The sequence below is a fragment of the Virgibacillus sp. CM-4 genome (genome assembly GCF_000445495.1).
Classification (GTDB): Bacteria; Bacillota; Bacilli; order Bacillales; family Amphibacillaceae; genus Virgibacillus; species Virgibacillus salexigens.
In genome coordinates, this window is the sequence record NZ_AUQA01000006.1 from 807,167 (window position 1) to 922,509 (window position 115,343).

126 protein-coding genes, 1 riboswitch and 1 other annotated feature (1 of these 128 cut by a window edge) are annotated in these 115,343 nt (G+C 36.1%); of the genes, 39 read left to right on the forward strand and 87 right to left on the reverse strand.

The window, feature by feature from the left end:
• Positions 1-205: 205 nt before the first annotated feature.
• From M948_RS37380 to M948_RS37520, 29 genes are all read right to left on the reverse strand, one after another.
• Positions 206-991, reverse strand: a complete 786-nt coding sequence (locus M948_RS37380; protein WP_031335602.1) for a DUF817 domain-containing protein — start codon at positions 989-991, stop codon at positions 206-208.
• Between the two features lie 19 nt (positions 992-1,010).
• Positions 1,011-1,232, reverse strand: coding sequence for a helix-turn-helix domain-containing protein (locus M948_RS37385; RefSeq protein ID WP_021291653.1), 222 nt, complete (start codon positions 1,230-1,232; stop codon positions 1,011-1,013).
• Positions 1,233-1,242: 10 nt separating this feature from the next.
• A complete protein-coding gene (locus M948_RS37390; protein WP_021291654.1) occupies positions 1,243-1,722 on the reverse strand; it encodes a DUF2975 domain-containing protein in 480 nt (159 codons plus the stop codon).
• Between the two features lie 264 nt (positions 1,723-1,986).
• Positions 1,987-4,743 (reverse strand): isoleucine--tRNA ligase, encoded by a 2,757-nt coding sequence (ileS, locus tag M948_RS37395; RefSeq protein WP_021291655.1) that lies wholly within the window; start codon positions 4,741-4,743, stop codon positions 1,987-1,989.
• Between the two features lie 46 nt (positions 4,744-4,789).
• Positions 4,790-5,006 (reverse strand) — a binding site (T-box leader).
• Between the two features lie 66 nt (positions 5,007-5,072).
• Entirely contained in the window at positions 5,073-5,576 is a 504-nt protein-coding gene (locus tag M948_RS37400) for a DivIVA domain-containing protein (RefSeq protein WP_021291656.1), read from the reverse strand.
• A 90-nt stretch (positions 5,577-5,666) separates the two neighbouring features.
• Positions 5,667-6,443 (reverse strand): YlmH family RNA-binding protein, encoded by a 777-nt coding sequence (locus M948_RS37405; protein ID WP_021291657.1) that lies wholly within the window; start codon positions 6,441-6,443, stop codon positions 5,667-5,669.
• 12 nt (positions 6,444-6,455) lie between these two features.
• Positions 6,456-6,722, reverse strand: coding sequence for a YggT family protein (locus M948_RS37410; protein ID WP_021291658.1), 267 nt, complete (start codon positions 6,720-6,722; stop codon positions 6,456-6,458).
• 6 nt (positions 6,723-6,728) lie between these two features.
• Positions 6,729-7,163, reverse strand: coding sequence for a cell division protein SepF (locus tag M948_RS37415; protein WP_021291659.1), 435 nt, complete (start codon positions 7,161-7,163; stop codon positions 6,729-6,731).
• Positions 7,164-7,173: 10 nt separating this feature from the next.
• Positions 7,174-7,842 (reverse strand): YggS family pyridoxal phosphate-dependent enzyme, encoded by a 669-nt coding sequence (locus tag M948_RS37420; RefSeq protein ID WP_021291660.1) that lies wholly within the window; start codon positions 7,840-7,842, stop codon positions 7,174-7,176.
• Between the two features lie 27 nt (positions 7,843-7,869).
• Complete coding sequence (gene pgeF, locus M948_RS37425; RefSeq protein ID WP_021291661.1) at positions 7,870-8,679, reverse strand: peptidoglycan editing factor PgeF; 810 nt, start codon at positions 8,677-8,679, stop codon at positions 7,870-7,872.
• A gap of 56 nt (positions 8,680-8,735) precedes the next feature.
• Positions 8,736-9,014, reverse strand: a complete 279-nt coding sequence (locus M948_RS37430) for a YlmC/YmxH family sporulation protein (RefSeq protein WP_021291662.1) — start codon at positions 9,012-9,014, stop codon at positions 8,736-8,738.
• Positions 9,015-9,135: 121 nt separating this feature from the next.
• A complete protein-coding gene (gene sigG, locus M948_RS37435; protein ID WP_021291663.1) occupies positions 9,136-9,921 on the reverse strand; it encodes an RNA polymerase sporulation sigma factor SigG in 786 nt (261 codons plus the stop codon).
• A gap of 124 nt (positions 9,922-10,045) precedes the next feature.
• Positions 10,046-10,765, reverse strand: coding sequence for an RNA polymerase sporulation sigma factor SigE (gene sigE / locus M948_RS37440; protein ID WP_021291664.1), 720 nt, complete (start codon positions 10,763-10,765; stop codon positions 10,046-10,048).
• Positions 10,766-10,778: 13 nt separating this feature from the next.
• A complete protein-coding gene (gene spoIIGA, locus M948_RS37445; protein ID WP_021291665.1) occupies positions 10,779-11,699 on the reverse strand; it encodes a sigma-E processing peptidase SpoIIGA in 921 nt (306 codons plus the stop codon).
• 660 nt (positions 11,700-12,359) lie between these two features.
• Positions 12,360-13,526 carry a cell division protein FtsZ gene (ftsZ, locus tag M948_RS37450; protein WP_021291666.1) on the reverse strand — a complete coding sequence of 389 codons (1,167 nt, stop codon included), beginning with the start codon at positions 13,524-13,526 and terminating at the stop codon, positions 12,360-12,362.
• Positions 13,527-13,631: 105 nt separating this feature from the next.
• A complete protein-coding gene (ftsA, locus tag M948_RS37455; RefSeq protein ID WP_021291667.1) occupies positions 13,632-14,918 on the reverse strand; it encodes a cell division protein FtsA in 1,287 nt (428 codons plus the stop codon).
• Between the two features lie 295 nt (positions 14,919-15,213).
• Positions 15,214-16,023, reverse strand: coding sequence for a cell division protein FtsQ/DivIB (locus tag M948_RS37460; RefSeq protein ID WP_021291668.1), 810 nt, complete (start codon positions 16,021-16,023; stop codon positions 15,214-15,216).
• Between the two features lie 186 nt (positions 16,024-16,209).
• The gene (gene spoVE / locus M948_RS37465) at positions 16,210-17,328 is read right to left on the reverse strand and encodes a stage V sporulation protein E (RefSeq protein WP_021291669.1); all 1,119 of its coding nucleotides are present in this window, start codon (positions 17,326-17,328) and stop codon (positions 16,210-16,212) included.
• A gap of 80 nt (positions 17,329-17,408) precedes the next feature.
• Complete coding sequence (gene murD / locus M948_RS37470; RefSeq protein ID WP_021291670.1) at positions 17,409-18,758, reverse strand: UDP-N-acetylmuramoyl-L-alanine--D-glutamate ligase; 1,350 nt, start codon at positions 18,756-18,758, stop codon at positions 17,409-17,411.
• Entirely contained in the window at positions 18,755-19,741 is a 987-nt protein-coding gene (mraY, locus tag M948_RS37475) for a phospho-N-acetylmuramoyl-pentapeptide-transferase (RefSeq protein ID WP_021291671.1), read from the reverse strand. Before mraY ends, murD begins: the two co-directional genes overlap by 4 nt.
• A 30-nt stretch (positions 19,742-19,771) precedes the next feature.
• Positions 19,772-21,133: a UDP-N-acetylmuramoyl-tripeptide--D-alanyl-D-alanine ligase gene (murF, locus tag M948_RS37480; protein WP_021291672.1), complete on the reverse strand. Its 1,362-nt coding sequence runs from the start codon at positions 21,131-21,133 to the stop codon at positions 19,772-19,774.
• 2 nt (positions 21,134-21,135) lie between these two features.
• Complete coding sequence (locus M948_RS37485; protein ID WP_021291673.1) at positions 21,136-22,608, reverse strand: UDP-N-acetylmuramoyl-L-alanyl-D-glutamate--2,6-diaminopimelate ligase; 1,473 nt, start codon at positions 22,606-22,608, stop codon at positions 21,136-21,138.
• Positions 22,609-22,730: 122 nt separating this feature from the next.
• Positions 22,731-24,662 carry a stage V sporulation protein D gene (locus M948_RS37490; protein ID WP_021291674.1) on the reverse strand — a complete coding sequence of 644 codons (1,932 nt, stop codon included), beginning with the start codon at positions 24,660-24,662 and terminating at the stop codon, positions 22,731-22,733.
• 82 nt (positions 24,663-24,744) lie between these two features.
• Positions 24,745-26,976, reverse strand: a complete 2,232-nt coding sequence (locus tag M948_RS37495) for a penicillin-binding protein (protein WP_021291675.1) — start codon at positions 26,974-26,976, stop codon at positions 24,745-24,747.
• Positions 26,977-27,004: 28 nt separating this feature from the next.
• Complete coding sequence (gene ftsL, locus M948_RS37500; protein ID WP_021291676.1) at positions 27,005-27,379, reverse strand: cell division protein FtsL; 375 nt, start codon at positions 27,377-27,379, stop codon at positions 27,005-27,007.
• Entirely contained in the window at positions 27,379-28,356 is a 978-nt protein-coding gene (gene rsmH, locus M948_RS37505) for a 16S rRNA (cytosine(1402)-N(4))-methyltransferase RsmH (RefSeq protein ID WP_021291677.1), read from the reverse strand. The genes ftsL and rsmH overlap by 1 nt, the downstream gene beginning before the upstream one ends.
• An 86-nt stretch (positions 28,357-28,442) precedes the next feature.
• Complete coding sequence (mraZ, locus tag M948_RS37510) at positions 28,443-28,874, reverse strand: division/cell wall cluster transcriptional repressor MraZ (RefSeq protein WP_021291678.1); 432 nt, start codon at positions 28,872-28,874, stop codon at positions 28,443-28,445.
• A gap of 195 nt (positions 28,875-29,069) precedes the next feature.
• Positions 29,070-30,698 (reverse strand): bacillithiol biosynthesis cysteine-adding enzyme BshC, encoded by a 1,629-nt coding sequence (gene bshC / locus M948_RS37515; protein WP_231378690.1) that lies wholly within the window; start codon positions 30,696-30,698, stop codon positions 29,070-29,072.
• Positions 30,699-30,778: 80 nt separating this feature from the next.
• Positions 30,779-31,159, reverse strand: coding sequence for a DUF3397 domain-containing protein (locus M948_RS37520; RefSeq protein ID WP_021291680.1), 381 nt, complete (start codon positions 31,157-31,159; stop codon positions 30,779-30,781).
• Between the two features lie 143 nt (positions 31,160-31,302).
• Between M948_RS37520 and M948_RS37525 the strand changes: the two genes are divergently transcribed.
• Positions 31,303-31,785 (forward strand): N-acetyltransferase, encoded by a 483-nt coding sequence (locus tag M948_RS37525; protein WP_021291681.1) that lies wholly within the window; start codon positions 31,303-31,305, stop codon positions 31,783-31,785.
• A 230-nt stretch (positions 31,786-32,015) separates the two neighbouring features.
• On the opposite strand, the gene M948_RS37530 is transcribed toward M948_RS37525, so the two are convergent.
• From M948_RS37530 to M948_RS37540, 3 genes are all read right to left on the reverse strand, one after another.
• Positions 32,016-32,510, reverse strand: a complete 495-nt coding sequence (locus tag M948_RS37530; protein ID WP_021291682.1) for an RsfA family transcriptional regulator — start codon at positions 32,508-32,510, stop codon at positions 32,016-32,018.
• Between the two features lie 238 nt (positions 32,511-32,748).
• Entirely contained in the window at positions 32,749-32,922 is a 174-nt protein-coding gene (rpmF, locus tag M948_RS37535) for a 50S ribosomal protein L32 (protein WP_021291683.1), read from the reverse strand.
• Between the two features lie 42 nt (positions 32,923-32,964).
• Positions 32,965-33,495, reverse strand: a complete 531-nt coding sequence (locus M948_RS37540) for a YceD family protein (protein WP_021291684.1) — start codon at positions 33,493-33,495, stop codon at positions 32,965-32,967.
• Between the two features lie 211 nt (positions 33,496-33,706).
• Here M948_RS37540 and M948_RS37545 point away from each other — a divergent pair, with 211 nt between their 5' ends.
• On the forward strand, positions 33,707-34,921 hold the full coding sequence (locus tag M948_RS37545) for a nucleotidyltransferase (protein WP_021291685.1): 1,215 nt from the start codon (positions 33,707-33,709) through the stop codon (positions 34,919-34,921).
• Between the two features lie 33 nt (positions 34,922-34,954).
• Here the strand turns inward: M948_RS37545 and M948_RS37550 are convergent, their stop codons facing one another.
• On the reverse strand, positions 34,955-35,965 hold the full coding sequence (locus tag M948_RS37550; protein WP_021291686.1) for a SepM family pheromone-processing serine protease: 1,011 nt from the start codon (positions 35,963-35,965) through the stop codon (positions 34,955-34,957).
• A 188-nt stretch (positions 35,966-36,153) separates the two neighbouring features.
• Between M948_RS37550 and ylbJ the strand changes: the two genes are divergently transcribed.
• On the forward strand, positions 36,154-37,359 hold the full coding sequence (gene ylbJ, locus M948_RS37555; RefSeq protein ID WP_021291687.1) for a sporulation integral membrane protein YlbJ: 1,206 nt from the start codon (positions 36,154-36,156) through the stop codon (positions 37,357-37,359).
• A 32-nt stretch (positions 37,360-37,391) separates the two neighbouring features.
• On the opposite strand, the gene coaD is transcribed toward ylbJ, so the two are convergent.
• The 7 genes from coaD to M948_RS37590 form a co-directional block, all read right to left on the reverse strand.
• Positions 37,392-37,877 carry a pantetheine-phosphate adenylyltransferase gene (gene coaD, locus M948_RS37560; RefSeq protein ID WP_031335607.1) on the reverse strand — a complete coding sequence of 162 codons (486 nt, stop codon included), beginning with the start codon at positions 37,875-37,877 and terminating at the stop codon, positions 37,392-37,394.
• A gap of 15 nt (positions 37,878-37,892) precedes the next feature.
• Positions 37,893-38,453, reverse strand: a complete 561-nt coding sequence (rsmD, locus tag M948_RS37565) for a 16S rRNA (guanine(966)-N(2))-methyltransferase RsmD (RefSeq protein WP_021291689.1) — start codon at positions 38,451-38,453, stop codon at positions 37,893-37,895.
• A gap of 352 nt (positions 38,454-38,805) precedes the next feature.
• On the reverse strand, positions 38,806-39,081 hold the full coding sequence (locus M948_RS37570) for a YlbG family protein (RefSeq protein ID WP_021291690.1): 276 nt from the start codon (positions 39,079-39,081) through the stop codon (positions 38,806-38,808).
• Positions 39,082-39,118: 37 nt separating this feature from the next.
• Positions 39,119-39,556 carry a YlbF family regulator gene (locus M948_RS37575; protein WP_021291691.1) on the reverse strand — a complete coding sequence of 146 codons (438 nt, stop codon included), beginning with the start codon at positions 39,554-39,556 and terminating at the stop codon, positions 39,119-39,121.
• Between the two features lie 51 nt (positions 39,557-39,607).
• Positions 39,608-39,841: a YlbE-like family protein gene (locus M948_RS37580; protein ID WP_021291692.1), complete on the reverse strand. Its 234-nt coding sequence runs from the start codon at positions 39,839-39,841 to the stop codon at positions 39,608-39,610.
• Between the two features lie 11 nt (positions 39,842-39,852).
• Complete coding sequence (ylbD, locus tag M948_RS37585) at positions 39,853-40,254, reverse strand: spore coat protein YlbD (protein ID WP_021291693.1); 402 nt, start codon at positions 40,252-40,254, stop codon at positions 39,853-39,855.
• A 114-nt stretch (positions 40,255-40,368) separates the two neighbouring features.
• Positions 40,369-41,436: a CAP domain-containing protein gene (locus tag M948_RS37590; RefSeq protein WP_021291694.1), complete on the reverse strand. Its 1,068-nt coding sequence runs from the start codon at positions 41,434-41,436 to the stop codon at positions 40,369-40,371.
• 200 nt (positions 41,437-41,636) lie between these two features.
• Here M948_RS37590 and M948_RS37595 point away from each other — a divergent pair, with 200 nt between their 5' ends.
• Entirely contained in the window at positions 41,637-42,002 is a 366-nt protein-coding gene (locus M948_RS37595; protein ID WP_021291695.1) for a YugN family protein, read from the forward strand.
• 210 nt (positions 42,003-42,212) lie between these two features.
• The gene (ytvI, locus tag M948_RS37600; RefSeq protein ID WP_021291696.1) at positions 42,213-43,271 is read left to right on the forward strand and encodes a sporulation integral membrane protein YtvI; all 1,059 of its coding nucleotides are present in this window, start codon (positions 42,213-42,215) and stop codon (positions 43,269-43,271) included.
• A gap of 32 nt (positions 43,272-43,303) precedes the next feature.
• On the opposite strand, the gene M948_RS37605 is transcribed toward ytvI, so the two are convergent.
• The 7 genes from M948_RS37605 to cyoE form a co-directional block, all read right to left on the reverse strand.
• Positions 43,304-43,759: a DUF420 domain-containing protein gene (locus M948_RS37605; protein WP_021291697.1), complete on the reverse strand. Its 456-nt coding sequence runs from the start codon at positions 43,757-43,759 to the stop codon at positions 43,304-43,306.
• 96 nt (positions 43,760-43,855) lie between these two features.
• Positions 43,856-44,764, reverse strand: a complete 909-nt coding sequence (gene ctaG / locus M948_RS37610) for a cytochrome c oxidase assembly factor CtaG (RefSeq protein ID WP_021291698.1) — start codon at positions 44,762-44,764, stop codon at positions 43,856-43,858.
• Between the two features lie 197 nt (positions 44,765-44,961).
• Positions 44,962-45,276: a cytochrome c oxidase subunit IVB gene (gene ctaF / locus M948_RS37615; protein WP_021291699.1), complete on the reverse strand. Its 315-nt coding sequence runs from the start codon at positions 45,274-45,276 to the stop codon at positions 44,962-44,964.
• 3 nt (positions 45,277-45,279) lie between these two features.
• On the reverse strand, positions 45,280-45,903 hold the full coding sequence (locus tag M948_RS37620; RefSeq protein ID WP_021291700.1) for a cytochrome (ubi)quinol oxidase subunit III: 624 nt from the start codon (positions 45,901-45,903) through the stop codon (positions 45,280-45,282).
• A gap of 1 nt (position 45,904) precedes the next feature.
• Positions 45,905-47,758 (reverse strand): cytochrome c oxidase subunit I, encoded by a 1,854-nt coding sequence (gene ctaD / locus M948_RS37625; protein ID WP_021291701.1) that lies wholly within the window; start codon positions 47,756-47,758, stop codon positions 45,905-45,907.
• Between the two features lie 40 nt (positions 47,759-47,798).
• Positions 47,799-48,851, reverse strand: coding sequence for a cytochrome c oxidase subunit II (gene coxB, locus M948_RS37630; RefSeq protein WP_021291702.1), 1,053 nt, complete (start codon positions 48,849-48,851; stop codon positions 47,799-47,801).
• Positions 48,852-48,914: 63 nt separating this feature from the next.
• Entirely contained in the window at positions 48,915-49,859 is a 945-nt protein-coding gene (cyoE, locus tag M948_RS37635; RefSeq protein ID WP_021291703.1) for a heme o synthase, read from the reverse strand.
• Between the two features lie 481 nt (positions 49,860-50,340).
• Here cyoE and M948_RS37640 point away from each other — a divergent pair, with 481 nt between their 5' ends.
• Complete coding sequence (locus M948_RS37640) at positions 50,341-51,303, forward strand: COX15/CtaA family protein (protein WP_021291704.1); 963 nt, start codon at positions 50,341-50,343, stop codon at positions 51,301-51,303.
• Between the two features lie 36 nt (positions 51,304-51,339).
• Here M948_RS37640 and pyc read toward each other — a convergent pair whose 3' ends face one another.
• From pyc to M948_RS37655, 3 genes are all read right to left on the reverse strand, one after another.
• Positions 51,340-54,783 carry a pyruvate carboxylase gene (gene pyc, locus M948_RS37645; RefSeq protein WP_021291705.1) on the reverse strand — a complete coding sequence of 1,148 codons (3,444 nt, stop codon included), beginning with the start codon at positions 54,781-54,783 and terminating at the stop codon, positions 51,340-51,342.
• Complete coding sequence (gene ftsW / locus M948_RS37650) at positions 54,762-55,946, reverse strand: putative lipid II flippase FtsW (protein ID WP_021291706.1); 1,185 nt, start codon at positions 55,944-55,946, stop codon at positions 54,762-54,764. The genes pyc and ftsW overlap by 22 nt, the downstream gene beginning before the upstream one ends.
• A gap of 148 nt (positions 55,947-56,094) precedes the next feature.
• Positions 56,095-56,376, reverse strand: a complete 282-nt coding sequence (locus tag M948_RS37655) for a YlaN family protein (RefSeq protein ID WP_031335609.1) — start codon at positions 56,374-56,376, stop codon at positions 56,095-56,097.
• Between the two features lie 161 nt (positions 56,377-56,537).
• Here M948_RS37655 and M948_RS37660 point away from each other — a divergent pair, with 161 nt between their 5' ends.
• Positions 56,538-57,023 carry a hypothetical protein gene (locus M948_RS37660; RefSeq protein ID WP_021291708.1) on the forward strand — a complete coding sequence of 162 codons (486 nt, stop codon included), beginning with the start codon at positions 56,538-56,540 and terminating at the stop codon, positions 57,021-57,023.
• Positions 57,024-57,146: 123 nt separating this feature from the next.
• Complete coding sequence (locus M948_RS37665; protein ID WP_021291709.1) at positions 57,147-57,749, forward strand: YhcN/YlaJ family sporulation lipoprotein; 603 nt, start codon at positions 57,147-57,149, stop codon at positions 57,747-57,749.
• A 39-nt stretch (positions 57,750-57,788) separates the two neighbouring features.
• On the opposite strand, the gene M948_RS37670 is transcribed toward M948_RS37665, so the two are convergent.
• Complete coding sequence (locus M948_RS37670; protein WP_021291710.1) at positions 57,789-58,070, reverse strand: hypothetical protein; 282 nt, start codon at positions 58,068-58,070, stop codon at positions 57,789-57,791.
• Positions 58,071-58,252: 182 nt separating this feature from the next.
• Between M948_RS37670 and M948_RS37675 the strand changes: the two genes are divergently transcribed.
• Entirely contained in the window at positions 58,253-58,456 is a 204-nt protein-coding gene (locus tag M948_RS37675) for a YlaI family protein (RefSeq protein WP_021291711.1), read from the forward strand.
• A 48-nt stretch (positions 58,457-58,504) separates the two neighbouring features.
• Here the strand turns inward: M948_RS37675 and M948_RS37680 are convergent, their stop codons facing one another.
• On the reverse strand, positions 58,505-58,813 hold the full coding sequence (locus tag M948_RS37680) for a YlaH-like family protein (protein WP_021291712.1): 309 nt from the start codon (positions 58,811-58,813) through the stop codon (positions 58,505-58,507).
• A 169-nt stretch (positions 58,814-58,982) separates the two neighbouring features.
• Between M948_RS37680 and M948_RS43485 the strand changes: the two genes are divergently transcribed.
• Positions 58,983-59,153, forward strand: coding sequence for a DUF5325 family protein (locus tag M948_RS43485; protein ID WP_021291713.1), 171 nt, complete (start codon positions 58,983-58,985; stop codon positions 59,151-59,153).
• A 156-nt stretch (positions 59,154-59,309) separates the two neighbouring features.
• On the opposite strand, the gene M948_RS37685 is transcribed toward M948_RS43485, so the two are convergent.
• Together M948_RS37685 and M948_RS37690 are read right to left on the reverse strand one after the other, a co-directional pair.
• Positions 59,310-60,119 carry an inositol monophosphatase family protein gene (locus M948_RS37685; protein WP_021291714.1) on the reverse strand — a complete coding sequence of 270 codons (810 nt, stop codon included), beginning with the start codon at positions 60,117-60,119 and terminating at the stop codon, positions 59,310-59,312.
• 237 nt (positions 60,120-60,356) lie between these two features.
• On the reverse strand, positions 60,357-60,548 hold the full coding sequence (locus M948_RS37690; RefSeq protein ID WP_021291715.1) for a hypothetical protein: 192 nt from the start codon (positions 60,546-60,548) through the stop codon (positions 60,357-60,359).
• 223 nt (positions 60,549-60,771) lie between these two features.
• Here M948_RS37690 and M948_RS37695 point away from each other — a divergent pair, with 223 nt between their 5' ends.
• The gene (locus tag M948_RS37695; protein ID WP_021291716.1) at positions 60,772-61,389 is read left to right on the forward strand and encodes a YktB family protein; all 618 of its coding nucleotides are present in this window, start codon (positions 60,772-60,774) and stop codon (positions 61,387-61,389) included.
• A gap of 42 nt (positions 61,390-61,431) precedes the next feature.
• Here the strand turns inward: M948_RS37695 and M948_RS37700 are convergent, their stop codons facing one another.
• The 3 genes from M948_RS37700 to M948_RS37705 form a co-directional block, all read right to left on the reverse strand.
• A complete protein-coding gene (locus tag M948_RS37700) occupies positions 61,432-61,701 on the reverse strand; it encodes a UPF0223 family protein (protein WP_021291717.1) in 270 nt (89 codons plus the stop codon).
• A 338-nt stretch (positions 61,702-62,039) separates the two neighbouring features.
• Positions 62,040-62,153 carry a GapA-binding peptide SR1P gene (locus M948_RS42935; protein ID WP_021291719.1) on the reverse strand — a complete coding sequence of 38 codons (114 nt, stop codon included), beginning with the start codon at positions 62,151-62,153 and terminating at the stop codon, positions 62,040-62,042.
• 195 nt (positions 62,154-62,348) lie between these two features.
• Positions 62,349-63,197: a polysaccharide deacetylase family protein gene (locus M948_RS37705; protein WP_021291720.1), complete on the reverse strand. Its 849-nt coding sequence runs from the start codon at positions 63,195-63,197 to the stop codon at positions 62,349-62,351.
• A 265-nt stretch (positions 63,198-63,462) separates the two neighbouring features.
• On the opposite strand from M948_RS37705, the gene M948_RS37710 reads away from it, so the two are divergent.
• Both M948_RS37710 and M948_RS37715 read left to right on the forward strand, forming a co-directional pair.
• Complete coding sequence (locus M948_RS37710; RefSeq protein WP_021291721.1) at positions 63,463-64,992, forward strand: glycine betaine uptake BCCT transporter; 1,530 nt, start codon at positions 63,463-63,465, stop codon at positions 64,990-64,992.
• Positions 64,993-65,154: 162 nt separating this feature from the next.
• Positions 65,155-65,529 (forward strand): hypothetical protein, encoded by a 375-nt coding sequence (locus M948_RS37715; RefSeq protein ID WP_021291722.1) that lies wholly within the window; start codon positions 65,155-65,157, stop codon positions 65,527-65,529.
• Between the two features lie 241 nt (positions 65,530-65,770).
• On the opposite strand, the gene lpdA is transcribed toward M948_RS37715, so the two are convergent.
• The 5 genes from lpdA to M948_RS37740 all read right to left on the reverse strand — a co-directional run bounded on the left by lpdA (position 65,771) and on the right by M948_RS37740 (position 71,683).
• Positions 65,771-67,177 (reverse strand): dihydrolipoyl dehydrogenase, encoded by a 1,407-nt coding sequence (lpdA, locus tag M948_RS37720; protein WP_021291723.1) that lies wholly within the window; start codon positions 67,175-67,177, stop codon positions 65,771-65,773.
• Positions 67,178-67,181: 4 nt separating this feature from the next.
• Positions 67,182-68,465: a dihydrolipoamide acetyltransferase family protein gene (locus M948_RS37725; protein ID WP_021291724.1), complete on the reverse strand. Its 1,284-nt coding sequence runs from the start codon at positions 68,463-68,465 to the stop codon at positions 67,182-67,184.
• A gap of 24 nt (positions 68,466-68,489) precedes the next feature.
• Entirely contained in the window at positions 68,490-69,467 is a 978-nt protein-coding gene (locus M948_RS37730) for an alpha-ketoacid dehydrogenase subunit beta (protein ID WP_021291725.1), read from the reverse strand.
• 3 nt (positions 69,468-69,470) lie between these two features.
• Positions 69,471-70,514: a pyruvate dehydrogenase (acetyl-transferring) E1 component subunit alpha gene (gene pdhA / locus M948_RS37735; protein WP_231378701.1), complete on the reverse strand. Its 1,044-nt coding sequence runs from the start codon at positions 70,512-70,514 to the stop codon at positions 69,471-69,473.
• A gap of 479 nt (positions 70,515-70,993) precedes the next feature.
• Positions 70,994-71,683: a YkyA family protein gene (locus tag M948_RS37740; protein WP_021291727.1), complete on the reverse strand. Its 690-nt coding sequence runs from the start codon at positions 71,681-71,683 to the stop codon at positions 70,994-70,996.
• A gap of 185 nt (positions 71,684-71,868) precedes the next feature.
• Between M948_RS37740 and def the strand changes: the two genes are divergently transcribed.
• Positions 71,869-72,420, forward strand: coding sequence for a peptide deformylase (gene def, locus M948_RS37745; RefSeq protein WP_021291728.1), 552 nt, complete (start codon positions 71,869-71,871; stop codon positions 72,418-72,420).
• A gap of 198 nt (positions 72,421-72,618) precedes the next feature.
• Here the strand turns inward: def and M948_RS37750 are convergent, their stop codons facing one another.
• The gene (locus tag M948_RS37750; RefSeq protein ID WP_021291729.1) at positions 72,619-73,392 is read right to left on the reverse strand and encodes a Cof-type HAD-IIB family hydrolase; all 774 of its coding nucleotides are present in this window, start codon (positions 73,390-73,392) and stop codon (positions 72,619-72,621) included.
• 507 nt (positions 73,393-73,899) lie between these two features.
• Here M948_RS37750 and M948_RS37755 point away from each other — a divergent pair.
• Both M948_RS37755 and rnjA read left to right on the forward strand, forming a co-directional pair.
• Positions 73,900-74,109 carry a DNA-dependent RNA polymerase subunit epsilon gene (locus tag M948_RS37755; protein ID WP_021291730.1) on the forward strand — a complete coding sequence of 70 codons (210 nt, stop codon included), beginning with the start codon at positions 73,900-73,902 and terminating at the stop codon, positions 74,107-74,109.
• A 3-nt stretch (positions 74,110-74,112) separates the two neighbouring features.
• On the forward strand, positions 74,113-75,780 hold the full coding sequence (gene rnjA / locus M948_RS37760) for a ribonuclease J1 (protein WP_021291731.1): 1,668 nt from the start codon (positions 74,113-74,115) through the stop codon (positions 75,778-75,780).
• Positions 75,781-75,815: 35 nt separating this feature from the next.
• Here rnjA and M948_RS37765 read toward each other — a convergent pair whose 3' ends face one another.
• The 8 genes from M948_RS37765 to cbpB all read right to left on the reverse strand — a co-directional run bounded on the left by M948_RS37765 (position 75,816) and on the right by cbpB (position 83,668).
• A complete protein-coding gene (locus tag M948_RS37765; RefSeq protein WP_021291732.1) occupies positions 75,816-76,481 on the reverse strand; it encodes a potassium channel family protein in 666 nt (221 codons plus the stop codon).
• 103 nt (positions 76,482-76,584) lie between these two features.
• Positions 76,585-78,423, reverse strand: coding sequence for an ABC transporter ATP-binding protein (locus tag M948_RS37770; RefSeq protein WP_021291733.1), 1,839 nt, complete (start codon positions 78,421-78,423; stop codon positions 76,585-76,587).
• A gap of 15 nt (positions 78,424-78,438) precedes the next feature.
• On the reverse strand, positions 78,439-80,190 hold the full coding sequence (locus M948_RS37775) for an ABC transporter ATP-binding protein (RefSeq protein ID WP_021291734.1): 1,752 nt from the start codon (positions 80,188-80,190) through the stop codon (positions 78,439-78,441).
• Between the two features lie 179 nt (positions 80,191-80,369).
• Positions 80,370-80,816 carry a TlpA family protein disulfide reductase gene (locus M948_RS37780; RefSeq protein ID WP_021291735.1) on the reverse strand — a complete coding sequence of 149 codons (447 nt, stop codon included), beginning with the start codon at positions 80,814-80,816 and terminating at the stop codon, positions 80,370-80,372.
• Between the two features lie 96 nt (positions 80,817-80,912).
• The gene (locus M948_RS37785; protein ID WP_021291736.1) at positions 80,913-81,155 is read right to left on the reverse strand and encodes a YkuS family protein; all 243 of its coding nucleotides are present in this window, start codon (positions 81,153-81,155) and stop codon (positions 80,913-80,915) included.
• Between the two features lie 72 nt (positions 81,156-81,227).
• Positions 81,228-82,340, reverse strand: coding sequence for an N-acetyldiaminopimelate deacetylase (locus M948_RS37790; protein ID WP_021291737.1), 1,113 nt, complete (start codon positions 82,338-82,340; stop codon positions 81,228-81,230).
• A 16-nt stretch (positions 82,341-82,356) separates the two neighbouring features.
• Positions 82,357-83,076, reverse strand: a complete 720-nt coding sequence (gene dapD, locus M948_RS37795) for a 2,3,4,5-tetrahydropyridine-2,6-dicarboxylate N-acetyltransferase (protein ID WP_021291738.1) — start codon at positions 83,074-83,076, stop codon at positions 82,357-82,359.
• Between the two features lie 151 nt (positions 83,077-83,227).
• Positions 83,228-83,668, reverse strand: a complete 441-nt coding sequence (gene cbpB / locus M948_RS37800) for a cyclic-di-AMP-binding protein CbpB (protein WP_021291739.1) — start codon at positions 83,666-83,668, stop codon at positions 83,228-83,230.
• Positions 83,669-83,878: 210 nt separating this feature from the next.
• Here cbpB and M948_RS37805 point away from each other — a divergent pair, with 210 nt between their 5' ends.
• From M948_RS37805 to M948_RS37830, 6 genes are all read left to right on the forward strand, one after another.
• Positions 83,879-84,181, forward strand: a complete 303-nt coding sequence (locus M948_RS37805; protein ID WP_021291740.1) for an ArsR/SmtB family transcription factor — start codon at positions 83,879-83,881, stop codon at positions 84,179-84,181.
• Between the two features lie 12 nt (positions 84,182-84,193).
• The gene (locus M948_RS37810) at positions 84,194-85,111 is read left to right on the forward strand and encodes a cation diffusion facilitator family transporter (RefSeq protein WP_021291741.1); all 918 of its coding nucleotides are present in this window, start codon (positions 84,194-84,196) and stop codon (positions 85,109-85,111) included.
• Between the two features lie 205 nt (positions 85,112-85,316).
• Complete coding sequence (locus tag M948_RS37815; protein ID WP_031335615.1) at positions 85,317-86,171, forward strand: metallophosphoesterase; 855 nt, start codon at positions 85,317-85,319, stop codon at positions 86,169-86,171.
• Positions 86,172-86,273: 102 nt separating this feature from the next.
• On the forward strand, positions 86,274-86,849 hold the full coding sequence (locus M948_RS37820; RefSeq protein ID WP_021291743.1) for an SCO family protein: 576 nt from the start codon (positions 86,274-86,276) through the stop codon (positions 86,847-86,849).
• Positions 86,850-86,970: 121 nt separating this feature from the next.
• Positions 86,971-87,435, forward strand: a complete 465-nt coding sequence (locus M948_RS37825) for a YkyB family protein (RefSeq protein ID WP_021291744.1) — start codon at positions 86,971-86,973, stop codon at positions 87,433-87,435.
• Positions 87,436-87,508: 73 nt separating this feature from the next.
• Positions 87,509-87,715, forward strand: coding sequence for a hypothetical protein (locus M948_RS37830; RefSeq protein WP_021291745.1), 207 nt, complete (start codon positions 87,509-87,511; stop codon positions 87,713-87,715).
• 63 nt (positions 87,716-87,778) lie between these two features.
• Here M948_RS37830 and M948_RS37835 read toward each other — a convergent pair whose 3' ends face one another.
• Entirely contained in the window at positions 87,779-88,111 is a 333-nt protein-coding gene (locus M948_RS37835) for a hypothetical protein (RefSeq protein WP_021291746.1), read from the reverse strand.
• Between the two features lie 142 nt (positions 88,112-88,253).
• On the opposite strand from M948_RS37835, the gene M948_RS37840 reads away from it, so the two are divergent.
• Entirely contained in the window at positions 88,254-89,156 is a 903-nt protein-coding gene (locus M948_RS37840) for a DMT family transporter (protein WP_021291747.1), read from the forward strand.
• 44 nt (positions 89,157-89,200) lie between these two features.
• On the opposite strand, the gene M948_RS42940 is transcribed toward M948_RS37840, so the two are convergent.
• Positions 89,201-89,356 carry an FbpB family small basic protein gene (locus M948_RS42940; protein ID WP_021291748.1) on the reverse strand — a complete coding sequence of 52 codons (156 nt, stop codon included), beginning with the start codon at positions 89,354-89,356 and terminating at the stop codon, positions 89,201-89,203.
• Positions 89,357-89,473: 117 nt separating this feature from the next.
• Between M948_RS42940 and M948_RS37845 the strand changes: the two genes are divergently transcribed.
• Positions 89,474-90,637 carry an aminotransferase A gene (locus M948_RS37845; RefSeq protein ID WP_021291749.1) on the forward strand — a complete coding sequence of 388 codons (1,164 nt, stop codon included), beginning with the start codon at positions 89,474-89,476 and terminating at the stop codon, positions 90,635-90,637.
• Positions 90,638-90,646: 9 nt separating this feature from the next.
• On the opposite strand, the gene M948_RS37850 is transcribed toward M948_RS37845, so the two are convergent.
• Positions 90,647-90,826 carry an aspartyl-phosphate phosphatase Spo0E family protein gene (locus M948_RS37850; protein WP_021291750.1) on the reverse strand — a complete coding sequence of 60 codons (180 nt, stop codon included), beginning with the start codon at positions 90,824-90,826 and terminating at the stop codon, positions 90,647-90,649.
• Positions 90,827-91,004: 178 nt separating this feature from the next.
• Here M948_RS37850 and lepB point away from each other — a divergent pair, with 178 nt between their 5' ends.
• From lepB to M948_RS42945, 4 genes are all read left to right on the forward strand, one after another.
• Positions 91,005-91,529 carry a signal peptidase I gene (gene lepB / locus M948_RS37855; protein WP_021291751.1) on the forward strand — a complete coding sequence of 175 codons (525 nt, stop codon included), beginning with the start codon at positions 91,005-91,007 and terminating at the stop codon, positions 91,527-91,529.
• Between the two features lie 351 nt (positions 91,530-91,880).
• Entirely contained in the window at positions 91,881-93,041 is a 1,161-nt protein-coding gene (locus M948_RS37860; protein WP_021291752.1) for a zinc-ribbon domain-containing protein, read from the forward strand.
• A gap of 25 nt (positions 93,042-93,066) precedes the next feature.
• A complete protein-coding gene (locus M948_RS37865; RefSeq protein WP_021291753.1) occupies positions 93,067-94,209 on the forward strand; it encodes a S1C family serine protease in 1,143 nt (380 codons plus the stop codon).
• Between the two features lie 95 nt (positions 94,210-94,304).
• On the forward strand, positions 94,305-94,430 hold the full coding sequence (locus M948_RS42945) for a YjcZ family sporulation protein (protein ID WP_021291754.1): 126 nt from the start codon (positions 94,305-94,307) through the stop codon (positions 94,428-94,430).
• A gap of 46 nt (positions 94,431-94,476) precedes the next feature.
• On the opposite strand, the gene M948_RS0122080 is transcribed toward M948_RS42945, so the two are convergent.
• The 3 genes from M948_RS0122080 to M948_RS37875 all read right to left on the reverse strand — a co-directional run bounded on the left by M948_RS0122080 (position 94,477) and on the right by M948_RS37875 (position 98,305).
• Complete coding sequence (locus M948_RS0122080) at positions 94,477-96,438, reverse strand: EAL domain-containing protein (protein WP_021291755.1); 1,962 nt, start codon at positions 96,436-96,438, stop codon at positions 94,477-94,479.
• Positions 96,439-96,458: 20 nt separating this feature from the next.
• Positions 96,459-97,823, reverse strand: coding sequence for a TrkH family potassium uptake protein (locus M948_RS37870; protein WP_021291756.1), 1,365 nt, complete (start codon positions 97,821-97,823; stop codon positions 96,459-96,461).
• 71 nt (positions 97,824-97,894) lie between these two features.
• Positions 97,895-98,305 carry a YwpF family protein gene (locus M948_RS37875; RefSeq protein ID WP_021291757.1) on the reverse strand — a complete coding sequence of 137 codons (411 nt, stop codon included), beginning with the start codon at positions 98,303-98,305 and terminating at the stop codon, positions 97,895-97,897.
• 218 nt (positions 98,306-98,523) lie between these two features.
• Between M948_RS37875 and nfsA the strand changes: the two genes are divergently transcribed.
• Positions 98,524-99,276 carry an oxygen-insensitive NADPH nitroreductase gene (gene nfsA / locus M948_RS37880; protein ID WP_021291758.1) on the forward strand — a complete coding sequence of 251 codons (753 nt, stop codon included), beginning with the start codon at positions 98,524-98,526 and terminating at the stop codon, positions 99,274-99,276.
• A gap of 37 nt (positions 99,277-99,313) precedes the next feature.
• Here the strand turns inward: nfsA and M948_RS37885 are convergent, their stop codons facing one another.
• Positions 99,314-99,760 carry a hypothetical protein gene (locus tag M948_RS37885; protein WP_021291759.1) on the reverse strand — a complete coding sequence of 149 codons (447 nt, stop codon included), beginning with the start codon at positions 99,758-99,760 and terminating at the stop codon, positions 99,314-99,316.
• Between the two features lie 172 nt (positions 99,761-99,932).
• Between M948_RS37885 and M948_RS37890 the strand changes: the two genes are divergently transcribed.
• The 8 genes from M948_RS37890 to M948_RS37920 all read left to right on the forward strand — a co-directional run bounded on the left by M948_RS37890 (position 99,933) and on the right by M948_RS37920 (position 105,004).
• Entirely contained in the window at positions 99,933-100,139 is a 207-nt protein-coding gene (locus M948_RS37890; RefSeq protein WP_021291760.1) for a DUF1657 domain-containing protein, read from the forward strand.
• 74 nt (positions 100,140-100,213) lie between these two features.
• Positions 100,214-100,681 (forward strand): hypothetical protein, encoded by a 468-nt coding sequence (locus tag M948_RS0122085; protein ID WP_021291761.1) that lies wholly within the window; start codon positions 100,214-100,216, stop codon positions 100,679-100,681.
• A gap of 19 nt (positions 100,682-100,700) precedes the next feature.
• Positions 100,701-101,180 (forward strand): stage V sporulation protein AC, encoded by a 480-nt coding sequence (gene spoVAC, locus M948_RS37895; protein WP_021291762.1) that lies wholly within the window; start codon positions 100,701-100,703, stop codon positions 101,178-101,180.
• Positions 101,180-102,193 carry a stage V sporulation protein AD gene (gene spoVAD / locus M948_RS37900; RefSeq protein ID WP_021291763.1) on the forward strand — a complete coding sequence of 338 codons (1,014 nt, stop codon included), beginning with the start codon at positions 101,180-101,182 and terminating at the stop codon, positions 102,191-102,193. The genes spoVAC and spoVAD overlap by 1 nt, the downstream gene beginning before the upstream one ends.
• Complete coding sequence (gene spoVAE / locus M948_RS37905; protein WP_031335622.1) at positions 102,193-102,543, forward strand: stage V sporulation protein AE; 351 nt, start codon at positions 102,193-102,195, stop codon at positions 102,541-102,543. Before spoVAD ends, spoVAE begins: the two co-directional genes overlap by 1 nt.
• A gap of 11 nt (positions 102,544-102,554) precedes the next feature.
• Positions 102,555-102,755 (forward strand): DUF1657 domain-containing protein, encoded by a 201-nt coding sequence (locus M948_RS37910; protein ID WP_021291765.1) that lies wholly within the window; start codon positions 102,555-102,557, stop codon positions 102,753-102,755.
• Between the two features lie 27 nt (positions 102,756-102,782).
• Complete coding sequence (locus M948_RS37915; protein WP_021291766.1) at positions 102,783-103,640, forward strand: DUF421 domain-containing protein; 858 nt, start codon at positions 102,783-102,785, stop codon at positions 103,638-103,640.
• Positions 103,641-103,759: 119 nt separating this feature from the next.
• Positions 103,760-105,004 carry a dicarboxylate/amino acid:cation symporter gene (locus tag M948_RS37920; RefSeq protein ID WP_021291767.1) on the forward strand — a complete coding sequence of 415 codons (1,245 nt, stop codon included), beginning with the start codon at positions 103,760-103,762 and terminating at the stop codon, positions 105,002-105,004.
• A 35-nt stretch (positions 105,005-105,039) separates the two neighbouring features.
• Here M948_RS37920 and M948_RS37925 read toward each other — a convergent pair whose 3' ends face one another.
• From M948_RS37925 to M948_RS37945, 5 genes are all read right to left on the reverse strand, one after another.
• The gene (locus M948_RS37925) at positions 105,040-106,020 is read right to left on the reverse strand and encodes a zinc-binding dehydrogenase (protein ID WP_021291768.1); all 981 of its coding nucleotides are present in this window, start codon (positions 106,018-106,020) and stop codon (positions 105,040-105,042) included.
• A 26-nt stretch (positions 106,021-106,046) separates the two neighbouring features.
• Complete coding sequence (locus M948_RS37930; protein ID WP_021291769.1) at positions 106,047-106,976, reverse strand: ArsA family ATPase; 930 nt, start codon at positions 106,974-106,976, stop codon at positions 106,047-106,049.
• A 22-nt stretch (positions 106,977-106,998) separates the two neighbouring features.
• Positions 106,999-107,256 carry a cory-CC-star protein gene (locus tag M948_RS37935; protein ID WP_021291770.1) on the reverse strand — a complete coding sequence of 86 codons (258 nt, stop codon included), beginning with the start codon at positions 107,254-107,256 and terminating at the stop codon, positions 106,999-107,001.
• Between the two features lie 47 nt (positions 107,257-107,303).
• A complete protein-coding gene (locus tag M948_RS37940) occupies positions 107,304-109,034 on the reverse strand; it encodes a carbon starvation CstA family protein (protein WP_021291771.1) in 1,731 nt (576 codons plus the stop codon).
• Between the two features lie 236 nt (positions 109,035-109,270).
• Positions 109,271-110,686 (reverse strand): membrane protein, encoded by a 1,416-nt coding sequence (locus tag M948_RS37945; protein WP_021291772.1) that lies wholly within the window; start codon positions 110,684-110,686, stop codon positions 109,271-109,273.
• Between the two features lie 112 nt (positions 110,687-110,798).
• On the opposite strand from M948_RS37945, the gene M948_RS37950 reads away from it, so the two are divergent.
• Positions 110,799-111,152, forward strand: coding sequence for a general stress protein (locus M948_RS37950; RefSeq protein WP_021291773.1), 354 nt, complete (start codon positions 110,799-110,801; stop codon positions 111,150-111,152).
• Between the two features lie 59 nt (positions 111,153-111,211).
• On the opposite strand, the gene thiT is transcribed toward M948_RS37950, so the two are convergent.
• The 3 genes from thiT to M948_RS37965 form a co-directional block, all read right to left on the reverse strand.
• Positions 111,212-111,781, reverse strand: a complete 570-nt coding sequence (thiT, locus tag M948_RS37955; RefSeq protein ID WP_021291774.1) for an energy-coupled thiamine transporter ThiT — start codon at positions 111,779-111,781, stop codon at positions 111,212-111,214.
• A 130-nt stretch (positions 111,782-111,911) separates the two neighbouring features.
• Positions 111,912-112,016: riboswitch (TPP riboswitch) on the reverse strand.
• Positions 112,017-112,086: 70 nt separating this feature from the next.
• Complete coding sequence (locus tag M948_RS37960; protein ID WP_021291775.1) at positions 112,087-113,868, reverse strand: M3 family oligoendopeptidase; 1,782 nt, start codon at positions 113,866-113,868, stop codon at positions 112,087-112,089.
• 133 nt (positions 113,869-114,001) lie between these two features.
• Entirely contained in the window at positions 114,002-114,259 is a 258-nt protein-coding gene (locus M948_RS37965) for a phage holin (RefSeq protein WP_021291776.1), read from the reverse strand.
• Positions 114,260-114,477: 218 nt separating this feature from the next.
• On the opposite strand from M948_RS37965, the gene M948_RS37970 reads away from it, so the two are divergent.
• A complete protein-coding gene (locus tag M948_RS37970) occupies positions 114,478-115,014 on the forward strand; it encodes a YceI family protein (protein ID WP_021291777.1) in 537 nt (178 codons plus the stop codon).
• Positions 115,015-115,138: 124 nt separating this feature from the next.
• Here the strand turns inward: M948_RS37970 and M948_RS37975 are convergent, their stop codons facing one another.
• Positions 115,139-115,343: the final stretch of a VanW family protein gene (locus tag M948_RS37975; protein WP_021291778.1), read on the reverse strand. The gene runs 668 nt beyond the window's last position; only the last 205 of its 873 coding nucleotides appear in the window; its start codon lies beyond the right edge, outside the window — the gene reads right to left on this strand; the stop codon is at positions 115,139-115,141.

A 115,343-nucleotide genomic window follows, 5' to 3' on the forward strand; every position in this document is an offset into this window, starting at 1 on the left:
CATAACCTAAATTCATTCCTAGAAATAGAGAGAATAAAAATAACTACTAGAAAATAAAAGGTATGAAGAAGATAGATAGTTACGCCCCTCTTCATTCTATAAAATATAATACACGCATAAGTGTATATTGAAAATATTTTATGCGTGTTTAAAGAATTAGCGTATTCCAAAATAAACGTAAGATCCCCAATGGCAGGCCTATTGTTTAATTGCTTATTTTTTTCACCTGCTTTAATGTCGCTACAATAAGAAAACTAACAATAACCAATAACAGCCAGGAACTCACCTTCCCTAGATGAACGATACTCCATGCATCGGCCTGATTGGGATATTCCCAGGCTCCAAAAAACGTTGCAATATTTTCAGCTACCCATATAAAAAATCCGATGAGGGTAAAAGAAAATACGATTGGCATACGATATTGAGTCCCATTAATTTCGTATATAACCCATGATTTCCAAAAAACGATAATTACAAGACCAGATAGAACCCAACGAATATCAAACCAATAATGATGGGTAAAAAAATTCAAATAAATCGCAGCTGCCAGCGGTACAACTATCAAAAACGATGGCCATCTAACCAGTTCAACCTCTAGCCTCCTCCATGCCTGACAAAGATAACTTGCTACACTTGCGTACATAAATCCACTGTACAAAGGCACCCCCAAAATCTTGGCATACCCCTCCTCTGGATAAGACCAGGAACCCATATGCACCTTAAAAAGTTCAAGCGCAAGTCCAATAACGTGAAACAATGTAATCACCTTTAGTTCATCCTTGGTTTCTAGCCCGGAATACACCATCCACCACTGCATTAGTAAACAGATCAGGAGTAACCAGTCATACCTTGGGAGAAAAGGAAGTGGAATGACTTGCGTCAAAGCTAAAGAGGCAAAGATAACGACAGGAAATAAACAAGACATGGCCTGTTGCCACCCAAAACGAATAAGTTGCTGTAGAGCTATAACGATTTTTCCCTTTCTTTTCATGTTAAGTGTCCCAATTTTATTAATCATGACTATCTTCATCTCTTCGGTATTCTAAAATATCTCCAGGCTGACATTCTAATGCCTTACAAATTGCGTCTAAAGTTGATATTCGAACCGCTTTTGCCTTTCCATTTTTCAAAATAGAAAGATTAGCCATTGTAATACCAACCCGTTCAGATAGTTCTGTTACACTCATTTTTCGTTTCGCCAACATCACATCAATATTAATTATAATCGCCATGTTATTCACCTCAGACCGTTAAATCATTTTCTGATTTTATTTCTATGGCATTCTTTAACAACTTCTGAAGAACAGCAGCAAAGACCGCAATAACAATGGAAGCAAAAATGATCACCAAGCCGAGCAAAACAATACCTGGAGCGTCATCTATCTCTGCCATTAGATATAAAATTGGGATAATTAATACATACAAGGCACTGATTGTAGTTGCACAGTGCTTTATATTCTTCAAGGCCATCACCGATAATTCCGAAAATGCTTTGTTCTTATCAATGTAAGTTAAAAGTTTTAATGTCTGATACAGAGCAAAGAAAAAAGGAATTGCCGTAGCATACAAAACAATAAGCAAAGGATATTGTAGATAAGCCAACTCAGGGAGCCATGAATTATATATTTGGGCTAATCTAGGTAATCCAACTATACACAAACCAAGAATCGGAATTCCAAGAATAAATACAACTACCCTTAAGAAGAGTGTTTCTCGTTTCATAAAAGCACCTCGCTTAGTTATCGTCAATTCAATTTTACCAATATATTTATCGTTTTACAATAAATAATTATCTAAATTCATTATTATTTTATTGCTTTACTTATATTTATTGCATTCAATAAATCGAAAAGCATTGTTCATAACTAAAACTGTTCGATGCCATTTATTACTTGCGTATGTATCAACGAAACATAAAAAGCCCCCTGTAAAACAATAATTCAGGGGGCTTTTTGTATCGCAATTCATGATCCTAGATCAGAAGATTTATTGTTGATAATGCTCTTTTACAACTGTTGCACAACGCGTACATAAGGTAGGATGTGCTTCATCCTCCCCAACGGTATTAGAAGATACCCAGCAACGTTCACAGGTTTCACCAGGATGCTTTTCAACAGCTACATCAACATATTCATAAGCTTTCGTATTAGATGCATTTTCACTAATATCTGCTTGTGAAACAATGAGATACTGATGAAGCTGATCCATCGATGATAAGATGGTTTTCGTTTGTTCATCTTTTGGAACAATGGTTAATTTTGCTTCAAGAGATTTTCCAATTACCTTTTCATTTCTAGCTTCTTCCAACGCTTTTAAGATATCGTCACGAACTTGCATGAAATGATCCCAGTTTTCAGCTGTATCATTAAACGTTGACATTTCTTCAGGGTTCGGAATATCCGTTAATTGAACACTTTCAGCTTCTGCACCTGGAATATATTCCCATATTTCTTCAGTTGTATGAGGAATAATCGGTGTTAATAATTTTACAAGCGCAGTAACGATTTCAAAGTATCCTGTTTGAATACTACGTCTACGCTGGTTATTCGCAGCCTCAATATATAAAATATCTTTTGCAAAGTCTAAATAGAATGAACTAAGATCAACCGCACAGAAATTATGAATTTGGTGAAAGATAGGTGAGAACTCATAATTATCATAGTTGTTACGAACCTCTGTTACTAATTTCTTCAGGCGATGAAGCATATATTTATCTACTTCTTCTAATTCTTCATTTGGAACACGATCCTGCTTCGGATCAAAATCTGCCAAGTTTGCTAGCATAAACCTGATTGTGTTACGAATTTTTCGATAAGCTTCTGAAATTTGCTTTAATATATCATCCGAAATCCGAACATCTGCTTGATAGTCTACAGAAGAGACCCATAAACGTAAAATATCAGCACCAAGTTGCTTTTGAACCTTTGCAGGATGAATAACGTTCCCTAATGATTTACTCATTTTTCGACCATTACCGTCCAGGGTAAACCCATGACTTATAACCGTTTTATAAGGTGATTTTCCTGTTACAGCTACTGATGTAGACAGAGAAGAATTAAACCATCCACGATATTGGTCACTACCTTCTAGATACACATCCGCTGGTCGATAGTGATCCTCCCTACCTAACAATACTGCTTCATGTGAAGAGCCAGAATCAAACCATACATCCATAATATCTGTTTCTTTTGTGAAGTTGCCGTTTGGACTATGCTCGGAAGTATATCCTTTTGGCAACAGATCCTTTGCTTCCCATTCAAACCAAATATTAGATCCATGTTCCTTAAACAAGTTGGACACATGCGTAATCGTTTCATCTGTAATAATTGGTGTTTTATCCTCTGCATAAAATACTGGGATTGGTACTCCCCACGTACGCTGACGAGAAATACACCAATCTTCTCGATCTCTTACCATATTATATAGCCGTGTCTCTCCCCATTGCGGGTACCAATTAATTGCTTTAATTTCATCCAAAATGGTTTGTCTAAAATCCTTTATAGAGGCAAACCATTGCGATGTTGCTCGGAATATGGTTGGTTTCTTGGTACGCCAATCATGTGGATAAGAGTGTGTAATAAATGCAAGCTTTAGTAATGCACCTGCTTCTTCTAGTTTTTCTGATACATTTTTATTTGCGGTATCATAGAATAGACCTTCAAAACCTGGTGCCTCGTCGGTAAATACACCTTTTTCATCCACTGGACATAATGCATCAATCCCATAGCGCTTCGATACATAAAAGTCATCTTCCCCATGCCCTGGTGCTGTGTGTACACAACCTGTACCTGCATCTGTAGTTACATGGTCTCCTAACATAACAAGAGATTCTCGATCGTAAAATGGATGTTTTGCCACAATTTTCTCTGCTTCTGCACCTTTAAATGTTTTAACTACTTCAGGATTTTGCCATTCGAGCGTTTCTGCTACCGTTTCTATGAGTGCTTGAGCAATAACATACTTTTCGCTTCCAACTGCAACTACTGCATAATCCAAATCAGGATGAACACTTATACCTAAATTTGCAGGGATCGTCCATGGCGTTGTTGTCCAAATAATGAATTTTTCTCCATTTTCTAGTAATCCTTTTCCTTCGGTTACTTCAAAGGAAACATAAATAGAAGGGGACCGTTTATCATGGTACTCGATTTCTGCTTCAGCAAGTGCTGATTCAGAAGAAGGAGACCAATATACCGGTTTTAAGCCTTTATAAATATATCCTTTCTTAGCCATTTCCCCGAAAACCTTAATTTGGGCAGCTTCATAATCTTTGGTAAGCGTAATATATGGGTTATCCCAATCTGCGCGGACACCTAATTTTTTGAATTGTTCTCGTTGATTATCTACTTGACTTAATGCATACTCCGCACATAACTTACGAAATTCAGCAATACTCAATTCCTTACGTTTAATTTTTTTATTCTTCGTTAATGCCGTTTCAATTGGCAGTCCATGTGTATCCCATCCTGGAACATATGGAGCATAATAACCACTCATTGATTTATAACGGGTAATAAAGTCTTTTAAAATTTTATTCAATGCATGACCAATGTGCAAATCTCCATTTGCATATGGTGGTCCATCGTGAAGAATAAATAGCGGACGGCCTTTTGTTCGATTTAAACTTTTTTCATAAATATTATTTTCTTCCCATGCAGCCTGTCGTATCGGTTCTTTATTCGGCAGATTCCCTCGCATAGGGAAGCCTGTTTTTGGCATAAGTAATGTATCTTTATACTCCATATTAATTCCTCCTTTGAATTAAACAAAAAAAGCCCTCTTCATCCCCAAAAGGGACGAGAAGGCTCGCGGTACCACCCTTATAAATTTGACATACCTGTCAAATCCACTTAGCATTCGTAACGTGAATAACCGTTCATTACTACTACTTTCATAATGAAAGCTCAAGAGTGATATTCTAAAAGCGTATCTGTACCAGGCTTTCACCATACCCTAGCTCGCTTAACAGTTTAACACTTCTATACTGGCTCTATCTTTGCTTTTAAACAATTTTGTTTTAGTAAAGCTATCTGTTTATGAATTATATGTAAAATATCAACAACCGTCAAGGCTTATGACTCATTTTCAACTAAATCTAAGTCCTCACCAAGCTCAGTATCAAATAGCTGGTCCCAATCGTCCGTATCGATCATGTCTAATTGGGCTTCAACAAGCATTTTTAATCGTGTACGGAATACTTTTGCTTGCTTTTTTAATTCCTCTACATCCATCGATATCCGACGCGATTTGGTTAATGCCTCATTAATAATACGGTCTGCATTTTTTTCTGCTTCTTTAATGATTAATTTCGATTCTTTTGAGGCACTTCCTTTTAATTCCTCAGCAGTCTCTTGAGCAATTAATATGGATTTATTCAATGTTTCCTCAATATTAGTAAAATGACCAAGCTTTTCATTTAAATGATCGACTTGTTCTTGTAGGTCTTTTTTCTCGCGAATGACCATTTCATAATCCTTAATTACTTGATCCAAAAATTCATTTACTTCATCTTCATCATATCCACGAAAGCTTCTTGTGAATTCTTTATTGTGAATATCTAATGGTGTTAATGGCACGATAGCCACCTCCTATTTTAATTTAGATCAAAGAACGAATCATCACATCCTACCATGTCTATTCGACAAATATCTGCTAAGTCCTGCAATTTATTTTAAGATTGCAGTTGTAAGTTTTAGCTTGTCCTTTTTTGTTTTTCCTCTCACTTCTACGACCTTACTTCTTCCTTTTCCTCTTAATGAAATTAAATCCCCTTCTTGCAATTGGAATTTCCCATCTTCTACAACTTTAAAATTCACTTTTACATACATTTTTTTTATATATTCCGCAGCTTCTTTTCTAGAAATACGATAAATTTCTTTAACGATAGTATCCAATCGCAAAGAAGAAACCGTACTTTCCGTTTCTTCCCAATTTAGCTGCTTAACCTGTAGGAAGTCTAAAGGTTTTTCCTCTAATTGTAACGTTGCTTTTTTTATTGCATTTAGATTTGCCATCACATAAGCTGCAATTTCTTCAGCTACAACAATTTGGATAATACCATCTTCTACTAAAATATCACCAAGCTTTTTTCGTTTTATTCCTAAAGATAGAAAAGCTCCCATTGCATCGCGATGGGTCAGACTAACAAATTTACTTTGAAACTTGGTCTGTAACATCGTCAATTGAAAATCTTTTTCTGCAATCTGTTCATAAAAGGGAGCAATAATTGCACGTTTTCTTTCGGTATGTGGATTTCCACCGAAAAACATGACCTGAATATCTGATTCCTTTGTCCCCATCAGCATGTCCACAATCTGCTGTTCACGTGGATCAAGAAAGTCGGTTAGTTTAAGCTGAAAAGATTTCGATACTTGCTCTCGCCAAGAAAAAACCTGGTCTATGAAAGCTTCTTCATCTTTTCTAAAATGCTGATATATATCCATCCTATGTACCCTCTAGAAAACAAACATTTGGAAAAATTGACCTAACCCCATTCTAGCTAAATACAATACAAATATCGCTACAATTGGAGATAAATCAATCATACCAAGTGGTGGAATAAACTTACGGAATTGCTCTAAATATGGTTCACATATTTTGCCTAACATTTCTCCAAATGAGGACTCACGTGCTCCAGGGAACCAAGACATAAAAATATAAACAATTAACGCGTAACTATAAATCACAAACGCTAAATCTAATATACGGTATAATTCAAACATCTGCTGCTACCATCCTTTTTCATATTCATCTTCTGAGAATGCATCTGTAATGGTACCAGAAACATTCACATTATCCGGAGTACAAAGAAACGTTTGTGCTCCAAGTTTCTGGATATCTCCATTTACAGCATATACGGTACCACTAAGAAAATCCACGATTCGTTTTGCTTGATTACTGTCAAGGCGTTGTAAATTAATGACTACCGCTCGGCGATTAACAATGTTATCTGCAATTTCTTGAGCTTCATTATACGTTCTTGGTTCGCACAGTACGACTTTAGATGTAGGATTTTGCATACTGGTCAAGTTGACGACATTTCTATGCTTCTCTTTTGATGAAGACTGCTGTTGCTCGTTATCAAATTCATCTACATCAACATATTCATATTCATACTCATCATCCATCGTAAAATAATTCTTAATCTTATTTTTAATACTCATTTCGTTCACCTCACCCTACTAAATTTGTTCCAATTCGAACATGAGTGGCACCTTCTTCAATTGCCAACTGATAGTCATTACTCATTCCCATCGATAAATACATACAAGGTGCGTGAGCATGCTGTTTATCCTGAATGTGTAATTGTAACTTTTTTAGTTGTTTGAATATCGAACGCAAGCGATCTTCATCTTTAATATGAGGTGCCATTGTCATCAAACCAATGACGCGTACGTGAGGATATTTTTCGATTTCCTTAATAAAATTAGCTACTTCGTCTGGTGCAAGTCCATGCTTTGATGATTCACCACTTACATTCACTTGTACAAAACAGTCGATTTTGCGTTCTGCTCGTTTATTGATTTCTTTTGCTAAGGAAATACGATCTAAGGAATGCAATACATCAATTTGCTGAATAACATCTTTTACTTTTCTAGATTGTAATGTCCCAATAAAATGCCAAATGGCTTTATCTTGAAAAGAATCGTATTTTTGCTGAAAACCTTCTAGACGATTTTCACCAAGATTCGTAACCCCAGCCTCAATTGCTTCTCTTGTTCGCTCTATTGTAACATATTTTGTCACACCAATTATTGTAATATCTTCTGGATTTCGGCTAGTATTCAGACATGCCTGTCTAATTTTCTGCTGGATTTGTTCTAGATTTGTTGCTACATCCATTGTTCCCAATTCTCCTCCCTCGTATAATCATGAAGAAAAGCCAATAAATCCTAACATTCGACCTGTTCTTCCATGATCTCTTCGATGTGAAAAAAATAAGTCTTCATCACGAAATGTGCAGTAATTGGTTACATCTATATTATTACGTAAAACACCAGCTTGTAAAAGGATATCTATATTTAACTGTTTTAAATCAAGCAAATATCGACCTCCTTCTCTAGAAGAAACAGCATTCTCTCTCCACTCTAGCGGAATATGATTAATGACGTGTTGATCTACTTCATAATAATTCTTCGTTATACATGGTCCAATTGCCACCATTAAATTACTGGATATCACACCTTGCTGTTTTAACGCGCTTACCATTTCAACTCCAATTTGATTGACTGTCCCTTTCCAACCAGCATGAGCAATACCAACAAAGGACGTTTTTGGATCATAAAAGAACAAAGGAACGCAATCAGCAAAGAAAGCTGTGCATAGTATATCTGTCTTATTTGTAATTAACCCATCTACTCCTTGAATTGCGGTCGATAGTTCAGAGGCTCCTTTTCCTTTATCCGTGTCTTCAATAACTTTAATATTTGTTTGGTGTACCTGTTCCCCGCAAACCCACTTATCTAGTGGAAAGCCTAAATGTTCACCTACACGTTCTCGATTGGTCAGGACATGATACGGATCATCATTGACATGTAACCCTCCATTTAAAGATTGATAAGGGGCGGAGCTGACACCACCGTTTCTTGTGGTAAAACCAGCAACTAATTTGGGATGTAATTGCTGCCATTTTTCGATATGTAAACATGTCTCATGTTGTCTAATAAAGGCATCTTTCAACGTTATTCCTCCCTGAAGTTACTTATTGATCTATTTTACCACAGATTTAGGTATTTTTATTTTCTTTCTTGTACGATTGGCTCATTATATAATTTCGGTTTCTCTACATCCTTTACGAGGATAACATCTGAACCAATTCGAACAATTTGATTCCAATGGATAACGAACTCCTCTGACTTACCAAATAAACCACTTTTCTTATCCTTAGGAATAATTACGATAGCAAGGATTCTACCATTATTCGTATCAATCTCTAAATCGCTAATATGACCTAGCCTTCTGCCACTATCGATAATAATAACCTCTTTAATTTGTAACTCGGATAATTTTATCATGTTATTCACCTCACCTTACTTTATATATATGCGCTTGAAAGTCAATCTTTCATGGAACACAAAAAAACAATAGGAAAGAGTGAATTTTCTTCCCTATTGTCTCGTACTTATAAAATAAGTGTTATTCGAACATTTGCTTATTCATTTGTTTAATTGCGGCTTTTTCTAAACGAGATACTTGCGCTTGGGAGATACCAATTTCATCGGCAACTTCCATTTGTGTCTTCCCTTGAAAAAACCGTTTATTTAATATATCTTTTTCACGTTCGTTTAATTGATACATCCCTTCTTTTAATGATAGTTTATCAAGCCATGTTGAATCTTTATCCTTATCATCACTTATCTGATCCATTACATAAATAGGGTCGCCGCCATCATTATAAATGGGTTCAAATAAAGATACTGGATCTTGAATAGCATCCAATGCAAATACAATATCTGAATGAGGGATTCCCATTTCTTCAGATATTTCCATTGGTGTTGGTTCTTTTGATGTTTTGCTTATAAGTTTTTCTCTAACTTGTAAAGCTTTATAAGCAATGTCTCGTAGAGATCTAGAGACTCGAATTGGATTATTATCTCTCAGGTACCTTCTGATTTCCCCAATAATCATTGGAACAGCATAAGTGGAAAATCTCACATTATGGGATAAATCAAAATTATCTATGGATTTCATTAGTCCGATACAACCTACTTGAAACAGGTCATCGACATATTCTCCGCGATTATTAAAGCGCTGAATTACACTTAAAACAAGTCTTAGGTTACCATTGACCAGTTCTTCCCGCGCAGATGAATCTCCATCCTCCTGCTGCAATTTTTTAAATAATTCCCGCATTTCTTCATTCTTTAGTACAGGTAGCTTCGATGTATCAACACCACATATTTCAACTTTATGTCTTGTCATCTACGTTCAACCCTCCCAGTTGGTGATGCTGTTCATGGACAGTATCTCCGACTGGAAAGATTTTTATGCAGAATCCTTTTTCTTAAAGAAGCAATAATAATCGATTTAACTTAGAGCCACAAGGCTAGACCATTTTATTAAATTCTTTTTTTAGTCGCCGAATTATTTTCTTCTCTAACCGTGAAATATATGATTGAGAAATACCTAACATATCAGCAACATCTTTCTGTGTCTTCTCTTCTTCGCCAATAAGCCCGAACCGCAATTCCATAATCTGTTTTTCGCGTGCATTTAACTGCGAAAGCGCATTTTTTAATAAACTTTTATCTACACTTGATTCTAAATCTCTGGTAATAATATCTTCATCTGTTCCCAGCACATCGGATAAAAGCAATTCATTGCCATCCCAATCAATATTTAATGGTTCATCAAAAGAAACCTCGGATTTTAATTTATTATTTCGTCTTAAGTACATTAATATCTCATTTTCAATACAGCGTGAGGCATAAGTTGCTAATTTTATTTTTTTCTCGGGATTAAATGTATTTACAGCCTTTATAAGCCCAATTGTTCCAATACTTATTAAGTCCTCAATATTAATACCTGTATTCTCAAATTTACGAGCAATATAAACAACCAATCGTAAGTTACGTTCAATTAATATAGCTCGTGCTGATTTATCACCTTTTGGTAGTAACGCAAGAAGTTCTTGTTCCTCTTCTTTTGATAAGGGTGGTGGAAGAGCTTCACTTCCTCCAATGTAATAGATTTCTTCTGATTTGATACCTAATTTAATTAATACCTTATACCACCACAGACGTAACCGTAATTTTATTAATTTCAATACTATCTCCCCTTTATGCAGAATGGATTGTGGCTAGGTTTATAATTTGTGGATGCAATAAACAATGATAACTTCTGTCTTTCGTTAGTTCCGCAAATTGTATTCCAATTAATACTTTCGATGTCTCAATTCTTTGTTCGCCATAATAGACAATTAATTTGTCAGGACGTAAGGTAAGTAAAAACATGCTGCTACCTTGAACTCCTTGATAGGGTACCAGTTGTATAGAGCTCTCCCATTTCGTTGGTAGATTTTCTATTTGCAATGATTCGTTACATTTTTTTAATTGTTCCCACTCGTCTTCTGAAAACCATTGTTTTAAAAAGGGCTCATCACAAAGAATAACTGGTTTCTTCGTTATCGGATCGGTCAATTGATTTCCACTATCTATATAACCAGTAGTAGAAAAACTGTTGCCATTTAATACGATGGAAACTGGGTATAATTGGTCATAGCGTATTTTTTCCACAGCATGCTTGTCCATACGGGATTTTGTAAAAAGCCAAACAATTGGAAATCCAATAAATACAAACATCCAACTAACTGGATCGCCAAACCCACTATGAAAGGTTAAAAAACCATTATTGTCAATATTAAATGGTTGTTGGAATAAAAAATGAATACCGATTAATCCACCTCCAATAGCAAAGGTGACGAAATAGAATATGAATACAAGCTTGCTCCAACGGTAAAAATTTTTAAATCCGAATGCCGTATAAATAATTAAACAGGAAAATAACAATTTTCCTATTACAGTTGTCAAAAACGAGTCAGGAAAATAAATAGAAATCGGCACAAGTAAAGAGGCTACAAATCCTCCACTAATTAGCCGACGCTTTCGTGTACTATCTCTTGCTAAAGCCTGAGTTAGCATGATAAGCATTAAATCAATTAAAAAATTTAATGCCCAAACAGCATCCAGATAAATAGTCACACCTTTCCTTCCTTTCACGTATTCTGTCATTTGAAAGATTAGATATTTTATTCAATTTATAGTGTCTAAAGTATAACGGAGCAAATAAGCAAAGTCTGTCATTTCCTGTACGAACTACTTGACTAATTTTACCGAGTTATTAGAAAGATTGTCGGGTAAAATTGAAATAAAAAAAGAAGCCAGCAAGTGGCTTCTAGAAACCGAAAAGGTAAAGGTAGTCGTTTTAAAAACTATGGCAAAACATCAATTTCAGTAGGTAGTTTCCAAGATTATTGTCCCTAAAACTTCATAATTGCTTTCATTAATCACCACAATGGTGCCATCACTAAGCCTTACATAAACTAAATTTCTTGGCTCAACAATGATTAATCTCTTGGGACATTCCCTAAACCGTGGTGACTCTTCATCTGTAAATCCATTGACGAACAAGTACTATTTAGAAAGTAGCAAACATCATTTAGGTTTGGCCCCTGGAACTGGATCTGGCGCAACCGAATTGGTGGGTACGGACGAAGAGTGTACTAATACCTACTACTTAAACTATGTTGAAAATTGCAATTGGGAAAGGCGCTTGCCTGATTACCATGAAACAATTAGAAAAAATTTTCCATAAAAAAGCAAATGTCCATATAGACACTTGCTTTTAAATCCATCATCGAATTAACGATTCCGATTTCGGTTTCGATTTCGAAGGAAAGTCGGAATATCCAACCCATCTTCTTCTTGACGTGGACGGTTCTGTTGTTGAGGCACTTCTGTTTCACGCTCTCTATTATCTCGTGTTGGTAAATCATCATTCATACGAGTTGCAGCATGCTGCTTATGATTAATTACAGGACGTTGCTGTTTGGCTTGTTGCTCCATTTGTTTATTCGTTTCATCAAAACCTGTAGCTATCACAGTAACCACGATCTCATCTTTTAGATTCTCATTAATAACCGAACCAAAGATGACATTTACCTCATTATCAGCAGCTGATGTTACCAAATCAGCTGCTTCTTGAACTTCATAGAGACTTAGATTAGTACCACCAGTAATATTCATTAAAATACCATGTGCACCATCGATTGATGTCTCTAGTAATGGTGAGGAAATTGCCTTTTTAGCAGCTTCCGTTGCTCTTGTTTCACCAGTAGCAACCCCAATCCCCATAAGAGCTGAACCTTTATCAAACATGATTGTTTTTACATCGGCAAAGTCCACATTAATTAAACCTGGCTTAGCAATTAGATCAGAAATCCCTTGAACACCCTGGCGTAGAACATTATCCGCTTCACGGAAGGCTTCTAACATCGGAGTGTTTTTATCTACAATTTCTAATAGCCGATCGTTTGGAATGACAATCAATGTATCTACTGCACCTTTTAATGATTCGATTCCAGAGATAGCTTGTGTAGAACGTCTCCTTCCTTCAAATGAAAAAGGACGTGTAACGACACCAACCGTTAAAGCACCAAGATCTTTAGCAATTTGTGCAATAACTGGTGCAGCACCCGTTCCTGTGCCTCCACCCATTCCGGCAGTAACAAAGATCATATCTGCTCCTTGTAGCACTTCTTCTAATTGCTCTTTACTTTCTTCCGCAGCTTTTTTCCCGACTTCCGGGTTCGCACCCGCACCAAGACCACGTGTTAATTTACCGCCAATTTGTATTTTTAATTCTGCTTTTGATAGATTCAACGCTTGAGCATCTGTGTTAACAGCAATAAATTCAACGCCTTCAACACCATGTTCAATCATACGGTTAACGGCATTATTCCCGCCACCGCCAACTCCGATTACTTTTATTGTAGCTAATTCTTCCATGTTTGTATCAAAATCCAACATATCTCGTTCCTCCTAATATGCAAAATTACAAGCGTTCTAGATAGCTAATCATTTAAATCTACTATAAACCTTCATATCTAAAACTAGTTTACGTAGAATAAGTAATTAATCAAAAAAGTACTTAAACAAATTAGCAATCCCAGATTCCTTTTTCTTATTCTCTTTCGGTTCATTAGATTTCTGTTGCTTTTTCACTCGTTTTGGTTGTTGATTTTCTTGATGATCTTGTCTTATAACTGTAGGAAATAACTCTTTTCCTTGTATTTTCGCATTACGATAGGCAAATTGCAAGATTCCTACACCAGCAGTGAATTGTGGTTCTCTTACCCCAATGTAATCAGGTATAGCAATACGTACATTGGAATGGAATAAATCCTCTGCCAATTCTAGTACTCCTGGCATTGCCATTGTACCACCAGTTAGCACATACCCGCCTGGCAGTCCCTGATATCCCATTTTCCTGATTTCACGCTCTGCATATGCATAAATTTCTTCCATTCGTGCTTCAATCATGTCTGCAATTTCTAGTTGGTTATACGTTTGTTTCGAATTGCTTCCAATAATTGACACATCAAAAACTTCATCCTCTAATGCATAATCATAAAAAGCATGTCCATGATTTAATTTAACATCTTCGGCTTCTTCAGTTGATGTTCTGAGTCCAATTGAAAGGTCTTTTGTTATATTGTCGCCACCAAGCTGAATGACACTTGTAGAGACTAACTGATCATTCTCAAATACAGAGACCGTTGAACAGCCGCCTCCAACATCGATCAGTGCAACTCCCATATTCCTTTCATCTTTGGATAATGCAATTGTACCGGCAGCAAGCGGTTGTAAGCAAATGTCAGCTATTTGTAGGTTTGCTCGTTCTACACATTTTAAAATGTTATGTAAGATTGTCTTGGAACAAGTAATTATCGTACCTTCCATTTCTAATCGTACACCGATCATCCCTCTAGGATCATTGATTTCATCTAACCCGTCTACGATGAACTGTTTAGGTATCACATCAATAATTTCTCGCTCCGGAGGAATAGACATAACTTGTGCTCCATCAATAACTCGATTTATATCTTCATCATCGATCTCGCGGTTTTCACTTTGAACCGCTACTATTCCATGGCAAGGTTGTAGTTGTATATGACTACCATTAATTCCCACTACAACACGATCAATTTGCATACCGACCATTCTTTCGGCTTGTTCAACCGCATTTCTAATCGATTGGACCGTCTGATCAATATCAATAATAGCACCTTTTTTCATGCCGTTTGATTTTGCAGAACCGACTCCAATAATATTTAGTGAATCATTTAACACTTCACCTATAATTACTTTGATTTTTGATGTACCTATATCAAGACTTACTAATATTTCATTGTTGTTCAAGTAAGGCACCCCCTATTTCAGAAGTTGCTTCATGCAAACTTCTCTCTATCCATTTCTGTAATTATCCTGATATGATAATAGTATAGACTTTCCCTAAAAATAAAATATATATAGGTTATTCCACATAAAACAAAGGATTCCCTTTATTTTTCGGTATTTTTTTAAAAAAATGAAGCAAATTTCTCAATTCGTAGAGAATCATCCTATTAATCAGGAAGTCGATAAGCATGCCACTTCTATTAAACTATTTCGTAAACAAAGCGGAACTTATGACTTTCGTCGGTAATTTAATTACCTATTCTTGATTTTCCTCTGTTTCTCCATTAACTTCCGCTTCTGATTCTTCTGAACTAGTACCCTTATCAAATGATTCAAAGTAGGCACCTACGCCAATATGGATAATTCCTCTACTTTCTTCATCTAGTTGAGCAACGATAGAAGGATACACTTCCATTCTTTCAGCAAAGTTACGTATCGTTGCATCTACCATAAAACCATCGTTCATGTATAATACGACTTTATTTTTATTATCATCTGTTGGTGCCCAATGAATCTCTGAAATTAATTTAAGAAGGCTTTTTGGTAACTTCTCAAGCTCACTTGTCATCCTATGTAAATAACTTTCCTCTTCAAAATTGGTAATTAATGGAGCGTCCCCATAGAACGTTCCTGTTTCCATACTTTGAAGCATTGTTCCATTTCCCAAAATTGGATAATAACTCGTATCTTTTTGTATATATCCAACACGATGATACTCTTCCACTTCTATAGATACTGTCCAGGGTAAATGGCGATTGATGTCAACGGAAGCAACGATAGGATTATTACTTAAGGCTTTTTCATTTGCAGATTTATCCATCGTCCAAATATTCATACCTTCCGTTATTTCACTTTGTTCTCGCACTTGTTCATCTGTCAGGAAAATATTTCCTTTTATTTCAATCGTTCGCACCTGACTTAATGGAGATTGCAGATAAACAATGATGGAAATTAAAAAGAAAAAAATTGAAAGATAAAATATTAATCGTCGATTTGCTTTTTTCTTCCTTGCCTGTTTCAACTTCGGAATACGATCTTCTATCGAAACAATCTTTTTTTTAGCCATCTCCATTTCTTCCTTTGTACTAAATTAACAATAAGAAATGGCACAAAAAATGCCATTTCTTCACTGTTATAAAGAGTATATCACATTATCCCTTACTTGATGTAGTAGAGTTAAGGTAAAAACAAGATTTTAATCTCACTGAAATCTTACTCTACCAGAAAACGGCTTTTATTCGCTTGTATTTGCTTATAATTTGGTATACTTACTAATATTTAACAATATCCCAACAGAGCACAGGATTAGTGTTAAAGAGGAGCCGCCATAACTCAAAAACGGCAACGTAATACCTGTAACAGGAATTAAGCCGATTACAACACTGATATTAATCATTGCTTGAATCGCAAGCATAGAGACAATACCTAATGCTAAAAATCTGGAAAAATTATCAGGTGCTTCAAGTGAAACCTTGATACCACGCCATAAAAGGAGTAAAAAAAGCAACAATACAATAGTACCTCCAATGAAGCCTAGTTCCTCTCCTAATATAGCAAAAATAAAATCAGTTTGTGGTTCAGGTAAATAGAAATACTTCTGTAAACTATTCCCGAATCCTAGACCCATTAAACCACCCGGTCCAATCGCATATAAAGACTGTATAATTTGGAATCCATCCCCTAATGGATCTTCCCAAGGATTCAAAAAAGCCGTTATCCGACTAATCCGATAAGGAGCAGAAGCAATTAGACCAATAAAACCGATTAACCCTAATGCTGCTAGTCCAAAAAAATGAGATAAACGAGCACCAGCAGTAAATACCATAATCATACAAGTGAGTACGAGTACCATACCAGTACCTAAATCCGGCTGTAGCATGATTAGGCCAAATGCAGTAAATATTAATAAAATAGAGGGAATGAAACCTTTTTTGAACGAAGTGATATATTTTTGGTTAGCTGCTAGATAAGTAGCCAGAAAAATAATCAATCCTAATTTCATAAACTCAGATGGTTGAATACTAAAGGCTCCAATCCCTATCCAGCTTTGTGCACCGCCACGAACCATTCCTATACCAGGAATAAGTACTAAGAATAACAAAACAAAACATGCCAGTAGAATTAGCTTTGCGTATTTTTTCCATGTGGTATAAGGTACTTGCATCGTAAAGAGCATTGCTATTATTCCTGCACCAGCAAACAATACTTGTCTTTTCACATAGTACCAAGCATCCCCGAATTTGTATTCCGCCCAAACATAAGACGAACTGTAAACCATAATAACTCCTATTAAAAGTAAACTAATAATAACACCTAATAAGAAATAATCAGGTGAGGCATGTGATTTGGAATTCTTTAATTTTTCCAGCAAAATAACACCCCTCTTCATAATTGAACCTAGGGGTGTTGTTTAAAGTGTTATTCATTTTTATCATGTCTTTAAACAAGCCCCTATACTAATGTATGCACGGCTTGTATAAACATGTCTCCTCTTTCCTCGAATGTTCGATACTGATCCCAGCTAGCGCATGCTGGTGACAAAAGAATGATATCTTTTTCTTCCGATATATTATATGCTTCTTGTACAGCAGTCTGTACATTATCCGTTAAACAAATGGATGAAATCCCTGCCTCTTCCCCTAACATTTTAATTTTTTCAGCCGTCTCGCCAAATAATACCATTGCTTTCACGCGATTTAAGTATGGTAATAACTCAGAAAATTCATTGCCTCTATCTAAACCGCCAGCTAACAAAATAACTGGTTTTTCAAAAGCAGATAACGCCTTCTGAGTAGCTAAAATGTTTGTTGCTTTTGAATCATTATAAAACATCCGTTCTTTGTGCTTACCTACAAATTGAAGTCGGTGCTTTACACCAGTAAAAATAGATAAGACATTTTGTATCCCTTCATTCGTTGCACCACTTAATTTTGCAGCAGCAATCGATGCTAGGATATTTTCATAATTATGTTCTCCTAATAAAGCGATATCCAATCGGTCAATTATTTTTTCATTTTGAAAATACAAGGAATTCTCATCCATCCATGCCCCATCTGCTACCTTTTCTTTAACGGAAAATGGAATTTTTATTGCGTAAGACGCTTTTACAGCTTCTATGATACTTTCATCATTCGCATTGTACACCAAGTAATCATCACTTGTTTGATTTTTAAAGATATTAAACTTCGCTTGTTTATAATTTTCAAGTGTCTTATGATAATCTAAATGTGCTTCGAATATATTCAATAGCACAGCAATATTTGGTTTAAAGTTTTGAATTCCCATTAATTGAAATGAAGATAGTTCTAGCACGAGGTTATCTGTTTCGTTTATGGTTTGAGCTACCTCAGTGGCAACAATTCCTATGTTTCCAGCAACTTTTACAGGCTGCTTGCTTTGTGTTAGCATCTCTGCTGTTAAGGTTGTTGTTGTCGTTTTTCCATTTGAACCAGTGATTCCAATAATATTGGCATCCGTTAATTGGGCAGCAATTTCTATTTCAGTAATCACTGGAATTCCACGTTGGACTGCTCCATCAACAATAATATTCTCATAAGATATTCCTGGGTTCTTGACAAGAATGTCTATGCCGTCAAGCACATCAATAGGATGGGAGCCAATAACTACCTCTGCGCCCATCTCTTCCAATCGAATAACTTCTGGATCATTTTTCGTTGCCTTTTTATCATTTATTCGTACTGTTTTCCCATTCTTCAATAAAGCTTCTGCAGCAGCTGTACCACTTTTGGCTAACCCCAAAACTAATACATGTTGATAGGGAAAGTTTTTAAGTTTCCTCAATTTAAGCCCACCTCAATATAAATACCTAAAGCTGCAAAAATGAGACCAACTAGCCAAAAAGTAGTAACTACACGCCATTCTGACCATCCTAATAATTCATAATGATGATGAAGTGGGCTCATTTTAAACACCCTTTTTCCTGTTGTTTTAAAAGAAATTACTTGAATAATTACTGATAATGTCTCTATGACGAAAACACCGCCAATAATAACTAATAATATCTCTAATTTGGTTAAAATTGCAATGGCTGCAATTGCCCCACCTAGTGCCAGTGAACCAGTATCTCCCATGAAGACTTTCGCAGGGTGTGCATTAAAGACTAAGAAACCTAATAATGCACCGACTACAGCTAATGAAAAAATGGTAACTTCATTTTGAGGGAAACCGTACCATGCTAATATACCAAAAGCTCCAAATGCAATTGCGGCAGTTCCTGCGAGCAATCCATCTAAACCATCGGTTAGGTTAACAGCATTTGATGCACCAACAAGCATGAAAATGATTAATAAAGCATACCCCCAGCCTAATTCTAATTGAACAGAAGTTCCAGGTATAGAAATATAAGTAGGAAAGCCCTGGTCTCTTAAAATGAAATAAACAATGAGTGCAATAATTAATTGGCCCAGCATTTTTTGTTTTGAAGTAAGGCCAAGGTTGCGCTTCATTGCAACCTTTATAAAATCATCTAAAAACCCTAAAAGGCCGTAGCCGATTAATACCAGAAGTAATACCCACAGCTCATAGCCAATACCATCCGGACTAGTTTTAGCAGCCATTATAATTGAAGTAATGATAACACTAAACACTATCATTAGGCCGCCCATCGTTGGAGTCCCAGTCTTTTTCATATGAGATTGTGGTCCTTCTTCCCTAATGCTTTGTCCAAACTTTAATCGTCGTAAAAATGGAATAAAAATTGGAGAGAAAAGGACGGTAATTAGAAACGCTATTGCTATAGTTATTAATAAAACGGAAATATTCATTATTTCTCCTCCTTGTTCAAAACCGTCCAACTAATATTCAATTAATTGATTGATAATTGCTTCTAACCTTAACCCTCTTGAAGCTTTAAATAATATTACCGTGTTTTGATTTAAATATGGGTTCAAATCTGTCACTAATGCATCCTGACTAGTATAATGCATTGCCAAAATTTCATCTGTCATCTGCTTTGCTTTCAGTGCTTCTGTAATATATTTCGCATCGTTACCAAATGTGAATACTTTCGTAATTGGTTTAGTAATCTCCTCAGCGATGGAACGATGATAGCTTTCAGATTGTTCACCTAACTCTAATACATCCCCAAGTACAAGAATCTTTTCCTGAAAGTGAGCTAACTGCTTTACAACTCGAATGGCTGCTTTCATTGATGTGGGTGATGCATTATAGGCATCATTAATTAGTGTAGCTTCATTTCTACCTGTAATCCACTCAAAACGCATAGCCGTTTTTTCCATGTTAGAAAAAGCAGTTTGTATTTCCTCTTTCTCTATATGAAGAAGTTCACCCAATAGTATTGCAAAAGCAGCATTCTTGGCATGATGTTCTCCTAAAAAAGGAATCGTGTATGGTTCGTCATTTAATTTAAAGATCGTTTGCTGATGCTTTAATTGTACAGACGATATTCGCTTTTGGTTATTTTTATGAAAACCACATGTTTGAACATTCCGCTTGTGATGAACATGTTGTAATAATGCTTCATCACCATCAACAATTAGCTGACCTTCCTCCGCAAGTCCACTGGTAATCTCGAGTTTTGCTTTAGCTATTCCTTCGCGAGAACCAAGAAACTCAATATGTGATTCACCAATATTTGTAATGACCGCATAATCCGGATTTGCTATCTCAGAAAGTGTTTGTATTTCTCCAAAATTATTCATTCCCATTTCTAATACTAACACTTCCGTATTTGTAGGCATCGTTAAAATAGTCAACGGCAGTCCAATATGGTTGTTTAGATTACCATCTGTAAAATGTGTACGATATTTCCTATTCATAACTGCAGCTACAATATCTTTTGTTGATGTTTTACCATTAGAACCAGTTATTCCAATCACAGTTGGGTTAACCTCATGTCGGTAGTGAAATGCAATTTGTTGGAGCGCATTTATGGTGTTATCCACCTTAAATACAGGAAAGGTACTTGGTATATTCGCTGGAAGCTTCTTCGTTGTATCCCATAGAATGGCGGTTGCTCCATTGTCAATTGCTTGTTCTGCAAAGTCATGACCATCAAAGTTCTCTCCAATAATTGGTATAAATAACCCATTCTGCTTCTCTAGTCTGCTATCTGTGTACACATGGTCGATAGATCGGTTCTTTAACTGTCCAGTGAATTCTTGTAAAAAACTAGCTAGCCATTCTAACGTAAACATCATCATTTCTCCTTAATTTGAATCGCTTCTTTAGCGACCTCGCGATCGTCAAAATCATATTTCGTATTTCCAACTTGCTGATATGTTTCATGGCCTTTACCAGCAATAAGAATTACATCACCGGCTTTTGCCTGCGATACTGCAACATGGATCGCCTCTTTCCTATCAACAATAACTTGGTAATTTTCATCTTGATGCAGACCGTTTGTCATGTCATCTAAAATTGCCTGTGGATTTTCTGTACGTGGATTATCGGATGTAAAGATTGCTTGATCTGCATATTTCAAAGCAATTTCTGCCATGATAGGACGCTTCGATCGATCACGATCTCCTCCACAACCAACAATCACAAATACATTATTCTCAGCAAATTCTTTAACAGTTTGCAGAACATTATCCAACGAATCTGGAGTATGTGCATAATCGACGATGACTGCAAATGATTGACCTGCATCTACTGGCTCAAACCTACCATCTACACCAGATATCTTCGCTAACGCGGCTTGGATAACGGACAACGGAACATTCGAACAAACTGCAGCTGCACTAGCAGCTAGCATATTATAGACATTAAACATTCCAATTAATTTACTCTGAATCATTATTTCACCAATAGGTGTCTGTAATTGAAAAGTTGTTCCACCTGAACCAAGGGTAATATTATTTGCCATGACTTGTGAAGCATGCTTCACTCCATAGGTGATAACATGTTGGGCAGTACTGCTTTTAAGAAGCGTACTAGCATCATCGTCCTGATTAATTACAGCATACTTTTGATTTTCTTCGCTATAGGTATTTCCTAATTGAGCAAATAACAGACTCTTTGCTCGTAAATAATCATCCAAATCCTTATGAAAATCTAGATGGTCCTGCGATAAGTTCGTAAAAATTGCAATGTCATAATCACAACCATAGACACGGCCTTGGACTAACGCATGGGAAGACACTTCCATCATTACTTGGTTTACACCTTTATCAAGCATTTTTTTAAAAGATTGCTGTAGTAGTAACGCATCAGGAGTTGTATTTGTAACCGGATATGTTTCACTACCTATTTTCATTTGAATGGTTCCAATAACTGCTGTCTTTCTTTTAAATTCATTAAAAATCTTTTCTAATATATAAGTAACTGTCGTTTTCCCATTCGTACCAGTAATACCAATTAATGGAAGTTTCGTGGAAGGATTGTGGTAAAATTTCACTGCTATCATAGATAAGGCACGTTGTGTATCAGGTACAACAATGGTTGGTACCTCCGCCTCTACAGGTCTTTCAGCAATAATCGCTTGTGCTCCATTTTGTACTGCTTGCACTATAAAGTCATGCCCATCCACGGTATAACCATTAATACATACAAATAAATTGCCTGGTTTTACAGCACGTGAATCCATGACAATATTCGAAATTTCAATTTGATCCAGTCTTGCATTCGTTTCATAAAAAGGTAATGCGCTTATTAATTCTGCTAAATTCATTCGTAACATCCCATTCTAAAATAATATCCCACATATGTATTCTCATAGATAACAATTTTTAAGAGGGTGGTATCACCCTCTTATTGATTTCTGCTTATCTATTATAGCAAATTTCCACTTGTTTAACGATTATTTTCCGATAAATATATCCTGATTTTTGAGCCCTGTTCCACTTTTGTACCAGGACTCGGTTCTTGATCCACAATATAATCGCCTTGACCACTTGTTTGAATAGATAAGTTCGTCATGTATTCGGATAACTCTTTCTTTTCTAGCCCCATTAAATCTGGTACTTCGACCTTAGGTTGTTCTGGCCATTGATACTCTTTATCCAACCCTCCAGTTCGAGGTTCAACTCCCATAGCTGGTAAACTATCTCCAATAATGTTTCCTACAATTGGTGCTGCGACAGTACCACCGAATTGCACGGTATTTTTCGGATTATCTACTGCAACATATACCACAATTTCCGGGTCATCTGCTGGTGCGAATCCGATAAATGATACAATATAATTATTTTCCATGTATCTTCCATCCGGTCCAACTTTCTGGGCGGTTCCCGTTTTTCCGCCTACTCGGTAACCATCAACATAAGCCGGACGACCTGTTCCTTTTGCGACAACACTCTCTAAGGCATTTCGAATTTCTTTTGAAGTAGATTCTGAGATCACACGCTCCTTGAGTGTTGGTTCTATTTTTTCAGTAACTTGATTAGTTTTTGAGTTAACCCACTCTTTTGCTATATAAGGCTCATATAGATAGCCTCCATTTACAGCAGCCGCTACAGCCATAACTTGCTGAATCGGTGTTACAGATACCCCTTGGCCAAATGCTGTTGTAGCTAATTCTACTGGACCCACATTTTCTGGTTTGAATAGTATCCCATTACCTTCGCCCTGCAAATCAATTCCGGTTTTTTGGCCGAACCCAAAATTATGAATATAAGAGAATAGCTTTTCTGTACCTAACATTTGTCCTAGACTTACAAAGCCAGGGTTACATGAATTTTGTACTACTTCTAAGTAGCTTTGATGTCCATGCCCACCGCTTTTCCAGCAATGTAGTTCGGCACCACCAACAGAAATATCCCCATCATCATGAAAATGGTCGTTTTCTAAATCTACTACATCCTCTTCCAGAGCAGCCGCTAGCGTAATAATTTTAAATGTGGAACCTGGTTCATATGTGCTCCAAATTGGTAAATTTCGATCAAAGATATCGGAATCTACTTCTTGATAATTTTCTGGATAAAAATTGGGTCTTGTTGTCATCCCTAATACACCACCTGTTTTAGGGTTAACAGCAATTGCTAACGCGCCATCTGGATTATACTTAGATACAGCCAAGTCTAATTCACGTTCCATAATTGTTTGGACCTTCGTATTAATTGTTGTTTTTAAGTCTAATCCATCTTCTGGCGGGGAATAGTCGTCTGCTAATCGATCTAATCTTCTCCCTTTAGCATCGGAATAAAACGAAAGGCTGCCTTTCTCTCCACTTAATTTTTCATCATAATATAGCTCCAGGCCCATTAATCCTTGATTGTCGATCCCGGCAAAACCCAATACATGAGAAAGATCGTCTCCGTATGGATAATGTCGCTTCGAATCTTTTGCTAAGTAAACACCACTCATATCTAGTGTACGTATAGCTTTTTCTTGTTTTTCATTAATCTTTCGTCCCTCTGGATGGATGTTGACACTCGAAGCATCCCTAGTGACATACGCATATGCTTTATCATAAGATATGTCTAGAATAGACGCTAAGTTTTCAGCAGTTTGTTTTGGATTCACAATTTGTCTTGGTACGACGACTACAGAAGGAGCTGTAACATTTTCTGCAAGTACTTCACCATTCCTATCTAAGATATTTCCTCTTTCCGGCTCAAATTCGATATCTCTTGTCCATAGTTCAGTAGCCTGTCCCATTAATTTATCACCTATCATAAATTGGACATAGCCCAAGCGAATATCAATAACCGTAAAAATTAATACGCCAATAAGAAAAACAGCGACTATCCTTTTCTTCGTCGTTACAGCGGATACACGTTTCATAGTACATCTCCTTTTCGTAGACATGCTTGTATCCACTATATGAACAAAGAAACTGGATTAGAACACTGTTTCTCTACTGGTTTTAACTTTCATTATTTTCTTCTTCTGCTTCTTCCTCACTTTGTTGTTCTTGATTAGGGAGCTCTAACTCAATTCCTAAATAATCACCTTTTTTGACTGCTTTTCCTGATTCTATATTCTGTGTTACAACATAACCATTACCAAATGTCTCTGTTTTTAATTCCAATAGATTAGCTAGTTGTAAAGCATCTCTTAATGACCAGCCAATAATTTTAGGCATCTTTGGATTTTCTGTTACCAAAATAATATGATCATTTGGTAATACACTATCCCCTTCCGTTACATTACTTGCAGTAATTTCCCCTTTACCAGCTACTGTTACTTGTAATCCCTTCTCAGATAATTCTTTTTCAATATCTTTTGCATTCTTTCCAATAAGGGAAGGAATTTCAACTCTATTCACACCTTCCGTCTTCTCTTTATCCGGATTTATATTTAAGTAATGCAAACCATTTTCCATTACATTTTTAAATATAAAGGATACGGGTTCGGAACCTGTTGGTATCGTACCGTCTTCTTTTGGCTCAAGCTTTGGTTGTTTCACAGATACATACATCATTAACTGTGGATCATCTATTGGTGCCATACCTAGGAATGAAAAGATATGATTTTCATTGCCTGTTAGATAACCACCCTCTGGATTTGGAATTTGCGCAGTACCTGTTTTACCTCCGACAGTATAATCATCTAGTTTATACATTTTTCCGGTACCTTTTTCACCATTTACTACAGATTCTAGGAGTTTTAACACTTGTTCAGAAGTATCTTTTGAAATAGGTTGACCTACCACATTTGGTGATTTCTCTTTTAATATTTCTCCAGAGTTAGAATCAACTATTTTATCTATCACATAGGGTTGTAACATTTTACCATCATTTGCAATAGCTGTCGCTGCCTTCATTTGTTGAATCGGTGTTAATGTTGTACCTTGCCCAAAAGCGGTTGTCAGCTTTTCAGCAGGCCATTTATATAATATCTCGCCAGCCGTTTCATTCGGTAAATCAATATCGGTTTTTTGATCCAGTTGAAATGCCTTTAGATATTCTAAGTACTTATCTGGACCGATCTTTTCCCATGCTAATTTAGAAGCAGCGACGTTAGACGACCGTTGAAAACCTTCATCATACGTGATCGTCCCCCATCCTTCACCACCATTATGATCATGTACTGGCTTTATTTGTTCATTCGGTTGATAACTTCCGGATTTAAACGTGTCATTCCCATTATAGACACCTTCTTCAATTGCCGCCGCCCAAGTAAACATCTTAACGGTTGAACCTGGTTCAAACGGTGTAGAGACAACATCATTATACCAATTTTCTACATCCTCAGGATTATTTGGATTGTAACTAGGACGGTTACTCATAGCTACAACTTCTCCAGTCTTCGGGTCCATAACTACAGCTGAAATTCTTTCTGGATTATATTCTTCATCCACTTGTGTTAAGGTATCCTCTAACAACATCTGTATTTTTTGATCAATTGTTAAGTAAACATCATCTCCATCCTCTGGTTCTGTAACCACTTCTTCAGGATGAAGTAGCTTTGTATTATAATTGTCACGTTGGTAAGAAATACGACCATCTTTTCCACTTAACAAGGCATTCATCTGGTTTTCCATACCGGCAATTCCTTTGATTTCCTGTGTTGTGCCACCATTCTCATTTTCTTGCTCAAGTTCCCTAGCAAAACCAATGATTTGTGAAGCAAACATCCCATTTGGATAAAATCGCACTGCTTCTTCCTCAAAATTAATTCCTGGCAGGTCTAAGGCAGCAATTTCATCTTTCTTTTGTTGTGAAAGTTCTCTCGCATTCGTACCGAATTCCACTTGGAACCTATCTTCTTCAATTCCTGTCTTTAAACGCTTAAGAATATCACTTTCTTCCATATCTAATAGAGGAGCCAGCATTTCCGCAGTTTTCTCCGGATCTTTAACATGCTTTGGCTCCTCTAAATCTTCGGAATAAGCTTCATCAACAATGGCGTATAAACGATATGTTGGCCGATCATACGCCAAAGTCATTCCATTACTATCATATATTTTTCCACGTTCAGCAGGTAATGTATAAGAAGCTGTTCGTTTTTTATCTGCCCATTCCTCCAATGAAACATCATTAATTTCTCCGGTTGCTTGTATATAAAGAAAACGCCCTGTCAACGTCAAGAATATACCAACAAAAAAGATAATTAGAATCCCTGCCATGAAGTGAGTAGTTTTATTTTTCCTCATAACATGTTCTCCTTGAGTAATTAGTTATTTAGTTGTTCATCTCGTGTGCTTGTTTTACTTTAGCATCTTGGATTTTCAACCCATTTTCTTTTGCGATTTTTGTTATACGTTCAGGACGGCTTAATTCTTTTTTTTCAAAGCTTAACTGTTCATTGACTGATTTTTGTGTGTTTACTTGAGTTTCTAATTGCTGCATTTCACGATTTACCGTGTCCGTTGACGAAGAAAAAGAAACCATGTATATACCTGCTATAATAATACAGACTGCTACAATGGAATATATTAATTTTTCTCCTTTCGTTATCCACCCCTGTCTATGAACCCTTACAGTTGTAGATTGTTCTTGGCTTGGCGTTTGCTGCGGTTTTGTCGGTTCCCAAGTTCTTGCATGATTTGCACTCATTATTTTCTCCACCCTTCCTCATACGTAAATTGTTCGTTCCAGTCCGTCACTTTTTCAATGATACGCAGCTTTGCAGACCGTGATCTACGATTCTCTTCTAACTCCTCATCGTTTGCAACAATTGGTTTTCTTGTAATTAGACGAAATGGTGCTTGATTTTCTTTAGGCAAAATAGGCAAATTCCTTGGTGTCTCTTTCGGAGTACTCCATTTCTTAAAGGCTTGTTTGCATAGCCTGTCCTCCAAAGAATGAAAGGTTATTACCGTAATTCTTCCTCCAACAGCAATCGATCGTGCTGCTTGATGAAGAGCTTCATTAAAAACACCTAGTTCATCATTAACAGCAATTCGTATCGCCTGAAAGATGCGCTTCGCAGGATGTCCGCCTTTTCGTCTTGCTGGCGCAGGTATACTTTCTTTAATAATTTCTACTAACTCATGTGTTGTCTGAATTGGTTTGTTTTTACGGAATGCTTCAATTTTCCTGGCGATTTGCTTTGAAAACTTTTCTTCTCCATAACGAAAGAAAATTTTTACTAAGTCGTTATATTCCCAATGGTTTACGATTTGATATGCATCTAAGTCTTTTGTTTGATCCATTCGCATATCAAGCTTCGCATCATGTTGATAGCTAAAACCTCTCTCTCCTCTATCCAATTGAGGAGAAGATACGCCTAAATCAAATAAAATACCGTCAATATGTTTAATTTGTTGTTTAGTCAATGCTTCTTCAAGTTGGCTAAAATTGGAATGAATAAATAAAATGCGATCTTGGTAAGCAGCTAATCGATGTTTTGCCGCCTCTAAAGCTTCTAGGTCTTGATCAAAAGCAATCAATAACCCATTCTCACCTAATTGTGATGCGATTGCTTCAGAATGACCGCCTCCACCAACCGTACAGTCAATATATATACCGTTCGGTTGAATATTCAGCCCTTTAATCGTCTCTTCTTTTAAGACACTATAATGTTCAAACATGTCATACACCCATTTCTACCCTTGCCGCTTTTGATTGCATTTGTTATCCATAATCGGTAATCTGAGTTGAAATGAAAATTCATCACTTAAATGTCAAAGTCCATGAGGTTTTCAGCAATTTCTGTGAAAGATTCCTCTGAGTCAGAAAAATACGTTTCCCAATTTTCATTGGACCAAATTTCAATTCGATTTGATACTCCAATCACGACACATTCCTTTTCTAAAGCAGCATAGTTTCGTAAAGTTTGTGGAATGTTTATCCTTCCCTGTTTGTCTATTTCACATTCAATAGCCCCAGAGAAGAAAAACCGTGTAAAAGCTCTTGCATCTTTTTTTGTAAGTGGGAGTTTTTTTAACTTTTCTTCCAATAATTTCCATTCTTCCATTGGATAAGCAAACAGACATTTATCCAGTCCACGAGTCACAACAAAGTTTTCTCCAAGCTCTTCACGGAACTTAGAAGGGACAATGATTCTACCTTTAGTATCAATGTTATGTTGGTATTCACCCATGAACATATAGTCCGCCCCACCTTCGTACAATCTATATTACCACATTGCCCCACTATTCACCACTAGTTTTTTAAATTTATTTATTTCTGCCATAAAATTAACCATTAAGCACTAATTTAAAACAAACAAAAAAGCCGTTATACCAAGGTATAACGGCTTTAATTTATAAAATAAAATGAAAGTGGGGGATTATCCCTATTATTACAAATAAATAGCATAGTGTTCATTCTCAAGTGGGAAAGAGTGATCAGTAATTTCTTTTATAATTTCTAAACCATAACGATTTAGCCAAGGTAGTGGATTCCATATTCGTTCTTGCAACCCATCTTCTGGTTGTAGTGTACAGTGTAGGGAATTAAATGCTGCTAACTCTTCTGAATGCTCTTCTTCTAACGCTTTTATCAACCGATCTTCTAAAAAGTTTATCGTATCTTTCAAGTAATATAAGTTTTTATCAGCTAAATCACCTAAATCATTACCCATGCCTTTAGCCAATTCTTTTAACGGTACATGTGCTTCTTCAACAGCTTTTTTAACTTGCTGCGCTACTTTGTCAACGGCAGGTTGATTCTTTTCTTCAAACCACTGCTTTTTCTCATCCATTGTCCCATAGTTGATTGCATAGTGGGCAGAAATATGATATTCCTTTAATAACTTTTCCACTTGCCGCTCAATAATAGTAAAGGAAAGACGTGGTAATACTGGTGGCATATTTATTTCCAGTGCATGAAAAGCTGGTTTTAAAGCAGACCAATAACTTATCTCACCCGGACCACCAATGAAAGCTAGAGTGGGGAAGACTAACTCTTGCATTACTGGCCTTGTTACTACATTATTACTTAAACTCTCTGGATTTTCTTTGGCAACTGAGATTATTTCCTCTGTCGATAATAGCACTTCATTTTGTTTTCCCTGCCACTGTCCATCTGCTGTTCGTCGGAGTAGGATTCGTTCATTATCTTTATGAAAGAATAGATGCGCATCTGATTTTTCAACTTCTAACGATACTGAATAACCATATTGATCTAAATCCATTAACGCATTGCATACCCCTTCACTAATTTTGAGTTGATTTTCGATTAATTGAATAAAATACTCGCTTTCTAGTTTACGCACGAGATGGTTTCCTGAGTCGATCAATACTAATCCATGATCAGGAAATAGTTGATAAATTAACGTTGCAAAGAAATCTACATAGGTATTAGACTGAGACAAACACTGTTTAATTCGTTCATGCAAACCCTTCGTATGATCTGTTTCTGATAATTGAACAAACAAGGAGTCGAGCCATTCTTCCATTTTGTTGTGATCGATTGCCTTTTCAGACAACGATCGTTTTTCCCAATTTTGATCATGCAACTTGAATTTTTTCATCTGTTGTTCATGTGGTAAAAATACATGGTTTACTTCTTCAAAATCGTGGTCCTCTCCAGCAATCCAAAAAACAGGAATCACCGGAACTTGCAATTTTTCTTCCTGTTCTTTCGCAAGTTGGATAATCGATATCACTTTATTAATGGTATACATTGGACCAGTTAATAATCCAGCTTGCTGTCCACCAATAACCACAACACTATCTTCTCTTTCAAGTCGATCGATATTATGATATGTAGATGACGGAGCACCCCACTGCTTATTAATCGTACGTAGTACTTGGCTTAGCGCTTCTCGCTTAAAACATCGTTCTTTGAGATCTTGATACCTCTGATAAAACTTATTTGGTATTGGATAGTCAAAAAAAGCGGTGATTTGCCCCGCATTATCTCGATAATCTTTTACTAGTTTGTTTTGTTTTTCCAAAACGATAGGGTCGACCTGCATAGATCCCATGCTCCTTCTATATGTAATGTCCTTCATGTATTGTACATAAAAAAAACGAAAATTTCATGTCATCTGTTTATAAGCAAATGCTAACTGACTATCTTTTGAATAACACCAATCAAAATAAGTCCAATATATAGAAATGCAAACAATAAAAAAGAAAATCGCCACATAATTTTCAAAGCTTTTCTCAGTATGATTTCTGTTTGTATTTTCCATTGCGAAAACATAATAGCACCTAGTATGATTAGCAATAATACAATGACGATACCAACCATTTGCACTCCGAAGATCATTTTTGTTAAAACAATCACGGAAATAATGTATAACCATGTTGTCCAATTTACTGCATGATGGAAGGCTTTCAGTCGGTAATTGCTTGCCATATAAGCAATCACATAAATAATAAATGTAATTACGATTGGAGCTGTAATAAAAAATGCGAAAATATAGATAAGACCATTCCCCATTCTAATCCCTCCACAAAAATGCCATTATTGGTCTTTTATCATTCTTTTATTTCATCTGTCCTCTTTTTATATTATAATAAATATATAGAAAAGCAAAAATAATTTCACAAAACCATACACCACAGATACGAGGGGGAGTTATTATGCAAGCTGTGAAAGTGGAAAAACTCATGATCAATTATAAAACACTTGAAAAGTTTAAACATTTTAAGGAGTATGGAAATCAAGAATTATCGATGCTTGAAGATCTTGAAAACAATATGATCGAGAATCAAAACGATTCACCATTTTACGGAATTTATATTGGTGACAGTCTAATTGCCCGCATGAGTCTTTATAAAATAAACAAAAAATACGATTTTTACTTTGAGCCAGCCCAAGATTATTTAACTCTGTGGAAATTAGAAGTCTTACCTGAATATCAAGGGGAAGGCTACGGTAAAGTACTTGTCGATTTTGCCAAAGGATACAATATACCAATTAAAACAAATCCACGCATTAATTCTCATGGTTTTTGGGAAAAAATGGGCTTCCAAAAAGCTCACTACGAAATGGAAAGGGATTTAGGGGAAAATCCGTTAATTTGGCTACCTGAAGGTGTTAAAGAACAAGAACACACTAATTAAATATGGCGTCCATATACAACTAAAGACATGAATGTGTGAATGCATTCATGTCTTTTTTTAACAGGCAAGGTTTTGTTTTAAAAGAAAATCATCCCTCTTAACAGTATAGACACTAATTGCCTATTTAAAGTGATGTGTTTAAATACGAGAGATTGTCTTCTTTACACTGATTTAGTAAATGGATGTATAAACGTGAAGAAAAGTTCTATAAATAATTCCACATTCTATTTTCACTTCAACTTTTGAAAATCCTTTTCTGGTTCTACCCAGTTCCAAAGTTTCCCCATTTCTTCCCAGGCATTTTCATAACGAGCCAATACTTCCTTTAATTGGGCATTTTCTTTTTCTAATTGTTCTGTCTTCTCTTGATGTGCTTTTAGATGATTTTCATTCGTAATTCCAAAGTTGGACTTCATGCGTTCCAATAACAAAATAGCTGTCTCTATTGTTTCTCTTTCATGATCATGCGGTTCAGAAAAACTCCAAATATCTTTTCGATTTCCTTGTTTTCTTTCTTCTTTCGCTGTTTGTATAGCATCCTGATATTGCTTGCGAATAGAAGCATTCCATCGAAACCCACAAGCAGCAGCAGTTCTTGATAGCTTATTAGCTACTTCTTTAAAGGCCTCTAATTGTGTCTTCCCGTCTCTTATATAGCGTAAGACTGTATCAGCAAGTAAAATATCTTCATCCTTTGTCCAGGCATCTTGTCGCGTTGCATTCATATCATCCCTCCTTATACATTTGCTATCAATGTATGCGAAAACTAGGAGTGATAGAATGTATTTTTAACAGTTTTTTCATTTTTAAATAATTTCGTGCCGTTTTCATGCCCATTCTTCGTCAATACAAGTAGCAACTATTAGTTTTTCCCTACAGCAAATAGACAAACTATATTTTAACAAAAATAAAAACAGATCACTTACTGTGACCTGTTTACTCGTAATTTTAAATTATTCCAAATTACTTACTTACTACTTCTTTCCCGTCATATTGTCCGCATGATTTACATACATGATGTGGTTTTGTCAATTCCCCACAATTTGAACATTCTACCATGCCAGGTACGTGTAATTTTTTATGAGTACGACGTTGATTTTTTACTTTTTTAGAAGTTCTTCTTTTAGGTACTGCCATGACTTACACCTCCTTCATAGAAGATAAGAAAACCGAGCGTTATTACTTTTCCGTCTCGTCATCTTTCAGTAATGATTCCAATTTTTTAAAACGCTTATCTATCGTCTTTTCGTTCTTTTCTTGCGAAATAAATTCCCAGCCTTCCCCTTCGGAAGGAGGATTCTGCTGGTTATTTGTTTCATTAGAAAATACTCGATACGGAACCTCTAATAGAACATTTTCCTTTATATGCGGGGCTAAGTCAAGCACTTCCCCCTCAACTGGATGAATTTCATCTTCCGCCTCTTCTTTTGTAATAAAGGATGATGTCGTAAAGACTTCATCAGCTTGTATATCAAACGGATATGGTACATCTACTAATGTCCGTGCACAAGGGAGAATCATTTCTCCTGTAATATGAAAGGAAAAGATAATTTTATCTCCTTGGAAAAAACACTGTCCATAGACGTCCACAGGTTTAATCTGACGAATATCATTATTCATTTTTTCCAGTTCAGAAACATCTACTTTTTCATTAAAAGTGAATGGTTCATTGTAAGCACTTTTTTTCAACTGAGCCAATGCAAATTTCATTTTAATCACCTCAAGGCAACAAGAGTAATTTTAAAAGAAAACACGTCTTTTGTCAACATATTTTCTTTACAGATTTTAACCTTATCAATACTTCATTCTATCTTTAAAAAGTCTTCCCTTAATTCTTTACAATAGTCATCCTACACCTTGATAATGCGAATGTCTAAACTTTCTGCTACAATAAAACACATACTTACAGGGAGATGGTGAAATGAAAGCATGTGGAGTAATAGTTGAATATAACCCGTTCCATAATGGTCATGTATATCATGTGGAGCAAGCAAAAAAAGCATCACAGGCAGACTGTATAATTGCAGTCATGAGCGGTCCGTTTTTACAACGCGGCGAACCGGCTATTATTGATAAGTTTTCTCGAACAAAGGCGGCACTTAGCAATGGGGTTGACATTGTTGTAGAACTCCCTTATCCATTTGCGGTGCAAAGTAGTGATTTATTTGCCAAAGGGTCTATATTAACACTAAAAGAACTTGGAATTACAAGTTTATGCTTTGGCAGTGAATCTGGAGATACTTCCCATTTTATTCGAAGTTATCACCTTTTTAAAGAAAAACGAAATCAATACCAACAAACACTAAAGCGTCATTTAGCAGATGGAGCGTCATTTCCAGAAGCGAGCAGCTTAGCCTATCAGCAGACCAACATCTCCACTGAAGAAATGGATTTGACGAAACCCAATAATATCCTAGGGTTCAGTTATGTTAAGACAATATTAGATTATAATTTGTCAATTACACCTCTAACCATCAAGCGAAGCCAAAGTGGCTATCATGATCAATCCATAACAGGTACGATCGCTAGTGCAACAAGTATTCGAAAAACACTTTCAAATAAAAATAGACTGACAACATCAATTACGAATGCGATACCTGACGCTACCAAATTGCAAATAGAGGAATATAAAAGCAAGGCATCGTTATGGCATTCTTGGGATCATTATTTCTCTTATATTCATTACCGTGTGTTGACATTATCCTTGCAAGAGCTTTCCCTGATTCAAGGAGTTGATGAGGGGCTCGAACATCGCCTTAAAAAAACAGCCAGAAATGTATGCTCCTTTAACGAATGGATGGAGAAGTTAAAAACCAAGCGTTATACTTGGACAAGATTACAGCGCATGTTTGTACATATTCTTACCAATACCAAAAAGAAGGAAATTGATATTTTATCCACTCCATCAAAGTTGCCTTATGTACGCATTCTTGGCTTTAACAGAACAGGTCAAGCCTATATCCATCAACAAAAGAAACAGATGGAAGTTCCAATTATTCAAAAAATCGGCCGTCATATGCATCCGATGCTAGAAATCGAAGAACGCGCAAGTAATGCTTATTATAGCATTCTACCACCAACAAATAAAATTACCTTGCGTAGACAGGAAATAAATCCACCAATACAAACGAAATAACAGGCCCCCTAGAGAAGGAGGGCCTGTTATTATTTAATTTAAATCCTGTAAATATTGCAATGCATCGTCAAATGTTTTTATTGGAACGATTTTCATATCGGTATCAATTTCTTCTGCTTTCTTACGAGCTACTTGATAATTTGATTCTTCACCAGCTTCTTCATTTGGAGCAAAAAAGACATCTGCGCCTTCTTTATCGGCAGCTACTACCTTTTTATCAATTCCTCCAATTCGATGTACATTCCCATCATAGTCAATTTCGCCAGTACCGGCAATTTCATATCCATGCGTCAAATCCGCTTCTGTTAATTGATCATAAATTTCTAAAGAAAACATTAAGCCAGCACTTGGTCCTCCGATATTACCGCTAGAAAAATGAACCTCTGGATTCACTGATACAGCACGGTCGGTTACCAATTGAATTCCGATCCCTGGTTTATTTCCTAAATCGGCTAATTTTTTCAGGACGATTTCTTCTGTCATTTGTTTATCATCTCTAACAAATTCAACGGTAATGGTATCATTTGCTTTCTTTCCTTCAACATATTCTATTAAATCATCTGCTTCATTTATTTCTTTACCATCAATACCATTAATCCTGTCACCCATTGCAAGCTTGCCTTCAGCCGGCATTCCTTCCACTACAGAAACAACATAAACTCCATTATAATCAATGGTAATATCTTTTTCTGCTGCTTCGTAAGCAACAACGGTCGAAGCCTCTTGGGAATTTTCCATCATTTGTAATTGTACATGCATATATTCATCATCCGTAACCCCTTCTGGGAATACATCTTCTATTGGAACTACCTGATGATGTGGTAGTACCTTTGCTAATATGTATTGCGTAATCGTAGCTTGTCCACCACTGACTGTCACGAGATGCATGTCTCCCTTACTGTCATAACCTTGTTCAACTTCGACAATTGGGTTTAGAGCATCTGCTCCGCCCGGTTTATAAATATAATACGGGAGCTGATAAACTGCCAAAAAATAGACAGCGACGATTACCAGTAGCAAGCTAGCTAAATTTTTTTTTGTCATTTCTTACCCTCCACTACCACCATTAACATCCCTGTTTAAAAAGTGTATGGCATAAAATTAATATGTATGTGCGTATATTTAAATAGACTTGTACATTTATTAAAGAAAGCCCTAACAACGATATTCCAATTCTACTACTATCATCCGAATAAGTACAGAGTAAGGCTAATGATTTAGGAGGCGCAACATTGACACAAATACTAAAAACCATTTTATTTTCTAGTATTACTGCATTTATTGCATTTTCCTTAATAAAATTTCCAGATCAAGCACTGGAAGCAAGCATTCGTGGCTTAAATATCTGGTGGGAAGTTGTTTTCCCTTCGTTATTGCCTTTTTTCATAACCGCAGAACTTTTAATCAGTTTTGGTGTTGTGAAGTTTATTGGTGTGTTATTTGAACCAATCATGCGCCCGCTGTTTAACCTACCAGGAGTTGGAAGTTTTGGCTGGATGATGGGGATGGCCAGCGGTTATCCGACTGGGGCTAAAATTGCTAGTCGGTTAAGAGAAGAACAACAGTTATCTCAAATCGAGGCAGAAAGGCTTGTATCCTTTACAAATGCTTCTAGTCCTTTGTTTATTTTTGCAGCCATTTCCGTCGGTTTTTTTCATGATACAAAACTCGGAATTTTATTAGCTGCCTGTCATTATATCAGTAATGCAATCGTTGGGATATGCATGCGATTTTATGGTAGAAAGCAAGACAAGCTTAGTAAAAAACATAAAGGAAAAGTGTCGCTAACTGCCGCTTTTCACGAAATGCATCAAACCAGGTTAGGCGATAAACGCCCACTGGGCGAGATCTTAGGCGATTCAGTGATTAATTCGGTTAAAACACTAGTAACCGTAGGAGGATTCATTGTTTTATTTTCAGTTTTAACGAAACTGTTCTTTTTAGTAGGACTATCTTCTATTATCGGCATCTTCTTTGAACAGCTTTTACAGCTATTTTCAATGTCCCCTGACTTTGCTTTACCATTACTTTCCGGGCTATTTGAAATTACAATTGGAGCACAAAGCATTTCCCATGTTAATGATACATTACTCATACAAGCTATCCTTGTTAGCTTTATTTTAGGGTTTAATGGTTTTAGTGTCCAAGCACAGGTTGCTAGTGTGTTAGCAAAAACGGATATACGATTTGCTCCCTACTTCTTTGCTCGTATTCTTCATGGTGTTATTGCAAGCATTCTAACAATTATTCTTTACAAACCATTGTATTTAGATAAGCAAGCTTTTGATACAAATGATATCCCAGTATCGATAAGCACAAGTGATAGTTTATGGGTTACAATTTTGAATCAATTAGCAGAAATAGGACCTATGGTAACTATTCTATCTCTATGCGCAGCGCTAATTATTGCCTATAGAAAAAGAACAGACATTAGATGAAGTACACAAAATGTCTGTTCGACTCTTTTACTTTAAAGCTGTTTAAATTTCCTTTCTAGTGCTGCTTCTACTGCATCAGGTACTAGATCACTTACATTACCACGATATTTGGCGATCTCCTTCACAATACTCGAACTTAGAAACGAATACTGGTTATTGGTCATCATAAAAAAGGTTTCAATATCTTTATTTAACTTTCGGTTCATCGATGTTATTTGCATTTCATATTCAAAATCACTTACAGCCCGAAGCCCCCGAATAACTGCTTGGGCGTTTTTCGATTTGGCATAATCCATCAATAAACCATTAGAAGAATCAATCGTAACATTTGGTAAATCAGTAGTACACTTTTCCAATAAATCAATTCGTTCTTCTACCGTAAATAAAGGTGATTTCGATTGATTATTAAATACAGCTACAATCACATGGTCAAATATCTTTGCGCCTCGTTGAATGATATCCAAGTGTCCATAAGTCACCGGGTCAAAACTCCCAGGACATATTGCCAGTCTGGTCAAGATAAGTGCTCCCTTCTAATTCTTTTTATAAATCGTGATTCCTATCGTTCCACCATAATTCGACTGTTTAACAATCTCTAAGTGTTGCTCTCTCAAATCTGTTGGTAGCTTTTCGGATAGATCATGCTCACAATAGATCCTAGCTTCTGGTTTCAATAGATCGAGCTTGATAAGTTCATGTAGTAGGTTTTCATAATGAACTTTTTTATAGGGAGGATCAAGCAAAACCAAATCAAATTGTAGATTACGTTTAGCAGCAGCTTGCATCGCACGATATGCGTCCGCTCTAAATACTTCCACTCTCTCTTCGAGTCCAAATTGTTTAATATTCTCATAAATCGTATGTATCGCTTTTGGCTGTTTATCTACAAATACTGCCTTGTCCATTCCCCGACTCAAAGCTTCTATTCCTAGCCCTCCACTACCTGCAAAAAGATCTAAAACTATCCCACCTTGAAAAAATGGGCCAATCACTTGGAAAACAGCCTCTTTTACTTTATCAGTAGTTGGTCTGGTCATCTTTCCGGGGACAGACTTTAGTTGTCTCCCCTTATGCTCTCCTGCAATTATGCGCATAACTCCACCTCAATTAACTACTATTCGACATTTATCCTACCACAAAAGTTAAGAAACTAAAATAAGAATTATTCTTCAGAAAAATATTATTTGAAAGCGTATAAATTTCTTTTCAACGTACATACTAGGTTAATGTAACAGCTAATATATTAGCTTAGCTGTTTCAAACACGGAGAAGACTTACTCTTCCCCATAAGTTCTTCTTCCGGTTTCTCCTCTCCCTTTGCCTTTTTGTTTTCTAACAGGAAAACAAAGGGACCTGTAGATAATTTATTTCTGCAGGTTTTTTCTTTTTTTAAGTAAAATTCATGTACACGATAAAAGCTGCGAGTGATATCGCAGCTTTTATCGATTAAATGCCCATCTTATAATCATATTGTTTAGCCTTGTCTGGTTTCGCATTTTCAAAATCTATTCTTATAAAAGGCTTATACGAACGATCGACTTTCGAAACAAAAGAAAGCTTTAATAGTTTAGCTTCTATCGCTTCTATCTGATCCTGATCAATATACAAGACAGCATACTTCATTTTCTTTGAACTATATAGGTAATGACCATAACGTTTAATTTGTTTCAGATTCTTCATATGTTGAAACCAAACGATAATTCCTTGACGTTTTGTCCGCATATCATTTATCCTCACTAACAACAATTAAGATTTTAACTTAAGAGGCACATCCACAGCCTCCACCGCTTCCACAGCCACAACCACTATCAGTCAATGCTGCGCCGTCTTTAGGTGCTTTAATTTGTTCGCTGACACTATGTGCAACATAATTACTGATTTCATCCAATAATTGCTGCAGATTACGTTCAGCTATTTTGAAAGAAGCTACTTTATCATTCATATCCATTTCTCTTTTCGCTTTGCGTACTTCTTTCATAATTGAATTGTAATCCGGATGATACCTGCCAAATCTCTGTACATCTTCATAATGAGTCTTTATATCACTAAACGCTTGAATTAGCTCTTGTGCTTTAGGGTCCTGATTAAGTTCTTTTTGGGATTGATTATAGGCTTCCATAACGTCTGAATCCAATACCATTCTTCCTAATTCCTCAGAACGATCTAGAATATCTACATACTCCATTGTCGCTATCATCCTATACACCTCCACTTTCATCTTATCATCTTTTGTTAGATCTGGAAATAACTAATCTTTCATCGCACCAGCGAACTGCATAAGCATTCCAATCATTTGCACTTGGTTATTCACCTTTTCAACTTGTTGGGGAAATGTCTTTCCATAATACCGTTTTGCTTCTTTTTTCATCTCAGGTATTAGACTTGGATCTCTGGATAAATAACGATACCATACAGGATTTAGTCGAACAAACTGTTTTAATTCCGGGTTACGCTGTAAATATTCATAACACATTCGATCCATTATTTATCTCCTTAATCACGGAACCAGCCCATGCGTTCATTAATTGGGGGTTGTTTGTTTTCTTTTGTCTTCTGAAATTGCCCTATCAATTCTTGAATTGTTCCTAATGACGAGCTGAATTGATCCATTTGTTTTTGAAATTTATCCAAATCCATGGACTCCGTCATTTTCACTAACTGACTAAACAGTTCCGAGTTTTTATCTTTTTTACTTTCTTTCTTTTCTTCTTTGTTGTCTTCACTATCGCTTTTAAATGATTCCCAATATGGGTCGTCCTCTCCTAATAACACCCATTTTTCATACATTTCTTGCCACGGCCTGCCATTTTTTCTAATATGCTTAATCAGCTTGGGATGTTGATTAATAAACTGTTTAAATTCACTAACTGAAGGATGCAAGTTCGTATCATTCATCCTCATCACCTCTTTTATATGGTCATCTGTACTATTCATTTTATGTTCCATCATGATAGATGTGAAAAAAGCTTACCACGTTTTTTATGTGGTAAGCTTTTCCTCTCCATCTACTTAAAAAGGCTTCGCTAGGAAATTCTGTGTATAATATAGCCGATATACCCCCACACCCAAATGCGTGAATTTATCGCTTAACAATGCTTCCCGATGACCTTCGCTATTAAGCCATCCTTCCATTGCAGCTGCAGCATCTGGATACTGCGCCGCGATATTTTCTCCAGCTGAAGTAAAAGAAACGTCTCCTGCATCTAGTCGTTCCTTTAATCCTCTTCCATCCTGGCTTGAATGAGAGAAATAATTATTGTTCTCCATGTCCTTACTATGCAAAAATGCAACTTCGCCAACGGATGCTTCCCATTTTAATTGGTCTTTCTCATACTGGTTCCGCATAACATTCGTTATATCGAAAATCTGCTTTTCCATTCCCTCTTCAACTTTCTGCCATTCTTCATTAGATAAATCTGGTTTTGACGGCATATCTCCACGATACTGTAGTTCATATGGCTGATGCTTTAATAGTGTATCAGCGTCTAATACACGTACAGAGGATAACTTATTTGTAAATGTATCGAAATAGAGTTGCATAAAAATCGAATCTGATATTTTTACAAGTGGACGCATATTTTGGTCTTCTTCTTTCAGCTTGAATGTATAAGAAGCCAGACCATTTCGATAATTCACTTCTTCCGTAAATGAAAACTCCTTACCAATTTCTTCATATGAATCACCAATGGATACAGGTTTCATATTTAATTGATTCCCTGTAGCATAGATCGTTTTTATTTCACCGTTCTGTACACCAAATTGTACATATTGTTCTGATTGATCTGTATAAACCCACCAAGTATATCCATATGCACTGGGATCTTTTCTATTTGGATCTCCTAACTGTTGTTCTAAGTCATCGGACGATTTTCCAAACCATTGAAATAATTCCCCTTCTAAAGGCACTTCTTCCTCTCGTTCTGGAACAACTTTTGATTCAAGCATTTGTTTCTTCTCTTTTACAGTCTGACTAATGGATTCAATGGTAGCTTCTGGAGACACATCATTTCGTTCCAAAAAATAAAATCCTACGACTGCTACTAGAGATAAAAGAATTAGATTTCGAATAAATCGCATCACTTGGTCTCCTTATCGTTTTTATCGTATGTATATGCAAAACATAGATAAACAATGCTATCTTCTCTATTATTTATACGTATCATAATAAAAATAAAGTAGCACAGCAAACAATACACTTTGGTAGCCTTTTCGATTGCAAGTTTTTGGAATTCATACTAATATAAGATAATGAGGACTCTTTAGGTGAGGTGGATAAAATGAGATTAGAAAATACTGGATTAGAAGACAAGGTTATTGATTTAAAACCACTGGACCATTTAACTGCAAAACACGCATTTATTCGGGCTGGGCAATGGGATTATGAACGTGTTACGTATGATTATCGAATGGACTCGAAAGAAAAAAACATTACATACTATATCCGGATCCAAGGATATGCAATTGAAGGCGATGTTGATCGTGGAAACGCAGTCATTAAATTAATGACCCCATTGTTAGGGAAACACTACTACCCACATGGTGTAGAATATGGAGAAGAAGAAATATTCCCGGAGAACTTAGTAGAACGGGCAAATGATTTAGTTAGCAAAGTAAAAACAGAAATCGATCAATTTAATGCTTGAATACGATAGCCGACTACTTCCATGGAAAAAGTAGCCGGTTTTTTACACTTATCATGATTTTTCTTATGGTTGCACGGTTATGAGTCCAATATAGATTACCCCTCTATTATCTATCGCATCCGTAATTCTGTTCAAATAAGTAAAGAAATGCTATATTTTGTATAGTATATGAATCTGTTTGTTTATGAGGAAAGGAGCCATCGTAATACGTTGTTTCGTAATATTACAAAACGCCATTGGACCATCATCTTATTATGTATCATTGCCATCCTGCTTTTCATCTTTATTTTACCGATTTCAATCCCATTAATCGTTGCTTTTTTTACAGCCCTTTTCCTAAATCCAATTGTACGGATGATGCAGCGAAAACTGAGATTAAATCGTAAAATATCGGTAACGATTGTTTTTTTACTTTTTCTTGTAGTTTTAGCAGTAGCTGGGACATTTACAGTTACTAGGGCAGTAACACAAGTTGTCAATTTTGTTGAAGATGTTCCTTCCCATTTTAATGAATTAAATCGTATCTATGAAAATTGGGAATCAGATATTCAACAATATACGGATAACTTACCCAAAGAATTTGTCGACCAAGTATCCAATAGTATTGAATCAAATCTCAATGCTCTTAGTAGAACTGCTCAAGAAACCATTACATTAGAAAATATTGCTCAAGTATTTGCAAAAGTGCCTCAATACTTGATTAGCTTCATCGTCTATTTAATTGCTTTATTCTTATTTATGCTTGAATTACCAATACTTAAAGCAAAGATGTACCACTTAATGACAAAAGAAACAGCCGAAAAAGTTTCCTTTATGAATGCAAGACTGACAAGTGTATTTCTCGGATTCTTTAAGGCTCAGTTCCTAGTAAGCTTAATAATATTAGCCGTGACCCTAATTGGACTTTTCTTCATTGCACCTGAAGTTGCCATTATTATGTCACTGATTATTTGGATTGTTGACCTCATCCCAATAATTGGCTCCATAGCAATTCTCGGACCATGGTCTATTTTTATGTTTTTAGCAGGAGATACGAACATGGGGATACAATTAGCAGTACTGGCTATTATCTTATTAGCGATCAGACGAACTGTTGAACCAAAGGTAATGGGGCAACACATTGGGTTATCCCCATTAGCGACACTAATATCCATGTTTATCGGTCTAAAGTTATTAGGACTGTTTGGTTTCATTCTTGGTCCATTATTAGTTATCGCATTTAATTCTGCAAAAGAAGCAGGTATTATTACTTGGAACGTTAAAATATAAAAGGGTTGGAGTTTTGAACTCCAACCCTTTTATTATGTTCCTAGTATCGCTTTAATTAAACTCGTTGTTTCTCCACCCTCATACAAAATATATAAAAGAAGGTAAACAACGGTACCCGTTGCTGCTGTAAAAAACCAAATGATACTAGTTACTGGCCCAATCTTTCTATGTATCCTAATTTTTCGCTTAAAAGCTAACGTTAACGTTACAATTCCAAAAATAGCACCCGTTGTTGCTAATGTGATATGAAAGATTAGAAAAATGGTATAGTATATTTTTAAATCATCAGGTCCTCCAAAACTAGTATTACCAATAAAAATCGTGCGTGATACATAAATGATAAAAAAGATCAAAGCACTAATAGCAGCAGCTATCATTGTCTTCTTATGTTTTTTGGCATTACCTTTTACAATATAACGCCACCCGATAGCTACTAAGATACCACTTAGTACAATAAAGAATGTACTGATTGATGGTAAGATAGGCATCTTGCTAACTCCCTTCTCATAGCATAGTAACAAAAATGCAATTACACTTCATAGAAAAAATTCCCGTTTATGTAAAGAAAAACGGGAATTTTTTCTTTAGCGAAGTTCATGCTGTACATCTTTTGGTAATGGATCGACTTTCAAACTTTCGTTATTAAACCACTTAAAGAATATTCTTCCCAACAAAATCCCATATGTTATTTCCTGCATAATTTTCATAATAATTCCACCTAGTTGCTGATCTTCCAGTGTACTCATTGGTGAGAACATTTCTGGTCCTGATATACTAAAAGAAATTCCTTGTAGAACTTCTCCAGGTACACACAAAGCTAAGGCTTGTAACCATGCACCGTCTTGGCTATAAGCAGCAAATAACGGATGGTCTGCAAAGATGATTAGAACACATGCAGGTGTAATTAATACACCATTTGCAAAGATATAACCAATTTTGACAAGCGGCCGCATTGTATCTAGCTCTTTAATTGGTGATAAAATTGGCCACCATACAATAAACGCGGTGATTAGAATAGTTAAAGAAATCGATGTATGTGCCACCGTGTTTGATTTTGCAAAATCGAATACGGCAGGAATATGGTAAATAGAAAATAATGCATTAAATAATAATAATGAAATTAATGGTTTTGTAACTAATTTAAATATTGGTTGAATAATTGGTGCGTAAATCACCTTTTTCCAAATCCAAACAGGAATACCTTGAATTAATAATATCGGAAAAACTAAGTAATAAATCGCCATTTGAATCATATGTGCCGACAACATGATATGGGATAATAAATCAATTGGCGACCCTTTGACTGCGTAAAGAAGAACCATCCCTGTATAGAACATTACCTGTTGTTTATTTGTTGGCTTATCTGTTCCGCCAAATTTATGCCGATATGGTCCTGTTATTAGAAAATAGGCAACACTTAATCCGATGATAAATAATAGAAAGTATGGACTCCATAACCCACGAAACCCAAAGATCTGCAACTCTAACCACATCTCGATTCACCTCAAATCAAAGGATTGTCCCCACCATTATAACTTATAAGAAACAATAACACACGTGTATAATGTGACGACTTTTAGAAACAAAGCAACAAATATGAATATAGATTCGGTAACTGAACCGCTAATCCCTTCCAAAAACCATTTAAAAAGGTCGGGAAATCAATGCCCCCGACCTTTCTTTATTCTATCTACCACCATACGATAGCTACAAGGGCCGCTATTGTTAATACAGCTGCCCAAACACCACCGTAAATCATCATAGCAGGAAACTCATGTCCCCGATCTTTCATATGCATAAAATAATAAAATTGAAATGCTACTTGCACTACCGCCAGTACTAGCAGTAAAGGTACAGCAAACATTTTATCCATTACTTCTGCAGCTACAATCGCGAATGCAATAATGGTAAAACCAATCATTAAAGCAAACGAAATTAATTGTTTCTTCATTTCATCTTTATTTTTCTGCTTTTGAAATGAGTTGGTATTGGTGTTATCCGGCATGAATTAACCCACCTTTCCCATTAGATATACGACTGTAAAGATAAATACCCATACCACATCGATGAAGTGCCAGTATAAACTAAATGTGTAGTATTTAGGTGCATTGTAAAGATTTAATCCTCGTTTTGCATTTCTTACCATAATAGCAATTAACCAGCTTAACCCGAATGCCACGTGTCCACCGTGGAAGCCAACTAGTGTATAGAAAGCTGAACCAAATGCGGATGATCGAAAAGTGAATTCATATTCATGGATATAGTGATAAAATTCATAGATCTCACAGGCTAAGAAACCTATACCAAGGAAAGCAGTTATTCCTAGCCATAATTGCATCTTTTTAAAATCGTTGTTCTTCATATGATACATTGCATATACACTGGTCAATGAACTAGTTAAAAGTAACATTGTCATGATGAAAACAAGCTCAAGTCCAAATAAATCTTGTGCAGTTGGACCATTTGCGGTTGAATTCCTAAGCGCGAGATAGGTACCGAATAAGCTTGCGAATAGGACTGTTTCACCGCCTAAGAAAAACCATAACCCAAGAAATTTATTCTTGCCTTCCAGGGTAGCTTTTTCTGGTTCTTGAGGCATTGTTTCTGGATTTAAGGAATGATCGTGACTCATCTTAGTCAGCCTCCCTTTCTAGTTCTTCTTTGGTGATATGATAGCCATGGTAATCTTTTAATGAGCGAATAAGCATACATAGTAGTGCTATCCCCATTCCAGCAAATACTGCCAGTAACCATGCTTTTTGATCCGTTTGATAAATAAACCCGAAACCAGCGATAAAGAAACCAATCGACATAATAAATGGTAAAATCGATCCATCTGGCATGTGGATATCACCAATCGGTTCAGCACCAGTCATTTCACCTTTTCCTTCTGTTTTCTCAATCCATAATGGATCTAAACCACGAACAAGTGGCGTCTGTTTAAAGTTATAGAATGGAGGTGGTGAAGGAATCGCCCATTCTAACGTACGACCATCCCAAGGATCTCCAGATGCATTCTCTCCTTTAAATGCCGTATAAATAATATTAATAACAAAGATTAAACCACCTAGACCCATTAGTAGAGCGCCAATCGTACTAACCAAGTTACCGGTATCAAGCCCTTGGTCTTCTAAGAATACCCAATAACGACGTGGCATCCCCATTAAACCTAGGAAATGTTGAATAAAGAACGTTAAATGGAATCCAATAAAGAATAACCAGAATGCCCATTTACCCATTGCTTCATTAAGAATTTTCCCAAAAAGTTTTGGCCACCAATAATGAAGCGCTGCTAGGATACCAAATACAACCCCACCTACAATGACATAATGGAAATGCGCAACAACGAAATACGTATCGTGATACTGATAATCGGCAACTGCTGAAGCAAGCATTACCCCTGTCATTCCACCTATAGTAAAGGAAGGAATGAATGCTAGCGACCAAAGCATTGCTGAATTTATCGTTATACTTCCGCCCCACATGGTTGCTAACCAGTTAAATATTTTAATACCCGTTGGTACGGCAATGGCCATTGTTGCAATGGCGAAAATAGCATTGGCGACAGGCCCTAATCCCACGGTAAACATATGGTGCGCCCATACCATAAATCCTAAAAACGCAATTAGAATGGTTGCAAATACCATTGCTGTGTATCCGAATAAACGTTTTTTAGAGAAGGTTGATAAGATATCACTGAATACCCCAAATGCAGGTAAGATCAGTATGTATACTTCTGGGTGACCGAATATCCAGAATAAATGCTGCCAGATAACGGCGTTACCACCTAATGCCACATCAAAAAATGCAGAGCCGAACATCCGATCAAACATTAATAAGAACAATCCAACAGTTAAAGCTGGAAACGCGAAAAGGATGAGTACACTTGTAACAAATGTTGTCCAGGTGAATAGCGGCATGCGCATGTAGGTCATACCTGGTGCACGCATTGTAACAATCGTTACTAAGAAGTTTATGCCCCCCATGAGGGTACCTGCCCCTGAAATCTGTAGACCTAGAACATAAAAGTCAACTCCATGACCTGGAGATTGTGTAGACAATGGTGTATAAGACGTCCACCCTGCATCAGGTGCTCCTCCTAAGAACCAACTACAATTTAGTAAAATTCCTCCAAACATAAATAACCAAAAGCCAAGTGAATTCAAAAATGGAAACGCTACATCACGAGCCCCAATTTGTAATGGCATGATGGCATTCATTAAACCAATTAATAGCGGCATGGCTGCCAGAAATATCATCGTTGTACCATGCATGGTAATCATTTCATTGTATAAACCTGCACTTAAAAAATCATTTTCAGGTTTAATAAGTTGAATACGAATAAACATTGCTTCCAAACCACCAAGTAGGAAGAAAAAACCACCACCAACTAAATACAAATGCGCTATTTTTTTGTGGTCAACCGTGGTTAAGTAATCCCAAATGAAAGCTCCGAAGCCCTTTTTTTGAGCAGCTGCAATACTCAAATTTCAAACCTCCCTTTTACATCTTCCACCCTTTAGTTTATTAGTTACCTGCACTCTCTGGTGTTATCTCAGATGGCTGCAATTGCAGCAAATACTCTGCGATATTACTTGCTTCTTCTTCAGATAGCTCAGGATAATTCCCCGTCATCTTATTTCCGGGCTTAATGGATTCAGGATCTCTAATCCATTGAACTAAGTTTTCTTTCGTAGGTTCTAATATACCTGCGATTTTCGAGCGATCTCCAAAATTAGTTAAGTTGGGTCCAACTGCTGCAGGTGATGATCCAATTGCGTGACAACTCATACAATTATTTTCTTCAAATGCTGCTTTACCATCTTGGGCTACAGCATCTTGTGGTTGAGCTTCTGGATCAACCTTTTTCATTTCTTCCACCCATTGTTCATACTCCTCTGGGCTAACTGCTACCACTTTGAAATCCATTAGAGAATGTGAAGGACCACATAGCTCTGCACATTTTCCCCAATAAACCCCTTCTTCATTTGCCTCAATATACATGGTGTTTTCATTTTCAGGACTGACATCCATCTTACCAGAAATACTTGGAACCCATAATGAATGGATCACATCAGATGATTGCATGTTTAAGTAAACTTTTTCTCCTGTTGGAATGTATAAATCCTGACTTGTTTGAATTTCTTCACCTGCATAACTGAAGTGCCACCAATATTGGTTACCAGTGACGTCGATATTAATACCGTCTTTTGCCCCAGATTCATCTGCCAAATCAAATGTAGCAGCAACTGTTGGTACTGCAAGGACAAGTACTAATATAATTGGAATTACTGTCCATACTGTTTCAAGTGTTTTATTACCTTCTACCTGCTTTGGAACGAAATCTTCTTGTCCTTTCTTCTTGCGAAAACGGACAAGGGTAATAACGTAAACCAAAAATACGATAATAAAAACAAACAACATAATAAGTGAAGATAAAATGATTAAATTCATGGAAGACTCTGCACCATACCCTTTAGGTACAAAGGCAGTTAAGTTTTCCTTACCGCAACCAGCTAACACTAGCGCAAGTAAACTTAAAAGGAATACAGATTTGACTTTTCCCATCCAACCTTTCATGTATCCATACCTCTCTTTCTTTTCTTGATGCTCCTTATATTTAAATTTAATTAAGGACATAAGTTAACTAAATGTTGTATTCCATGTAACTACTACCATCATTAAGAAAAAGATCGTTAGGTAGTTTAAGGAATAGATAAATATGAAATTTGCCCATTTCAAATCATTTTTCATAAAAAAGCCGCTAAGCCCTATTATCAGCCATCCAACATTTAGTATGGAAGCTATGACAACAAAAGTAGTACCTAGTGATGCCAAATAAAATGGCAAAGGCAATAAACAAGCGATATATACTACAATTTGTCGCTTTGTAAATTCAAAACCATGTACTACTGGTAGCATTGGTATACCTGCTGCTTTATATTCTTTACTTTTCCGTATGGCTAATGCAAGGAAATGAGGTGTTTGCCAAATAAACATAACTAGAAATAATATAAACGGAACAATATGAAAATTAGGCTCGACGGCTGACCAACCAATTAATGGCGGTGCTGCTCCAGAAAAACTTCCAATTGCGGTGTTAAGCGTATACTTTCTTTTCGACCACATCGTATATAAAACGACATATACAAACCAGCCCATAAAGGCAAATAATGCCGCTTGTACAGATGTGAATAGTAATAGACCAAATCCTAGCACAGATATTAATATGCCAAGTGTCAAAACGGTTTGAAGCGAGATCGTACCAGTAACAGTAGGACGTGATTTTGTCCTTGTCATGATTGGGTCTATATCGGCATCATACCAATTATTTAACATACAGCCGCCAGCAATAACAAGAGCGCTTCCAACCATCGTTAATGCAAATGTTCCAATATTAGCTACAAACGATGAACCAGTAAAGTATAATGCAAGCCAAAACCCTGCAAATACAGTAATTAAATTAGAGTTTATAATTCCTACTTTTATCAATGATTTTATATCTGTTAACAGAGAAGCTGACCGTTGTTCATCAGCAACATTCGCATTACCGACTACTTGAGAAGTAGCTGTTTCTACTTTATCCATGCTTATATCCCCCCTTCAAATACCTCCAAGGCATAATAAGACAAAGGTATACCTATTAAAAATAAAACCTTTTCAAAGTATCCCCAGCGTTCATTGTATCATGGAATTGTTTTACAATCTAATAACTACTCAGTTTTATTTTACTGTAATTCCTATTTCTTTTTGTGACGATTTTGTGAATTAATTGTCACAAAATCAAAATGATTACAATTTTTTCATCCATTATGTATGTAGTAGTTATTCGAAAACACATCAATGCAAAGTCTCTACACTATTTCTAGCAAACAACAGGGAACAATGCAAGCGTTTTTTGTATTTCCATAGTGAAAATACAATGAAAACATGATACTATAACAATTGTGTGTCAACTCAATCTATTTTGAGGACATCCCATTGCTTTTTGTTAGGTATTAATATTATGATGAATCTAGCGGATTTGTAAACATACTATTTTTAACGTAAATAAAGTGAGGCTATACTTATGATCAAAATCTTAAAGTGGCTTTCTGTAATTGCAACGGTTGGAATGATGTTTGTATTGCTGGGCGGAGCACTTGTTACCAAAACGGGGTCAGGCGATGGTTGCGGTGACAGTTGGCCACTATGTGAAGGGGAATTTGTACCATCCACGATAACACCTGAGCTTATTATCGAATTAAGCCATCGGATGGTTACTGGTATTGTTGGATTTGCAGTAGTAGGATTAGCCATTTTAGCGTGGAAGAAAATCGGCTATATTAGGGAAGTAAAATTCTTATCTGTCTTATCTGTCTTATTTCTTGTGCTACAAGCACTGATTGGAGCTGCGGCAGTGATGTGGGGACAATCTGATTTTATATTGGCTGCACACTTTGGCATCTCACTTATTTCGTTTGCATCTGTCTTTCTATTGATGTTACTTGTTTTTGAAGTCGATAAAAAATATGATGCAAAGGCTTTATTTATAAAAAAGGCACATCGTTTTGAAATTTATGCATTGACCATTTACACCATGTTGGTTGTATATACAGGAGCTTTAGTTCGGCACACAGAATCTAATCTAGTTTGCGGTGGATGGCCATTTTGTAATAACAATGAACCTTTTGGTTTCTCAGCCTATACCTTCCCTCAGTGGATTCAAATGGGGCATCGTCTTGCAGCTGGTTTATTGTTTATTTGGACAGTTACCTTAGTCTTTAAAATGTTACTGCATTATCGTAGCAATAAAGTTATGTATTGGGGCTGGATCACAGTCTTATTGCTTATATCATTACAAGTATTCTTTGGAGCTATGATTATCTTTACGAGATTACACCTTGGAACTGCATTAATGCATGCATTAGTTATCTCCCTTTATTTTGCTATGATTACATATTTTGTCCTATTAGCCAATCGAAGTGGAAGATATGCAAAACAGATACATACTACAAGTCAAGCTACTTCTGTACAACACAGCAGTAAGTAAAAAACCGAGCAGTTCGATAAACTGCTCGGTTTTTTATTATTCAAATTCGATTAATAAATCATCCACAGCAATCGTATCTCCGTCTGAGACTTGGATGCCTTTAATTGTTCCACTAAACGGTGCCTGGACAGTTGTTTCCATTTTCATCGCCTCGGTAATCAATAGATAATCTCCCTTATCTACCTTATCTCCAACATTACGAAGCACTTTAACTACCGTTCCCGGCATCGTTGCAGCTATATGTTTTTCATTTGTTTTATCAGCTTTTGGACGTACCTCTATTTCAGACTGGATGCTTTCATCCTTTACAACAATTTCTCGAGTTTGTCCATTCAATTCAAAGTAGATTACTCGTGTACCATCTGCGCGAGCTTCTGATATGGATACTAGTCTTACAATTAATGTCTTTCCTTGTTCAATTTCTACTTCTATTTCTTCTCCTAAATTCATACCATAGAAAAAGGTAGGTGTATCTAAGACAGACATGTCTCCATACGTATCATAGAACCTATGATAATCCATATATACTTTAGGATAAAGAGCGTAAGCAATCATATCAAAACTCGTAACTGGCCGATCCAATGTTTTAAATAATGTTTCTTTTAGCTGTGTAAAATCAATTGGATCAAGTAATTCTCCTGGCCGAACTTTTAATGGTTCTTTCCCTTTTAAAATAATTCGTTGTAATTCTTGAGGAAATCCCTGATATGGTTGACCAATATAGCCCTGCGCAAATTCAATAACCGAGTCAGGAAAATCAATGGATTCCCCTTGCTCATAGACATCATCTTCTGTCAGATTATTTTGAACCATAAACAATGTCATATCTCCGATTACTTTTGAAGAAGGCGTTACTTTAACAATATCACCAAACATATCATTCACTTTTCGGAACATGGACTTAACTTCATTCCATCTTTCTTCTAACCCAACTGCCTTTGCTTGTTGTTTCAAATTACTATATTGTCCCCCAGGCATTTCGTGCATATATATTTCTGTATGTGGCGCCTTCATACCACTTTCAAAATCACGATAGTAATTACGGATACCTTCCCAATAATGGGATAGTTTTTCATAGGAAGCTGCATTTATTTTCGGTTGTCTTTCATGTGTCTCTAACGCATGATATAACGTTTGTGCGCTCGGTTGTGATGTCATACCAGCCATGGGGCCAGCCGCTACATCTACTACATCTACACCTGCATCGATGGCTCTAGCATAAAGGTAAATTCCATTACCACTGGTATCATGGGTATGCAAATGAATCGGTAAACTTATTGTTTCTTTTAACGTTGTTATAAGCTGATAAGCAGCCTCTGGTTTTAATAGGCCTGCCATATCTTTAATACCCAAAACGTGGGCTCCAGAACGCTCAAGATCTTTCGCTAAATTCTTATAATAGTCTAAATCATATTTCGAGCGTCCAACATCAAGAATGTCTCCTGTATAACACATAGCAGCTTCAGCGATTTTATTATTTTCTCTCACTGATTCAATTGCTAATTGCATTCCCTCAACCCAATTTAAGCTATCAAAAATTCGGAAAACGTCAATTCCCGCAGTCGCACTTTTCTCAACAAATTCTTTGATTAAATTATCAGGATAATTTTTATATCCTACGGCATTACTTGCTCGCAATAGCATTTGAAAAAGAACATTTGGCATTTTTTCACGAAGCTTTAATAGACGTTCCCATGGATCCTCTTTTAAGAACCGATACGCAACATCAAACGTAGCTCCTCCCCACATTTCTACTGAAAATAAATTAGGTAGTAATCTCGCTGTTGGTTCAGCTATTTGGTTTAAATCTTTTGTTCTTACTCGGGTTGCAAGTAAAGATTGATGTGCATCCCGAAAAGTGGTATCTGTCAATAAAACTTCTTTTTGTTCTTTCATCCAATTCGCAAGTCCCTCAGGGCCTCTCTCATCGAGGATCTGCTTGGTTCCTGCCGGAATTTTTTCTGTTGCATCAAAATTCGGAATTTGCAGTTTAGAAAACTCCGGTTTTTCCTTCTTGCCGTTTTTATCTAAACCATTGATAGTCGTATGACCAATATAAGTCAACATTTTTGTTCCACGGTCTTTACGCTTCGGAAAAACAAATAATTCCGGTGTATGATCAATAAACGTAGTGTTATAGACACCAGATAAAAACTGCTCATGCAAGATAACATTTTCTAAAAATGGGATATTTGTTTTTATTCCACGTATCCGAAATTCTTTTAAGTTTCTGACCATTTTTTGTACAGCTTGCTCAAATGTAAGTGCCCATGTAGAAACTTTTACTAAGAGTGAATCATAATGCGGGGATATAACTGCTCCTTGAAAGCCATTACCAGCATCTAATCGAACTCCAAACCCTCCACCAGTACGATAAGCCATAATGCGTCCAGTATCCGGCATAAAGTTATTTAAAGGATCTTCCGTCGTTACTCGAGATTGAATGGCAAATCCATTTGTGACAATTTGTTCTTGAATGGGGATACCGATGGATCGGTCATGTAACTTTTGGCCTTCAGCGATTTTAATTTGTGTTTGTACAATATCAATCCCTGTAATCATTTCTGTTATCGTATGCTCAACTTGAACTCGTGGATTGACTTCAATAAAGAAAAATTCATTATCTGTCACAAGGAACTCCACCGTTCCTGCATTCACATATTCTACATTGGCCATTAAATTAACAGCGGCCTCACAAATTCTCATTCTTAATTCTTCGGGTAGTGAGGTACTTGGTGCTACTTCTACTACTTTCTGATGTCTTCGTTGAACAGAACAGTCCCGTTCGAATAAATGTACGGTATTTCCTGCATGATCACCAAGTATTTGTACTTCAATATGCTTAGGATTTTCAATTAACTTCTCTATATAAATTTCATCATTACCAAATGCAGCTCTTGCTTCGGATTTCGCTCGATCATAAGCTTCGGCTAAGCCCTCTTTACTGCGGACAATCCGCATACCACGGCCGCCTCCGCCAAGTGAAGCTTTGATCATCAACGGAAACCCATGCTTTTCAGCAAACGTTTCAATCTCATCTAGTGAATGTACTGGACCATCACTTCCTGGAATTACGGGAATCCCTGCATGAATAGCTTGGGTCCTAGCCTTCACTTTATCCCCAAACATATCTAAATGTCTACTTGTTGGTCCAATAAAAGTAATTCCTTCTTCTTCGCAACGTTTAGCAAACAAGATATTTTCAGATAGAAAACCATACCCCGGGTGAATCGCATCTACCCCTACTCGTTTAGCAAGTGATATGATTCCTTCTATATCAAGATATGCATCAATGGGTTTTTTTCCTTCCCCAATCAGATAAGACTCATCTGCTTTATAGCGATGATAAGAGCTTGAGTCTTCTTTTGAATAAATTGCAACGGTACGGATATTTAATTCAGTACAAGCTCGAAAAACGCGTATTGCTATTTCCCCACGGTTCGCAACTAATATTTTATTTATCTGCTTGTGTTCTTCCATGTTTTTCCTCCTCGATAGGTTTGTAGTACTCTGTTTTCTTTGTCTTCTTGTTTTTCTTCTGCTGGTTCTAACTCTCTTTTCTTCACATGCATTGCTATATTATTTAAAATCCCCATTGATATCATTAGCACCAAAAGAGATGAACCGCCATAACTAACAAATGGAAGTGGTACCCCTGTAATCGGAAGTAAGCCACTAATTGCCCCTAGATTAATGAATGCTTGTAAGCCTACCATCGAAGAAATTCCAATAGCCAACAATGCAGCAAAGCTGTCTTGTGCTTTTCTGGAAATAACAATTCCTCTTATCACGATAATGGCTAACATTCCTATAACAATTACAACTCCAACAAAACCAAGCTCCTCAGCCACAACAGCCATAATGAAATCGGTGTGAGCTTCAGTTAAATAACCAAGTTTTTGTACACTCTGCCCTAACCCTTCTCCTAGTAAACCGCCATTTCCAATAGCTACATAGGATTGTATTAGTTGATATCCATCAGAATCTGGTGTTTGAAATGGCTGATAGGCGCCTGTAAAACGCGATAGCCGCTCATCCGTAATCATATAAGGCGTTGCTAATAACAGTAAAGCTACACCTATTCCAATTAAAATAAATAAATGTTTGAAACGGATGCCAGAACTAAAAATGACAGAACAAGCAATGAAGAAGATAATCGAAGCTGTACCGATATCTGGTTGCATCACAATTAAACCTAAAATAATCCCTGTTAAAATAAGCGGTGGTAGAACACCTTTACTAAACTCATTTATGTAATCTTGTTTTTTAGAATAAACCGAAGCTAAATACAAAATTAGTGCTAATTTAGCAAATTCTGCGGGCTGGATTCCCAAAAACCACGACTGAGCATTATTAACACTCGATCCAAATAGTAACACACCTATTAATAATAGAATAACACCCAAAATTAATGGCTTCATCAATTTTTGATAATATTTATATGGAAATAAACAGCATATGATAAAACCGGCAAGTCCCATTGCGAACCGAATCGATTGCTGGGTTAAATAATGTGTCGCTGAGTACTCTTGAACTACCGCGAATACCATACTTGCACTATAGATCATGACTAATCCAAATGCGGCTAATAGGATTGGTGTAATCATTAATGTAAAATCGTAATTTTTTAATTTTTGTAACATTGTCCTTCTCCCTACTTCATGTGATACAAGCGGTTTTTTCTATTTTCTCTATATAAATCGAATGATGAAACAAAAAAACCTTGCCATGATGGTATGTAGGCAAAGTTTTTGCTTCTTCGTTCAACCGCAAATGCCGATCAAGGTTGAATCAAACGGAATTTTGCGCTGCTTCATGCAGTATATTTAGCTGCCTCTCCAAGTTTTCAAGGAGTGCTTTACCTTCATCTTCGTTGATTAAGTTCAAACGAACAGCAAAATCAATTTCTCTTGAAAGCCCGAACATTTGTGTATCTAATACCTCTTCATATAATGGACATTGTGGCATAGTGAGGTTATCTATCTGAACTTCAATTAGTCGCAAAATTTTTTCAGCATCAGCCTTAAGAAGGGCATGGGCTTTTTCGCGATGATTTACTGTCACCTCATGAATCAAATCTATCCCCTCCGAGTAAAAGACTTCTTTCTATATTATATTATCGTTAGCATCGATAAAATGCAAATAAAATTAAAATAAAATATTATTTATTAGAAGTGAAAAAAAATTCTAGTTCTGCTATCCTTGACTAGGACAACTATTAAGAGGTGATATAAATGATCGTACCAATTACCGGGAAAGTTACTTATCCCATTACACTAGATCCAACCGTATGGATTTTTGATGACAGAAAAATCGAATTTGAGAAAGCGTTTGAATCTGAAGCATCTCATTCTGAAGAATCCGATGAATTAAAGCGTGTCTCTGAAAGATGGGATAGAGAAGTTTCCCAGCTTAGCAAACCACCTGTAAATCGGAGTATAAAGAAATTTGAGCGTGAGAAAATGCTAAAAAGTTCGTATGTAATCCCTTTAGATGATTTTCTGAATAATGCAGAGATTGAAGATGAGGCTACTTCAGCTATCCTCGTAACAAAAGAAGGAGATATAACGATCCCTATTTCGGATTTATATAATAGTTATTTTCTTTTTTCTAAAGAGGGCAAACCATTACATGCAGACGGCCCCGTCCATTTATATTATAAAGATGGTTCCAACCGCGAAAATCCAATTAAACACATTACAGCTGTAAGGTTTCAATAAAGATGCTTGTTTACAAACAAGCTCTTTTTTTAGTTAAATCACATCCGCTATAACTTCTGCATAATTTATATTTTTTCATCCAAAATAAAAGTAATCGGCTTAAATAGGATGGAGGAATTTTAGGTGAACAAGATACCGTTATATACAATTATGTTGGTAAGTATTGTTATATTTGCAGGATGCCAACAGCAAAGTCAAGAGAAACCATTATCCGATGAAGAAAAGAATAATCAAATGATTCAAGTTAAAAATTCAGACCCTACCCAACAAAAAAATCTTTCAAATAATGAAATTGCTGATCATTTGGCCAATATAGCTAGTAATGTACCAAATGTTAACAGTGCTACTTCCGTCGTTGCAGGTCCTTATGCAGTTGTCGGTATTGATGTCGACAAAGACCTTGATCGATCACGAGTTGGCACCATTAAATACAGTGTATTAGAGGCTTTATATCATGATCCATATGGCAAAACTGCCGTCGTAGTGGCTGATGCAGATGGTAATGAAAGAATTAGAGGAATGGCTGATAAGATTAGCCAAGGACATCCAGTTCATGCGGTTGTAGACGAAGTAGCTGCAATTGTCGGTCGTTATATGCCCGATTTTCCTATTAGCGAAAACCGCCCACAAGAACCAGACCAAAACAAAGAAGTAATACCAAAAGAAGATAAACAAAAGTTAGAAGATACGGAAGAAAAACAATCCAATCAACATAATAACGAATAAGAAAAGCGTTTCCGTTTTGCGGAAACGCTTTTCTTATTGTTACTGTTCGCTCGTATTTTTTTCTTTATTTTCCGTATAATATTGCACTCCAAATTGAGAACCTTCTGAAACCATTTTAGCATTTTCTAATTGAGCTAAATCTTGATTTGCAGACTGATCTGGTACCCCTGCATCTTCAAATGTTGATCGAATACCGTCTTGATAATTTTTTATTTTTTGTTTTACCTTGTCTCGATTATCCTTATCTTTCAAAAAAAACCCGGCTACGGTAGCACCAATCACACTTGCTGCACCAGCAGAATATAAATATCGTCTTTTCATCGAATCGCCCTTTCTTTGGATTGTTGTTTAGTGAAGTTTTCCCCTATATAATTTAAAATAAACATGGCAGATATTTCTTGAATGGAACTATCTTATGATACACTAGAGACAGATTCATGAAAGCCAAAGATAGCATATATTGTTTTTTAGATATATTTATTTTTTGATATTGAGGTGAAATTATGCAGGTCAAGTGCACGATTTGTGACAATATAGAAAGCATAGAGGACGACTCCTTTGAAGCAAAACGATTACGAAACCGAAGAATTCATATGTATTTATGTAAATCCTGTTATGATCGCATCGAATATAAAACAAAGCAACGACATGCAACAGGGAAGTTTCAACTATATGAAGAAAAAAAACCTACAGATGATTATATTTAATCTGCACATAAAAAAGCGCCCAAAGTATTTACCTCTAGGCGCTTTGCTTTATTCTTGTGAGCTTCTTTCTCTATGTAATCGAAACCGATAAATGCCAAGAACAATAGAAATAACAACCAAACTTTCCGTTATCGGCATTTGGAAAATGCTAAAAATCGTTAATATATAGACACCAATGGCTAATAAAATATAAACGACAATTGACTTTAACATTGGAAGTTTACGAGCAAACCCAAGTTTATAAGCAATGATACTAAAAATTAAATTTAAGATATAAAAAACCCAAAAAATATTTACATCTGTTCCAAATTGATCGAGTACAAAGTCAAAAATCAACGTGAAATTAGTGTTCTCCATGTATATCCCCCACTACCTTCTATAATAAATCCTTTTCATAAACTCTTGTCTTATCATACTAAATATTTTCCCATATCGCCAGCTAAATTACAGGGATAACTAGAAACAATTCTTTGATCAATTTAGCGCTTTCTTATATACTAGAATTAAGGCAAAAGAGGTGGAGATCATGAAAAATATAAACTTCCCAATGCTTTTATTAGCTACTTTAGTTATACTAATGTTTGCTGGTATCGGTATTTCTATTGCATACCGAAATATCTGGCTTGTCCTATTATTTTTAATATTAGGTTTCGGTTTTATGGGTTACGGCATTGGATTAAAGAAAAAAAGCAAGTGACAACCTTGTCACTTGCTATGTCTGTAGAAGTCAACTTAGATTAACGGTAGCTTCGTTCCGCTTTTTTTATGCCTCTTCATTAAGCGCGTTCTTGTAGCTGGCTATTTCTATGTAGGCGCTCCATAGAAGAAATGTTTTTTCATTTCATCTGCACCGTCATTTTCTCGCTTCTTGTAAATAGCTTTCTAGTATTCTTTGATGAATCTTGGAATTACATGTAAAAACAGAGTTATTACCCAACATATTAATCTTCTCTCCATCTATGGTGGTCGTCATTCCTCCTACTTCATTAACGATTACCATCCCTGCAGCTAAGTCCCAGGGAGAGAGACTAAGTGTCAAATATCCATCTAAAATCCCTTCAGCCACAGAAGCAAATTCTAACGCTGCAGAACCATACGTTCTCGTACCTCTTACATCTTTCACTAATTGTTGCATGACCCTTTCATCAACTAAACGATTCTCGCATAACCAAAAGTGGTTTAACCCTATAATCGACTCATGAAAGTTAAGATTGTCATTTAATGCAGGGAGTTTCTTATTTCCTTTATATGCTCCTTCTCCACGTTTCGCACTATATAAAACATCTTCCATCACGTTATAAATGAACCCAATTTCACCGATACCATCCTGATATATTCCCACAGATATTGCAAAATTACGTTTTTGATGTACGAAATTCATCGTACCATCAATTGGATCAATAATCCAAACCGTTCCATCCATTGTATCAAGCTGATCTCCAAATCCTTCTTCACTTAAAATAAAATGGTCGGGAAATATTTGCTTGATATTACTAGTAAAAAAGGCTTCTATATCTCTATCCATTGTGGTTACTAGATCATTTGCATTTGATTTCGTATCAATGGTTAAAGGGTCATTCATATGAGCTCTAATCGTTTTACCAGCTTCCAATACCCATTCCAAAGCATGCTGAAAAATCGTTTCACGCACCTCTGTATTCATTTGTATACCCTCCAATATGTTCTGTATATCACCTATACTACCAAATTAATAATAGCAAGTCATTGGATTCGTACTTCTTTGACAGTACTTTATACATTGTTCATAGAAAGTGTCACATTGTTCTAAAGTGGGTTGGGCGAATATCTTTTAGATACCCTATATGCATCATTCTTTAAATGTAAGTTACTTACTAAAAAAGAACCTTCATTAAAGCAACGCTTTAATGAAGGTTTTATTTTATGCATGATCAATCTCTAACCATTGTCTTCTTAATTGTTTAAGTCGTTCCTTGCTTTTTATTATTCCAACAGTATCCTCGTTTTTCATAGCATCATAAAGCGTTACAAGTTCATAATCAATTTCCATACGAATAACAGGCAGCTTTTCCAGTGCTTCTTTACGACGTAATGCCTCCATCACGTACTTCAAATTGTACACAACCTTTCGATCGCTTTTAATATATTTATGAGCTCTCTTACAATTTGGTTCAATAATTCTTAAAAATCCGCGAATTATTGTATTACATTCCCCAAAAAATTGCTTGTTTAAACATTATTTTTATGCATTATGTTTTTAACTTGACTTCCGTATAACCATAATTAATAATTATTATAAATAATAATTAATTATCATCAAGAGAAAGGTTGATATAATGACGTTTAATGGCTTTAATAAAAGTGATTTTGATACATTCTTAATTAACGGGTTAGATGCTCGGATGGAAGCAATCCAAACAAGAATTCAACCTAAATTTCAGGAAATTGGTAATTACTTAGCAGATTATTTATCCATGGAATTAGGTAATGAAGTTTTTGTACATATTGCTAAACATGCTAGGAGGACGGTTAATCCTCCTAAAGATACTTGGTTAGCAATAGCTGATAATAAACGTGGATATAAAAAGCACCCTCACTTTCAAGTAGGCTTATTCGATGACCATGTTTTTATTTGGTTAGCATTAATTTATGAATTGGATCACAAAACGGAAATTGCCAATACCTTTATCGATAGCTATGACGAAATCAAGCAATTGCCGTCGAATTTTGTTGTTTCCCTTGATCATATGAAAAAGGAAGCGAAACAATTAAACGAACTTGAATTAAAAGATTTAGAACGATTCCGTGATGTTAAAAAGGCCGAATTTCTGATCGGTCAACATTTACCAAAGAATGATGCGCGAGTTTTTGATGGAGAAGCATTCCTTCATACTGCAAAGGAGACAATGAATCAATTACTACCATTTTATAATAAAGCGTTGAATAGTAAATAATATAGATAAAAGCAGCACAGAGATCGAAGTGTGCTGCTTTTTTTATCCAATAGAAATGCTCGTATCGTTGGAATTTCTAGCCTGTTTAACAACTTGAAAACTAGAATAACCAGAACCCTGTTCAAACGAACTAAATAATTTCTTTTCTTCACTTTTAGACGGTACAATTCTTTTAAATTCACGATATGCAGCTAGAAAGACATCACGATCTATCTTTTTTTCATACGCCTGTTCAACCAAGGAAAAAAATTGCACAACCTGAATAACTTCTTCTTTCGACCATGTTTCATCAATAGGATAATGATAATTCACTTATAACTCCTCCCTTCAAGATCATTTTTCCCTACGTTTAACGATCCACAAACAGCATTTTAATGATATCATGTTATCTCGTATTTGTTGACTCTTTTTGATCGTACGTAAGATCGACTTCAAGTAAGATGCTTATAAGGATGCATCGGTAAACTGAATCAATGAGGATTCATCCTATTGTATGACGGAGGAGGTTAGCAATACATTCACAAAAAATTGGGGGGTACTTGTATAGGATTGATAGATGAATCTCCAGAATCGTTACAAGTAATAAACGTATCATATGCAAATAAAGCTGCCGTTTCAAGTTGGACGGCAGCTTTATGATTACCTTATAGTTATTTATTTATTATTTCACGACAAGTCGGACAAGTACCGTATAGGGTAGTGACTTTTTCATCATCAAACTGTTCAATAACTTTTTGACAATCCTGACAAACAATGGTGCCCATCTGGCCCAACTCCTTTGTGATGATATTTTATGATAGCGTATTCACATTATAATATAACACATTGGAAAAATCAACCCTATTTAGTATGTCATATTTATTTTATTTGTTATTTGCATGGACCTGTCTCACTTGAAATGATCAAAATAAAAAACTAAGGCATGTGCTTGTTGTAAAGACATGCCTTAGTTTGTAGCGCTAATCAATTGTCTTAATTTGATGTGGGTCTACCATTTCATAACCTTTATCTCTTAACCCGTTTACGATATCTGCCAATGCTTTATTTGTCCATTCTCTATCATGCATTAACAGATTTGCACCAGGCTTTAATAGAGAATAGTCTATATCTACCTCTGGTCCTTCTCCTGTTATCATAGCATTGGTTAATTTTTCTACATTCATATATGGCTCAAAGTAATCATAGCCATACGTCCAATTCATTAGCACCATATTCTCTTCTTTCGCCACTTGTTTTGAATGATCGGTATTCATACCATGTGGTGCTCGAAAAAATTTTGGCCGTTCTCCGATGATTTCTTCTATTTGATCACTAACTTTTACAATCTCTTCTGTTTGCTCTTTTTCAGACAATGTTGTTAGATTCGCATGGCTATATGTATGGTTTCCGATTATAAAGCCCATCTCATGTATTTCTTTTAATTGTTTTTTTTGCTCAGGTGTTTCTAAAAAATGCCCATTGGCAAAGAAAATCGCCTGTACATTTAACTTTTTTAATGTTTTAGCCATTTCAACAGCATATTTATCTGGCACGTCATCAATCGTTAAAAGTACGACTTTTTCATTTATCCCTTCCTTCAAAGGTACAATGGTTGCATCATCTGAAACTTTATATTTCGGTTCTTCCTTTTTTTCAGTTGGCTTTGATTCAGTATCCTGTTGATTCGGTTGTTGTTCTCTCTCTTCTCCAGATGTTTGTTCCGGTGTTTGGTTTTCATTTTCAGATTGCTTTTCGCTGACAGGTTGAGCACTTTCCCCACAAGCAGCTAGCACTAAGATCAACATTAGAATAGTAATTACTTTTTTCAAGCTACCCCTCCCCACTTACCATTCATTCTATCAAGTCTATTATAAGTTCCTGGAAATTAACTGGCAATACAAATTTAAACAAAAAAAGACAATTGTTTAAACTCGCTCTAGAATGGGTAGTAAAATAAATAGTATGATATTTCTATGCCTCGGGAATAGTAAAAACAAGCGTTGAGATTTGAACAAATTATTTCATTATGTTTTAATACAATAAGTGTGCCTACATATATAATGCCTGAAAATAATTAAAGAAAGGATAATTTATGTGAAAAAAGTAACACGAGTCTTTTATATTTCTGCATTTATAGCAGTACTATTTATTATTTGGGGGATCATCCCTAAAGATGTATGGCCAAATGCAAATTTAGATAATGTAACCACGATTGTTCAAGGTTTTTTGGTAGATAAATTTGGCTGGTTTTATTTAATTAGTGCAACTGCATTTGTCATTTTTGCAATCTATCTTATTTTTTCCAAATATGGAAATATTAAATTAGGTAAGCCTGGTGATAAGCCAGAATATAGTTATTTAACTTGGTTTGCTATGTTATTCAGTGCTGGTATGGGAATTGGACTTGTGTTCTGGGGGGCCGCAGAACCATTATCTCACTTCCATACTCCTCCGTATGGAGATGCTGAAACGAATGAGGCAGCTAAAACAGCAATGCAATATAGCTTCTTTCATTGGGGTCTCCATCCATGGGCTATCTACGCAACGATCGCTTTAGCACTAGCTTACTTCAAATTCCGTAAACAGGCACCTGGTGTTGTAAGTGCAATCCTTGAGCCATTGTTTGGTGATCGAATCAAGGGTACATGGGGAACGGTTGTTGATTTCATCGTTGTATTTGCTACTATTTTCGGCGTCTCAACCTCACTTGGTTTAGGTGCCATTCAAATAAGTGGTGGTTTATCCTTTGTAACAGGAATGGAATCAACGATCACTTTACAACTAATTATTATTGCTATTGTTACCGTTCTATATATGACATCGGCAATGACCGGTCTTAATAGAGGAATAAAGTATTTAAGTAATACCAATCTTATATTAGCTTTCTTACTTCTAGTATTTGTTCTTATTCTTGGACCGACGAACTTTATTATGAACTTTTTTACAACGTCTTTCGGAAGCTACCTACAAAACTTGCCTAGTATGAGTTTACGTATGACTCCGTTTAGCGAAGATAATGCTGGATGGATTAATGGTTGGACTATATTCTATTGGGCATGGTGGATTGCATGGGCACCATTTGTTGGTACGTTTATTGCCCGGGTCTCTAGAGGTAGAACAATTCGTGAATTTGTTTTAGGTGTACTACTTGTACCAACAATCTTTGGTGCGCTTTGGTTCGCAGTCTTTGGAGGTTCAGCTATTCACCTGGAAAGCTTTGAAGGCGTCAATATTATGCAACATATTAATAATACTGGTGAGGAAGTAGCATTGTTTGCCTTATTAGAGAATTTCCCAATTGGCGGATTTATTTCTATTATAGCGATCTTGCTTATTTGCACTTTCTTTATCACATCGGCTGACTCAGCGACTTTCGTATTAGGAATGCAAACGACTGGCGGTAGCTTGTATCCACCGAATTCGGTTAAGTTTGTATGGGGAGTCATTCAATCAGGTGCAGCAGCAGTGTTACTTTGGCAAGGAGGATTAAATGCATTGCAGACGGCATCTATTATTGCAGCATTTCCATTTGCGATTATCATGATACTTGTCGTATTCTCCTTGATTAAATCATTTAAACAAGAGGCCAAAGAGGTGGACTTAAGTAGTAGAAGAAAAGGTTAGAGCTCATTTGCTCTAACCTTTTTTACAGTTCATAACTTTTCATTTGTAACTATATTACTAATCCAACATAACTATTTCAAACCATTAACAGTTCTATAACATCCCGACTTTGCACGCATCTTTTTGTTAAACTATGAGTATACACTGATAATTAGCAGGAAGGTGAGTAAAATTAAACGCGCAATCATCCCTCTAATTAGCATAATGATTTTGCTACTAAGTGCCTGTCAATCGTCACCAATGATTGACGTTATTACTTTTCAGCCAAAAGAATATGATGTTATGTTTCTTACTGATAAAACAAATAGTGCGTTAGAAAATATCTATTATGATGCAATTATCGAAGTGAAGGCAGAATATCCGCATGCTTTTAGTGAAGTACAAACAAACGAAACAACGATAGAAGATATAGAAAATGTAACGGAGCAAGAAACACCTGCATTATTAATTACCAAAGATGGTAGAACAATTGAAAGCCTATCTGGTGAGATGGAGAAAGATGAAATCAAGGAAAAGCTTGAAGGGATTATAAAGTAATTTTTTAACCGCTAGGCAGTCTTCTTCTTTGTACCGCAAACGTCTTCTCATAAGGGATTACTATCCGGCTAACTAGGGATAATAAGTCTACGCACGTATTTTTATATAAAAAAACAATGGCCATTATAAGCCATTGTTTTTTTATGTAAAATAAGTCCTTTTACAAATAAAAGCCCGAATATTGACTTAAACATCAATATCCGGACTAATTTTCATTATGCTACACTAGACGATTACTAGCTTACATCATGTGAATAGGAGTACCTAACGCAACTTCCGCAGCTTCCATTGTAATTTCTCCTAAGCTAGGATGTGCATGAATGGTAAGCGCGATGTCCTCAGCAGTCATCCCTGCTTCAATTGCTAAGCCGATTTCAGCAATCATATCGCTCGCATTTGGACCTGCAATTTGGGCACCAATAACGAGTCCATCGTCTTTGCGTGTGATCAGCTTCATGAAACCATCACTATCATTTAATGAAAGTGCACGACCGTTTGCAGCAAATGGGAATTTAGCTGCTTTTACGTCATATCCAGCATCCTTAGCTTCTTGTTCTGTATATCCAACTGTCGCTAATTCAGGATCAGAGAATACTACTGCTGGCATACCTACGTAGTCGATTTCTGCTTTCTCTCCACTAATTGCTTCAGCAGCAACCTTTCCTTCATAAGAAGCTTTATGAGCTAGTGGCATACCTTCTACGATATCGCCAATTGCATAGATATTTTCTACGTTTGTACGGCATTGTTTATCGATTTTAATTAATCCACGGTCATCTTTTTCAATACCAACTTGTTCTAGACCAAGTTCTTCCGTATTAGGACGACGACCAACTGTTACTAATACATAATCAGCTTCAATTGTTTCTTCTTTACCGTTTACTTCATAAGAAACTTTTACGCCGTCTTTTGATTCTTCTACACCTTTTGCCATTGCTTCCGTGATGATGTTAACACCTTTGTTTTTCAGACGCTTCTTAACAACTTGTTTCATTTGCTTTTCGAATCCGCCAAGAATATCTTTTGTTCCTTCAAGAACTGTTACCTCCGTACCGAAATTAGCGTATGCAGTTCCTAATTCAGTACCAATATATCCTCCACCGATAACAACCATTTTTCCAGGAATCTCTTTTAGATTTAATGCTCCTGTAGAATCAAGTACACGGTCAGAGAACTTAAAGCTAGGGATTTCAATTGGTGTAGAACCCGTTGCAATAATACAGTTGTTAAAAGTATAGGTTTGAGAGTTTTTATCATCCATAATTTTAACCGTTTTATTATCAACGAAATAAACTTCACCTTTTACAATATCGACTTTGTTTCCTTTTAATAAACCTTCTACGCCGGAAGTTAGCTTTTTAACTACGCTTCCTTTCCATTCTTGAACCTTAGTGAAATCTACAGTAACATTTTCGGTTTTTATTCCAAGTTCTTCATTACCGTGAGCATGTTCTGTTAAATGTCCAGCTTGAATTAACGCTTTGGATGGAATACATCCAACATTTAAACAAACTCCCCCAAGTGCTCCTTTATCTACAATTGTTACTTTTTGTCCTAGTTGTGCAGCACGAATAGCGGCTACATAACCACCAGGTCCAGCTCCAACAACAAGTGTATCTACTTCAATTGGGAAATCTCCTACTACCATAAACCTACGCCTCCATCATAATTAATTGTGGATCGCTTAATAATCGCTTGATTTGATTTAGAGCTAACTGTGCAGTAGCACCATCAACAATACGATGATCAAAGCTTAATGATAATGCGAGTACCGGTGCAATTACAATCTCTCCATCGCGAACAATTGGCTTCTCTGCGATACGGCCAATTCCTAAAATAACAGCTTCAGGATAATTTAATACTGGTGTAAACCATTGGCCACCTGCAGATCCAATATTTGTAATTGTATTGGAAGCACCCTTCATCTCTTCAGGTGATAGTTTACCACTTCTAGCTTTATCTGCCAATTCATTAATTTCTTGAGAAATTGCAAAAATCGATTTACGATCAGCATTTTTAACTACTGGGACAAGTAGTCCTTTGTCTGTGTCAGCAGCAATTCCAATGTTATAATAATGCTTGTGAATAATTTCGTTTGTTTCATCATCCACTGCAGCATTTAAAATCGGGAATTTCTTAGAAGCTGATACTAGCGCTTTAGCTACATATGGCAAATAGGTTAATTTAATTTCTTGTTCTGCAGCTACTGCTTTAAATTTCTTACGATGTGCAACAAGATCCGTTACATCAACTTCATCTAAGAGTGTAACATGAGGTGCTTTTGTTTTCGAATTAACCATTGCTTTTGCAATTGATTTACGAATGCCACTCATTGCTTCACGAGATTCAGGGAAATCACCTTCTGATACAGGCGCAGTCGTCCCTTTCTTAGGTTCTGCTTTTTCCTCAGTCGCTTCAGATGTTTCCGTAGTTGCTTGGCCACCATTTTTAAAGCTATCGATATCCTCTTTTAGAATACGACCATTTTTACCCGAACCAGTAACTTCTGAAATATTCACCTCATTGTCTCGTGCATATTTTCTTACAGATGGCATAGCAATAACGCGTTTATTATCACCAGAATCACTTGCTGGTTGTGATTTTTCCTCTACTTGCTTGTCTTCAGATTTAGAAGCTTCTTCTTTTTCAGCTTCCTTATCGTCTTGAGCCTCTTCTTCATCATCATTCGATTCATAACCTTCTGCATCGAATGTAATAATAGTGTCTCCTACGACTGCAACAGTGCCTTCTTCCACATGTACTTTTTCTACGGTGCCATCAACTGGAGATGGGATTTCCACGACTGCTTTATCGTTTTGGACTTCACACAATACATCATCTTCTTTGATTTCGTCGCCTTCTTTAACAAACCATTTAACAATTTCGCCTTCGTGAATTCCTTCACCGATGTCTGGCAACTTAAAATTAAATGCCATACGAATGACCTCCTATCTTCTTAATTAAAAGTTTATTACTTGATCCACTTTCTCAATGATGTCTTGATGGTTTGGTAACCATACTTCTTCTGCTGCTGAGAATGAATAAACCGTATCTGGCGCTGTAACACGTAATACAGGAGCTTCCAAGTGTAAGATGGCACGCTCTTGTATTTCAGAAATCACATTAGCAGCTATCCCAGCTTGGCGTTGAGCTTCTTGAACTACAACAACACGATTTGTTTTCTTAACCGATTCGATAATTGTGTCCACATCTAATGGAGATACTGTACGTAAGTCAACAACTTCTGCACTTACTCCTTTTTCTTCCAGTTCTTCTGCTGCTTTTAGTGAAGCATGAACCATTGCACCATAAGAGATAAGCGTTACATCCGTACCCTCACGTTTAACCTCTGCTTTTCCTAGCTCAATGGTATAATCTTCTTCTGGCACTTCCCCACGGAAAGAACGATAAAGTTTCATATGTTCTAGGAATAATACTGGATCGTTATCACGAATAGCAGAGATAAGCAATCCTTTTGCATCATATGGTGATGAAGGAATAACTACTTTTATTCCTGGTTGCTGAGCAATTAATCCTTCTAATGAATCAGCATGAAGTTCTGGTGTATGAACACCACCACCAAAAGGTGAACGAATCGTGATTGGAGAATGGTGTGAACCTCCAGAACGGTAACGCATACGAGCCATTTGTCCACTAATGGAATCCATTACTTCATAAACGAAGCCGAAGAATTGAATTTCCGGTACTGGTCGATAGCCTTGTAATCCAAGACCGATAGAAAGACCACCGATGCCAGATTCAGCTAAGGGCGTATCAAATACACGCTCTTCACCGAATTCATCTTGCAGTCCTTCAGTAGCACGGAATACGCCACCATTTTGACCAACGTCTTCCCCAAATACAAGCACATTTTCATCATTTTTTAATTCCGTGCGCAATGCGTCTGTGATGGCTTGAATCATTGTCATTTGTGCCATGATTTACTTCGACTCCTTTTCTTTATATTCTTCCATTTGTTCTTGCAAGTGAGATGGAAGTTCTTCAAACATGTTGCCAATGAAATCCGTTACTTTTTGTTTTGGATATTCATCCGCTTGTTTTATTGCTTTTTTGATTTCATCTTTTGCTTCTTCAATAACTTTGTTTTCGTCTTCTTCAGACCATAGATCTTTCTCTTCTAAGAATTTACGGAAACGAACAAGTGGGTCTTTTTTCTCCCATTCATTGTCAAGGTCATCCGTACGGTAACGAGTAGGATCATCACCAGCCATTGTATGAGGTCCATAACGATACGTTAACGTTTCAATTAGCATTGGGCCTTCCCCGTTAATTGCGCGTTCACGGGCAGCTTTTGTAACAGCATAAACAGCAAGTACATCCATTCCGTCAACTTGTACTCCTTCAATACCAGCCGCTACAGCTTTTTGAGCCAAAGTCTTAGCATTTGTTTGTTTTTCAACTGGTACAGAAATCGCAAAGTAGTTATTTTGAACAAAGAAAAGTGCTGGTGCTTTATATGCACCTGCAAAGTTGATTCCTTCATAAAAATCTCCTTGCGAAGTACCACCGTCACCAGTATAAGTTACAGCTACAGCCTTTTTGCCGCGTTTTTTAATTCCTAATGCTACACCGGCGGTTTGTACGTACTGTGCTCCAATAATAATCTGTGGACTTACTGCATGAACACCCTCAGGCATTTGGTTCCCATGGAAATGACCTCTTGAGAATAGGAATGCTTGGTATAATGGAAGTCCCTGCCAAATTAGCTGTGGAACATCACGATATCCAGGTAATAAGAAGTCCTCTTCTTCAAGTGCGAACTGACTTCCTAATTGAGAAGCTTCTTGACCTGCTGTAGGTGCATAAAACCCTAGACGTCCTTGTCTATTTAGAGCAATAGAGCGCTGGTCCAATACGCGTGTGTAAACCATTCGGCGCATAAGCTCTTTTAATTCGTCATCTGAAAGATCGGGCATATCATCTTTATTGACAATCTTTCCATCTTCGTTAAGAATTTGGAACATTTCGAACTGACTTTCAACACTTTCTAGTACGTGTTTCAAAATAGTTCACCTCTTCCTTTCTTTATATCCTTAATAGTATTGTCATTTCTAGCCTACCCAAAATAAGAAAAAAATCTGTACTTTTTGCTCTTACCCTATGTTCCCTTTTTTATTTGCTATTAATCAAAAAATGATGTATATAAACTGTTACATAAATAAAGCAAAAATCACTAGTACAATTTCTTTTCATGTAAATTCTAGCTTAATTATTTCTATTGGTCAAACACTTTGTTCTCATTTACTTATTTTAATTTGAACGAGGCTTGGCTAACAAAATATGTTGCTTCTTATTATTCTGTTATAATCGTTTTTGCAAACTGTATTATTAACATCATTCCGTAATCAATCTTTCAGTTACCTATCTTCAAACAAAAAAACGCCTATGGATCCTCCCCCTGTAGTTAGGGTTGCTCCAAGGCGCTGTATTTTACTCAACCTAATTATTCTTCTTTTGATTTATTTCCGGTAGGATTTTTCTCGTAATTCACTTCCATACCTGCTTGTTCATAGAAAGCTTTTTTCTGTTCATTGTAATCAACGGTATGCTCATTAAACGAATTATTTAAATCAATTACCTTTTGGTAACTTTCATTAATTTCGTTTATTTGCTGAGTCAAGGTTTCTTGTTCTAAATCTTCTTTTTGCAACATGTTGTACATTTCCTTTTCTAAGGCTAGTGCGTTTTTGTACGCATCATTTAATTGATGATATGTTTCATATCGCTGTTGCATCACTTCAGTCATTGATGTTGCTGTTTCTTTTAATTTCTCATCTTCTATTTCGGCTATTAAATCTTCTGTTTCAGCGAACTCTTCTTCTGCTTTTTCAATACTTGCTTTCTCCGTTTTTATTGCTTCTGAACGTTTTTCAATTGAATCAATTGCTTGTCCGGAAAGTTCTTTAATCTTATCCATTTCATCCATTCCAAGATTTATAATTTTACTGTATAATTCCTGTTCTTGTTTTTCTAATTCAGTAATCTTACTTTGTTGCTCTTCAAAATCCTTTTCTAATGAAACAGCTTCTTCTAAATGCCCTTGTATCTGTTCTTCCGTCGTTTCGCTACTGCAAGCTGCCATCATAAAAAGCAAAAAGCTGATTACAATAAGGACAGACTTTTTCATCGGCATGATTTTCTACCTCCTACATCATTGCATCATACGTACGAGTTTTAGTATAACACAAAGCGAACTCTATTGGATTATAAAAAACTATACTAGTTTATATAGTCAAGCTATGATTAATATAACGTAAATATGATAAAATATGAAATTGTAACATAGAAATAGAGTAATAATGATTAGGAGTGGTACTCATGATAACCATGAAAGATATTGTCAGAGAAGGACATCCTTCCTTGACAGAAGTAGCTGACGAAGTAGATATTCCATTAAATGAGTCGGATAAACAGTTAATTGAAGATATGTTGATGTTTTTAAAAAATAGTCAAGATGAAGAGATTGCAGAAAAGTATCAGCTACGCGCTGGGGTAGGCCTTGCTGCACCGCAACTTGGATTAAACAAACGGCTCGTTGCAGTACATTTTGAAGACCCGAATGGGAAACATTATAGTTACGGACTAGTCAACCCTAAAATCATTAGCCATTCGGTTGAAAAGTCATATTTATCAACTGGTGAGGGATGCTTATCTGTTGACCGTCCAGTTGAAGGCTATGTTCCTAGACATGCCAGAGTTACAGTTAAAGCTTTTGATAAAGAAGGCAATCCGTTGAAACTGCGATTAAAAGGGTATGCGGCTGTTGTATTTCAACATGAGATTGATCACCTAAATGGAATTATGTTTTATGATCATATTAATCAAGAGCAGCCGTTCGCAGTTCCTGAAAATGCAACACCAGTTGAATAACCTCTTGTACTCTGTTAACGCAAAATAGTTTAGAAAAGGATCCGAACTATCATCTGAGGATACCAAATACCTCGTACGAATAGTTCGGATTTATAAATTTGTTGTTTAACAAATTAGCCCCTTGCCCATTTGCCAAGACCCTGCTGGAGAAAACCTCCTCTATTAGAATATTCGGTTTCATAATATTTCAGCGCCATTTTAGACTAACTGGAAATACGCTAATCCTTTTTGAATACCGTCAAGATCAACTGAATCTGTTGTGAAATCAGCAACCTTTTTCAATTCCGGTACAGCATTCCCCATTGCAATACCTGTTCCAGTTTCTTTTATCATTTCAATATCATTTAGTCCATCACCAAATGCAAACGTATCTTTTATATCTAATCCACTGGCCTGAATTAACTTCTCTACCCCGACTGCTTTTGAACCACCGCTAGGTAGAATATCACATGAGTAATCATGCCAGCGTAAAAAGTGAAGTTGATCATGGCTTTGAACAAACGGTGCTTCTTCCTCTTTTTCACAGAACAACAATGCTTGGTGTATTTTATTTGATTGATAAAATTCAGGGTCAACTTTTGGGTAATCAAATTTCAAACTACCCATACTCTCCGTGATAAATGGATGATTTCCGACAGAAGCACGCATTTCCTGGTTATTCATGAAGACGATCGGATATTCCATCTGTTCCGTTTTTCGGTATAAATTTGTTAACTCCTCTGTAGCAATTGGATTTTCGTAAACTGTTTCTCCTTCAAACACAACATATTGACCATTAAAACTAACATAGGATTCGATTTGAAGTTCTTTTCGAATATCTTCAAACATAAATGGCGCTCTGCCAGTAGCTATAGCAACATAAACACCATTCTCCTTCAATTTTTGGATTGATTTTTTTGTAGACAGCGGGATTTGCTTATCGTGATCTAAAATAGTGCCGTCAATATCAAAAAATACGATTTTGTTATGCATAATATACTCTCCTTTATATCTTGATGTATAAGAATTCATTCTCTGTTAAAACTAAGTATAGCAGTGTATCAGAAAGAAGTCTGTGAAGCAATAATAAATATTTTTTTAAAGAAATAAAGTATTTTTATTTCAATATTCCTCTACTCATACTATACTATAGATAAGAGGGATTGGATCGGTAGAACGTTTTTCTTGCTTTTCTTAACTATGTGAAAGGAGCTGTAACGTCATGTTGAAACGCCTAAAAGAAAAGCTCAAGAAACGCTGGAAAGACTTTTTAGGCCAAGGACGTGTACCTACAACTTGTAAGAAAGACTACCATTGATATTACCAATCACAACAATAAAGGTATCATAATATCGGAAATCGAATAAAGCGGAATATCGGAAACTGACGGAATACCTTTTCACTCGTGATTTCTTGTTTGAAGGTATATCAATAATTTAGCAAATCAAAATCGTGTTATTAAGAAAGAAAAATAAGAGTGAATATTCAAGGAGAGATGAGATGATTTATAAAGTATTATATCAAGAACTGCCTGATGAAATTCCAGTTCGTGAACGTACAAAAAGTGTTTATGTAGAAGGCGAATCCGTAAGACAAGTAAGAACAAAATTAAACGAACGCAAGTATAATATCGAATTTATCCAAGAAGTGAATGACGCACATTTAGACTATGAAAAGCTATCCGACGATTTTACTGTGGAGAATATCTAACCAATGAAATTTGTAAAGAATGACCAGGCTGCTGTATTTGCGTTAGGCGGCCTTGGTGAAATCGGTAAAAACACGTACGGGGTGCAATTTCAGGATGAAATCATCTTAATTGATGCAGGAATTAAATTCCCTGAAGATGAATTACTCGGAATTGACTATGTCATTCCTGATTATACGTATCTCGTGCAGAACCAAGATAAAATCAAAGGATTATTTATCACTCATGGACACGAAGACCATATTGGGGGAATCCCATATCTTCTGCGTGAAATTAATGTGCCAATTTATGCTGGTAAACTTGCGATCGGATTAATTCGAAACAAATTAGACGAACACGGTCTATTAAGAAATGCTAAATTAAATACCATTCAAGAAGACGATATTATTAAATTCCGTAAAACTTCCGTAAGCTTTTTCTTAACGACACACAGTATTCCCGATGCTTATGGTATTGTTGTAAAAACACCCCCTGGAAATATAGTGCATACAGGTGATTTCAAGTTTGATTTTACTCCTGTTGGTGAACCTGCTAATTTATCTAAAATGGCAGAAATCGGCAATGAAGGTGTCCTCTGTTTATTATCAGACAGTACCAATAGTGAAGTTCCAGGTTTTACTATGTCTGAGAAAGTAGTTGGAAGCAACATAAAGGATATTTTCAGCAGAGTAGATGGTAGAGTAATTTTTGCTACATTTGCATCGAATATCTACCGACTTCAACAAGTTGTAGAAGCAGCTGTTAAAAACAATAGAAAGATTGCTGTTTTTGGCAGGAGTATGGAATCAGCTATCAACCTTGGACAAGAGTTAGGTTATATTCAGGCTCCTAAAAACACATTTATCGATGCGAATCAAATCAATCGATTGCCTGCACAAGAGGTAACCATACTTTGTACGGGTTCACAAGGTGAGCCAATGGCAGCTCTTTCTCGAATTGCAAATGGGACACATCGGCAAATCCAAATTATCCCTGGTGATACAGTTGTATTTTCTTCTTCTCCAATCCCTGGAAATACAATTAGCGTCGGTCGTACAATCAATAAATTGTATCGTGCAGGTGCAGATGTCATTCATGGAAAATTAAGCAATATTCATACTTCTGGCCATGGTAGCCAAGAAGAACAAAAATTAATGTTAAGACTAATTAAGCCTAAACATTTCATGCCGATTCATGGTGAATATCGTATGCTGAAAGAGCATATGAAATTAGCAGAATCCTGTGATGTTGAACCAGCAAATTCATTTATAATGGATAACGGTGATGTGCTGGCACTTGGAAAAGATACCGCTATTATCGCAGGCAAAATACCTTCTGGATCTATTTATGTAGATGGAAGCGGAATTGGCGATATTGGAAATATTGTGCTTCGCGATCGCCGAATTCTATCTGAAGAAGGATTGGTAATCGTTGTTGTTAGCATCAACATGAAAGAATTTAAAATATCTGCAGGTCCAGATATCATCTCTCGTGGATTTGTTTATATGAGGGAATCTGAAGATCTAATTAACGAAGCACAAAAACTTGTCTCCAATCATTTAGATAAAGTAATGGAACGCAAAACGTCCCAGTGGTCAGAAATTAAAAATGAAATTACAGACACAATTGCACCATTTCTTTATGAAAAAACAAAACGGAGACCGATGGTACTACCTATCATTATGGAAGTTTAAAAAAAACAGCCAGATGGCTTACATCTGGCTGTTTTTTAATCCTCGATAACTAAATGTTTTTCAAATCTGGAAATGTCCTTATCAGCGCCTATTACAATCAAAACATCCCCTTCTGAAAAACTGTGATCAGCACTTGGAGAAACGTTAATATCCTTCCCTTGTTTTACAGCGACAACGTTACAACCATAATTAGCACGAATATCTAAATCTGCAAGCGTTCTCCCAAGCATTTTATTTCCGACTTTAACTTCAACGATACTATGATCGTCTGATAATTCTAAGTAATCTAAAATATTATTGGAAATGATATTATGCGCAATGCGTTTCCCCATATCTCGTTCAGGATGAACTACTTGATTCGCCCCAATTTTATTAAGTATCTTTTCATGGTAATCATTTTGTGCCTTTACCGTAATCTTTTTAATGCCAAGATCTGTTAATATAACCGTGGTAAGAATACTTGCTTGAATATCATCACCAATGGCAACAATCACATGATCAATATTCTTAATGCCTAATTCTTTAAGAGATGCTTCATCGGTCGAATCAGCAATAACGGCGTGTGAAGCAATGTTCTTAAATTCATTTATTCGATCTTCATTATTATCAATAGCGAGAACTTCCATTCCCTCCATACTTAACTCCCGACAAATACTTCCACCAAATCTCCCTAGTCCAATAACTGCAAATTCTCGTTTCATTCTAGTTCCTCCATCACTTAGCTATATCCATAGCTTACCATAGTTTTAACGAAAGTTAAAAGCAAGAAAGGGAGCTTTACTTTACAAGCTCCCTTTCTATTTACTACATCGCATCCAACATTTGAAATTGTGACTTCACAAGACTGAAATACTCTTCACGTTTATCCATTAATTCTTCATGACTTCCACTTTCTAAAACACGCCCCTGCTCTAAAACAAATATTGTGTCTGCTTCACGTATAGTAGATAGACGATGTGCAATGATAATTGCAGTCCTCCCCTTCAGTAACCGTCCCAATGCTTCCTGAATTTTCACTTCTGTTTCTGTATCAATACTTGCCGTTGCTTCATCTAATATTAGAATGCTCGGATTTGCTAACAATGCTCTAGCAAATGATAAGAGTTGCCTCTCTCCTGCCGATAATATATTCCCTCTTTCTTCTACTTCTGTTTCATACCCGTTTGCCAATCGCTGTATAAACTCATCTGCTCCTACTACCTTTGCTGCCTGAATGACTTCTTCATTCGTAGCATTGGGGTTTCCAAAACGAATATTTTCCATAATCGTACCTGAAAATATAAATGTGTCTTGCAGTACAACACTTATTTTGCTACGTAAACTCGCTAGCGTTACTTGTTTTAAATCATAGCCATCTATTTTTACCGTTCCTTTTGTAGGATCATAAAACCGGCTTATTAAGTTAGCAATGGTAGACTTCCCACTTCCCGTATGTCCAACTAATGCAATAGTTTGACCAGCTTGAATATGAATCGAAATTTCATGTAATGCGATGCGTTCTTGGTCATAAGAGAATTCGACTTTATCGAATTCGATATCCCCAATCATATCTATAAACTCATGAGCCCCCTCTTGCTCTTTCACATTCGGACGTTCATCGAGAAATTCAAAAATCCGTTCAGATGCTGCCATTGCCATTAACATTTGATTATACATCTGGCCTAATCTAGAAATAGGGTCCCAAAACATTCCAATAAAAAAGGCGAAAGTGACAAAATCACCGATTTCAATTCCTCCGTTTTCAACTCCTACTAAAATTAAATAAGATCCATAAGCTATTAAAATAATTGTGCCAATCGCATTACTCATTTCTACAAAAGGGCGAAACATAGCGCTTTTTTTAGTAGCATCTTTCCAACTATTGAAATTATCGGTATTTACCCCATGAAAATATTCACCATTCTCTGCTTCCTGAGAAAATGATTGCGTGATACGCATCCCCTGTAATCCTTCATTTAAATGAGAGTTCATACGAGATTGTTGGATGCGCACCGATTGCCATGACCGTCGAATCATTCGTCTCAATTTTGTAGTTAGATAAAACATCAACGGTAAGATTACCATAATGGCTAATGCTAGTTTAGGGCTCAATACAAATAGAATTACAATAATCCCAACAAGTGTGACCACATCCATAAGTAAGTTTATAATACCGTTTGTAAATAACTCTTGAAGAGAATTAATATCATTCATAATCCTGACCAAGATCGATCCAGCTGATCTTGAATCAAAAAAGCGATGAGACAATCGTTGAATATGAGAAAATAGATGCTGCCTTATATCATAAATCACGTTTTGTCCTAAAATATTTACCCACTTGATTCGATATACATTTCCTACATAACTTAATAAATACAATACCCCGATACCAATAACTAGGTAGGTTAACATGGTTATATCCTTATCAGCAATTGCCACATCAATTGCTACCTTACCAATTAAGATTGGAACAATTAGTCTCACCGCAGTCGATATAAGCATAGCTATTACTGCAGCAGGTAAATAATTTTTGGAATAAGGCTTTAAATAAACTAATAATCGCCACATCTGTTTCCAATTAAATGGCTTCTCAATCGCTTGATCTAACGTATAATGAAAGCGCTGCAAATGCTTACTTTCTACTTCATTGGATCCTTTAGCCATAACAATCCCCCCTTTTTAAGCACGTTGTCGCTTCATAATTTCTTCCCGATCCCGATATTGGATATTATATATTCGCTGATATGTTCCTTGATTTTCCACGAGAAAATCATGTGTCCCTCGTTCAATTACTTCGCCGTCTTCCAACACTAGAATTTCATCTGCATGTTTTAAAGAAGAAATACGATGTGCAATGATAAAAGAAGTTCTCCCCTTCATTACTTCTTTTAATGCTTGTTGAATTTTGAATTCCGTCTCCATATCTACAGCAGAGGTTGCATCGTCTAAAACTAAAATGCTTGGATTTATACAGATTGCTCTTGCGATAGCAATTCGCTGCTTCTGACCACCTGATAATCCCATCCCTCTCTCACCTAGCATTGTTTCATAGCCATTCGGCATTTTCATAATAAAGTCATGAGCTTGCGCTCGTTTTGCTGCATCAATTATCTGTTCTTCAGATACATCCGGAGCACCGTAAGCTATATTAGCCTTTATCGAGGTTGAAAACAAAAAAGGTTCCTGTAGTACGAAGCCAATTGCTTTTCGTAACGTCTTTAGTTGGTAATCTGATACCGGCCTACCATCAATACGAACTTCTCCTTTTTCTGGCTCATAAAATCTGGTAATTAGTTGTGTGATACTCGTTTTTCCAGAACCAGTAGAACCTATCAATCCAATTACTTTTCCTGAAGGCGCGTCAAAGCTAATATCTTTAAGCGCAGAATCATCATCCTTTGAATATGTTAACGTAACATGGTCAAATGTCACACTGCCTTCTATTCTTTGATTAATTGCGGTATTTTCTTCTGTAATATCTTCTTTTGCTTCCAAAATCTCTAAAAGCCTCTCTGCTGAAGCTTTTGCTTGTGAAAATTGGTTTACTACAAACCCTAAGTTCATCAATGGCCCCATAATATACCAAACTAAACTAAAGAAGGCTACTAAAGCACCAATTGATAATTGACCATCAACAACTAGGTATCCACCGTATGCCAGTAATGCTATTGCACAAAAATTGCCGATAAACTCCATTAAAGGAAAATATTTAGACCAGATATACGACGTTTTTAAGTAGTTTTGTCGGTAGTTATCATTACTATTGGAAAATCGCCCAATTTCAAAATCCTCTCTAGACAAGGATTTAACTGTATTCATTCCACTTATATTCTCTTGTACTCTGGTATTTAACCTCCCGAAAGATTTGCGGATTTTTCTAAACGCAGGGTGAACACGTTTGTCAAACTGATAAACAACAACACCTAAAAATGGCATGGCGGCCATCGTTACCAATGCAAGCGGTGTAGAAAAATAAAACATAACACTAAGACTAACGACAATCAGGAGTACAATACGTATTAATTCTGAAAATCCAAATGACAGAAAAAATCGAAAGCCTTCCACATCAGCTGTTAATCTTGACATGATATCCCCTGTTTTTGCATTATCATAATACTTAAATGATAACTTTTGAAGCTTATTATACAATTCATCTCTTAATTTATATACAGCCGTTATACCAAATAAATCTCCTAAATACTGATGATAAAATGTTGCCACCCCTTTAATAATCATCAGTAGTAAAAAGACAGCTGAAATATAGGGAATTAACTCGTAACGGTCTGCTAAGACAACGATATCGATGGTCTGCTGTAAAATAATTGGGTAGACAACGGTGATAACGGTGACAAAGAATAAAAAGAAGATCGATAAAAGAAAATATTTTTTGTAAGGCCAAAAAAATTGTTTTAGTTTTTTAAACGTATCCATGTGCTTTCCCTCCCTTTAGTTGAATTCCGTAATAACTAATATAACGGGTTACGAAATAAATTTCTACTGTTTTTACTCAATTTTTTAAAATTTTTTTAAGTTGGTAATTTTAATTTATTTACTAACGTTTTTATACAAAAAATCCTCTTACAACTAGGTTGTAAGAGGATTGACCTTATTTATGGATTTGTTATTATACGTTTGATACGTTTTTCAAGCAAGCTGGTATTGCTGTTCCCTCTCTGAACAAATCGTAGGATACCTGAATGATCAAATAAAAAATAAGATGGAACATAATGAAGTCGAAAAGCCTTTGATAGACGTTCCTGATTATCGATAATAATCGGTTCCGTCAATCCATGGTCACTAGCCGTTCGTCGAATCTCCCTTCGATCTTTATCCATTTCTGATCGTGGGTGATGAATGGAAATAACTTTTATTTGATCTGAATAAGTATCCCGTATCCGATTCAGATTAGGCATTGCTTTTTTGCACAAGTCACAACTGATTGACCAAAAATGTATAAAAGTGGGGTCCGAATTAAGCAGGTCCTTCTTAGTAATGGGTTTGCTATTCAACCAATCCGTCCCACCATGTAATTCTGGCATCTCATCACGTAAACGCATATTACTACCTCCATCCTGACATTCAACTCCATATCTATATATGTTTATTTATAGAAATGGTTCCCGTTGAACGTTGAACAGGATATGTAGAGGTGGTTAAACTAATTTGTCGTTTACCATATTACATACATCTTCTGCGTTAAAACCATTAGCGTTAATAACCGCACCAGATATCTGGGTTTCTGTCATACCTAAAACATTCTTATCTTGACCTGAGATAATACAACAGTCGCAATAAGCAGCGTCATCTTCATTCCTCAAATCTACTACTTCATGTCCCATTTCGGTTAATGCTTGTTTCACATCAGTTAAGGTTTCTTCAACACCGATTCTTGCCATCTTTATTGCCTCCTAAATGTATACTAGTTACACATTTAGGTTGTACAGTAGAAATAAAGATATACCATGTTTTCAAGAAAAACACTGAATTGTACGGATAACTGCTTCCACACCGACATCTAATGCAGCTTCATCAGGATTTAACTGGGCATGGTGCAAACCAAAAGAGGCGTTTACACCTAACCAAAACATAAAACCAGGAATGTCTTTTAACATATAACCAAAGTCTTCCCCTGTCATTGCTGCAGCAGCATCCTTGTAAGTAATCTTTGAAGATTTGATCATATCTTTAAATTGGTTCACGAATGCTGTTTCGTTATAGACCTGGTAGTAATTAGCCCCATAGTCCACTTGAATCGAACAATCATAAGCTATTTCAAACCCATGTACGATTTTCTCTATTTGTGATTTTACCGTTTGAATCGCCTGTGGATGTTGTGTGCGGATGGTTCCTTCTAATCGTGCATGTTCAGAAATCGCATTCTGGACAAAACCACTTTCCATTTTGCCGATGGTTACGACTGCACTTTCTAATGGATTTATGTTTCTTGAAACGATCTGCTGCATTTGCACGACAAAGCTACTCGCAGCTACGGTCATGTCTTTCGTTAGATGCGGGTAGGCGGCATGCCCCCCCTTGCCAATAAAGTCTAAAAACAATTCGCTAGTATTAGCGAAGAGTAATCCAGGTTTACTGGATACCGTTCCAACCGGAAGTTCTGGAGCAACATGCAAAGCAAATATCAGATCAGGCCGCCATTTGTTAAATTCACTAGATTGTAAGAGTGGAAGCGCTCCTCCCGGTCCCTCTTCTGCAGGTTGAAATACAAATAAGCAATTATCATTTATAGGTTGTTCAATTACTTGCTCAAGTGTACCAAGCGCAATAGTCATATGAAAATCATGTCCACAAGCATGCATTCTTCCAGAATGTTCAGAGGAAAATGGCAAATTCGTATTTTCGGTTATAGGTAATCCATCAATATCCGCGCGAAAACCAATCGTTTTTTCAGGCTCTCTACCAGCAACAAACACTAAAATTCCTGTTTTCCACAGTTGAACAGAAACACGGTCCGTCTTTATCTGGTCAATTGTGCTTAACAAGTATTGTTGTGTCTTTATTTCTTGAAAACCAAGTTCTGGTATTCGATGCAAGTCTCTTCTGATTTGTTGCAAGTTCAACATTTTAATAGTCCCCTATTTAATCATTCAATTTGCGAAGCTCTTGCTTAATCTCCGTTTTTGATTTTGTACTATCGTCAATTTCTTTTAATACTTTTGCAGGAGTACCAGCAACTAGTGTGTTAGGGGCAACATCTTTTGTTACAACTGCACCCGCAGCAACAATTGACCCCTTACCAATCGTAACTCCTTCCAGCACAACTACATTAGCACCAATCACTACATCATCTTCAACGACGACAGGTTTGGCAGATGGTGGTTCAATAACACCCGCAAGAACCGTTCCAGCACCAATATGACAATTTTTACCAACAGTTGCTCGTCCACCTAAAACAGCATTCATATCGATCATTGTCCCCTCACCAACAACAGAGCCTATATTGATCATAGCTCCCATCATAATGACGCAGCCATCGCCTATTTCTACTTGATCACGAATAATTGCTCCTGGTTCAATTCGCGCATTAACTCCCTTTAGGTCTAATAATGGAATCGCAGAATTACGGCGATCGTTTTCGATTACATAATCTGTAATAACCTGTTGATTATTGTTTAGAACTTCTTTTACTTTGTCCCATTCACCAAAGATAACTCCACTTTTTGATTCAATAAATGATTGCACAGATTCATCAAGTTGCAGTTGATTTAAATCTGCACCTTTCACATATACCTTTACAGGGGTCTGTTTCTCACTATTAGAGATAAAATTTATAATTTCATTTGCATCCATCATATTCATGTTTGTATTCCTCCTATATATGTACTAACTCTTAATTTAGCAGATCGTTTTTATACTTACAATTAATATCTATTTCCTTTCTTGATTCATTAAAAGAGAAACAAAAAATGACCATTAAAAAACACCCCTGCATTGGACAGGGATGGTACAATTACTTTTTTGAATATATATCTTTTTTAACTTGCTTTAAAATAGCTCTTCTTGTTAGTATCCCATCAAAATAACCTTCTTCATCGGCTACACAAACAAATGGATGGTTAATCACGGAATGCAATCCCTTTAATAAACTATCGCTCTTTGTTAAGCATGGAATATCTTCATTCAATACTTCTTCTACAATTATATCCGATAGCCTTTCGAATTCGAACCGTTCAAGTCCAAGTATTTGATTTAAGATATTTGTTTTTGCTATTGTCCCTAATAATTTATAAGAAGAATCAAGAACAGGAATCGCTGAGTAACCAGACTTTACTAACACAAGTAAAGCATGTTCTAATGGATTATTCACTTGTACATGAGCTACTTTCTCTGAAGAAATCATCACATCACCCACAGTTAGATCCGTCAGTTGTTTTTCTTGCAACATACTCATCACATCACCCCTTAATCACTTTCTTTCTAAAAGGTTAATCGTCAATTGAATTGTTTATCTCCTATTGGTAAATAGTAAGATGGAACAAACGTCAATCTATATTTTACCATATTCACTCACAAAAGATGAAATGTTTACAAAAGAATTGAAAAAACCAAAGCTTTTAGTTATAATATGAGCATATGATCATATAGTACTGGAGAGGATAATATGGATTACCACCCAATTGATGAAAAGTTAATTGATCACATATCCCAGACATTTAAGGCATTGTCAGATCCTACACGAATTAAAATACTGCATTTGCTATTTCATAAAGAATGTTCTGTCAGTGAAATTGCAGGGCATCTGAATATGAATCAATCAACCATCTCTCATCAATTAAAATATCTAAAACAGTTACGATTAGTGAAAAATCGGCGCGAAAAAACGATGTACTATTATTCACCAGATGATTATCATGTGATGAATTTATTAGAACAATCGATTGAACATAGTAAGCATACTAGTTAGGAGGTTTTTTTTATGGGACACGAGCATCACCACGATCATTCACATGGTCATCATCACCATACTAGTAATAAGAAAGTGCTTTTTTGGAGCTTTATCCTCATTACAGCTTTCATGGTTATTGAAGCAATTGGGGGGTATGTAACAAATAGCCTTGCCTTATTATCTGATGCTGGGCATATGCTTAGTGATGCAGCTGCTCTCGGTCTAAGCTTATTAGCTTTTAAAATCGGTGAACGTCAAGCTACATCTTCTAAAACATATGGTTACCGAAGGTTTGAAATAATTGCAGCATTCATTAATGGCATAACGTTAATTGTAATTTCCATATACATCTTTTATGAAGCATTTCATCGTTTTATTGAACCACCGAATGTAAGTGCAAATATGATGATTATCGCAATTGTAGGCTTAATTGTTAATGTCATCGTTGCTTGGATGCTGATGCGAGGAGATTCAGAAGAAAACCTGAATATTAAAAGTGCATTATTGCATGTCCTTGGTGATCTCTTAGGTTCTGTTGGTGCTATTATTGCCGGAATTCTTATCTTGCTTTTTGACTGGAATATTGCAGATCCAATTGCAAGTGTAATTGTAGCTATATTGATATTGGTTTCCGGTTATCGAGTAACACGCGAATCGATTCATATATTAATGGAGGGCAAGCCAAGTCATGTTGATATTAAAGAAATTAAACGTAACCTAAAGAGCTTAACAGGAATAAAAGATGTGCACGATCTACATGTTTGGTCAATTACTTCTGAATTCCCAGCTTTAAGCTGTCATTTAGTCGTGGATGAATCGGTTAATCGAGACGAGTTATTAAATAATGCAAATCAACTCTTAAAAAAACAATTCAATATATCTCACTCTACACTGCAAATGGAAGGAATCCATACTACTATTCAGAAAGATTGTAATTCTTGTCCATAAAACAAATTTCTATAAAAAACATGCTGCTTTGTGCAGCATGTTTTTTTGTCCTTTTCTTTGTCATATCTATAAAAATATGTATTGCTATTTTCTACTAGATATCCTAAGCTAGTAGCTGTTACTTTTGCAGATAAAACATTTATTTGCAGCAAGTTATGATAAACTAATTTATAGATTTAATTGAAGTCCGAAAGGTATGACTATGATGAATAGAAGATCGTTTTTAAAAAAAGCACTTGGCAGCTTACTAGCTTTACTAGGGTTAAGTGGTGGAACTTATTACTACGCTAAGGAAATTGAACCAGTGCTTCTTCATATAAATAAGAATAAAATTGTTTCCGATAAGTTATCTCAAGCATTTACCAATTTTAAGATCGTGCAGTTTTCTGATACACATATCGGTTTTCACTATACACTGGAACAACTAAATGAATTAGTCTCAAAAATCAATGGGCTAAATCCCGATCTCCTGGTTTTTACTGGTGACTTAGTTGATAAGCCCCATACCTATCATTGGAATGAAACGATTATCCAAACATTAGCAAAACTACATGCACCACATGGAAAATACTGGATATATGGAAACCACGATCATGGCGGCTATGGAACCGAAGTAGTGTTAGAAGTAATGGAAAACGCTGGTTTTACGTTATTGCAAAATAGCCATACAACGATCGACGTTAAGGGGAACAAAATGGTTCTTGCAGGTATAGATGATGTAATGCTTGGAAAACCAAACATGGATACTACACTGCATCAGGCGAATCCAGATTTATTCACCATTTTGTTAGCTCATGAACCAGACTATGCAGATACAGTCGTTCATTATCCTGTTGATGTGCAATTATCGGGGCATAGCCATGGAGGGCAAGTTCGATTCCCATTTATCGGACATCTTTATACCCCATCCTATGCAGAAAAGTATGTTCAAGGAAAATACTGGATTGGTCAAGACAAATTACTTTTATATGTAAACAGTGGTATTGGTACAACACGCCTCCCATACCGATTTTTGTGTAAACCAGAAATTCACTTGTATACACTTGAGGGGCAGCGTTAAAATGGCAGCATAGGGGGAAACGTTAACAAATTATACATGGTATTTTCTTTTCCCCCATGCTAAACTAAATGGGATTTCATCCATATGGAGGGGTTTTTACATATGAAAGTTTCTTGTAAACTGCTATTACCATTAACAGTATTATTATTTCTTGTTGCCTGCGGAAACGAATATGAGGGAGATTATTCTGAAGAAGTGAACGATTTTTCTTTTACAAATCAAGATGGGAAGACTATCTCGAAAAGTGATTTAGATGGAGAGTTTTGGGTAGCTGATTTTGTTTTTACCAATTGTGAAACAGTCTGTCCTCCAATGACTTCAAATATGGCGAAACTTCAAGCACAGCTTAAAGAAGAAGGCTTAGATGATGTACGGCTTGTATCGTTTAGTGTAGATCCAGAAAATGATACGCCTCAGAAATTAAAAGAATTTGGAAAATCAAGAGGTGCTACTTTTGACAATTGGGACTTCCTGACTGGTTATGATTTTGACAAAATTAAAGCGTTCTCGATCAAATCCTTTAAAGCACCATTAGAGAATAGCCCAGATTCTGATCAAGTAATGCATAGTAATCAGTTTTTTCTTGTTTCACCAGAAGGCAATTTCATTTACAAATACTCTGGTATTCAACCAGCAGAAGTGGAAAAAATTGTAGAAACCATTAAAGGCTTTAAGTAGGAGCAAAAGGTTCGTTCCTTTTCCTCCTTTTTTACTTTTATAGAATGGCTCTTGCAACACTAGAGCCTTTGCGATAGGATAAAGACAAGCTATTATAATAGGATGAAAAGGAGGAGAATACATGAGTGATAAATTAGAAGACATTGCGAAGGCACTTTATACGATTAATCGTCACGCTAAAACAGCTCCCGAACCAAAACACCTCTACTTTATTAAGAAAGAAGCAATTCATCGACTACTGTCCGAAAAGAAAGCTATTAAAGTTGGACTTCATTTTTCTAAGCATCCAAAATACAGTAATCAGCACTCTACGCTTTTAGTTAAAGTTGCTAATTATTACTTTCACGTCCCTCCAACCAAACACGACTTTAAAGAATTGGAGCACCTAGGATCATTAGATGAAAACTATCGAAACCCACAAGCAAAAATGTCATTATCCCAAGCCAAGAAAGTCATTTACAGGTATATTGACTGGAAACCAAAGAAAAATATAAATACCATTAAAAAAAATTACGCTTCTACCTATTTCACTCCCTCCTCTCTAGGAAAGATGGAATGGCCTCCGTCAAAATCACATCGAAGCTAATTAAAAAATCATCCTCTTTACATGTTTAACCTATTTCCAATAAGGCTATATGTATGTAAAAGGAGGATTGGGAATGACTGAATTAAAAGATTTTGTTTATGAATTGCATCGTTATGCAGATCAGACCCATACATTAAAAGATAAATATGAAAAGTTAACAGATGACGAAAAAGAGTTTGTCATGTCTACTGCACCTGAAGATATCGAAACTCCTAATCAACAACATCATCCAGTTTTTTCATGGCTTGAAAACTTACAAAATCAAATCGACAATTCATAAAGAAGAGCCTCTTCAATTATTGACTTCGATCAATAGTTGAAGAGGCTCTTTTTTAATTATATTTCACCTATTAAGCAACCACCGTTTAATTCCAGAAATACAAATTAGGATAACTCCAAATATAGCTAAGCTTTGTAAAAATAATGGAAATGAATAATAAAAGGAATCATTTAAACCGCCATTTAGGAGACTGATTCCAAAATAGATGCTAAATAGTAACAAGCAAATCACAATATAGGATAACAACGTCATAGACCGTCTGCGTATAGACCAACGAATATAAGATCGAATGAAACGATAAACAATCCAAGTACCAATTACTAAAAACAAAATATACCAATATTTCTCTGCACCTGCTTGTACAAGTCCATCCATCTGTAGACCAGTAAGCATCATATTGCATTCACCTCTTTCATGTATCTTTGGTAGCAGTTTAGTCGATGTTATATTTTTTTATACTTCAGAAGAATAGTTGTCCCTTTACCAAATTTGATTTGATATAATAGCCTAAACATATAAATAGAAAGGTGGTTATTAATTGAAACCTGCCTACTTCTACATCATTCTCGGCGCAGGATTATGGGGAACCATTAGCTGGTATGTAAAAAACTTGTATACGTACGGTTTCACTCCCATGGAAGTTGTCATATTACGTGTTTGGACGACGGCAATACTATTAGTTATCTTTCTACTCTGTTTTGCTCGCAATAAGTTAAAGCTCGCATCTTTAAAAGATATTCGTTATTTCATAGGTACAGGGATTTTTAGTATTGCTTTTTTTAATTTTTGTTTATTTACAGCTATGGAGTTAAGCACTATTCCTGTAGCAACAGCTTTACTCTATACTGCTCCAGCTTTTGTTACTATCTTCTCTGCTATCTTTTTTGGGGAATCTTTAACAAAAGGAAAAATGATAGCATTAGTACTTACATTAATCGGGACTTGTCTTGTAGTCGGTGTTATTCCGTTGAATTTGACGGCTGTTTCCTACAATGCCATTCTGTTTGGACTCGGCTCTGGGCTTGGTTATTCTTTATATAGTATTTTTAGTAAGTTTGCACTAAAAAAATATTCCAGCTTAAGTATTACGACATTTACATTTATTACTGCAGCAGTTACACTTTCCCCTTTCTTTCCTTTTGTTCAAAAAGGGGAATTACTCAGTAACCCAGCCGTTCTTTTCTATGCATTTGGATTGGGATTCCTCCCTACTGCTTTTGCATATATCATTTATACCTACGGACTGAATAGAACAGAGGCTTCGAAAGCATCCATATTATCAACCGTTGAACCAGTCGTAGCTACTTTAATCGGTATCTTTCTTTTTCAAGAGGTATTTACGCTACTTCAAATGCTTGGAATGATCTGTATTATCGGAGCAGTTTTATTTATTCAAGTAATTGCCGAAAAACCTTACACATCTTCCCGTCAAATTAGTTAAAATAATAAAACGAGAGAAAGTATTTATCTTCCTCTCGTTTTCGTCTACATGTTTATCTTTTTGTTTCTTTTCTTATTAACAATCTCAGCTTGTTTATTTTCTAAACGCTTCTCTATTTGTGAAATTTTAATTTCATCTTCGAGTAATTCTCGCTTATTACGAGCAACTAATTGTTCAAAGTTTAACGTTTTTGGCCGCATATGATACACTCCTTTTATAACTTACATTCCTAGTATACCCATTTTTTATGTATACGAGATCACAAATTTTTAAATATTTTTTAACAATTTAATTAATTTATCCCTGGAGGTTATGAAATGCAGCACTTATTGAATAAAAATGTACAAGAAATACAAATATCCGGAATTCGCCGATTTTTTAATATGGTCTCTGACGAACAAGATGTTATTTCATTAACAATTGGGCAGCCAGATTTTCATACACCTGAACATGTAAAACAAGCAGCCTCAAAAGCATTAATGGATAATAAGACTACTTACACTCACAATGCCGGAATAATAGAATTACGTAACGCTATTTCTAAATTTAATGAACAAAACTATGGTATTGCTTACCATCCAGAATCTGAAGTCATCGTTACTACAGGTGCATCCCAAGCCATAGATATAGCATTCCGTACGATTTTAAGCCCTGGTGACGAAGTATTACTTCCTGGTCCTATTTATCCAGGATATGAACCCTTAATTCGCTTAGCAGGTGCCCATCCAATATATATGGATACTACAAAAACACAACTGAAATTAACAAAGGAAACATTAGAACGACATATCAATGAAAACACCAAGTGTGTCGTACTACCTTATCCTTCCAATCCTACAGGGGCATCTTTTACCAAAAAAGAATTACAAGATTTGGTATCTGTTTTAAAGGATAAACAGATATTTATCTTGGCAGATGAGATTTATAGTGAACTTGTTTATGACCATCAACACATATCAATTGCTCGTTTTTCAGAGGTAAAAGATAAGACAATTGTTATTAACGGTGTTTCAAAATCACATTCAATGACAGGTTTTCGTATTGGTTATGTACTTGCGCCTAAATGGATCAGCCAACATATGTTAAAGGTACATCAATACAATGTCTCCTGTGCTTCATCTATAAGCCAATATGCTGCATTAGAAGCCTTGACTAATGGTTTATTAGATACCAAAAAAATGAGCGTATCCTATGAAGAACGACGAGACTATGTATATAATCGGTTATTGAATATGGGATTAGAAGTAACGAAACCAGAGGGAGCGTTTTATTTCTTTCCTAAGTTTCCGATAAAGAAAATAAGTTCTTTTGAACTTGGACTTGAATTAGTTAAAAAAGGGAAAATTGCGTTGGTACCAGGAGAGAGTTTTTCTCATTTAGGAGAAGGTTACATGCGTTTATCCTACGCATATGAACATAGCATGCTTGCGTGTGGCCTTGACCGACTAGAAGAATTCTTAAAGAAGAATGATCTAAGATAATACTACTGGTTATTCGATCTTTTCGTGCTTTTCCAAATGTTTTATACTTTCATAAAGATTTAATAGCCTGTCCAATTCTTGACTAATTGCTACGGACTCAAAATTAGTAAATCCTTTTTCCAATGCAACCTCTGTCATTTTATTACGTAAAAATTCAATGCGTTTAAGAAGATGGTCTGTTTTATTCATTATGATTGTAGTGATACCTCCTCCTTTAATTTATTATACTGTAGCATAGTATTACAGAATATGACAAGTTTTTCTTGATATATAACACCTCTCTATGATAGAGGTGGTTTTTAACTCGATTCCTTCCCGTTACTATGCTACTATTATATTAGATGTTTTTTAGGAAAGGATGTCTTCTGTGACAGAATCAAAAAAGAAAAGTGAATGGTTGGAATGGGTAAAAGCAATCATTATTGCAATTTTAATTGCATTCTTTCTAAGAACGTTTATATTTGCAACTTCGATTGTTGAAGGTGAAAGCATGGATCCTACCCTTCAAAATGGAGAAAGAGTGATATTTAATAAAATTATTTACATCCTCGATGAACCAGAACGTGGAGACATTGTTATTATTGAAAGACCATCAAAAAATTACGTTAAACGTATTATCGGGCTGCCTGGAGAGACAATTGAAATTAATGGGAGCAGTTTGTATATTAATGGTAATAAATATGAACAAACATTTCTAGATGAGGACGCCCAGCGTCAAACAGGTAATTATGGTCCTACCAAAATACCAGAAGACAGTTATTTTGTAATGGGTGATAATCGAGCAATTAGTAAAGATAGCAGAAACGGGCTCGGCTTGATCGATGAAAATGATATTATCGGACGTTCTGAATTTATCATATTTCCATTTGATCAATGGTCGTTAACAAGATAATGGAAAAACAACGAAAATAACAAAAGGGACTGGATGTTTCCAACTACTCAAAAGGTATTTTCATCTACTTTTGGTGTTGTAATCACTCTAGTCCCTTTTTGCCGTATAGGAAGTTTTATTTTTCACCATCGTAAATACAGTATCCAATATTTAGTACTAAAATTCCTAAACAAACAATACCTAAAGCCATTTCCATACGAGCACCTCCCCAACGAAAGATATATGTACTTCAAAACTCTGCTTATTATAAGTTTACTTCCAGTATATCATACCAATTTCCTTACCCTAATAAAAGACAAATTATGATAAAATGATTGATGGATATTACATATTTGATTGCAGGTGATTATTATGCTTCATTGTCCATATTGTGGTACATCGATAAAAGAGGATGAAAATTACTGTATAAAATGCGGAAAGCTTCTGCCAGAAGACAGATATAATCGAATAACAAATAAAAAATGGATAAATAGAAATTGGAAGTTTCCGCTTTTTATTACTGCCGGTATCATACTTTCTTCTATTATATTATACGTAACATTAGAAATAAATTCTGCCAAAGCAAAAGAACTATACAATGAAGGAGAAGAAAAGGTTCTAGATCAAGAATACAAAGAAGCAAAAGAGTTGTTCCAACAAGCCATAAACCACAAAGCGAATTTTCAACAGGCACACTTCTCTTTAGAGTTCATGGATATTGCCATTGAAATTCGGTCATCATTAGAACAAGCAACCAAACTAAGTGAAGAAGGAAACTACCAAGAAGCTCTATCGGTTATTAATCAATCGGAAAGCAAGCTTAATGATTTTAACGGTAGCGCTGTAAACAACCTGATCGAAACAATTACACAACAACGTAACGCAATCAAATTACAACAGGTCCAACAGTCATTAGCCAAAAACCCTAACATCGATAAATTAAAAGTTCTATTATGGGATGTTGCTTCCATTGATTCAGAGAAAGCTGAACCTATTACAAAAAATATTCGTAATCAAATTATTGACTATACATCCACAAAAGCGAATGAACAGTTGAATAATAAACAATTTACGGATGCGCAGTTAATTGTTGAAGATGGGTTAAAATACGCACCCGATTCGGAGAAATTGCTCAGCTTACAGACTACAATCGATAAAGAAAAAGTAGCCTTCGAAACTGCCCAACAGAAGAGGATTGAACAAGCGATGACTTCAGCCACAAAGGAAAAACAAGTGAATGAAACAGATGCCATAGAGATGTTATCTATTGATATTACGGACGATGAACAAGGAAACCTTGTAGTAAAAGGTGAAGTTCAAAGTGTAGCAACTATTCCCATCAATTCCATTATGATTGAGTATGCACTTTTAACCGAAAATGGAAATGAATTAACAACGAATGAAGTGTATGTTTATCCAGATGAATTATACCCAGAGGAAAAAGGAAAATTTGAATTTACCCATTTCGATATTGAGCACAAAGGAAAAAATGTTCAACCTAAAGTTAAGAAAATAACCTGGTATACCGACTAATCGCAGACATGAATGGGGTGAGCACATGCGTATAAGAAAATCACCAGTTTTAATACTTTCTTCACTACTTTTAATCATTGGAATAGCTGTACTCATATATATTTATCAACAATGGGATGCTGAAGATATGTCCATTAGCAACCCTCTTATTAACAAAGTAACATCGAGTAGTGAAGAGCTTGATTTAAAATCGATCATACACGAAGCTGAAAAGAACGTGATACAAATCGAAGGGCAAAATAGTGAAAGTACTGTTACGGGTTCTGGTTTTTTATACAATTCCAAAGGAGATATTATTACCAATGCCCATGTAATTAAAGATGCTGACATTCTTTATGTCCGAACTGCCGATGCACAAATATATCCCGCTGCGGTTGTCGGTATTGGAGAAGAAACGGATATAGCTGTGATTCGTGTTCCACAACTGGCCGGACAATCTATGGAAATAGAAAAAGAGGTAACTTCAGAGATTGGAGATGAAGTCATCGCATTAGGCAGCCCACACGGCTTTCAAAATACAGTGACATTAGGAATTATCTCTGGTTCGGAACGAAACTTTAATGTAGATGGTTTTAATTATTCGAATGTATATCAAATCTCCGCTCAAATTTCACATGGTAATAGCGGAGGCCCACTAATTGATCGAGAAACAGGTCACGTAGTCGGGATAAATTCTGTTGGAACAAAAGATGGAACTATTGGATTTAGTATCCCTATTACAGAGGTAATTGATCAAATTGAAAAATGGTCTAATGAGGCACAAACGGATAAATTAGATTTTGCTAGTACATCCGATATTATAAACACAAAAGAACCGGAACAGCTAAAAGAAGATGCCGAATACCTTATTAATTACTTTCTAGAAAGTATTGAAATTAGAGATTATATTAATGCTTACACTTTATTAGATAGTGACATGCAATCCAAAACTTCATATCAAGATTTCAGAGATGGGTATATTGATGTGATTAATTTAAGTTTTGATAAGCTAGAGAGCTCCATATCTGATGATGGTATTATAAAAATTCAAGTCCCAGTAACCATTGAAACAAGGTCAAAAAGTGAAGAGGAATTCACCGAATCACAGCAAAAATTCATATTTACTACGAAATATGAAAATGACCAATTAAAGATCTCTAATATATCGACGGAAGAATTGAGTGAATGAAATATAAATAATCAACAGAAAAAAATTAGGCAAAACGTCCAAACCATTTCTCCGCGTCTGCATATAGTATAACTGTAAGATCAGGAGGTGAAATAATGGGATACGGATACGGCGGAGGCTGCGGATATCCTAGCAACGGCGGCGGATATGGTAGTAACTTTGCATTAATCGTAGTGCTTTTTATTTTATTGATCATTGTAGGTGCTGCATTTTATTGCTAATAAAAACAATAACAGCTTGTGCCATCTTGTCGGCACAAGCTGTTGTTTACTTTATAAAATACCCTGTCAGTTCTTCCGGGGGTAATGGTGCACTGATATAAAAACCTTGAAATGCATCACATTCTTCTTTTTGTAAAAACGTAAACTGTTCTTTCGTCTCCACTCCCTCAGCAATTACCTTCATATCTAAAGAATGCGACAGCTTTATGATCGAACGAACGATCATCTGATTCCCTTTATATTCATTCCTCATAAACATTTTATCAATTTTAAGTTTAGTGATCGGGTATAAACATAATGATTTTAAAGACGAATAGCCTGTACCAAAATCATCAATTGAGATTGAAACCCCTAAGTTTCTTAACTCCTCGATAATTTGTAAGCTAACTTCCTCATTTTGCATAGCCATTGTTTCTGTTATTTCCAGTTCTAAGTAGCATGGATTTAAATTGTTTTCCGTTAAAATACGTCTCACCTTCGTTACGAAATTACGTTGATAAAATTGAATTGGAGACAGATTAACGCTCATAACGATAGGATTAAATCCCTTATCTTGCCAATGCTTATTTTGTCGACAAGCCTCATAGATTACCCAATCTCCAATATCAATGATAAGTCCGCTTCTTTCTGCAATTGCTATAAACTCTAATGGTAAGATCATACCTCTTTTTGGATGTTTCCAGCGAAGCAATGCCTCCATCCCAATGACTTGATTGTTCATAAATGCTGTTTGTGGCTGATAATATAGTTGTAACTGATTTGTTTGCATTGCTCTCTTTAATTGATGCTCCAATGTAAGGATTGATTTAAAGTGAAGATGGAATGCAGGTTGAAAAAACGTATATTCTGAAAAATAAGTGCTTCTACTTATATACATTGCAGAATCAGCATGTTTGAGTAGGTCATTTTCCTGCTCCCCATGTTCAGGAAAAACGCTAATACCAATATGAACGTTTACATTTACTTCTTGATTATCTATATAAGCGGGCGTCTTCAAATGATTTATTAATTTTTCTACATAAACCTCCATCTCTCGTCTATTGTTCAATCCGGAATGAAGAAGAACGAAATCTTTTTCATTGATGTACGCTATAAATGTATGCTCCTGTACGTATGCTGTTAATCGATCTGCACAAGTTCTAGTAAATTTCTGATCAAAAGCGTAGCCTAATGTATGATACCGCTCTTTATCATAGTTCATATTGATCGAAAGAATGGCTATTCCTTTTTCTTGCTCTTTTGCATGCGCAATCGTATGTTTTAAAACCTGGAATAAATAATTCCGATTTGGTAAGTCTGTCTGTGCATCAAAATAGGATAAGTACTCTACTCGTTTTTTATTTAATTCTTGATTTGTTATATCTTTAATTAAACATATCCGAATAATTCTTCCTTGATATTCGCAAGGATGTCCGTATGCTTCCACATAAAAAGGAGCCCCTCCCTTCTTTAATCCGGTTAATAGAAAAGGTTTCTCAGGATGTTTATGCACGTGGTCATACAGTAGATGAACGCTATCTTTATGAAAGATAGATCGGATATTCATTCCTAATAATTCTTGTGGTGCATAATGGAACATGGAGGCAAATGGGGAATCATAGTCAATAATTGTTCCATTATTCACTTCATACAGAATAATTCCTTCTAAGTCATGGTTAATTCCATTACTAAACGAATATTTAAGCTCCTGAAGTGCGCCGTTTATCGTTAAATTATTTAATAAAAAACAAAAATAATTATACTTGGCTTCGATTACTTTCACTTCAATGAGCGTATTCGCATTTCGTTGTAGTTCAACCAGTTGATGAAACTCTTTTGATATTTCTTGCATACTAATAGCCAAATATTGCTTAATATTACCAGGCTCAGCGCATTCAATTTCAAGGGTTGAATAAGCAGCAGCATTTCCAGCTATGAATGTTCCACTCTTGTCTGTTATGAGGATAGGTTCTTTTAGATTCTCTAGAATACGATGAGGAATTGGCAAAAGTTGATTTTGCTCCTTCATAAACATTCTCTCCTAACTAACTATCCTATTATTAATTTCTCCTTCGGATAATGGTAGTTACCACTCTTCTTATTATTCTTAAATATAAATAAGAAGGTTATTATACCTACTCGACCAATAAACATTAATAGCATTAAAATAACTTTACTAAAACTTGTTAATTCACTTGTAATGCCTAATGATAACCCTACTGTACCAAACGCTGAAGTAACCTCAAACAAGATCTGAGTTAACGAGAAAGGTTCTGCAATCGAAATAAGTATGATCGATGTAAACACCATGATTAACGCCATCAGTGTTACAGTTACAGCCTTTAGTAAATCTTCGTCATATACTTCACGATTAAACAGCCGAATGCTCTTTCCACCTCTTGCATACGTAATAATAAAGATAACAACCAGTAAAAAAGTCGTCGTACGAATCCCGCCTCCTGCACTACTAGGAGAAGCGCCAATAAACATTAATAATGACATAAACAAATGATTCTCTTCTGTTAACTGGCTAACATCCATGGTTGATAATCCCCCGCTACGCGTTGTAACAGACTGAAATAGGGAATAAAAAAATGCTTCATGCCAAGATTTATCTGCAAAAAAATGGGTCACGTCCAATAAATACATGAAGAGCGCACCAATGATGATTAAAAATAAAAATGTACTTGTCGTCACTTTTGTGAAAAGACTAAATCGTACATGTTTACGATTATCTGATTTAGCAAATATATACTCTTTCACTTCGATTAGCACCGGAAATCCAATTGCTCCAAAAATAATTAGCAGCATATTTATAAATTGCACAAAATAGTCATCCTTGAATGGAATTAATGAGCTGCCAGTAATATCAAAACCACCATTGGATACGGCACTAATCGTACCAAAAAAGCCGTGCAGATAAGCTTCTTTCGCTGTATCAAAGTATTGTAAAAAGTAAGTTCCCAATATCATAAATCCTAAAAATTCGATTGTAAGCAACACATAAACGATCTGCTTAATAAGCCGTACCATTCCTTCAAATGTGGTTTGATTTTGGTCAGTCATGATTAATCTTCGTTCTTTAAGACCAATTTTTTTACCTAGTAACAGCCAAATAAACGTACCAATTGCCATTACCCCTACTGCACCAAGTTGTAAAATAGCAGCTAGTAAAATAATTCCAGTTGTGCTTAATGTATCTGCTATTGAAATAGAACTTAAACCTGTAACGCTTAAAGCACTAACTGCAGTAAATAAAATATCAATAAATGGCATTTCTACCCCTTCCTGATAAACAAAAGGGAGCGACATGATGATGGTAGAAAGTAGAACTGCAAAAAAATAAAATAGCAGTAAGATTTGTACAGGTGATAACCGATTGGCCCAGCGAATAATAGACTTTTGGTATTGCATATTAATTACTCCTTGCTAGCTGTGATGATTACAATTTTGATATACGGAAATTAAATTTAGCACAACTTCTTTTATGTAATTTCTTTAAATTTCTTTAATAATTCTTTTCCTTGATAACCTTCTTCAATTAATGTCGTCAACATAGATTCAATATTTGCTTTGCGTCTATCTACAATGTTTCCAACAAACAAAACATTCAGATTTGACCCAATATCATTAATACTTATCATGGAAGTGATGAATGTTGCAATATCATTACTTTCTTTTGTGATTTTTACTTGTACTAAAATTTCGGATTTTAGTTGACGAAGCTCTTGAAAATAACTTGCATAAGAATGATCGATATAAGCTTCAATTGTCCATTGATTTTTATCATCTTCTCGATTAATGATCAACCCATCTAGTAGTGGAATTCGATTTGGTATAATTTCCCCATCTTGTTCTTCCATAACATTCAAAGCTTTTAATTTAAAAGTTTTCACAGCAGAACCTCCCTTCACACTTCAAAAATAGTACCTTACATGTACGAAATTATATATGATTCGTTCTTACTGTTTTTATATCGTAAGTGTATCAAAAATCATGGATAATTGATACATCTTATATCCCTCATAATAAAAGCTCAGTAAATTGACATTTAAAAATAGAAAAGCTTATCATTAATATACCATGCATATTATAACTATAGAGGGGACGGAGAATGATGACCTACAAAGCGATTGAGACAATCTTAAACCATCGATCGATTCGAAAGTTTAAAAATCAAAAATTAACGGTTGAACAAGTAGAGACAATTATAGAAGCAGCACAATACGCATCGACATCTAGTTATGTGATGGCCTATACAATTATTGGTATAACAGATGAGAAGTTGAAAGAAGAATTAGCTGCCGTATCTGGGCAGCCCTATGTTAAAGATAACGGTCATTTATTTGTTTTTTGTGGTGATCTACATCGATCAGAACAATTAGGTACTTCGGAGCAACAAAACGCCATGCAAGAAAGTCTAGAAACATCGGAACAATTTATCGTAGCGACCGTAGATGCAGCGTTAGCAGCACAAAATGCTGCTACTGCAGCTGAAGATCTCGGATTAGGTATTTGTTTTCTTGGTAGTTTGCGTAATGATATTAATCGAGTAAATGAGCTGCTTCAGCTTCCAGATAAAGTTATTCCGTTATTCGGCCTTGCCGTTGGGTACCCTGATCATCAGCCAGAACAAAAGCCACGCTTACCTCTTGAAGTTGTTTATCACCAGAATTTCTATCAGCCATTTGAAAAACAACTTCCACTTATTCAAGAATTTGATGAGAACCTAAAATCTTATTATGCGAAACGAACAAGCAATAAACGTGTAGATACGTGGACTGCACAAATCACTCGTAAGTTTTCCAATCCCATTCGTTTGGATGTAACACCTTTCCTAAAAATGAAAAACATGAATAAGAAGTAATATAAGCCAGCATTCTTCTAATGTAGAAGGTTGCTGGCTATTTAAATTCAAGCTCCTCAACATGCTGGATTCGTATTTCCTCATCATCTACTTTAAACCTTGCTTCTAAATACAAGGAAGCACACGGTCTATTTTGAATGTCAAATTCATTGCTATATGGTGGGTGGTATATATTTCCTTTGTTTAGTTCCTTCGATACAGGACTTCCTGTATATTTGTGCTGCTGCTGATCCAGGGATATAGATACCAAGGGTGCTCGATGCTCAATTATTACGGGATTATCTCCAACATATTGAATGGAACTATAAACCTTAACACCGGCATCTGCATTTTCAATGCTTATATGTAAAATGAAGTCTCCCTCCTGCTTTGTAACTGTTTTATTTTCCACCAACTTTGCATTTGCATTTCCAAAACCTCCGTAAATAAGAGCAATAAATACAGCACCGATAACGATTATTATTAAGATAAATTTCTTTTTCACTGCTATCCTCCTCATATGCTCTATATATGTAAGACGATAGAAACGTTAGGAATGTTTCAACTTTTTTCAAAATTTTTCATTGCTGGTTATAAAAGGAAAAATAACCATCGTATAATTCATTTGGTTGTACCTCATTCTAATTAATGATGATATACCAAAAAGGAGGATCTGTATGACTGTATCTAGCCAAGTAAAACAAACCATTGCAGGTCTAAAAAGCGCTCAAGCTAGCTTTGAACAGTTTGCGCTCCAAACAGAAAACAAACAGGCAAAGCAGCTTTATGAGAATGCTGCACAACAAACAATGGCTGTCTTACAAAGTGTCGAGCCACGCGTTCAACAATTAGAACAAGAGGAACCTCAATATAAAGGATTTTAAAATTTTTTAGGTAGGCAAGTTGTTGAGGCTGGGGTACCAGCCTCTCTTTTTACTAAACAAAAGTAGGTGAAAAAATGCAATTAGGTAAATGGTTATTGATTAGTGCATTCCTTTTTACACTAATTGGCTGTGGAACTGATTCTGCATTAGATCCACCGAGCAAACAAAGAAATGAAGACATAGATTTATCAGAGATTTCTACTGACCAGTCCATAAGTCAAGAACCATCTAATCGAGCAAAGGATATATTAAGTCATTATGACCAAATCACTACAATAAAAGCAGTTAATTCAGATAAAGAAATACTTATTGCAATCGAGATTAAGCATATGGAGCGCTTTAAACTTGCAAAAATCAGAGAACAGTTAACGAAAGAGATGAAAGAGGAATTTGACAATCTCAAGGTTGAGCTATCGACAGATAAGAAAATTGTTATGGAGTTGGATAAGCTTGAAAAAAACTTAAAAAAGCAAGTCTATCCTAAAAAAGATTTGCAGAAAAAACTGAATAAACTCGTTGAATTTTCAAAAGAACAAACTTAAATGAAAAGAGGGAGCATTCATGGCAGATAAAAAGAAGAAAAATGCACCGCCTGATGCCCAAGAGTATCAAGCATTTCAACAACAACGAGAGGTACAACGTCCAATTGTAAAAAATTGTATAAAGGCATTTTTTGTAGGTGGTTTTATTTGTTTCATTGGACAAATCATTTCAACCTTTTACATCTATTTCTTTCATTTCACTGAGCAAACCGTAGGCAATCCAACAGTAGCAACGTTAATATTTATCACGATGTTATTCACTGGCTTTGGTTTTTATGATCGAATCGGACAGTTTGCTGGTGCAGGATCTGCGGTTCCAGTAACTGGCTTTGGAAACGCCGTTATTTCTGCTGCCATTGAACATCGAACAGAAGGATTTATTTTAGGTGTAGGTACGAATATGTTTAAATTAGCTGGTCCAGTTATCGTTTATGGTGTATTTTCGGCCTTCGTCGTTGCTCTAATTAAAACAATCCTCATCCAATGGGGTGGATTATAATGTTAACCGGACATCAAACTTGGGTTTTTAATAATAAGCCAGTTATTATCTCTACAGGTACGGTTGGGGGGCCATTTGAAGCGAACGGCAATATACCTAATGATTTTGATTTATTACACGATGACATGTGGCTAAAACAGGATTCCTTTGAAAAAGCACAACAAACATTAATGGAAGAGGCTTGTCAAACAGCTGTTAAAAAAAGCTCAATTGAGAAGGAACAAGTTCAATTTTTTATTAGTGGAGATTTAATTAATCAAATAACACCAACAAGTTTTGCAGCAAAAACAATTGGCATACCTTATTTTGGTTTATTTAATGCTTGTGCTACTTCAATGGAGAGCCTTGCCCTTTCAGCTATGATTATAAATGCTAAAGGTGCTAATTATATTTTAAGTGGTACTTCTAGTCATAATGCAGCAGCTGAAAAACAGTTCCGTTATCCTACTGAATATGGGGGACAGAAGCCTCCTACTGCACAATGGACCGTTACTGGAGCTGGATGTGCTTTAGTAGCCCAAGACGGGCAAGGGCCTAAGATTACATCTGCTACCATTGGTAAAATCATTGACATGGGGATAACTGACCCTTTTAATATGGGTGGTGCGATGGCTCCTGCAGCTGTTCATACAATTGAAACACATTTCAAAGAACGTAATATTGATCCCTCCTATTATGACTTGATAATAACAGGAGACTTGGGCCACATCGGAAGAGAGATATCCTTGGATTTATTAAAGAAAAGAGGCTTGTCCATTCAGGAAAACCAATACGTTGACTGTGGACTTACTATCTATAGGGAAGGTCAACCAGTATTGGCCGGAGCAAGCGGTCCGGCATGTTCAGCAGTGGTAACCTATGGACATTTTCTTAATCGAATGAAGAAAGGTGACCTTCATCGCATATTAGTAGTAGCAACAGGTGCACTCCACTCTCCGTTAAGTATTCAACAGAATGATCCCATTCCGTGTATCGCACATGCAGTTTCAATAGAGTCAGGAAGTGATGTATGATGATATTTTTCTGGGCGTTTGTAGTTGGCGGAGCAATATGTGTTATTGGTCAACTATTACTTGATGTATTGAAATTAAATCCTGGACAAACACTAACCATATTAGTTGTTTCTGGAGCTATCTTGGATGGCTTTGGATTGTATGAACCATTAATTGATTTTGCTGGAGCTGGAGCAACTGTTCCCATAACAAGTTTCGGGAATTCATTGGTCCATGGTGCAATGGCTGAAGCAGAAACACATGGATTAGTAGGTGTTGTAACAGGGATGTTTGAAGTAACCAGTGCAGGTATATCTGCTGCGATTATCTTTGGTGTTATTGGTGCACTCATATTCAAACCAAAAGGTTAGGAGGATGAAATATGACCGTTGGATCGCAAGTTAAAGGATGTTTCTCATCGATAAAAAGCATCGAGGCAACCTTACAAACATTAGCTGCAAAAACTGCCGATCAAGAACAGCAAACTGCGTTTAAACAAGTCGAGCAAATCATATCTGAAGTAAAAAATGATCTACAGCATCAAGTAATACAATTAACAAAAGAGGAACCCCAATATAAATAAACTTGAAGTCAGAAAGGAAAGATAACCATGCCGGAATGGATAGTAGTAGTCCTGCGCTCATTTTCCTTGTTAATTATCTTGTTCTTCATGACAAAATGGCTAGGAAAAAAGCAAATTTCTCAATTAAATGTATTTGAATATATATCCGGAATCGTTTTGGGTGGTATCGTCGCTATTCATACCATTGATCCTAATGCAAACATTGTTTACGCCTTTCTCTCTATGTTTATATGGTTTATTGTTCCATTATGTGTGGAGTATGTCTCTTTAAAAAGCAAGCGGTTTCGCGATTTTACAGAGGGGAAAAGTACTGTTTTGATTCAGGATGGCAAAATCATGGAAGACAATCTTAAGAAAGAGGGATACTCTACGGATGATCTATTAGAAAAATTAAGAGACAATAATGTTTTTTTAGCTTCCGATGTTGAATTTGCCGTTCTGGAGCCATCAGGTTCACTGAGTGTACTTCCGAAGAAAGAAAATCAACCATTAACGGCAAAAGATCTTGGTTTAAACGTAGCTCCAGAAAAAGAACCACAAACTGTCATCATGGACGGAGAAATGCTATTAGAGCCATTGGCTAACTTATCATTAAATGTCAATTGGTTGGAAACGGAACTTGATAAACAAAATGTTAGTATTGAAAATGTATTTCTTGCACAAGCAGATAATCAGGGTCAATTATATTTGGATCTTTATGATGATAAACTCGCAGTGCCGTCTCCTTCAGAAATACCTCTTTTACTAGCAACGATGAATAAATGTCAGGCTGACCTTGAATTATTTGCCTTAGCGACAGAAAATCAACATTCAAAACAACTTTATGAGAGAAACAGTAAAAAACTCCAGCAAGCAATTGACTTGATTCGTCCTTATCTCTCCTGATAAAACAACCCAAACCATAACTTGGATTGGGTTGTTTTAATTATTAGTCTTTTTTCGGTCTCTAGTTTCGTGTAGAATAAAATAGTTATTATTATTTTAAACAGAAAGGAAGGCATACAATGAAAAATAAAGTAAAAGCCTATCGGTTTCCAATTATTTTACTAATCTCCATTGTCATTGGATCGATAGTTGGTCTTCTGCTGGGTAAAGATGCAGCGGTAATAAAACCATTGGGTGACCTTTTTATTAATTTATTATTTATGATTGTCGTTCCACTTGTTTTCTTTACGATTTCATCTGCAATTGCAAGTATGGATAGTATGAAACGGTTAGGTAAAATTATGGGTTCCATGCTTACTGTTTTTATTGTCACAGGTATTATTGCATCCGTATTTATGTTAATTGCTACTGTCATCTTCCAGCCAGGTAGCGGAGTCGATATCCCTTTATCACAGCCAGAATCAACACAAGAAGAAGCAAGCTTTTCTGAACAGCTCGTTGAAACGTTTACCGTTCCTGATTTTGTTGATATATTCTCTCGCGAAAACATGTTAGCACTTATTATTTTCTCTGTCCTGATTGGTGTAGCGACTGGATTAACGGGTGAAAAGGGGCGCCCTTTTGCTACGTTCTTATCAAGTGGCGCTGAAGTGTTCATGAAAATAATCCAACTGGTAATGTATTATGCGCCAATAGGGTTAGGTGCCTACTTTGCAGCTTTAGTAGGAGAATTTGGAGCAGATTTTATCGGTGATTACGCTAAAGCAGTCCTTGTATACTACCCTGTTTCCATCTTGTATTTTGCTATTGGATTCACACTTTACGCATTTATCGCTGGTGGTAAAAAAGGAATTGTCCGATTCTGGAAAAACATTTTATCCCCTGCAGCAACATCACTAGGGACAGGAAGCAGCATCGCTTCCTTACCAGTTAATTTACAAGCAGCTAAACGTATCGGTGTTCCAAAAGACATTCGAGAAACAATTCTCCCACTCGGAGCAACAATACATATGGATGGATCATGTCTTTCTGCTATGTTAAAAATCGCGTTTGTATTTGGTGTGTTTAATAAAGATTTTACAGGAATAGATACGTTTCTTACTGCAATTGGAATTTGCTTACTATCCGGAATCGTCATGAGTGGTATTCCTGGTGGTGGATTTATGGGCGAAATGATGATAATTACCCTCTATGGCTTACCAATGGAAGCATTGCCGATTATTTCTGCAATCGGTGTCGTAGTTGACCCACCAGCTACCATGGTTAATGTAACTGGTGATACGGTTTCTAGTATGCTAGTCACAAGGCAAATGGAAGGAAAAGATTGGATGGAAAAGGCGGAAGAGCCTGAAGCGATGACGTAACTAAAACTGGTTGACGATTACCGTCAACCAGTTTCCTAGTTAAGTTCAATTGCAACTTTGCCAAATTGACGATTCACTTGCAAATAATCAAAGGCTTCTTGAATATGTTGCAATGTGAAAGTAGTATCTACTACTGGATGCACCTTAAATTGGCGAATATGATCAAGCATTGCTACAAATTCCTGTCTACTACCCATTGTAGAACCTAGTAACTGATACTGACCATAGAAAAATTCTCGTAAATTGATATTCACGATATCATCTGTAGTTGCCCCAAAAATAACCATTCTACCACCTTTTTTTAATAGTTTTAATGAACGGTTAAATGTTGCTTGTCCAACACTATCAATGACTAGATCTACCGTTTCATCCGCCAAGCTTTCGTTCCAATCTGCATCATTATGCAATCCGATATCTGCGCCTAGGGTTCTCGCCTGCTCCAATTTTTCGTGACTTCTTGACGATACAATAACTTTTGCACCAATATTTTTCGCAAACGCCACTAGGAAAGTAGATACACCACTCCCTGCTCCTGGAATAAATACCGTTTCTCCTGCTTTTATTTGTCCTTTCGTGAATAAGGCACGGAACGCTGTTAATCCTGATAGTGCAAGTACCCCAGCTTCATCCCAACTCAAATGTTCCGGCTTTTTCTCTACTTGCCGCTTATCAATGGAAATTTTTTCAGCAAATGTACCATGATCAGGCATTCCTAAAATGTCAAAACGCTCAGGTGGTGCATCACGATTATCTTCCCAACGCAAGGCTGGATTAATGATAACTTCCTCACCTACCTGAACATTGTCTACATTCTCCCCTACACTTTCAATTATCCCTGCACCATCTGACCCTAATATTAAATCCTCTGTCGCACCCTTACGACGTCCAGGAATTGCTAAATCACGACGATTTAACCCTGCCATTTTCAATGAAACGACAACTTCATTCTCGTTTGGAGTAGGCTCATTCATATCTTTAACTTCCAATATACCGTTCCCATGTACAAATGCTTTCATTTATTTCTCCCTTCCCTTCTATGCTATTACATACTTTGGAATGCACCAAATTTCTCTAATTGCTTCATATCTATAATATCATGCGGATATAATGGAATAAAAATTTTTTGTTGTTTTGAAAATGTATGATGAATTAAATCAACATACTTTTCCTCATAAATGCTTCGCTGTAATAGAAACTCTCCATCTATCTGTTCTGGTAACACTTTATTAATAATTAATGTTTGTACATATAAATGATACTTCTCAAGTAATTGGATTGCTTTTTCCGTTTCTGCGATGGATAATCGTTCAGGATTTAGGACAAAAATATATCCTGTGATGCTTTGATCTAATAACAATGCTCTTGCTTTTGCGAATCGATCTTGCCTTTCTTTTAACACATCAAAAATAGGATCCTCCACAGGATTTCCATCATTTAATAACTGACTATAGTCTTGGTTGGTCTTTTGGCGACGCTTTATTAACCCTTCCATCCATACTCCCATCAATTCTGGGAGCGTTAGAAGACGAACCGTATGTCCGGTTGGAGCAGTGTCAATAACTAATTGATCAAAATGTACATTTTCATGTATAATAATGGAAATTAGTTTATCAAATAATGCAGCTTCATCTGCTCCCGGAGATGCTTTGGCAGTATCTAGCTGCCGGTTCACCTCTTCAACCATTCCTGTATGAACAAAATTTTTTATGTTTTCCTTTACTCCGTCAATATATGTCGTTGTTTCCAGATCAGGATCAATCTCAATTGCATATAATTGTAGATTGACATGTTTAATATTGCCGCCTATCTTTTGATCGAATATATCTCCTATATTATGTGCGGGGTCAGTAGAAACAAGTAATGTTTTTCTACCAGCTTTTGCGGCATTCCATGCAATGGCCGCTGCGGTAGTAGATTTACCTACTCCCCCTTTCCCGCCAACAAATAGGATTTTCTTTGTTAGATCGTTCATACAAATCTCCTTTCATGTCATATTAACAGCATCGAATACCTGATAAGGGTGATTTTTCCATTCCCATACGTAAATGCCAATCGTGGAATTTCTCTAACATAAATGGATACAGTTCTAATGTATAATAAAAAACTGGGTTAGGAATACCGACCATTTCTGAGTATAATAATAATAAAAACACATCGTCCTCATTTCTTAATTCACGTGCAATTTCCTGACGATGCGGTATTTCCAACATCTCTTCATACAACTGAAGGATCTTCTTCATCTGATCAAGCATGTATATTCTCCTCCTTGAAAAAAGAAAAGGGATCGTAGTGATCCCTTTTAAATTTCGAGCGAATTCTCCTCCTTTTTAGTTAAAACAGAGAAAGCAGTAATAATAATCCATAAAGCGAAGATCAAAATAATTGCGCCAAAGATAAATAACAACGTATTTGGTGCACTTCCCATCCATGACCATTCAAATAAAACTTGTTGAATCATTGCGTACAGCGTCATGAACATAACAAATACCATTGGAATAATTACCACTGCATAATTCCTACCTAATCGTTTTAACCAAACCGCAATCAGCATTAAACTGATAACCGCTAGCAATTGATTGGCTGTTCCGAATAATGGCCATAACTGATATCCACCTGAGCCAAAGCCTTTTGGTCCTTCAGGGAGTAATACTAAAGCTGCACTCGATACGACGGCTATGGTTGTAGCGACATGTGTCTTCGTTAAGGCAGGAAGACGATATTCAATACCTAACTCCGCGATAATATAACGCATCAATCTAACAGACGTATCTAACGTGGTTGCTGCAAAACTAACTACAATAATAGATACGATCGTAACTGCTATATCTGGTGGGATGGCTAATCCGCCAGCTAGACCTGCAGCTCCTTCTACAAATGTTCCAAGGCCAACCGCATTCGCATCAGAAAAACTAGCATAAGTTGCCATAAACTCATCCGTACTAGTAAAGAACGTAGCAACCGCAATAATGGATACTAATGCAAGAACCCCTTCCCCAACCGCACCAGCATATCCTACAAACCTAGCATCCGTTTCTTTATTTAGTTGTTTAGATGACGTTCCTGAGGATACAAGGCCATGAAAACCGGAAATAGCTCCACAAGCAATAGTGATAAATAATAATGGTAACCAAGGAGTATCCGGATTTTCATTTGTTATCGGTGCTGTCATTTCAGGGTTAGTGAATAACAGGCCTAAATACAGGATTCCCAGACCAACTACAAGCTGATGCGAATTAATAAAATCCCTTGGCTGTAACAATTTCCAAACCGGCAATGTAGATGCAATATACACATAGACCATTAAAATGACGATCCAAATTAAAAATGCAGTCGATACTGCTCCTAGTCCAAATAATCCACTTCCACCTTCTCCACCCATATACTGCACAAGATCGATTTGTAAGAAATCGACTTTGCTAGCTACTACTGCAGTTAAGTACATGATAGCTAATGCTAATATAGAAGGTAGAAGCATTTTCTTATTTCGTTTGTAAACTGCATATCCTATCCAAATAGCAAGTGGTATTTGAATGAACACTGGTAACACACTGGCTGGATAAGAAATAAACAAATTGGAAATGACCCATGCAAATACTGCATTTACCATGAGCACAAGAATTAAAATAATAAATAAAAACAAAATCTTTGCTCGTTGACCGACTAATCGGTGCGCTAATGTACCAACTGACTGACCTTTGTTTCGAACAGATAAAACAAGCGTACCGAAATCATGAACTCCTGCAGCAAATACGGTTCCCAAAATCACCCATAAAAATGCTGGCAACCACCCCCAATAAACCGCAATAGCTGGTCCAAGAATCGGTGCAGCCCCTGCAACTGAAGTAAAATGATGCCCCCATAACACGAATTTATTTGTAGGAACAAAATCAATTCCATCCTTATAACGGTGCGCTGGTGTAACGTAATTAGGGTCTAATCGAAAAATTTTTTCTGCTACAAAACGAGAATAATAACGATAACCTAAAGCGAAAACCAACATCCCTATGAAGGCAACCAAAATTCCGGGCATAGTATCCCTCCCCCAAATAGAATTAAACCAGTCCAAAATATGGACGTCCTTGTTTAACGCTATGTGTAAACGCTTCATTTTAGTACTTTTTTAGTATTAAATCACAAATTCAGAACCATGAAAAAGGGATTATCTCTATGAAAAATGGAGGTAATCCCTATTTCATGCTTTATTCAGAAAGGAAACAGCGCTTTACACTCATTAAAAGGAACACTCAAAACGGATACGACTGAACTTTATAAAATAAATACCGCGACAATGGTAGCCACTATTAACCCAACCATCACTGGTATAAAATTCTTACGAACAAGTTCCATCACGGACACGCCACAAAAACCTGCAATTGCAATTAAAGAGGACCATGCCACCAATGTTCCCCCTCCAGTCCAGATAGAACCCATTTGGCCTATAGCAGCAAGCGTTGTAACATCAATGGAACTGTTTTGTAAGGAAGCAGCTAATGCCCCTGTTAAAGGCAACCCCGAAAAACCAGAACCATCTAATCCAGTAATAATACCTATAATTAAAATACTTAGTGCTGCTAATAAGGCACTTTGCGGTAATATCGATTGTGTTGATTGAACAAGGTCAAATAAAAATGCTGGCGGATTTTCCTTAACTCCTATAATGTCAGCAGAAAAATCGGAACTTCCTAAAAAGAAAAATCCTGCAATAGGAATTACTGGGCCCATTGCTTTAAAAGCAAATACAAAACCATCCGTAATGTGTGTAGTAATGTAATCTAGTGCATGTTGTTTACGAAAAGCGATCGTTGATAACAAAAGAAGGATAACGGCTACCCCACCTACAAAAGCAGCACCATCTCCACCTTCCAAACCAGTCATTCTGCCAGATAGCAATTTTTCATATACCATGTAGATTACGACACTTGCTAACGCTAAAGGAACTAATATTGCAAAAAGTCTACTCCAAAACTGTAGCCTGTAATCTCGTTGGGAGGAATCCTGTGTTAATTGCATGTTTTCAAGTTCTTGTTGATTGCGAGGGTCCCCTTTTTTTCGAATCATTTTACGATACATTACATAAGCAATGCCTAAAGCAATAAAACCCGTTATAAGGGAAAGGATTAAAGACTTATCTGCAACTTGTGCCGTATCCACACCGGCCGAAGTAGCAGAGAGATTAGGAGCTACCTGAACGATATAATCAGAGGATAGAGCCATGCCTTGGCCCGCAATAGCTATAGCGACTGCCGCAGTTATCGCAGGGAGACCGGATTGGATAGCCGCAGGAACAAGTAAAGCACAAATTAATGGAACCGCTGGTGTTGGCCAAAAAAACAAAGAAATTAAGTAAGTAATCCCAACAAGGACAAAAAAAGATACATGCCCATTAATCATCATTTTTTGGATCGGTTGGATCATACGTTTATCTGCTCCTAAATCCCTTAACGAATGTAATAGTGCCAACATGAAAGTAATAATTAAAAAGATACTAAACAATTCTTGGGCTGCCACTAGATTCGCTTTGAAAATAGCTGTAAAACCATCTATAATACTTCCTTTATAAACCCAGGCGATAATGAACGTACCGAGTAACGTTGGTAATACAATACCTTTTCGCAGAATCATAGTGATAATAATAGCAAGCGTAAATAGACCATATAATATATGGGAAATCGAAAGCTCCACATCTATCGCTTCCTCTCTGTTGAATGTGCTATAGCCTATGCAAAGCGTACATGTTTAGTTCTTATCATAATGGGAATACATAATATTGAAGACAAAAAGGAGGTTTTTTAATATGAAACCATTTATTAAAGAATATACAAATGATGAAAAATTAAAGGCCGATATTCAAGTACTAAAAGACAAAGGAATTCATAAAGATGATGTATATATTCTATCTCATGATGATGATCGTACCAATCGTTTAGCTGGGAGCGCAGATGCAAATACGATCGGCATCAAAGAAATGGATATTGGCCATGCTGTCGGTAATTTCTTTAGCAAAAAAGGGGACGAGCTTCGAACAAAATTAACTGAAATAGGTTTCTCACAGGCTGAAGCCGAAAATTATGAAGAGGATATGGATGAAGGTAAGGTTCTATTAATGGTTACAAATAATGAAAATGTAGATAGCTATCTACAAAAATAGACAACCCCATTGGTTGTCTATTTTTTCTTGCTCATTATTATGTGAGCAGGTCGTTTATACTAAGTTGTCAATCGAAGCAGCGTTCTAGGTTGCTTATGAAATAAAAAGAAAACAAGTATAGCACTTAAAACAAAACTAGGTAGAATATACGAACCATTATATAAGAAGGAGTATATCCATACATTCATCCCTTGGACAGCTGATTCAAAAAAGACAACACCTGCAATAAAATGAGCGATAAAGCGCAAAGCAGATCCTATAAATACACCTAGCGAGATATACAAAAGATACTGTTTGCTATTTCCTTCTTGTACAGTTTGTTTTATTTTTCCTGAAAATACACCTGCAAACCCTAATACTGTAAAGGCAATGGCATAATCAATAAATCCTTGTAACGGATGCAGTATATACCCTGTTCCTACAGCAACCTGAAGCACTCCCCATAAAAACCCTGCTAGCAAGCCGCCTTTTAATCCCCAGCGAAAAGCAACGATAAAAATAGGAATCATCGCAAATGAGATAGACCCACCCTGAGCCCAAATTTTAAATGATAAAAATGGTATTAGGTCTAACAACAATGCAAAAGCTGCAAAAATTGCTACCTCTACTAAAAATAATGTACGTTTCATTTCTTTTCTCCCCTTTTTAAAGCGGTTATTTTCTTGTTGGCCAATGTCAACAAGGTATAAATAACAACAAAAAAAGCAATGCCAAGGGGAAGACTTCCTGATGGGGATTCCGCTCACATTGCTTTTATTCCATCAAAAAAGCCACCATCCCTACGCTAGTACTAACTAACAGGTTCGAAGGGTAAGAACAATGTATATGTTCACTCTCAGCCGATCGGCTCCCCCTGCAGGCTTTTACATTTTGCTTTTTCTGTTATTGTTTCTAAGAGTATTGTACCTGACTTATCCATCGATTACAACTAAAATTAAATCGAGAGATATTCGTATACATCATTAATACAAAGTTGAATCGCATCTTCCCAAAAAGCGGTAGTAGTTAGATCAACTTGTAAATGTTTATAAGCGAGATCTTCGACTTCCATCCTGCCTGTATCACGTAAAAGTTTGATATATTCATCCTCAAAATCATCACTTTTCTGTGCTATTGCATAAATTCCAAGGCTGAATAAATATCCAAATGTGTAAGGGAAATTATAAAACGGGACACCTGTCATATGGAAGTGCAGTTTAGAAGCCCAGAAGTTCTCATCATATTCTTCTAGTACATCACAGTAGGCTTCCTTTTGAGCGTCCACCATCAGTTTATTCAACCTGTTAACAGAAACCATACCTTGCTTTCTCTCTTCATAGAAACGCTTTTCGAACAAAAATCGCGCATGAATATTCATAAAAAACGCAATACTGCGCTGGATTTTATCTTCTAACAAGCCCTTTTTCTCATCCGTTGACTGCGCATATGTCACCGAAGCATCTGCAACAATCATTTCAGCAAATGTTGATGCTGTTTCGGCAACATTCATTGCGTAACGTTGGTTTAGTCCATTCACATCGTTCATCACATGTTGATGATACGCATGTCCAAGCTCATGGGCGAGTGTTGCAATATTCGAAGACGTACCAGAATAAGTCATGAATATTCTTGTCTGACCGCTCTCTGGAAAACTGGTGCAAAACCCACCTGGCCGCTTATCAGGCCGGTCTTCCGCTTCAATCCAACGGTTATCAAAAGTCATGCGGGCAAAGGCGGCCATCTTCGGGCTGAAACGATGGAAATGTTTAATAATAAAGTCTGCTCCCTCTTGATAACTAAATGTTTTTACTTCTCTATTAATTGGAGCATTAATATCATAGATGCTTAATTTTTTTAAATCTAAACGTTCTGCCTTTTTATTTAAATATGTAACAAAATGGTGCTTATTGTTATTAATAGCGGTCCACATCGCATCAAGTGTTTTTTTCTTCATACGATTTAGTTCAAGTGGTTCCCTAAGTACATCATCCCAGTTTCGATGTGTGTATTTCTGTAACCGGAAACCAGCTAAATGATTGAGCGTCTGACTAAATAAATGTTCATTAGTCTTCCACGCCCTATTCAATTGATTAAATACATGCTTTCGAAAGTCACGATTTGGATTAGCTAATTTATTGGAAGCCTGTCCAATAGAGTAAGATTTCGTAGTCTCCTCTTCCTTAAGCCGAACTTCCATCTTACCAACAATAGCTTGATACATTTGATCCCAAGCATGATAGCCATCAACTGCTAGATCATTTATTAATGCTTCCTGTTCTATCGGGAGTAATCCCTTTGCTTGTTCTCTAAATTCATTTAGTACAAATTCCAAGTCATTTAAATCATCCTGGTTGCGTGCGTTCTGCCATGTATCTTCAGGAATCTGAACTAACTTTTGATTAAAACTGGTTTGAATTGCTTCAAATTTAGCTTTTAATTCACTTCGTTTACTAACTAATAAACTTGCCTGCTCATCTTTTACATTTTGAGCACTTAAACAGCTTATAAATGCGGATGCTTCTCTAAACTTTTTATTCACCTTTTCTAAATTATTAACCAATATCCTTAATCTTTTGGTATCCACGCTTTCCTTATCGGGATTATACTGGCTTACAATATCTGCTAAGTCCGTCAATTCACTTTCCAATTCTTGTAAATATGTAGAAAAATCCGCTGAATGACTTCCTCCAGGAAAAATGATGTCAAGGTCCCACCTCAGATTATTCGTTTGTTGCATGTTATCGCTCCTTATGAAATAAATTCAAGCTTCTTCTTTAGTATACCAAAATAATGAATATTTTCATTAGATAAATAATTCTCACATCATAATCAAGGAATATGTACCAGTGGGATGGAGTCCCACTGCATGGTTAACTTTTTAATCCCTTTTTACTTGAAGCTGCAAGACCATGAGCATGAAGTATTTGTTTTTGCTTCGCGCCATTTCTAGTAACATAATTGTTTTTAAACCAGGCAATTACCGCTGTACCTATTGTAAATACAACAGACATCAATTCTTCTAACAATTCGCTGTTGATTGGCAGCGGTGATTTACCAAAGATGACTAATATTTGGTTTGTCAATGCAATTAATAATGCAATGGTTCGAAATACAGTCCCCTTATCCATCCGTTTCTCCCCTTTTAAAAATCATGTTATGTATTAATATTATTTTCAAATTGTACTAGTAATGGAACGGCCATACCCCACTTTTGTCTGTTTGATCAACTAAACTACAGGGTATGGACAACTAAAACGAATTATAATAATTACTTGACAACACAAATTTATTATTTTATACTTAGTTACATAAAGTAACTTATTAATTTTTATTTGGAGGGATTTATATGACTAAAACCATTTGGAATGTAGACACCATTCATAGTGAAATAGGCTTTTCTGTGAAGCATATGATGATTTCTAAAGCGAAGGGTTCATTTAACGATTTTAATGCAGTTATCGAAGCTAATTTAGATGATTTAACAGATTCAAAAGTTGAAGTCACTATTGATGTTAATAGCATTGATACACGTAATAAAGATCGCGACGACCACTTACTTTCTGCAGACTTTTTCGATGCTGAGAATCATCCCAACATCACATTTGCAGCTTCTTCCATTACAAAAAAGTCTAGTACAAATTACGATATCACTGGTGATCTAACGATACGTGGTACAACAAAACCGGTTACACTTGACGCTGTAATTGAAGGGCAAAGTAAAGATCCTATGAGCGGTAATATGGTTGCTGGATTCAGCGGCGAAACTACTATTAACCGTAAAGACTTTGGTTTAACTTGGAACGCAGCTGTAGAAACTGGTGGCGTATTAGTGGGAGAAGAAGTAAAGATTCATTTTGAAATCGAAGCACATAAACAAGCTTAAATAAAAATAAAAAAACAGTACTTCTAACCGAAGTGCTGTTTTTTTATTTCTTAACGTCAATGCGTTATCCATCAAGATTTATCACATGAAAAAAACCTGTCAGCATCTTCATGTTCAACAGAGGTTACCTTCTATTTCCTGTAAAATGCTCTGCCGACTCAGAAGAAAAAATCCGCACCATCATTTTTCCATTTCCAGCTTTCGCGCGAATGAGAACTGGTTGATTATATTTATTTTTGAAAGTAAAATCTGGCCCCCACCAGCTAACAGTTGCATCTCTTCCAGGGGGAACATACGGGACACTTCGGCTATGTGCATACCGTTCAACG

Bases quoted from the DNA above. Each gene is read 5' to 3' on its own strand.
- M948_RS37380 (WP_031335602.1), bottom strand. From the start codon at position 991: ATGAAAAGAAAGGGAAAAATCGTTATAGCTCTACAGCAACTTATTCGT.
- M948_RS37385 (WP_021291653.1), bottom strand. From the start codon at position 1,232: ATGGCGATTATAATTAATATTGATGTGATGTTGGCGAAACGAAAAATG.
- M948_RS37390 (WP_021291654.1), bottom strand. From the start codon at position 1,722: ATGAAACGAGAAACACTCTTCTTAAGGGTAGTTGTATTTATTCTTGGA.
- ileS (WP_021291655.1), bottom strand. From the start codon at position 4,743: ATGGAGTATAAAGATACATTACTTATGCCAAAAACAGGCTTCCCTATG.
- M948_RS37405 (WP_021291657.1), bottom strand. From the start codon at position 6,443: ATGGATATATATCAGCATTTTAGAAAAGATGAAGAAGCTTTCATAGAC.
- M948_RS37410 (WP_021291658.1), bottom strand. From the start codon at position 6,722: ATGTTTGAATTATACCGTATATTAGATTTAGCGTTTGTGATTTATAGT.
- M948_RS37415 (WP_021291659.1), bottom strand. From the start codon at position 7,163: ATGAGTATTAAAAATAAGATTAAGAATTATTTTACGATGGATGATGAG.
- M948_RS37420 (WP_021291660.1), bottom strand. From the start codon at position 7,842: ATGGATGTAGCAACAAATCTAGAACAAATCCAGCAGAAAATTAGACAG.
- M948_RS37430 (WP_021291662.1), bottom strand. From the start codon at position 9,014: ATGATAAAATTATCCGAGTTACAAATTAAAGAGGTTATTATTATCGAT.
- sigG (WP_021291663.1), bottom strand. From the start codon at position 9,921: ATGACAAGACATAAAGTTGAAATATGTGGTGTTGATACATCGAAGCTA.
- ftsZ (WP_021291666.1), bottom strand. From the start codon at position 13,526: ATGTTGGATTTTGATACAAACATGGAAGAATTAGCTACAATAAAAGTA.
- M948_RS37460 (WP_021291668.1), bottom strand. From the start codon at position 16,023: ATGGCTAAAAAAAAGATTGTTTCGATAGAAGATCGTATTCCGAAGTTG.
- mraY (WP_021291671.1), bottom strand. From the start codon at position 19,741: ATGAATATTTCCGTTTTATTAATAACTATAGCAATAGCGTTTCTAATT.
- murF (WP_021291672.1), bottom strand. From the start codon at position 21,133: ATGTTTACGTTAGAATGGCTAGCTAGTTTTTTACAAGAATTCACTGGA.
- M948_RS37485 (WP_021291673.1), bottom strand. From the start codon at position 22,608: ATGAATTTAGCAGAATTAATAAGCGCATTACCTTTTTATGAAACGAAT.
- M948_RS37490 (WP_021291674.1), bottom strand. From the start codon at position 24,662: ATGAAACGTGTATCCGCTGTAACGACGAAGAAAAGGATAGTCGCTGTT.
- M948_RS37495 (WP_021291675.1), bottom strand. From the start codon at position 26,976: ATGAGGAAAAATAAAACTACTCACTTCATGGCAGGGATTCTAATTATC.
- ftsL (WP_021291676.1), bottom strand. From the start codon at position 27,379: ATGAGTGCAAATCATGCAAGAACTTGGGAACCGACAAAACCGCAGCAA.
- rsmH (WP_021291677.1), bottom strand. From the start codon at position 28,356: ATGTTTGAACATTATAGTGTCTTAAAAGAAGAGACGATTAAAGGGCTG.
- mraZ (WP_021291678.1), bottom strand. From the start codon at position 28,874: ATGTTCATGGGTGAATACCAACATAACATTGATACTAAAGGTAGAATC.
- bshC (WP_231378690.1), bottom strand. From the start codon at position 30,698: ATGGGATCTATGCAGGTCGACCCTATCGTTTTGGAAAAACAAAACAAA.
- M948_RS37520 (WP_021291680.1), bottom strand. From the start codon at position 31,159: ATGGGGAATGGTCTTATCTATATTTTCGCATTTTTTATTACAGCTCCA.
- M948_RS37525 (WP_021291681.1), top strand. From the start codon at position 31,303: ATGCAAGCTGTGAAAGTGGAAAAACTCATGATCAATTATAAAACACTT.
- M948_RS37530 (WP_021291682.1), bottom strand. From the start codon at position 32,510: ATGAATGCAACGCGACAAGATGCCTGGACAAAGGATGAAGATATTTTA.
- rpmF (WP_021291683.1), bottom strand. From the start codon at position 32,922: ATGGCAGTACCTAAAAGAAGAACTTCTAAAAAAGTAAAAAATCAACGT.
- M948_RS37540 (WP_021291684.1), bottom strand. From the start codon at position 33,495: ATGAAATTTGCATTGGCTCAGTTGAAAAAAAGTGCTTACAATGAACCA.
- M948_RS37545 (WP_021291685.1), top strand. From the start codon at position 33,707: ATGAAAGCATGTGGAGTAATAGTTGAATATAACCCGTTCCATAATGGT.
- M948_RS37550 (WP_021291686.1), bottom strand. From the start codon at position 35,965: ATGACAAAAAAAAATTTAGCTAGCTTGCTACTGGTAATCGTCGCTGTC.
- rsmD (WP_021291689.1), bottom strand. From the start codon at position 38,453: ATGCGCATAATTGCAGGAGAGCATAAGGGGAGACAACTAAAGTCTGTC.
- M948_RS37570 (WP_021291690.1), bottom strand. From the start codon at position 39,081: ATGCGGACAAAACGTCAAGGAATTATCGTTTGGTTTCAACATATGAAG.
- M948_RS37575 (WP_021291691.1), bottom strand. From the start codon at position 39,556: ATGATAGCGACAATGGAGTATGTAGATATTCTAGATCGTTCTGAGGAA.
- M948_RS37580 (WP_021291692.1), bottom strand. From the start codon at position 39,841: ATGGATCGAATGTGTTATGAATATTTACAGCGTAACCCGGAATTAAAA.
- ylbD (WP_021291693.1), bottom strand. From the start codon at position 40,254: ATGAATGATACGAACTTGCATCCTTCAGTTAGTGAATTTAAACAGTTT.
- M948_RS37590 (WP_021291694.1), bottom strand. From the start codon at position 41,436: ATGCGATTTATTCGAAATCTAATTCTTTTATCTCTAGTAGCAGTCGTA.
- M948_RS37595 (WP_021291695.1), top strand. From the start codon at position 41,637: ATGAGATTAGAAAATACTGGATTAGAAGACAAGGTTATTGATTTAAAA.
- M948_RS37605 (WP_021291697.1), bottom strand. From the start codon at position 43,759: ATGCCTATCTTACCATCAATCAGTACATTCTTTATTGTACTAAGTGGT.
- ctaG (WP_021291698.1), bottom strand. From the start codon at position 44,764: ATGTGGTTAGAGTTGCAGATCTTTGGGTTTCGTGGGTTATGGAGTCCA.
- ctaF (WP_021291699.1), bottom strand. From the start codon at position 45,276: ATGCCGGATAACACCAATACCAACTCATTTCAAAAGCAGAAAAATAAA.
- M948_RS37620 (WP_021291700.1), bottom strand. From the start codon at position 45,903: ATGAGTCACGATCATTCCTTAAATCCAGAAACAATGCCTCAAGAACCA.
- coxB (WP_021291702.1), bottom strand. From the start codon at position 48,851: ATGAAAGGTTGGATGGGAAAAGTCAAATCTGTATTCCTTTTAAGTTTA.
- cyoE (WP_021291703.1), bottom strand. From the start codon at position 49,859: ATGGATAAAGTAGAAACAGCTACTTCTCAAGTAGTCGGTAATGCGAAT.
- M948_RS37640 (WP_021291704.1), top strand. From the start codon at position 50,341: ATGATCAAAATCTTAAAGTGGCTTTCTGTAATTGCAACGGTTGGAATG.
- pyc (WP_021291705.1), bottom strand. From the start codon at position 54,783: ATGGAAGAACACAAGCAGATAAATAAAATATTAGTTGCGAACCGTGGG.
- ftsW (WP_021291706.1), bottom strand. From the start codon at position 55,946: ATGTTACAAAAATTAAAAAATTACGATTTTACATTAATGATTACACCA.
- M948_RS37660 (WP_021291708.1), top strand. From the start codon at position 56,538: ATGATCGTACCAATTACCGGGAAAGTTACTTATCCCATTACACTAGAT.
- M948_RS37670 (WP_021291710.1), bottom strand. From the start codon at position 58,070: ATGAAAAGACGATATTTATATTCTGCTGGTGCAGCAAGTGTGATTGGT.
- M948_RS37675 (WP_021291711.1), top strand. From the start codon at position 58,253: ATGCAGGTCAAGTGCACGATTTGTGACAATATAGAAAGCATAGAGGAC.
- M948_RS37680 (WP_021291712.1), bottom strand. From the start codon at position 58,813: ATGGAGAACACTAATTTCACGTTGATTTTTGACTTTGTACTCGATCAA.
- M948_RS43485 (WP_021291713.1), top strand. From the start codon at position 58,983: ATGAAAAATATAAACTTCCCAATGCTTTTATTAGCTACTTTAGTTATA.
- M948_RS37685 (WP_021291714.1), bottom strand. From the start codon at position 60,119: ATGAATACAGAGGTGCGTGAAACGATTTTTCAGCATGCTTTGGAATGG.
- M948_RS37695 (WP_021291716.1), top strand. From the start codon at position 60,772: ATGACGTTTAATGGCTTTAATAAAAGTGATTTTGATACATTCTTAATT.
- M948_RS42935 (WP_021291719.1), bottom strand. From the start codon at position 62,153: ATGGGCACCATTGTTTGTCAGGATTGTCAAAAAGTTATTGAACAGTTT.
- lpdA (WP_021291723.1), bottom strand. From the start codon at position 67,177: ATGGTAGTAGGAGATTTCCCAATTGAAGTAGATACACTTGTTGTTGGA.
- M948_RS37725 (WP_021291724.1), bottom strand. From the start codon at position 68,465: ATGGCATTTAATTTTAAGTTGCCAGACATCGGTGAAGGAATTCACGAA.
- M948_RS37730 (WP_021291725.1), bottom strand. From the start codon at position 69,467: ATGGCACAAATGACAATGATTCAAGCCATCACAGACGCATTGCGCACG.
- pdhA (WP_231378701.1), bottom strand. From the start codon at position 70,514: ATGTTCCAAATTCTTAACGAAGATGGAAAGATTGTCAATAAAGATGAT.
- M948_RS37740 (WP_021291727.1), bottom strand. From the start codon at position 71,683: ATGCCGATGAAAAAGTCTGTCCTTATTGTAATCAGCTTTTTGCTTTTT.
- def (WP_021291728.1), top strand. From the start codon at position 71,869: ATGATAACCATGAAAGATATTGTCAGAGAAGGACATCCTTCCTTGACA.
- M948_RS37750 (WP_021291729.1), bottom strand. From the start codon at position 73,392: ATGCATAACAAAATCGTATTTTTTGATATTGACGGCACTATTTTAGAT.
- M948_RS37755 (WP_021291730.1), top strand. From the start codon at position 73,900: ATGATTTATAAAGTATTATATCAAGAACTGCCTGATGAAATTCCAGTT.
- rnjA (WP_021291731.1), top strand. From the start codon at position 74,113: ATGAAATTTGTAAAGAATGACCAGGCTGCTGTATTTGCGTTAGGCGGC.
- M948_RS37765 (WP_021291732.1), bottom strand. From the start codon at position 76,481: ATGAAACGAGAATTTGCAGTTATTGGACTAGGGAGATTTGGTGGAAGT.
- M948_RS37770 (WP_021291733.1), bottom strand. From the start codon at position 78,423: ATGGCTAAAGGATCCAATGAAGTAGAAAGTAAGCATTTGCAGCGCTTT.
- M948_RS37775 (WP_021291734.1), bottom strand. From the start codon at position 80,190: ATGGATACGTTTAAAAAACTAAAACAATTTTTTTGGCCTTACAAAAAA.
- M948_RS37780 (WP_021291735.1), bottom strand. From the start codon at position 80,816: ATGCGTTTACGTGATGAGATGCCAGAATTACATGGTGGGACGGATTGG.
- M948_RS37785 (WP_021291736.1), bottom strand. From the start codon at position 81,155: ATGGCAAGAATCGGTGTTGAAGAAACCTTAACTGATGTGAAACAAGCA.
- M948_RS37790 (WP_021291737.1), bottom strand. From the start codon at position 82,340: ATGTTGAACTTGCAACAAATCAGAAGAGACTTGCATCGAATACCAGAA.
- dapD (WP_021291738.1), bottom strand. From the start codon at position 83,076: ATGAATATGATGGATGCAAATGAAATTATAAATTTTATCTCTAATAGT.
- cbpB (WP_021291739.1), bottom strand. From the start codon at position 83,668: ATGAGTATGTTGCAAGAAAAACAACTGACGGATCTAACTGTGGGTGAT.
- M948_RS37805 (WP_021291740.1), top strand. From the start codon at position 83,879: ATGGATTACCACCCAATTGATGAAAAGTTAATTGATCACATATCCCAG.
- M948_RS37810 (WP_021291741.1), top strand. From the start codon at position 84,194: ATGGGACACGAGCATCACCACGATCATTCACATGGTCATCATCACCAT.
- M948_RS37815 (WP_031335615.1), top strand. From the start codon at position 85,317: ATGAATAGAAGATCGTTTTTAAAAAAAGCACTTGGCAGCTTACTAGCT.
- M948_RS37820 (WP_021291743.1), top strand. From the start codon at position 86,274: ATGAAAGTTTCTTGTAAACTGCTATTACCATTAACAGTATTATTATTT.
- M948_RS37825 (WP_021291744.1), top strand. From the start codon at position 86,971: ATGAGTGATAAATTAGAAGACATTGCGAAGGCACTTTATACGATTAAT.
- M948_RS37830 (WP_021291745.1), top strand. From the start codon at position 87,509: ATGACTGAATTAAAAGATTTTGTTTATGAATTGCATCGTTATGCAGAT.
- M948_RS37835 (WP_021291746.1), bottom strand. From the start codon at position 88,111: ATGATGCTTACTGGTCTACAGATGGATGGACTTGTACAAGCAGGTGCA.
- M948_RS42940 (WP_021291748.1), bottom strand. From the start codon at position 89,356: ATGCGGCCAAAAACGTTAAACTTTGAACAATTAGTTGCTCGTAATAAG.
- M948_RS37845 (WP_021291749.1), top strand. From the start codon at position 89,474: ATGCAGCACTTATTGAATAAAAATGTACAAGAAATACAAATATCCGGA.
- M948_RS37850 (WP_021291750.1), bottom strand. From the start codon at position 90,826: ATGAATAAAACAGACCATCTTCTTAAACGCATTGAATTTTTACGTAAT.
- M948_RS37860 (WP_021291752.1), top strand. From the start codon at position 91,881: ATGCTTCATTGTCCATATTGTGGTACATCGATAAAAGAGGATGAAAAT.
- M948_RS37865 (WP_021291753.1), top strand. From the start codon at position 93,067: ATGCGTATAAGAAAATCACCAGTTTTAATACTTTCTTCACTACTTTTA.
- M948_RS42945 (WP_021291754.1), top strand. From the start codon at position 94,305: ATGGGATACGGATACGGCGGAGGCTGCGGATATCCTAGCAACGGCGGC.
- M948_RS0122080 (WP_021291755.1), bottom strand. From the start codon at position 96,438: ATGAAGGAGCAAAATCAACTTTTGCCAATTCCTCATCGTATTCTAGAG.
- M948_RS37870 (WP_021291756.1), bottom strand. From the start codon at position 97,823: ATGCAATACCAAAAGTCTATTATTCGCTGGGCCAATCGGTTATCACCT.
- nfsA (WP_021291758.1), top strand. From the start codon at position 98,524: ATGATGACCTACAAAGCGATTGAGACAATCTTAAACCATCGATCGATT.
- M948_RS37890 (WP_021291760.1), top strand. From the start codon at position 99,933: ATGACTGTATCTAGCCAAGTAAAACAAACCATTGCAGGTCTAAAAAGC.
- M948_RS0122085 (WP_021291761.1), top strand. From the start codon at position 100,214: ATGCAATTAGGTAAATGGTTATTGATTAGTGCATTCCTTTTTACACTA.
- spoVAC (WP_021291762.1), top strand. From the start codon at position 100,701: ATGGCAGATAAAAAGAAGAAAAATGCACCGCCTGATGCCCAAGAGTAT.
- spoVAD (WP_021291763.1), top strand. From the start codon at position 101,180: ATGTTAACCGGACATCAAACTTGGGTTTTTAATAATAAGCCAGTTATT.
- spoVAE (WP_031335622.1), top strand. From the start codon at position 102,193: ATGATATTTTTCTGGGCGTTTGTAGTTGGCGGAGCAATATGTGTTATT.
- M948_RS37910 (WP_021291765.1), top strand. From the start codon at position 102,555: ATGACCGTTGGATCGCAAGTTAAAGGATGTTTCTCATCGATAAAAAGC.
- M948_RS37915 (WP_021291766.1), top strand. From the start codon at position 102,783: ATGCCGGAATGGATAGTAGTAGTCCTGCGCTCATTTTCCTTGTTAATT.
- M948_RS37920 (WP_021291767.1), top strand. From the start codon at position 103,760: ATGAAAAATAAAGTAAAAGCCTATCGGTTTCCAATTATTTTACTAATC.
- M948_RS37925 (WP_021291768.1), bottom strand. From the start codon at position 106,020: ATGAAAGCATTTGTACATGGGAACGGTATATTGGAAGTTAAAGATATG.
- M948_RS37930 (WP_021291769.1), bottom strand. From the start codon at position 106,976: ATGAACGATCTAACAAAGAAAATCCTATTTGTTGGCGGGAAAGGGGGA.
- M948_RS37935 (WP_021291770.1), bottom strand. From the start codon at position 107,256: ATGCTTGATCAGATGAAGAAGATCCTTCAGTTGTATGAAGAGATGTTG.
- M948_RS37940 (WP_021291771.1), bottom strand. From the start codon at position 109,034: ATGCCCGGAATTTTGGTTGCCTTCATAGGGATGTTGGTTTTCGCTTTA.
- M948_RS37950 (WP_021291773.1), top strand. From the start codon at position 110,799: ATGAAACCATTTATTAAAGAATATACAAATGATGAAAAATTAAAGGCC.
- thiT (WP_021291774.1), bottom strand. From the start codon at position 111,781: ATGAAACGTACATTATTTTTAGTAGAGGTAGCAATTTTTGCAGCTTTT.
- M948_RS37960 (WP_021291775.1), bottom strand. From the start codon at position 113,868: ATGCAACAAACGAATAATCTGAGGTGGGACCTTGACATCATTTTTCCT.
- M948_RS37965 (WP_021291776.1), bottom strand. From the start codon at position 114,259: ATGGATAAGGGGACTGTATTTCGAACCATTGCATTATTAATTGCATTG.
- M948_RS37970 (WP_021291777.1), top strand. From the start codon at position 114,478: ATGACTAAAACCATTTGGAATGTAGACACCATTCATAGTGAAATAGGC.